This is a genomic window from Umezawaea tangerina, from assembly GCF_003002815.1.
GTDB classification, from domain to species: Bacteria; Actinomycetota; Actinomycetes; order Mycobacteriales; family Pseudonocardiaceae; genus Umezawaea; species Umezawaea tangerina.
Map to the genome: position 1 here is coordinate 965,539 of NZ_PVTF01000001.1, position 114,445 is coordinate 1,079,983.

At 71.6% G+C, this 114,445-nt stretch carries 105 protein-coding genes, 2 tRNA genes and 2 pseudogenes (2 of these 109 running past the window's edge); 53 read left to right on the forward strand and 56 right to left on the reverse strand.

Features of this window, described 5'->3' with window-relative positions; genetic code table 11:
• The 3 genes from CLV43_RS04595 to CLV43_RS04605 form a co-directional block, all read right to left on the reverse strand.
• On the reverse strand, nt 1-1,067 hold the 5' portion of the coding sequence (locus CLV43_RS04595; protein WP_245886118.1) for a GGDEF domain-containing protein. The gene continues 580 nt to the left of window position 1, outside the view; the window shows 1,067 of its 1,647 coding nt (coding positions 1-1,067); the start codon lies at nt 1,065-1,067; the stop codon falls past the left edge of the window.
• A gap of 150 nt (nt 1,068-1,217) precedes the next feature.
• Nucleotides 1,218-1,288: transfer RNA gene (locus CLV43_RS04600), tRNA-Gln, on the reverse strand.
• Between the two features lie 126 nt (nt 1,289-1,414).
• The gene (locus tag CLV43_RS04605) at nt 1,415-2,590 is read right to left on the reverse strand and encodes an alpha/beta hydrolase family protein (protein WP_106186022.1); all 1,176 of its coding nucleotides are present in this window, start codon (nt 2,588-2,590) and stop codon (nt 1,415-1,417) included.
• Between the two features lie 162 nt (nt 2,591-2,752).
• Between CLV43_RS04605 and CLV43_RS50420 the strand changes: the two are divergent.
• Nucleotides 2,753-2,842, forward strand: a pseudogene (locus CLV43_RS50420) (acyl-CoA desaturase); the annotation flags it as partial.
• Between the two features lie 106 nt (nt 2,843-2,948).
• Complete coding sequence (locus CLV43_RS04615; protein WP_106186023.1) at nt 2,949-3,542, forward strand: TetR/AcrR family transcriptional regulator; 594 nt, start codon at nt 2,949-2,951, stop codon at nt 3,540-3,542.
• Between the two features lie 12 nt (nt 3,543-3,554).
• Here CLV43_RS04615 and CLV43_RS04620 read toward each other — a convergent pair whose 3' ends face one another.
• Genes CLV43_RS04620 through CLV43_RS04630 form a run of 3 tightly spaced genes read right to left on the reverse strand, consistent with a single transcriptional unit; the run spans nt 3,555 to nt 6,155 of the window.
• The gene (locus CLV43_RS04620; RefSeq protein ID WP_106185636.1) at nt 3,555-4,694 is read right to left on the reverse strand and encodes a PQQ-dependent sugar dehydrogenase; all 1,140 of its coding nucleotides are present in this window, start codon (nt 4,692-4,694) and stop codon (nt 3,555-3,557) included.
• Complete coding sequence (locus CLV43_RS04625; RefSeq protein WP_106185637.1) at nt 4,691-5,560, reverse strand: hypothetical protein; 870 nt, start codon at nt 5,558-5,560, stop codon at nt 4,691-4,693. The genes CLV43_RS04620 and CLV43_RS04625 overlap by 4 nt, the downstream gene beginning before the upstream one ends.
• Before the next feature lie 37 nt (nt 5,561-5,597).
• Nucleotides 5,598-6,155, reverse strand: a complete 558-nt coding sequence (locus tag CLV43_RS04630) for a DUF4291 domain-containing protein (RefSeq protein ID WP_106186024.1) — start codon at nt 6,153-6,155, stop codon at nt 5,598-5,600.
• A 114-nt stretch (nt 6,156-6,269) separates the two neighbouring features.
• Between CLV43_RS04630 and mfd the strand changes: the two genes are divergently transcribed.
• The 5 genes from mfd (at nt 6,270) to CLV43_RS04655 (ending at nt 15,750) form a co-directional block, all read left to right on the forward strand.
• Nucleotides 6,270-9,857 (forward strand): transcription-repair coupling factor, encoded by a 3,588-nt coding sequence (gene mfd, locus CLV43_RS04635; RefSeq protein ID WP_170155681.1) that lies wholly within the window; start codon nt 6,270-6,272, stop codon nt 9,855-9,857.
• 12 nt (nt 9,858-9,869) lie between these two features.
• Entirely contained in the window at nt 9,870-10,832 is a 963-nt protein-coding gene (locus CLV43_RS04640) for a SurA N-terminal domain-containing protein (protein WP_245886119.1), read from the forward strand.
• Nucleotides 10,829-11,806, forward strand: a complete 978-nt coding sequence (locus tag CLV43_RS04645; protein WP_106185638.1) for a nucleoside triphosphate pyrophosphohydrolase — start codon at nt 10,829-10,831, stop codon at nt 11,804-11,806. Before CLV43_RS04640 ends, CLV43_RS04645 begins: the two co-directional genes overlap by 4 nt.
• Nucleotides 11,803-15,000: a S41 family peptidase gene (locus CLV43_RS04650; RefSeq protein WP_106185639.1), complete on the forward strand. Its 3,198-nt coding sequence runs from the start codon at nt 11,803-11,805 to the stop codon at nt 14,998-15,000. The genes CLV43_RS04645 and CLV43_RS04650 overlap by 4 nt, the downstream gene beginning before the upstream one ends.
• A 99-nt stretch (nt 15,001-15,099) precedes the next feature.
• Nucleotides 15,100-15,750 carry a hypothetical protein gene (locus tag CLV43_RS04655; protein ID WP_146174641.1) on the forward strand — a complete coding sequence of 217 codons (651 nt, stop codon included), beginning with the start codon at nt 15,100-15,102 and terminating at the stop codon, nt 15,748-15,750.
• 18 nt (nt 15,751-15,768) lie between these two features.
• Here CLV43_RS04655 and efeB read toward each other — a convergent pair whose 3' ends face one another.
• From efeB to efeU, 3 genes are read right to left on the reverse strand one after another with little or no spacing between them, the layout of a single operon-like run.
• The gene (efeB, locus tag CLV43_RS04660; protein ID WP_106185641.1) at nt 15,769-17,025 is read right to left on the reverse strand and encodes an iron uptake transporter deferrochelatase/peroxidase subunit; all 1,257 of its coding nucleotides are present in this window, start codon (nt 17,023-17,025) and stop codon (nt 15,769-15,771) included.
• Entirely contained in the window at nt 17,022-18,170 is a 1,149-nt protein-coding gene (gene efeO / locus CLV43_RS04665; RefSeq protein ID WP_425445721.1) for an iron uptake system protein EfeO, read from the reverse strand. Before efeO ends, efeB begins: the two co-directional genes overlap by 4 nt.
• 16 nt (nt 18,171-18,186) lie before the next feature.
• Nucleotides 18,187-19,011: an iron uptake transporter permease EfeU gene (gene efeU / locus CLV43_RS04670; protein ID WP_106185642.1), complete on the reverse strand. Its 825-nt coding sequence runs from the start codon at nt 19,009-19,011 to the stop codon at nt 18,187-18,189.
• Nucleotides 19,012-19,219: 208 nt separating this feature from the next.
• Between efeU and CLV43_RS04675 the strand changes: the two genes are divergently transcribed.
• Nucleotides 19,220-20,062, forward strand: a complete 843-nt coding sequence (locus CLV43_RS04675; protein WP_342749747.1) for a lytic murein transglycosylase — start codon at nt 19,220-19,222, stop codon at nt 20,060-20,062.
• Here CLV43_RS04675 and CLV43_RS04680 read toward each other — a convergent pair.
• The 4 genes from CLV43_RS04680 to CLV43_RS04695 form a co-directional block, all read right to left on the reverse strand.
• Entirely contained in the window at nt 20,059-20,286 is a 228-nt protein-coding gene (locus CLV43_RS04680; protein ID WP_106185644.1) for a DUF397 domain-containing protein, read from the reverse strand. The two genes, CLV43_RS04675 and CLV43_RS04680, sit on opposite strands and share 4 nt — an antisense overlap.
• Entirely contained in the window at nt 20,261-21,169 is a 909-nt protein-coding gene (locus CLV43_RS04685; RefSeq protein WP_106185645.1) for a helix-turn-helix domain-containing protein, read from the reverse strand. Before CLV43_RS04685 ends, CLV43_RS04680 begins: the two co-directional genes overlap by 26 nt.
• 103 nt (nt 21,170-21,272) lie before the next feature.
• Nucleotides 21,273-21,662 (reverse strand): tetratricopeptide repeat protein, encoded by a 390-nt coding sequence (locus tag CLV43_RS04690; RefSeq protein WP_106185646.1) that lies wholly within the window; start codon nt 21,660-21,662, stop codon nt 21,273-21,275.
• A 90-nt stretch (nt 21,663-21,752) separates the two neighbouring features.
• Nucleotides 21,753-22,502 carry an alpha/beta fold hydrolase gene (locus CLV43_RS04695; protein WP_106185647.1) on the reverse strand — a complete coding sequence of 250 codons (750 nt, stop codon included), beginning with the start codon at nt 22,500-22,502 and terminating at the stop codon, nt 21,753-21,755.
• Between the two features lie 149 nt (nt 22,503-22,651).
• Here CLV43_RS04695 and eno point away from each other — a divergent pair, with 149 nt between their 5' ends.
• The 10 genes from eno to CLV43_RS04750 all read left to right on the forward strand — a co-directional run bounded on the left by eno (nt 22,652) and on the right by CLV43_RS04750 (nt 33,417).
• Nucleotides 22,652-23,938: a phosphopyruvate hydratase gene (eno, locus tag CLV43_RS04700; protein WP_106185648.1), complete on the forward strand. Its 1,287-nt coding sequence runs from the start codon at nt 22,652-22,654 to the stop codon at nt 23,936-23,938.
• 5 nt (nt 23,939-23,943) lie between these two features.
• Nucleotides 23,944-24,447, forward strand: a complete 504-nt coding sequence (locus CLV43_RS04705) for an FtsB family cell division protein (RefSeq protein ID WP_245886120.1) — start codon at nt 23,944-23,946, stop codon at nt 24,445-24,447.
• Complete coding sequence (locus CLV43_RS04710; RefSeq protein WP_106185650.1) at nt 24,444-24,971, forward strand: DUF501 domain-containing protein; 528 nt, start codon at nt 24,444-24,446, stop codon at nt 24,969-24,971. Before CLV43_RS04705 ends, CLV43_RS04710 begins: the two co-directional genes overlap by 4 nt.
• A 284-nt stretch (nt 24,972-25,255) precedes the next feature.
• Nucleotides 25,256-26,584, forward strand: coding sequence for a lytic transglycosylase domain-containing protein (locus CLV43_RS46985; RefSeq protein ID WP_245886121.1), 1,329 nt, complete (start codon nt 25,256-25,258; stop codon nt 26,582-26,584).
• Between the two features lie 116 nt (nt 26,585-26,700).
• Complete coding sequence (locus CLV43_RS04725) at nt 26,701-27,654, forward strand: Ppx/GppA phosphatase family protein (RefSeq protein ID WP_106185652.1); 954 nt, start codon at nt 26,701-26,703, stop codon at nt 27,652-27,654.
• Nucleotides 27,655-27,865: 211 nt separating this feature from the next.
• On the forward strand, nt 27,866-29,434 hold the full coding sequence (locus tag CLV43_RS04730; RefSeq protein ID WP_245886122.1) for a peptide ABC transporter substrate-binding protein: 1,569 nt from the start codon (nt 27,866-27,868) through the stop codon (nt 29,432-29,434).
• Nucleotides 29,435-29,537: 103 nt separating this feature from the next.
• Complete coding sequence (locus CLV43_RS04735) at nt 29,538-30,470, forward strand: ABC transporter permease (protein WP_106185654.1); 933 nt, start codon at nt 29,538-29,540, stop codon at nt 30,468-30,470.
• Nucleotides 30,463-31,434 (forward strand): ABC transporter permease, encoded by a 972-nt coding sequence (locus CLV43_RS04740; protein WP_106185655.1) that lies wholly within the window; start codon nt 30,463-30,465, stop codon nt 31,432-31,434. Before CLV43_RS04735 ends, CLV43_RS04740 begins: the two co-directional genes overlap by 8 nt.
• 11 nt (nt 31,435-31,445) lie before the next feature.
• Nucleotides 31,446-32,429 carry an ABC transporter ATP-binding protein gene (locus CLV43_RS04745; RefSeq protein WP_106185656.1) on the forward strand — a complete coding sequence of 328 codons (984 nt, stop codon included), beginning with the start codon at nt 31,446-31,448 and terminating at the stop codon, nt 32,427-32,429.
• A complete protein-coding gene (locus tag CLV43_RS04750) occupies nt 32,422-33,417 on the forward strand; it encodes an ABC transporter ATP-binding protein (protein ID WP_106185657.1) in 996 nt (331 codons plus the stop codon). The genes CLV43_RS04745 and CLV43_RS04750 overlap by 8 nt, the downstream gene beginning before the upstream one ends.
• Before the next feature lie 200 nt (nt 33,418-33,617).
• Here CLV43_RS04750 and CLV43_RS47600 read toward each other — a convergent pair whose 3' ends face one another.
• Together CLV43_RS47600 and CLV43_RS04755 are read right to left on the reverse strand one after the other, a co-directional pair.
• On the reverse strand, nt 33,618-33,779 hold the full coding sequence (locus tag CLV43_RS47600; protein ID WP_170155682.1) for a hypothetical protein: 162 nt from the start codon (nt 33,777-33,779) through the stop codon (nt 33,618-33,620).
• A 57-nt stretch (nt 33,780-33,836) separates the two neighbouring features.
• Nucleotides 33,837-34,529, reverse strand: a complete 693-nt coding sequence (locus CLV43_RS04755) for a uracil-DNA glycosylase (protein ID WP_106186028.1) — start codon at nt 34,527-34,529, stop codon at nt 33,837-33,839.
• Between the two features lie 30 nt (nt 34,530-34,559).
• Here CLV43_RS04755 and CLV43_RS04760 point away from each other — a divergent pair, with 30 nt between their 5' ends.
• From CLV43_RS04760 to CLV43_RS04810, 12 genes are all read left to right on the forward strand, one after another.
• Nucleotides 34,560-36,038, forward strand: a complete 1,479-nt coding sequence (locus CLV43_RS04760) for a S10 family peptidase (RefSeq protein ID WP_106185658.1) — start codon at nt 34,560-34,562, stop codon at nt 36,036-36,038.
• 163 nt (nt 36,039-36,201) lie between these two features.
• Entirely contained in the window at nt 36,202-36,711 is a 510-nt protein-coding gene (locus CLV43_RS04765; protein ID WP_106185659.1) for a hypothetical protein, read from the forward strand.
• Nucleotides 36,712-36,773: 62 nt separating this feature from the next.
• Nucleotides 36,774-37,448, forward strand: coding sequence for a DUF4129 domain-containing protein (locus CLV43_RS49980; protein WP_106185660.1), 675 nt, complete (start codon nt 36,774-36,776; stop codon nt 37,446-37,448).
• Nucleotides 37,445-37,909: a hypothetical protein gene (locus CLV43_RS04775; RefSeq protein WP_106185661.1), complete on the forward strand. Its 465-nt coding sequence runs from the start codon at nt 37,445-37,447 to the stop codon at nt 37,907-37,909. The genes CLV43_RS49980 and CLV43_RS04775 overlap by 4 nt, the downstream gene beginning before the upstream one ends.
• A gap of 20 nt (nt 37,910-37,929) precedes the next feature.
• Complete coding sequence (locus CLV43_RS04780; protein ID WP_106185662.1) at nt 37,930-38,904, forward strand: AAA family ATPase; 975 nt, start codon at nt 37,930-37,932, stop codon at nt 38,902-38,904.
• Nucleotides 38,901-40,235 (forward strand): DUF58 domain-containing protein, encoded by a 1,335-nt coding sequence (locus tag CLV43_RS04785; protein WP_106185663.1) that lies wholly within the window; start codon nt 38,901-38,903, stop codon nt 40,233-40,235. Before CLV43_RS04780 ends, CLV43_RS04785 begins: the two co-directional genes overlap by 4 nt.
• Before the next feature lie 109 nt (nt 40,236-40,344).
• Nucleotides 40,345-40,857 carry a hypothetical protein gene (locus CLV43_RS04790; protein ID WP_106185664.1) on the forward strand — a complete coding sequence of 171 codons (513 nt, stop codon included), beginning with the start codon at nt 40,345-40,347 and terminating at the stop codon, nt 40,855-40,857.
• Nucleotides 40,858-41,038: 181 nt separating this feature from the next.
• Entirely contained in the window at nt 41,039-42,364 is a 1,326-nt protein-coding gene (locus tag CLV43_RS04795; protein WP_106185665.1) for an NAD(P)/FAD-dependent oxidoreductase, read from the forward strand.
• 167 nt (nt 42,365-42,531) lie between these two features.
• Complete coding sequence (locus CLV43_RS47605; protein WP_170155645.1) at nt 42,532-42,687, forward strand: hypothetical protein; 156 nt, start codon at nt 42,532-42,534, stop codon at nt 42,685-42,687.
• Between the two features lie 80 nt (nt 42,688-42,767).
• Nucleotides 42,768-43,829 carry an ATP-grasp domain-containing protein gene (locus CLV43_RS04800; RefSeq protein WP_245886123.1) on the forward strand — a complete coding sequence of 354 codons (1,062 nt, stop codon included), beginning with the start codon at nt 42,768-42,770 and terminating at the stop codon, nt 43,827-43,829.
• Complete coding sequence (locus CLV43_RS04805) at nt 43,810-44,880, forward strand: SagB family peptide dehydrogenase (protein WP_106185666.1); 1,071 nt, start codon at nt 43,810-43,812, stop codon at nt 44,878-44,880. Before CLV43_RS04800 ends, CLV43_RS04805 begins: the two co-directional genes overlap by 20 nt.
• Before the next feature lie 87 nt (nt 44,881-44,967).
• Nucleotides 44,968-45,042 (forward strand) — tRNA-Leu (locus CLV43_RS04810).
• Between the two features lie 699 nt (nt 45,043-45,741).
• Here CLV43_RS04810 and CLV43_RS04815 read toward each other — a convergent pair.
• The 4 genes from CLV43_RS04815 to CLV43_RS04830 all read right to left on the reverse strand — a co-directional run bounded on the left by CLV43_RS04815 (nt 45,742) and on the right by CLV43_RS04830 (nt 51,052).
• Entirely contained in the window at nt 45,742-47,394 is a 1,653-nt protein-coding gene (locus tag CLV43_RS04815; RefSeq protein ID WP_106185667.1) for a DUF885 domain-containing protein, read from the reverse strand.
• 30 nt (nt 47,395-47,424) lie between these two features.
• The gene (locus CLV43_RS04820; RefSeq protein ID WP_106185668.1) at nt 47,425-48,072 is read right to left on the reverse strand and encodes a LuxR C-terminal-related transcriptional regulator; all 648 of its coding nucleotides are present in this window, start codon (nt 48,070-48,072) and stop codon (nt 47,425-47,427) included.
• Nucleotides 48,024-49,301 carry a sensor histidine kinase gene (locus CLV43_RS04825; RefSeq protein WP_106185669.1) on the reverse strand — a complete coding sequence of 426 codons (1,278 nt, stop codon included), beginning with the start codon at nt 49,299-49,301 and terminating at the stop codon, nt 48,024-48,026. The genes CLV43_RS04820 and CLV43_RS04825 overlap by 49 nt, the downstream gene beginning before the upstream one ends.
• Before the next feature lie 611 nt (nt 49,302-49,912).
• Nucleotides 49,913-51,052 carry a polysaccharide deacetylase family protein gene (locus tag CLV43_RS04830; RefSeq protein WP_245886124.1) on the reverse strand — a complete coding sequence of 380 codons (1,140 nt, stop codon included), beginning with the start codon at nt 51,050-51,052 and terminating at the stop codon, nt 49,913-49,915.
• 239 nt (nt 51,053-51,291) lie between these two features.
• Between CLV43_RS04830 and CLV43_RS04835 the strand changes: the two genes are divergently transcribed.
• Nucleotides 51,292-52,083, forward strand: a complete 792-nt coding sequence (locus CLV43_RS04835; RefSeq protein WP_106186031.1) for a Bax inhibitor-1/YccA family protein — start codon at nt 51,292-51,294, stop codon at nt 52,081-52,083.
• Between the two features lie 76 nt (nt 52,084-52,159).
• Here the strand turns inward: CLV43_RS04835 and CLV43_RS04840 are convergent, their stop codons facing one another.
• From CLV43_RS04840 to CLV43_RS04850, 3 genes are all read right to left on the reverse strand, one after another.
• Nucleotides 52,160-52,381, reverse strand: coding sequence for a hypothetical protein (locus CLV43_RS04840; RefSeq protein ID WP_106185670.1), 222 nt, complete (start codon nt 52,379-52,381; stop codon nt 52,160-52,162).
• A 121-nt stretch (nt 52,382-52,502) separates the two neighbouring features.
• Complete coding sequence (locus CLV43_RS04845; protein WP_106185671.1) at nt 52,503-53,723, reverse strand: acetyl-CoA C-acetyltransferase; 1,221 nt, start codon at nt 53,721-53,723, stop codon at nt 52,503-52,505.
• Nucleotides 53,724-54,417: 694 nt separating this feature from the next.
• Nucleotides 54,418-55,314 carry an SGNH/GDSL hydrolase family protein gene (locus CLV43_RS04850; RefSeq protein WP_106185672.1) on the reverse strand — a complete coding sequence of 299 codons (897 nt, stop codon included), beginning with the start codon at nt 55,312-55,314 and terminating at the stop codon, nt 54,418-54,420.
• 117 nt (nt 55,315-55,431) lie between these two features.
• On the opposite strand from CLV43_RS04850, the gene CLV43_RS04855 reads away from it, so the two are divergent.
• From CLV43_RS04855 to CLV43_RS04865, 3 genes are all read left to right on the forward strand, one after another.
• Entirely contained in the window at nt 55,432-56,802 is a 1,371-nt protein-coding gene (locus CLV43_RS04855; protein ID WP_106185673.1) for a cystathionine beta-synthase, read from the forward strand.
• A 214-nt stretch (nt 56,803-57,016) separates the two neighbouring features.
• Nucleotides 57,017-58,063 carry an RDD family protein gene (locus CLV43_RS04860; RefSeq protein WP_211304216.1) on the forward strand — a complete coding sequence of 349 codons (1,047 nt, stop codon included), beginning with the start codon at nt 57,017-57,019 and terminating at the stop codon, nt 58,061-58,063.
• 97 nt (nt 58,064-58,160) lie between these two features.
• Nucleotides 58,161-59,315: a cystathionine gamma-synthase gene (locus CLV43_RS04865; RefSeq protein WP_106185675.1), complete on the forward strand. Its 1,155-nt coding sequence runs from the start codon at nt 58,161-58,163 to the stop codon at nt 59,313-59,315.
• A 64-nt stretch (nt 59,316-59,379) separates the two neighbouring features.
• Here CLV43_RS04865 and CLV43_RS04870 read toward each other — a convergent pair whose 3' ends face one another.
• The 3 genes from CLV43_RS04870 to hppD all read right to left on the reverse strand — a co-directional run bounded on the left by CLV43_RS04870 (nt 59,380) and on the right by hppD (nt 61,520).
• Nucleotides 59,380-59,628 carry a hypothetical protein gene (locus CLV43_RS04870; RefSeq protein ID WP_146174642.1) on the reverse strand — a complete coding sequence of 83 codons (249 nt, stop codon included), beginning with the start codon at nt 59,626-59,628 and terminating at the stop codon, nt 59,380-59,382.
• Between the two features lie 115 nt (nt 59,629-59,743).
• Complete coding sequence (locus CLV43_RS04875; protein ID WP_106185677.1) at nt 59,744-60,262, reverse strand: hypothetical protein; 519 nt, start codon at nt 60,260-60,262, stop codon at nt 59,744-59,746.
• Nucleotides 60,263-60,317: 55 nt separating this feature from the next.
• The gene (hppD, locus tag CLV43_RS04880) at nt 60,318-61,520 is read right to left on the reverse strand and encodes a 4-hydroxyphenylpyruvate dioxygenase (RefSeq protein WP_106185678.1); all 1,203 of its coding nucleotides are present in this window, start codon (nt 61,518-61,520) and stop codon (nt 60,318-60,320) included.
• 101 nt (nt 61,521-61,621) lie between these two features.
• On the opposite strand from hppD, the gene CLV43_RS04885 reads away from it, so the two are divergent.
• A complete protein-coding gene (locus CLV43_RS04885) occupies nt 61,622-62,116 on the forward strand; it encodes an Lrp/AsnC family transcriptional regulator (protein ID WP_106185679.1) in 495 nt (164 codons plus the stop codon).
• A gap of 405 nt (nt 62,117-62,521) precedes the next feature.
• Here CLV43_RS04885 and greA read toward each other — a convergent pair whose 3' ends face one another.
• Together greA and CLV43_RS04895 are read right to left on the reverse strand one after the other, a co-directional pair.
• The gene (gene greA, locus CLV43_RS04890; protein ID WP_106186032.1) at nt 62,522-63,016 is read right to left on the reverse strand and encodes a transcription elongation factor GreA; all 495 of its coding nucleotides are present in this window, start codon (nt 63,014-63,016) and stop codon (nt 62,522-62,524) included.
• Between the two features lie 188 nt (nt 63,017-63,204).
• Nucleotides 63,205-63,636, reverse strand: a complete 432-nt coding sequence (locus CLV43_RS04895) for a DUF4307 domain-containing protein (protein ID WP_245886125.1) — start codon at nt 63,634-63,636, stop codon at nt 63,205-63,207.
• A gap of 139 nt (nt 63,637-63,775) precedes the next feature.
• Between CLV43_RS04895 and mca the strand changes: the two genes are divergently transcribed.
• From mca to CLV43_RS04910, 3 genes are read left to right on the forward strand one after another with little or no spacing between them, the layout of a single operon-like run.
• Nucleotides 63,776-64,657, forward strand: a complete 882-nt coding sequence (gene mca / locus CLV43_RS04900) for a mycothiol conjugate amidase Mca (protein WP_106185681.1) — start codon at nt 63,776-63,778, stop codon at nt 64,655-64,657.
• Nucleotides 64,657-64,905: a hypothetical protein gene (locus CLV43_RS04905; RefSeq protein WP_106186033.1), complete on the forward strand. Its 249-nt coding sequence runs from the start codon at nt 64,657-64,659 to the stop codon at nt 64,903-64,905. The genes mca and CLV43_RS04905 overlap by 1 nt, the downstream gene beginning before the upstream one ends.
• 11 nt (nt 64,906-64,916) lie before the next feature.
• Nucleotides 64,917-65,489: a hypothetical protein gene (locus CLV43_RS04910; RefSeq protein ID WP_106185682.1), complete on the forward strand. Its 573-nt coding sequence runs from the start codon at nt 64,917-64,919 to the stop codon at nt 65,487-65,489.
• Nucleotides 65,490-65,530: 41 nt separating this feature from the next.
• On the opposite strand, the pseudogene CLV43_RS04915 reads toward CLV43_RS04910, so the two are convergent.
• The 6 genes and pseudogenes from CLV43_RS04915 to CLV43_RS48395 all read right to left on the reverse strand — a co-directional run.
• Nucleotides 65,531-66,538 (reverse strand): annotated as a pseudogene (locus tag CLV43_RS04915) (metallophosphoesterase); the annotation flags it as partial.
• A 47-nt stretch (nt 66,539-66,585) separates the two neighbouring features.
• On the reverse strand, nt 66,586-69,114 hold the full coding sequence (locus CLV43_RS04920; RefSeq protein ID WP_106185683.1) for a polynucleotide kinase-phosphatase: 2,529 nt from the start codon (nt 69,112-69,114) through the stop codon (nt 66,586-66,588).
• On the reverse strand, nt 69,114-70,499 hold the full coding sequence (locus CLV43_RS04925; protein ID WP_106185684.1) for a 3' terminal RNA ribose 2'-O-methyltransferase Hen1: 1,386 nt from the start codon (nt 70,497-70,499) through the stop codon (nt 69,114-69,116). The genes CLV43_RS04920 and CLV43_RS04925 overlap by 1 nt, the downstream gene beginning before the upstream one ends.
• Before the next feature lie 67 nt (nt 70,500-70,566).
• On the reverse strand, nt 70,567-70,785 hold the full coding sequence (locus CLV43_RS04930; protein WP_106185685.1) for a hypothetical protein: 219 nt from the start codon (nt 70,783-70,785) through the stop codon (nt 70,567-70,569).
• A gap of 229 nt (nt 70,786-71,014) precedes the next feature.
• Nucleotides 71,015-73,465, reverse strand: a complete 2,451-nt coding sequence (locus tag CLV43_RS48390) for a hypothetical protein (RefSeq protein WP_211304217.1) — start codon at nt 73,463-73,465, stop codon at nt 71,015-71,017.
• The gene (locus CLV43_RS48395) at nt 73,462-73,662 is read right to left on the reverse strand and encodes a hypothetical protein (protein ID WP_106185686.1); all 201 of its coding nucleotides are present in this window, start codon (nt 73,660-73,662) and stop codon (nt 73,462-73,464) included. The genes CLV43_RS48390 and CLV43_RS48395 overlap by 4 nt, the downstream gene beginning before the upstream one ends.
• On the opposite strand from CLV43_RS48395, the gene CLV43_RS04945 reads away from it, so the two are divergent.
• Nucleotides 73,661-75,661: a thioredoxin domain-containing protein gene (locus CLV43_RS04945; RefSeq protein ID WP_106186036.1), complete on the forward strand. Its 2,001-nt coding sequence runs from the start codon at nt 73,661-73,663 to the stop codon at nt 75,659-75,661. The genes CLV43_RS48395 and CLV43_RS04945 overlap by 2 nt on opposite strands.
• Nucleotides 75,662-75,727: 66 nt before the next feature.
• The gene (locus CLV43_RS04950; protein WP_106185687.1) at nt 75,728-76,294 is read left to right on the forward strand and encodes a hypothetical protein; all 567 of its coding nucleotides are present in this window, start codon (nt 75,728-75,730) and stop codon (nt 76,292-76,294) included.
• A 197-nt stretch (nt 76,295-76,491) separates the two neighbouring features.
• Here the strand turns inward: CLV43_RS04950 and trhA are convergent, their stop codons facing one another.
• Nucleotides 76,492-77,121 (reverse strand): PAQR family membrane homeostasis protein TrhA, encoded by a 630-nt coding sequence (gene trhA / locus CLV43_RS04955; protein ID WP_106185688.1) that lies wholly within the window; start codon nt 77,119-77,121, stop codon nt 76,492-76,494.
• A 164-nt stretch (nt 77,122-77,285) separates the two neighbouring features.
• On the opposite strand from trhA, the gene CLV43_RS04960 reads away from it, so the two are divergent.
• Nucleotides 77,286-78,065 carry an isoprenyl transferase gene (locus CLV43_RS04960; protein WP_106185689.1) on the forward strand — a complete coding sequence of 260 codons (780 nt, stop codon included), beginning with the start codon at nt 77,286-77,288 and terminating at the stop codon, nt 78,063-78,065.
• Nucleotides 78,066-78,144: 79 nt separating this feature from the next.
• On the opposite strand, the gene CLV43_RS04965 is transcribed toward CLV43_RS04960, so the two are convergent.
• Together CLV43_RS04965 and CLV43_RS04970 are read right to left on the reverse strand one after the other, a co-directional pair.
• Nucleotides 78,145-78,411 (reverse strand): hypothetical protein, encoded by a 267-nt coding sequence (locus CLV43_RS04965; RefSeq protein ID WP_106185690.1) that lies wholly within the window; start codon nt 78,409-78,411, stop codon nt 78,145-78,147.
• Nucleotides 78,412-78,609: 198 nt separating this feature from the next.
• Nucleotides 78,610-78,921, reverse strand: a complete 312-nt coding sequence (locus CLV43_RS04970; RefSeq protein ID WP_106185691.1) for a hypothetical protein — start codon at nt 78,919-78,921, stop codon at nt 78,610-78,612.
• 239 nt (nt 78,922-79,160) lie between these two features.
• On the opposite strand from CLV43_RS04970, the gene CLV43_RS04975 reads away from it, so the two are divergent.
• Both CLV43_RS04975 and phoH2 read left to right on the forward strand, forming a co-directional pair.
• Nucleotides 79,161-80,399 carry a DUF885 domain-containing protein gene (locus CLV43_RS04975; RefSeq protein ID WP_106185692.1) on the forward strand — a complete coding sequence of 413 codons (1,239 nt, stop codon included), beginning with the start codon at nt 79,161-79,163 and terminating at the stop codon, nt 80,397-80,399.
• Nucleotides 80,400-80,859: 460 nt separating this feature from the next.
• The gene (gene phoH2, locus CLV43_RS04980; protein WP_106185693.1) at nt 80,860-82,149 is read left to right on the forward strand and encodes an RNA 5'-3' helicase PhoH2; all 1,290 of its coding nucleotides are present in this window, start codon (nt 80,860-80,862) and stop codon (nt 82,147-82,149) included.
• A 436-nt stretch (nt 82,150-82,585) separates the two neighbouring features.
• On the opposite strand, the gene CLV43_RS04985 is transcribed toward phoH2, so the two are convergent.
• The 5 genes from CLV43_RS04985 to pdxR form a co-directional block, all read right to left on the reverse strand.
• Nucleotides 82,586-83,371, reverse strand: coding sequence for an ABC transporter permease (locus CLV43_RS04985; protein WP_106185694.1), 786 nt, complete (start codon nt 83,369-83,371; stop codon nt 82,586-82,588).
• On the reverse strand, nt 83,368-84,321 hold the full coding sequence (locus CLV43_RS04990; RefSeq protein ID WP_106186037.1) for an ABC transporter ATP-binding protein: 954 nt from the start codon (nt 84,319-84,321) through the stop codon (nt 83,368-83,370). The genes CLV43_RS04985 and CLV43_RS04990 overlap by 4 nt, the downstream gene beginning before the upstream one ends.
• Before the next feature lie 60 nt (nt 84,322-84,381).
• Nucleotides 84,382-85,821, reverse strand: a complete 1,440-nt coding sequence (locus tag CLV43_RS04995; RefSeq protein ID WP_106185695.1) for a GuaB1 family IMP dehydrogenase-related protein — start codon at nt 85,819-85,821, stop codon at nt 84,382-84,384.
• A 361-nt stretch (nt 85,822-86,182) separates the two neighbouring features.
• On the reverse strand, nt 86,183-87,745 hold the full coding sequence (locus tag CLV43_RS05000) for an ATP-dependent DNA ligase (protein WP_106186038.1): 1,563 nt from the start codon (nt 87,743-87,745) through the stop codon (nt 86,183-86,185).
• Nucleotides 87,746-87,782: 37 nt separating this feature from the next.
• Entirely contained in the window at nt 87,783-89,147 is a 1,365-nt protein-coding gene (gene pdxR, locus CLV43_RS05005; RefSeq protein WP_106185696.1) for a MocR-like pyridoxine biosynthesis transcription factor PdxR, read from the reverse strand.
• Between the two features lie 46 nt (nt 89,148-89,193).
• Between pdxR and CLV43_RS05010 the strand changes: the two genes are divergently transcribed.
• Nucleotides 89,194-90,135: a DMT family transporter gene (locus tag CLV43_RS05010; protein WP_106185697.1), complete on the forward strand. Its 942-nt coding sequence runs from the start codon at nt 89,194-89,196 to the stop codon at nt 90,133-90,135.
• Here the strand turns inward: CLV43_RS05010 and CLV43_RS05015 are convergent.
• Nucleotides 90,074-91,468, reverse strand: coding sequence for a class II fumarate hydratase (locus CLV43_RS05015; protein WP_106185698.1), 1,395 nt, complete (start codon nt 91,466-91,468; stop codon nt 90,074-90,076). The two genes, CLV43_RS05010 and CLV43_RS05015, sit on opposite strands and share 62 nt — an antisense overlap.
• Nucleotides 91,469-91,570: 102 nt before the next feature.
• On the opposite strand from CLV43_RS05015, the gene CLV43_RS05020 reads away from it, so the two are divergent.
• A complete protein-coding gene (locus CLV43_RS05020) occupies nt 91,571-92,536 on the forward strand; it encodes an NAD(P)/FAD-dependent oxidoreductase (RefSeq protein WP_106185699.1) in 966 nt (321 codons plus the stop codon).
• A 303-nt stretch (nt 92,537-92,839) separates the two neighbouring features.
• Here CLV43_RS05020 and CLV43_RS05030 read toward each other — a convergent pair whose 3' ends face one another.
• From CLV43_RS05030 to CLV43_RS05080, 10 genes are all read right to left on the reverse strand, one after another.
• The gene (locus CLV43_RS05030; protein ID WP_106185700.1) at nt 92,840-93,775 is read right to left on the reverse strand and encodes a phosphotransferase enzyme family protein; all 936 of its coding nucleotides are present in this window, start codon (nt 93,773-93,775) and stop codon (nt 92,840-92,842) included.
• 76 nt (nt 93,776-93,851) lie between these two features.
• Nucleotides 93,852-94,292, reverse strand: coding sequence for a L,D-transpeptidase (locus CLV43_RS05035; protein ID WP_106185701.1), 441 nt, complete (start codon nt 94,290-94,292; stop codon nt 93,852-93,854).
• Nucleotides 94,293-94,425: 133 nt separating this feature from the next.
• On the reverse strand, nt 94,426-95,055 hold the full coding sequence (locus tag CLV43_RS48400) for a L,D-transpeptidase (RefSeq protein WP_211304218.1): 630 nt from the start codon (nt 95,053-95,055) through the stop codon (nt 94,426-94,428).
• Nucleotides 95,056-95,143: 88 nt separating this feature from the next.
• Nucleotides 95,144-95,656, reverse strand: coding sequence for a L,D-transpeptidase (locus tag CLV43_RS05050; RefSeq protein ID WP_106185702.1), 513 nt, complete (start codon nt 95,654-95,656; stop codon nt 95,144-95,146).
• 119 nt (nt 95,657-95,775) lie between these two features.
• A complete protein-coding gene (locus tag CLV43_RS05055; RefSeq protein ID WP_106185703.1) occupies nt 95,776-96,543 on the reverse strand; it encodes a S1 family peptidase in 768 nt (255 codons plus the stop codon).
• A 401-nt stretch (nt 96,544-96,944) separates the two neighbouring features.
• Nucleotides 96,945-98,003, reverse strand: a complete 1,059-nt coding sequence (glpX, locus tag CLV43_RS05060) for a class II fructose-bisphosphatase (protein ID WP_106185704.1) — start codon at nt 98,001-98,003, stop codon at nt 96,945-96,947.
• Nucleotides 98,004-98,075: 72 nt separating this feature from the next.
• On the reverse strand, nt 98,076-98,294 hold the full coding sequence (locus CLV43_RS05065; protein ID WP_106185705.1) for an exodeoxyribonuclease VII small subunit: 219 nt from the start codon (nt 98,292-98,294) through the stop codon (nt 98,076-98,078).
• On the reverse strand, nt 98,291-98,722 hold the full coding sequence (locus tag CLV43_RS05070) for a sugar ABC transporter substrate-binding protein (protein WP_106186040.1): 432 nt from the start codon (nt 98,720-98,722) through the stop codon (nt 98,291-98,293). Before CLV43_RS05070 ends, CLV43_RS05065 begins: the two co-directional genes overlap by 4 nt.
• On the reverse strand, nt 98,703-99,962 hold the full coding sequence (gene xseA, locus CLV43_RS05075) for an exodeoxyribonuclease VII large subunit (protein ID WP_106185706.1): 1,260 nt from the start codon (nt 99,960-99,962) through the stop codon (nt 98,703-98,705). Before xseA ends, CLV43_RS05070 begins: the two co-directional genes overlap by 20 nt.
• Nucleotides 99,959-100,501 (reverse strand): lipid droplet-associated protein, encoded by a 543-nt coding sequence (locus CLV43_RS05080; protein WP_106185707.1) that lies wholly within the window; start codon nt 100,499-100,501, stop codon nt 99,959-99,961. The genes xseA and CLV43_RS05080 overlap by 4 nt, the downstream gene beginning before the upstream one ends.
• Before the next feature lie 98 nt (nt 100,502-100,599).
• On the opposite strand from CLV43_RS05080, the gene CLV43_RS05085 reads away from it, so the two are divergent.
• Entirely contained in the window at nt 100,600-101,568 is a 969-nt protein-coding gene (locus CLV43_RS05085) for a 4-hydroxy-3-methylbut-2-enyl diphosphate reductase (protein ID WP_106185708.1), read from the forward strand.
• 392 nt (nt 101,569-101,960) lie between these two features.
• Here CLV43_RS05085 and CLV43_RS05090 read toward each other — a convergent pair whose 3' ends face one another.
• Nucleotides 101,961-102,845 (reverse strand): alpha/beta fold hydrolase, encoded by an 885-nt coding sequence (locus CLV43_RS05090; RefSeq protein WP_170155683.1) that lies wholly within the window; start codon nt 102,843-102,845, stop codon nt 101,961-101,963.
• A gap of 55 nt (nt 102,846-102,900) precedes the next feature.
• On the opposite strand from CLV43_RS05090, the gene CLV43_RS05095 reads away from it, so the two are divergent.
• The gene (locus CLV43_RS05095) at nt 102,901-103,437 is read left to right on the forward strand and encodes a helix-turn-helix domain-containing protein (RefSeq protein WP_106185710.1); all 537 of its coding nucleotides are present in this window, start codon (nt 102,901-102,903) and stop codon (nt 103,435-103,437) included.
• Between the two features lie 42 nt (nt 103,438-103,479).
• Here the strand turns inward: CLV43_RS05095 and CLV43_RS05100 are convergent, their stop codons facing one another.
• Entirely contained in the window at nt 103,480-104,304 is an 825-nt protein-coding gene (locus CLV43_RS05100) for a DUF6542 domain-containing protein (RefSeq protein WP_245886127.1), read from the reverse strand.
• Nucleotides 104,305-104,551: 247 nt separating this feature from the next.
• On the opposite strand from CLV43_RS05100, the gene CLV43_RS05105 reads away from it, so the two are divergent.
• From CLV43_RS05105 to CLV43_RS05120, 4 genes are all read left to right on the forward strand, one after another.
• Complete coding sequence (locus CLV43_RS05105) at nt 104,552-105,688, forward strand: exonuclease SbcCD subunit D (protein ID WP_106185711.1); 1,137 nt, start codon at nt 104,552-104,554, stop codon at nt 105,686-105,688.
• Nucleotides 105,685-108,561: an AAA family ATPase gene (locus tag CLV43_RS05110; protein WP_106185712.1), complete on the forward strand. Its 2,877-nt coding sequence runs from the start codon at nt 105,685-105,687 to the stop codon at nt 108,559-108,561. The genes CLV43_RS05105 and CLV43_RS05110 overlap by 4 nt, the downstream gene beginning before the upstream one ends.
• Before the next feature lie 11 nt (nt 108,562-108,572).
• The gene (gene ychF, locus CLV43_RS05115) at nt 108,573-109,652 is read left to right on the forward strand and encodes a redox-regulated ATPase YchF (RefSeq protein ID WP_106185713.1); all 1,080 of its coding nucleotides are present in this window, start codon (nt 108,573-108,575) and stop codon (nt 109,650-109,652) included.
• 198 nt (nt 109,653-109,850) lie between these two features.
• A complete protein-coding gene (locus CLV43_RS05120) occupies nt 109,851-110,348 on the forward strand; it encodes a hypothetical protein (protein WP_146174643.1) in 498 nt (165 codons plus the stop codon).
• A 25-nt stretch (nt 110,349-110,373) separates the two neighbouring features.
• Here CLV43_RS05120 and CLV43_RS05125 read toward each other — a convergent pair whose 3' ends face one another.
• A complete protein-coding gene (locus CLV43_RS05125) occupies nt 110,374-111,243 on the reverse strand; it encodes an exonuclease domain-containing protein (RefSeq protein WP_146174644.1) in 870 nt (289 codons plus the stop codon).
• Nucleotides 111,244-111,358: 115 nt separating this feature from the next.
• Here CLV43_RS05125 and CLV43_RS05130 point away from each other — a divergent pair, with 115 nt between their 5' ends.
• Together CLV43_RS05130 and CLV43_RS05135 are read left to right on the forward strand one after the other, a co-directional pair.
• Complete coding sequence (locus CLV43_RS05130) at nt 111,359-112,000, forward strand: DUF6218 family protein (RefSeq protein ID WP_281262142.1); 642 nt, start codon at nt 111,359-111,361, stop codon at nt 111,998-112,000.
• A gap of 271 nt (nt 112,001-112,271) precedes the next feature.
• A complete protein-coding gene (locus CLV43_RS05135; protein WP_106185717.1) occupies nt 112,272-113,510 on the forward strand; it encodes a mannosyltransferase in 1,239 nt (412 codons plus the stop codon).
• Here the strand turns inward: CLV43_RS05135 and CLV43_RS05140 are convergent.
• A protein-coding gene (locus tag CLV43_RS05140) for a glycoside hydrolase family 88 protein (RefSeq protein ID WP_245886128.1) crosses the window boundary here: on the reverse strand, nt 113,467-114,445 show its 3' portion. The gene runs 59 nt beyond the window's last position; only the last 979 of its 1,038 coding nucleotides appear in the window; its start codon lies off the right edge, out of view — the gene reads right to left on this strand; its stop codon occupies nt 113,467-113,469. The genes CLV43_RS05135 and CLV43_RS05140 overlap by 44 nt on opposite strands.

Genomic DNA, 114,445 nt, shown 5'->3' on the forward strand with positions numbered 1-114,445 from the left:
CACAGCTCGACCTCCAGGGCGGTCGCGTAGCTCTGCAGGGCGGACACCGTCTCCTCACCCGCGGTGCCGGACAGCCGCGCGAACTCGCGGACCATGCACAGCATCAGCGTCGGCTCGGAGGTGTCGTGCTCCAGCCGCTTGCGGGCGTCGCCGAGGACCTGGAGGGCCTCCTCGGTGCGGCCCTCGGTCTCCAGGCAGCGGGCCAGCGCGATGGCCACGATGATCAGCTCGCGGGCGTACATCGACAGCTCGCGCAGCGTCCACAGGCCTTCGAGGTGCTCGCTGGAGGGGGTGGCCAGCGCGTGCGCGGCGCCGATCACCGGCACCTGCTCGGCGGCCGAGCGGTCGCGGCGGCCGGGGTGCAGGGACTCGCGGAAGGGGCCCTCGACGGCCTTGGCGATGGCCGAGGCCATGTCGAAGTGGGCCTTGGCCTCCTCGAAGTTGTCGACCCGCTCGATGCGCAGGCCCCAGCCGATCTTCAGCCGGGTGCGGTTGAGCAGGTGGACGTAGATCTGGTGCGGTCCGGCGCTCTCCCGGATGGCCTCGTTGGCGCGGGCCAGGACCTCGTCGGCCAGCGCGAACACGCCGAGCTGGGTGAGCACGAGGCCGGTGCTCTGCAACGCCGAGGCGAGCAGCCGGTTCCAGGTGCGCTTGTCCAGCACCGGGTCCGGGGTGAGGCCCTCCTCCAGCATGGCCAGGCCGCGGGCGACCTCGGTGAGGGCCTTGTCCTCCATGTTGCTGAGCAGGAAGCGGCGGCCGCGCAGCGCGTGCGCCTCGGCCTCCAGCACGACCAGGCCGTGCCGCTGGGTGTGGGCGAGCATCTCGTCGAGCACGGGGTCGGACAGGTCGACCAGGCCGGGGGTCACGAGCCGGACGACGGCGGCGGCGCGCAGCAGCTGCGCCACGATGCGGGGCTCGCCCCGGCCCTGGGCCTCGGCGAGGATCTCGTCGACCTCCCCGGCGGCGTCGAGCTGGTCGGCGAGGTGGCTGCTCTGGGCGATCGCCATGAGTTCTTGCGCGCGGCCGACCAGCCAGGCGTCGGACATCTCGTGCAGCCCTGGCGACACGTTGTCCTGCTCATCGACCGCTTCGTCGTGCAGCGACCCACACCCCCATGCAACCGCAGGGTGACCGCCGGTCGGGGCCGGCGATCAGGTGACCACCGGTCGGGCCGGTGGTCCGGCGGTCGCGCCGGAAGTCCCGGCGCCACCGATCCGCTCCGCCACCAGGATTCGAACCTGGACCATCTGAACCAAAATCAGAGGTGCTGCCTTTACACCATGGCGGATCGGACGGGGCAAGCCCCGCCCGCGCGAACACATGTTGTCATGCCGGCGGCCGGCTTGGTCGCACGACCACTCAACTGGCCGCTACCGTTGAGTGATTCGATCATGACGTACCGTGTTGTGCCAGGTCAAGAGGCGCCGATTACGGTGGTCAGGAAGTCCCCGAGAGTGCGCGCGTAGGCGTCCGGATCGACATTCCACTCCGCGGTGTGGTCGGCGCCGGGCACCTCGACGTACTGCAGCGGCCACTGCAGGCGCGCCGCGGCGGCGGCGAGGTCGCGCGAGGCCTGCACCGGGACGGTCCCGTCGGCGTTGCCGTGGAAGATCAACGTCCGGGGCTTGACCGGCGGCGGGTTGGCGACCAGGTCGAACCGGTCGAAGCCGATGTCGGCCCGCCAGTCCGACACCAGTTCGGCCACCGGCACGATCGCGGTGGGCACGCCCCGGTTGGCCGCCTGGAGCTGGAGGGTCTTGGTCCAGTTCGTCACGGGCGCGTCCAGCACGACCCCGACGACGGCGCCGGCGAGCGGCGACCGGGCGAGCACCTGCCCGACGATCGCGCCGCCCATCGACCAGCCGTAGAGCAGCACGCGGGTGGCGCCCCGGCCCTGCGCGTACCTGATCGCGGCCTCGACGTCGCGCCACTCGGTGCCGCCCAGGTGGTAGAGGCCGTCGGGGGAGGCGGGCGCGCCCTCGGCGCCGTCGTTGCGGTAGGTCACCGCGAGCACCGGCAGGCCGCGCTCGTGCAGCTGCGGCATGACCCGCAGCGCCTCGGTCCGGGCACCCGCGCGGCCGTGGACGGTGATGGCCCACGTGGTCGACGTGCCGGGCACGAACCACGCGGGGGCGTCGCCGAGCTCGGTGGGGATCTTCACGTCGGTGTAGTCCAGGCCGTGCGCGGCGCGCGGGTCGGTCGTCCACACCGACGCCTGCATGCGGACCTTCGTGCCCGCGGGCGGCGCGGAGCCCTCGACCAGCGGGCGCTGGACCTTGCCTCCGGGGCGGCCCTGGACCGGGCCGACGCGGGCCGTGCCGCCCTGCCAGACCAGGCCCCAGGTGCCGGGCAGCACGGTGTCCTCGGACTCCTCCAGCAGCACGGCGGGCTTGGCCTCGTCGCCCGCGGGCCCCGCGGACGTGTCGCCGTAGCCGGGTTGGGCGTTCGCCGGTTCCAGCAGCTGGCCGCTGTAGTACCAGCCGCCGCCCAGCACCCCGCCCGCGGCCAGCAGCAGGACCACCACGACGGCGAGGGTGGTCAGGAGGGCGATCCGGCGACGGCGGCGCGGGGAGGGCTGGCGTGGTTCCACCCGCACATGATGCAGGCCTTGATCGCCGTGTGCCGCCGGGAGATCGGGGATTTCCGAGCGGTCGTCGCGATTCGGGATGACCCCTGGCCGGGCAAGGGTGCCCAACTTGCGCTTGCGCAAGTTACGGCCGCGTGGGTTCGGTTCCTCCACGACCCGAGGTGTTCGGCCGACTTCTGGCCGCTCGCGGTCCTGTCCCTCGGCGAGTCCCGGCACAACCCGCACCACGACGGCCCGACGTGCGCGCGGCACGGCGAGGGGTGCGCGTTTCGGCAGGTAGAGCGGTGCGCCTAGGGTGATCGAGGTGACTGGGCGACGGCGCAAGGGCGACTCGGAGGCGGCCCCTGCCGCCAGGGTCCGCATGACCGGCAAGGAACGGCGCGAGCAGCTGCTCGACGTCGCCCGCGCCCTGTTCGCCGAGAAGGGCTACGAGGTCACCTCCGTCGAGGAGATCGCGCACCGCGCCGGGGTGAGCAAACCCGTGGTGTACGAGCACTTCGGCGGCAAGGAGGGCATCTACGCGGTCGTGGTGGACCGCGAGATGGAGGCCCTGATGGACCAGATCGTGGGCGCGCTGTCGGGCGGTCACCCCCGCGAGCTGCTGGAGCAGGCCGCCTGCGCGCTGCTGGACTACATCGAGGGGTCGTCGGACGGGTTCCGGATCCTGGTCCGGGACTCGCCGGTGGCCTCGTCGACGGGCACGTTCTCCTCGCTGCTCAACGACATCGCGTCGCAGGTGGAGAGCATCCTGGGGACGCACTTCTCGCGGCAGGGCTACGACCGCGAGCTCGCCGCGCTCTACAGCCAGGCGCTGGTGGGGATGGTCGCCCTCACCGGGCAGTGGTGGCTGGAGGTGCGCAAGCCGAAGAAGGACGAGGTGGCCGCGCACCTGGTCAACCTGGCCTGGAAGGGCCTGTCGCACATGGACCACAAGCCGAAGCTGCGGACCCGCTAGCGGGCTGCGCGGTCAGCCGCGGGTGATCTTCAGCAGCTTGTCGTCGGTGCCGTTGGACGAGGTCACGTAGAGCGCCCCGTCCGGACCCAGCCGCGCGGCCCGCAGCCTGCCGTACTTGCCGTCCAGCTCCGCGGGCACCGACACCGAGTGCACGCCGCCCTCGGGGGTGAGCGTGAACAGCATCAGCTTCGAGCCCTTGAGGGCGGCGACGGCGAGGGTGCCGTCGAGGTCGCCCCACTGCGCGCCCGCCAGGAAGGCGGCGCCGGAGATGGCCTCGGTCGGGTCGCCGGAGACCCAGACGGCCGGGACGGCGTCGGGGAAGCGCTGGAGGTCGGTCATCGGGACGCTCTCGTCGTAGCCGGGCTTGGTGCCGCCCTGGCCGGGGTCCCAGCCGTAGTTGGCGCCGGGCTTGAGCAGGTTCAGCTCGTCGTCGATGTCGGGGCCGTGCTCGGCGGTGAAGACCTGGCCGGTCTTCGGGTTCACCGCGACGCCCTGCACGTTGCGGTGGCCGTAGGTGTAGACCCGGCTGCCGGCGATGGGGTTGTCCGGCTGGGCGGCGCCGGTCTCCAGGCTGATCCGCAGCACCTTGCCGCCGAGGCTGTCCAGGTTCTGCGCGACGGTCCCGTTGGCCGTGTCGCCGGTGCCGACCAGCAGCGAGCCGTCCTGGGCGATGGTCGGGCGGCAGCCGGAGTGCCTGCCGCTCTGGTTGACCGGGAGACCGCCCAGCAGCGGGTTCCTGATCCGCTGCGCGCTGGTGCCGTCGTCGGAGAGCTGCCAGGTGACCAGGCGGACGTCGTCCTGGGAGGTCTGGCAGGTGGTGAACCGGTGGGAGGTGAGGAAGTCCGGGTGGACCACCAGCCCCATCAGCCCTCCCTCGCCGCGCGGTTTCACGTCGGCGAGGTCGGCCTTCACGTCGGTCGCCTTGCCGTCCTTGACGAGGGTCAGCTTGCCGCCGCGCTGGGTGACGAGCACCTGCCCGCCGGGCAGGAACCCGACGTCCCAGGCGTGGCTCAGGCCGCCGACGACCTCCTGCACCTTGAGGCCCGTCGGGGCTTGCGCCCGGGAGGGCTGGGGCGACGTGGCCGCGCCCGTCGTGGTGGTGGAACACCCGGCGACCAGGGCGACGGCCAGCACTCCGACGAGTCGGTTCATGCGTCCACAATGCCGGGCTCGAGGTGTGGTCGCTGTTCGCCGTCGGGGTCCGGCGCGGCCGCGAGCAGGCCGAACGGGTCGCTGACCGGGAACGGGTCGGGGCGCCGGTGGCGCAGGGCGGACAGGACCACCCGCGGCTGGACGACCACCGCGGCGTAGCCGACCAGGACGCCGACCACCGGCAGCCACCACGGGTCCAGCCGCGGGACGAGCGGGAGCACCAGCAGCAGGGCCACCGGGACCATGGCCACGCGCCCGACGTCGCGGAGCGCGCCGGAGCGCTCCTCGGCGTCGGGCCGGGACAGGCCGGTCCTGGCCTGGCGCAGCTCGCCGCACCACGCGTCCACCCAGCGGCGGCGGTGCACGGGCACCGGGGCCGGGCCCTGCTCGTGCACCCACGCCAGCGCGGTGGCCTCGGACCCGAGGTCGAGCTCGCGCAGCACGGCGACCAGCCGCCCCACACCCGTGCCGGACGTGCGCGCCACCGCGGCGCGCAGGCTCAGCGGGTCCCGGCCCAGCGCGTAGGCGATGTCGGTCTCGGCGCGCTCCGACAGGCCCGCGTCGGCGTCGGCGAAGCGCTTGGGCAGCGCCCGGTCCTCCGGTCCGAAGCGGACCCCGGTCACGCCGCGCTCGGTGCGGGCCACCAGCCACGCCGTGTCGCCGTCCCAGGCGAACCCGGTGGCGGGCTGGGCTCCCAGGGTGGCCACGCGCAGCCCGTCCAGCAGCACCTTGGCGTTCTCCGGCGAGGGCCCGAGCAGGAACGTGCCGTTCTCGGTCGGGACGAGCCTGCGGGGTCTGGCCGACCGACCGAAGAGCAGCTCCCTCAGTTCCCCCGGTGCCTCCGACACCCACACGGCGATCCGCACGCGTTCTCCCCCCAAGATCCGGATGCGGGGAATCTACTCAGGCCGAGGCACCCAGGTGGGTGATCAGGTCGACCGGCAGCGGGTACGGGCGCTCGACCGGCAGCCGCGCGGTGGCGGCGTCCAGCGAGCCCGCGCGGACCAGTGCGCGGACCTCGTGGGCCAACGGCGTCACGTCGGTCAGGCCGGTGACCCACTCCTCGACGTACCGGGCGCTGGTCGCCCCGGCGAGCCCGAGCTGGAGCGAGCGGTGCGGCAGCGGGTTGTGGTGCAGGTCGCGCTCCGGGTCCCACTGGACGCGGACCTCCGGCTTCACCGCGGTGGCGTCGTGGCTCAGGACGGCGGCGCGCAGCGCGGACTCGAACCCCGATCGGGTGATGCGCACGGCCAGCACCCGCTCCTGGCCCTCCTTCGTCCCCCAGCCGCAGCGGTACATCATCCACAGGAACGACGGTTTGACCCACGTCATCCGGCCAGGTCGGAACGGGGGCACGAACGTGCCCGCCGCCAGCGCGGGCCCGGCGATCGCGGGGGAGTAGGCCTGGTAGACGGTGATGTGCCGATCGTCGTAGTCGGCCCTGACCTCTTTGTCCTTCACCACACCAGCCTCCCGGTGCGCGCAACCGGGTTACGCTGGACACCGAGAACCCCTCCCTGGAGCGATCGGTCCCGGGCAGGGGTCTGTCCGCGTTTCACGCACAGGAGCTCCGAAATGCCCCAGCTCGGCCCGTTGTCCGGCCTGCTGACCACCGTCCTGTCCGACAAGGCGCTGCGCGCGCTGGTCGACGCCGCGGGCGACCCGTCGCTCGAGCTCGAAGGCCCGCCCGCCGCCAGGCCGCTGGTCACCGCGGCGCTCGCCTCCGACCAGGGCGCCGACCGCACGGTGCTGGTGGTGACCGCGACCGGGCGCGAGGCCGACGACCTGACGGCGGAGCTGCGCGACCTGATCGGGCCGGACGCGGTCGTGCACTTCCCGTCGTGGGAGACGCTGCCGCACGAACGGCTGTCGCCGCGCGCGGACACCGTGGGCGCGCGGTTGCAGATCCTGCGCAGGCTGGCGCACCCCGAGGAGCACCCGGCCGGGGCGCTGAAGGTCGTGGTGACGACCGTGCGGTCGCTGATCCAGCCGATGGCGCCGGGGCTGGGCGAGCTGAAGCCGGTGCACCTGGAGGTGGGCGTCGAGCTGGACTTCGCCGAGCTCGTCGGGCGGCTGGTGGACGTGGCCTACGCGCGGGTCGACATGGTCGAGAAGCGCGGCGAGTTCGCGGTGCGCGGTGGCATCCTCGACGTGTTCCCGCCGACCGCCGAGCACCCGCTGCGGGTGGAGTTCTGGGGCGACGAGGTCAGCGAGATCCGGCCGTTCTCGGTGGCCGACCAGCGGTCGCTGCCGACCGAGGTGCGGGAGTTCACCGCGCCGCCGTGCCGCGAGATGCTGCTGACCGACGGCGTGAAGGCCCGCGCGGCCGCGCTGGCGGAGGAGCACCAGGGCGACGCGCACCTGGTGGAGATGCTCGACAAGATCGTCGACGGCATCCCGTCGGAGGGCATGGAGGCGCTGATCCCGGCGCTGTGCGAGGGCGAGCTGCAGATGCTCACCGACATCGTCCCGGACGGCACCCAGGTGCTGCTGGCCGATCCGGAGAAGATCCGCGCCCGCGCCCAGGACCTGGTGCGCACCGGCCAGGAGTTCCTGGAGGCGTCCTGGATGGCCGCCGCGGGCGGCGGCAAGGCGCCGATCGACCTCGGGGCCTCGGCCTACCGGAGCCTGGCCGAGGCGGCCGACGCCGCGCGCGCCAAGGGACGCCCGTGGTGGACGCTGAGCCAGCTCACCACCGAGGGCGAGGACGTGCTGCGCCTGGACCTCAAGCACGTCGAGGCCTACCAGGGCGACGTCGAACGGGCCTTCGGCGACCTGCGCGCGCACGTCGCGACCGGCGGCACGGCGGTGCTCGTCGTGCCCGGCTCCGGCACCGCGCAGCGCGCCGCCGAGCAGCTCCGCGAGGCCGACGTGGCGTCCGCGCTGGCCGAGGACGGGCTCGTCGGCCCGCCGAAGGCCGGTGTCGTCACGGTCGTGCGCGGCACGCTCGAAAGCGGGTTCTCCCTCCCCGAGCTGGCGCTCGTGGTGCTCACCGAGACCGACCTCACCGGCGGCCGCGGCGGGACGTCCACGAAGGACATGCGCCGGATGCCGTCGAAGCGGCGCAACAGCGTCGACCCGCTGGCGCTGCGGGCGGGCGACTACGTCGTGCACGAGCAGCACGGCATCGGCAAGTACGTGGAGATGGTGCAGCGCACCGTGGCGGGCGCGACCCGCGAGTACCTGGTCCTGGAGTACGGCTCCAGCAAACGGGGCCAGCCGGGCGACCGGCTGTTCGTGCCCACCGACCAGCTCGACGACATCTCCCGCTACGTCGGCGGCGAGCTGCCGACGCTGAACAAGCTCGGCGGGTCGGACTGGAAGAACACGAAGACCAAGGCGCGCAAGGCGGTCAAGCAGATCGCGGCCGAGCTGGTGCAGCTCTACGCGGCCCGCCAGTCCGCGCCCGGCCACGCGTTCGCCCCGGACACCCCGTGGCAGCGCGAGCTGGAGGACGCGTTCCCGTTCACCGAGACCGTCGACCAGATGGCGGCGATCGACGAGGTCAAGGCCGACATGGAGCGCTCGGTCCCGATGGACCGGGTGATCTGCGGCGACGTCGGCTACGGCAAGACCGAGATCGCGGTGCGCGCGGCGTTCAAGGCGGTGCAGGACGGCAAGCAGGTCGTGGTGCTGGTGCCCACGACCCTGCTGGCCCAGCAGCACCTCAACACCTTCGCCGAGCGCATGCGCGCGTTCCCCGTGACGGTGAAGGGGCTCTCCCGGTTCACCGACGCCCTGGAGGCCGAGCAGACCGTCGCGGGCCTGGAGGACGGCTCGGTCGACGTCGTCATCGGCACGCACCGGCTGCTGCAGAAGGGCTTGCGGTACAAGGACCTCGGCCTGGTGATCGTGGACGAGGAGCAGCGCTTCGGCGTCGAGCACAAGGAGCACATCAAGGCGCTCCGCACGCACGTCGACGTGCTGACCATGTCCGCCACGCCCATCCCGCGCACGCTGGAGATGAGCCTCGCGGGCATCCGCGAGATGTCCACGATCCTGACCCCGCCCGAGGAGCGCCACCCGATCCTCACCTACGTCGGCGGCTACGACGACAAGCAGGTCGGCGCGGCGATCCGGCGCGAGCTGCTGCGCGACGGCCAGGTGTTCTACGTGCACAACCGGGTCTCCTCCATCGAACGGGCCGCGCGCAAGATCCGCGAGCTGGTGCCGGAGGCGCGGGTCGTGACGGCGCACGGCCAGATGAACGAGGACAAGCTCGAGAAGATCATCGAGGGCTTCTGGGAGAACGAGTACGACGTCCTGGTCTGCACGACGATCGTCGAGACCGGCCTGGACATCTCCAACGCCAACACGCTGATCGTCGAGCGCGGCGACATGCTCGGCCTCTCCCAGCTGCACCAGCTGCGCGGCCGCGTCGGCCGCGGGCGCGACCGCGGGTACGCCTACTTCCTGTACCCGCCGGAGTCGCCGCTCACCGAGACCGCGCACGACCGGCTCGCCACGATCGCGCAGAACACCGAGCTGGGCGCGGGCATGGCGGTCGCGATGAAGGACCTGGAGATCCGCGGCGCGGGCAACATCCTCGGCGCGGAGCAGTCCGGCCACATCGCCGGAGTCGGCTTCGACCTGTACATCCGGCTGGTCGGCGAGGCCGTGGAGGCGTTCCGCAAGCACGCGGGCGCAGAGTCCGAGCTGGACGAGGAGCTGGCCGACGTCCGGATCGACCTGCCGGTCGACGCGCACATCCCGCACGACTACGTGCCGGGGGAGCGGCTGCGCCTGGAGGCCTACCGCAAGATCGCCGCGGCGGGCGACGCCGACGCGCTCACCGCCGTGCTCGACGAGCTCAAGGACCGCTACGGCGCGCCGCCGCTGCCGGTCGAGCGGCTGCTCGCGGTGGCCGTGCTCCGGCAGCTGTGCCGGGAGCACGGCGTGACCGAGGTGTCCGCGCAGGGCAGCACGATCCGGTTCGCGCCGCTGGAGCTGATGGACTCCCAGCTCGTCCGGCTGCGCAGGCTGCACCCGAAGGCGGTCTACAAGGAGGTCGCGCGCACGGTGTCCGTGCCGCGGCCCACCGAAGGCGCCGCGGGCGGCCGGATGGGGGCCCCGCAGCTGCGCGACCAGGAGCTTCTCGACTGGTGCGGGCACTTCCTCCGGTCGTTGTCGGGTAGCGCTGTGAGGGCGGCCACTGGCGCGTGAGAAGGTAGCCTCGTGAGCACTGTGCTGAGGCCCCGGTACCGTCGATTCACCCTGCTCGGCGTTGCCGCCGCCCTGCTCCTCGCGGGCTGCGGTTCCGGCCCGTCGCAGGCGGGGGCGGCCGCGATCGTGGGCGACACCGTGATCCCGCTGAACCTCGTCCAGGACCGGCTCGCCGGCTACCTGGACCGCCAGCCCGAGGGCGGGCAGGTGCAGGGCGAGGGCGGTGCCGCGCCGCAGGCGAAGCTGGACAAGACCGCGCGCGACATCCTCACGTTCAAGATCCAGCACGAGCTGACCCTGCGCGCCGCCGAGCGCGAGGACGTCAGCGTCTCCGAGGACACGCTGAGCCAGCTCCTGGAGCAGGCGGGCGGCGCCCAGCAGCTCAGCGAGGGCACGTTCTTCGACGCGGACACCTTCCGCAACGAGCGCGCCCGCGACCAGCTCCTCCAGGTCGAGATCGGCCGCAAGTACGCGGACAAGCTGTCGGTGACGTTCGACTACTTCTACGCGAACAACACCCAGGACGCGATCGACAAGGCGAAGCAGATCGCCCGCGACCCGGCGAAGATGGAGCAGTTCGTCCGCGAGGCCAAGCAGAAGGACTCCCAGGCGGGCGAGACGAACGCCAAGGTGTCCTCCGCCGAGTCGCCGCAGCTGGCCACCACGCTGCTGTTCGGCGTGCCGGCGAACACGGTGATCGCGTTCCCGCCGTCGCCGGAGCAGGGCAACTGGATCGTCGCGCACATCAAGGAGCGCTCCACCACGGCGAAGCCGTCCGCCGACGGCGGCTCGCAGGAGCTGACCCCGGACGTGCTCGCGGGCATCGGCCTGCGGATGCTCCAGCCGCTGTCCGACGAGCTGAAGATCAAGGTCAACCCGCGCTACGGCGTGTGGGACACCTCCGCGATGGGCCTCGCGCCGAGCGAAGGCGAGAAGGCGGGCTTCCAGGTCGCCGTCCAGCAGCCCAAGCCGTGACCCTCGTCGACGGCTGCGCGGTCGTCCTGCGCGGGGCCGCCGACGTCCTGCCGGTCGCCGCGCTGCCGCACCTGCGCGGCGCGGCGCACGTGTTCGGCGTGGACGAGCAGGCCCCCGCGCCCGAGCTGCTGGTGAAGCTGGCCCGCTCCGAGTCCGTCGTGCTCGTCGCGGCGTCGGCGCACGACCCGGCGGCCGCGGCGCTGGTCGCCGAGGGCGCGCCCGTCGTCGGGCTGCCGGTGGGCGCCGGACTGCTGGACGCGGTCGCGGTGATGGACCGGCTGCGCTCGCCCGGCGGCTGCCCGTGGGACGCCGAGCAGGACCACGACACCCTGCGGCAGTACCTGGTCGAGGAGACCTTCGAGCTGCTGGAGGCCATCGAGGACGGCGACCGCGCGGCCATGCGCGAGGAGCTCGGCGACGTGCTCCTCCAGGTCCTGTTCCACGCCCGCGTGGCCGCCGAGCACGACTCGGACGCGTTCACCGTGGACGACGTGGCCGCCGAACTGGTGGCGAAGCTCGTCGGCAGGCACCCCCACGTGTTCGCGGGCGGCGACGCGAAGGTGAAGGACTCCTCGACGCAGCAGCTGCGGTGGGAGGAGCTGAAGCAGGCCGAGAAGCAGCGCGAGTCCAGTGTGGACGGTGTCGCGCTCGGCCAGCCCGCGGTGGCGCTCGCGGCGAAGCTGGTGCAGCGCACCAAGCGCGCGGGCCTCCCGGCGGACCTGCTCCCCGGCTGGGACGCCGCCTCCGGTGCGGGCACCGCGCAGGCGGGCGGCGGCGACTCGGGCACCGCGCTGTTCGCGGTGGCGGCCTCGGCGAAGCTCGCGGGCGAGGACCCGGAGACCGGGCTGCGGGCGGTGGCCCGCACGTTCGCGGCGCACGTCCGGGCGGCCGAGACGGCGGCACGTCTCGAAGGAATCACCACTCTGACGTCCGACGACTGGCGCCGGTTCTGGCCCGCTAACGTCGAGGTGTGATCGAACCCGCGTACCTCCGCTTCCCGCACCCGCACGGCGACCTCGTGACGTTCGTGGCCGAGGACGACGTGTGGCTGGCCCCGCTCGACGGCGGCCGCGCGTGGCGGGTGTCCGCCGACCAGGTCCCGGTCGGCGGACCGCGCTTCTCCCCGGACGGCACCACGCTGGCCTGGGCGAGCACCCGCGACGGGGCACCGGAGGTGCACGCCGCCCCGGTCGACGGCGGCCCGTCCGAACGGCTCACCTACTGGGGCCACGGCACGACCCGCGTCCGCGACTGGACGCCGGACGGGGACGTGGTGGCCGTGACGGCCGCCCGCGAGGCCACCTCGGACCGCACCTGGGCGCACGCCGTGCCGCTGGACGGCGGCCCGGCCCGGCGGCTGCCGTTCGGCTGGGTCGGCGACGTCGCGCACGGGCCCGACGGGGCCGTCGCGGTCACCAGCTCCTACGGCCGCGACCCGGCCTGGTGGAAGCGCTACCGCGGCGGGGCGGCGGCGAAGCTGTGGCTTGACCTGGACGGGGACGGCGAGTTCCACCGGATCCTGCCCGAGCTGACGTCCTCCCTGACGTCGCCGATGTGGGTCGGCGGCAGGCTCGCGTTCCTGTCCGACCACGACGGCGTCGGCAGCGTCTACTCCGCCCTCCCGGACGGCACGGACCTGCGCCGCCACACCGAGCAGGAGTTCTACGCGCGCGCCGCGAGCACCGACGGCACCCGCGTCGTCTACCAGCACGCGGGCGAGCTGTGGCTGCTCGACGGCCTGGAGGCCGAGCCGCGGCGGCTGGAGATCCGCCTCGGCGGGCCGCGCAACGCCCGCCGCCCCAAGCACGTGTCGGCCGCCCGCAACGTCGAGGACGTGTGCCCCGACCAGACGGGCCGCGCCAGCGTCGTCGAGGTCCGCGGCACCGTCCACTGGGTCACCCACAAGGACGGCCCCGTCCGCGCCCTGGCCGAGGAGCCCGGTGTGCGCGCCCGGCTGCCGCGGGTGGTCGGCGAGAGCGGCCAGGTCGTGTGGGTGACCGACGCCGAGGGCGAGGACTGCCTGGAGTTCGCGCCGGTCGGCGGCGTCGAACCGGGCAACGCGCCCCGCCGCGTCGCCCACGGCCTGCTCGGCCGCGTGCACGAGCTGCTGGTCTCGCCGGACGGCCGCCGCGTCGCGGTCGCCTCCCACGACGGCAGGCTGCTGCTGGTCGACGTCGAGTCCGGTGAGGTCCGCGAGGTCGTGAACGGGGCGAACCCGCTGGTCAGCGACCTGGCGTTCTCGCCGGACTCGAACTGGGTCGCGTGGGCGCACCCCGGCCCGCGGCCGTTGCAGAACATCAGGATGGCCAACACCACGGACCTGTCCACTGTGGACGTGACGCCGCTGCGGTTCACCGACTTCTCGCCCGCGTTCACCGAGGACGGCCGCTACCTGGCGTTCCTGTCGGTGCGCAGCTTCGACCCGGTGTACGACGCGCACGTGTTCGACATGTCGTTCCCGACCGGCTGCCGCCCGTACCTGCTGCCGCTGGCCGCGACCACGCCGTCGCCGTTCGACCCCTACCGGCTGGGCCGCCCGATCGGCGACGACGACGCGGCGGACAAGTCGAAGGACTCCGACGACGAGAACCCGATCACCGTCGTGGACCTGGAGGGCCTGGCGGACCGGGTCGTCACGATCCCGGTCGCCGCCGCCCGGTACGCGGGCCTCACCGCGGCCAAGGGGAACCTGCTGTGGCTGCGCAGCCCGCTCGTCGGCGTGCTCGGCGACAACCTGGCAGGCCCCGACGCCCGGCCGCCGCGCTCGGTGCTGGAGCGGTTCGACCTGACCAAGCTCAAGGCCGAGGTCCTCGCGGAGGGCGTGGACGCCTACGCGGTGACCGGCGACGGCCAGCGGATGGTGATCACCGACGGGCCGTCGCTGAGGCTCGTGCCGACCGACCGCAAGGTCGACCCCGACGACGACTCGACCGACTCCGTCGACATCGACCTGTCCCGCGTCCGGGTGGTCGTGGACCGCGCCGCCGAGTGGCGCCAGTCCTACGCCGAGGCCGGTCGGCTCATGCGCGACAACTTCTGGCGCACCGACATGGGCGGCGTCGACTGGCAGGGCGTGCTCGACCGCTACCGCCCGCTGGTCGACCGGCTGGGCAGCCACTCGGACCTGGTGGACCTGCTGTGGGAGGTCCAGGGCGAGATGGGCACCTCGCACGCCTACGTGTTCCCGTCCGGCGGGGGCGGCGGCGGCCGGTCGCAGGGCCTGCTCGGCGCCGACCTGGAACGCGACGACAGCGGCGCGTGGCGGGTCGTCCGGATCATTCCCGGCGAGACCTCCGACCCCGCCGCCCGCTCGCCGCTGGCCGCGCCCGGCGTCGCCATCCGGCCCGGTGACGCCCTGGTCGGCGTCGACGGCCGCCAGGTCGACCCGCTGCGCGGCCCCGCGCCGCTGCTGGTCGGCACGGCGGGCAAACCGGTCGAGCTGACCGTCCGCCCCGGTGGCGGCGGCGAGCCCCGCCGGGTCGTGGTCGTGCCGCTGGACGACGACTCCGCGCTGCGCTACCACGCCTGGGTCGCCGACCGCCGCGCCCACGTGCACGAGCTGTCCGGCGGCCGCGTCGGCTACCTGCACGTCCCCGACATGATGGGCGGCGGCTGGGCCCAGCTGCACCGCGACCTGCGGGTCGAGCTGCACCGCGAGGGCGTCGTGCTCGACGTCCGCGAGAACGGCGGCGGCCACACGTCCGAGCTGGTCGTGGAGAAGCTGGGCCGCAAGGTCATCGGCTGGTTCGTCGCCCGCGGCTACACCACCGCCGACAGCTACCCGTCCGAGGCGCCGCGCGGCCCGGTCGTCGCCGTCACCGACGAGTTCGCGGGCTCCGACGGCGACATCGTCAACGTCGCCATCAAGGAGCTCGGCATCGGCCCGGTCGTGGGCACCCGCACCTGGGGCGGCGTGATCGGCATCGACATGCAGTACTCCCTCATCGACGGCACCCTCGTCACCCAGCCCCGCTACGCGTCCTGGTTCGCCGGGCCGGGCTGGGGCGTGGAGAACCACGGCGTGGACCCGGACGTCGAGGTGGTCATGACCCCGCAGGACCGGGTGGCGGGCCGCGACCCGCAGCTGGACACGGCGGTGGGGCTGGCCCTTGAGGCGCTGGAGGCAGCTCCGGCGGCCACGCCGCCGGAGCTGCCGCCGCTCCCCTGATCGGGTACCACCCGACCGTGCGGGCGCGTCCCCGTGCGCTCGACCACCGGGAGGCGACCAATGGGCAGGGTCGTTTTCCGGTCGTGGTCAGGGGTAGCAGTGGGTCATCGGGAATTGCCGCGCAGCGGTCGAGGGTGCTTCGGTCTGGCGGTCGCGCTGCCGCTCGCGGCGGTCGGGTTGGCGGGGGTGCTGGCGCTGCTCGTCCTGCGCGGCGAGCAGCCCGGTGACCAGGCGGTCGGGCAGCCCCTCCAGGGCACCTCGCGGCCGACCCCGGTGAGCGCCCGCCACCCCGAGGTGGCGGTGACGCCGTCGTCGGTGCCGCCGGTCGCCGACGAGGACGTCGTGCGCCTCCCGGACGTCCCCGCCAACGTCCGCCGCGTGCCCGCCCAGGCCGTCCAGGCGCTGCCGGAGGCCCCGCCGTCGGTGCAGCCGTCCACGGTGGAACGGCGGGACCGCCGGGAGCCGCGGTCGCACCGGACGAAGCCGGGCTGGAGCGTGACGCTGCTGCCGAGCGCCACCCCGACCACGAAGCCCCAGGAGCCCACGGCGACCCCCACCCAGGAGCCGACCCAGGAGCCGACCCGCGAGCCGACGGGGCACCCGACAGGGCATCCGACGAAGCCGCCGACCGGGCAGCCGGGCACCGGCGACACCGTCCAGCCGGTGCCGGTCGACCCGACGACCATCGAGCCCGTGCCGACCGACGACCCGACGCCGCCGCCCGCGCCCGTCGAGCCCGCGGACGGCTGACCGGCGGGACAGGGCTGGTCAGCGGAACAGGGTGTCGCCCCAGAACCCGCCCTCGCGGACGCCCGGCGGGACGGCGAAGTGCCCGGACCCGGTGTGCTCGACGTACTCCATCATCTTGTCGTGCGTGGACAGCGCGGTCTGCATGGGCACGAACTGCTTGCGCGAGTCCCGGTTGAACCCGACGAAGAACAGCCCGGCGTCGAGGTGCCCGAGCCCGTCGGAGCCGTCGGTGAAGTTGTAGCCGCGGCGCAGGATCCTCGCCCCGGACAACGACTCGTGGGAGGCGAGCCGGATGTGCGCGTCCACGCCGATCACCGGTTGGCCGCCGGTGCCCTTGACGTGCAGGTCGGGCTCGTCGAACTCCTCGACCTGCCCCAACGGGGCACCGGTGCCCTTCTTGCGGCCGATGATCTCCTCCTGCTCGCGCAGGGAGGTCCGGTCCCAGATCTCGATGTGCATCCGGATCCGCCGCGCCACCAGGTAGGTGCCGCCGACCAGCCAGTCCGGGCCGTCCTCCCGCGACACCCAGACCTGGTCGCGCAGCGCGTCGGGCTCCTCGGCCTTGACGTTGCGGGTGCCGTCCTTGAAGCCGAACAGGTTGCGCGGCGTGGCCTGGGCCCGCGTGGTCGACGAGGTGCGCCCGAACCCTAGCTGCGACCAGCGCACGGACACCCGGCCGAAGCCGATGCGGGCGAGGTTGCGGATGGCGTGCACGGCGACCTGCGGGTCGTTCGCGCACGCCTGCACGCACAGGTCGCCGCCGCTGCGGGCGGGGTCGAGGTCGTCGGCGGGGAAGTGCGGCAGGTCGATCAGCGCCTCGGGCCGCCGGTCGGCCAGCCCGAACCGGCCGTCGAACAGCGACGGCCCGAACCCGATGGTGATCGTCAGCGCCGAGGCCGGGAGGTCCAGCGCCTCGCCGGTGTCCTTGGGCGGCGCCTCCGCCGAACCGCCGACCGCGCCGCCGTCGGCGGCCTCCTGGCCCGCGGTCATCCGGGCGGCGGCCTCGGTCCACTCCTTGAGCAGCGCCACCAGCTCGTCGCGCTTGGTGGTCTTCACGTCGAAGGCCACGAAGTGCATCCGGTCCTGCGCGGCGGTGGTGATCCCGGCCTGGTGCTCGCCGTGGAACGGCACGGCGGAGGCGAGCCCGGAGGTGTTCTCCACGGCCGGGCGGTCGTTGCCGCCCGCGACGACGCCCACGGCGGCGCCCGCCCCCGCCAGTGCCACACCGGCACCGGCGAGGCCGAGCAGCCTCCGCCGGGGAAGTCCCGCGCTCACTTGGCCACGGCCTCGGCGACCTTGCTGATCGGCTCGCCCAGCGCGTCGACCGCGGCGGCCAGGTCCTTGACCTCGGGCTCGGTCAGCTCGGTGTAGAGCTTGAAGCCGTCGCCCTTGCGCTGCTTCTCCAGCAGGTCGTCCAGCGCCTTGAACTTCTCGTCCAGCGTGCTCAGCAGCGCGGCGTCCTTCTCCTGGATCACCGGGCGCAGCGCGGCCACGGCGGCCTGCGAGCCGTCGACGTTGGCGCGGAAGTCCCACAGGTCGGTGTGCGAGTAGCGGTCCTCCTCGCCGGTGATCTTGCCGGTGGCGACCTCGTCGAGCAGCTCCTTGGCGCCGTTGGCCAGCTGGAGCGGGGTCAGCTCGACCGTCTTCGCCTTGTCGACGATCTCCTTCACGTTCGTCAGCAGACCGTCGGCGATGGCGGGCGAGTCGGCGACCAGGCCGGTCGTCCACAGGTCCTTCTCCAACCGGTGGAACCCGGTGAACTCGGTGCCCTCCTCGATGACCTCCTCGCGCCCGTCGATCTTCGGGTCGAGGTCGCCGAAGCTCTCCGCGACGGGCTCGATGCGCTCCCAGTACAGCCGGGCGACCGGGAACAGGGCCTTCGCGTCCTCGACCTTGTCCGCCTTGACCGCGTCGACGAACTCGGTCGTCTTCGCGAGCAGGCTGTCGGCCTGGGAGTTGACGTACCGCTGGTACTCCTTGGTCGCGTCGGCCAGCTTCTGGTCGGTGTCGACGGACTTGCGGCCCTCGCCGGTGACGGTGAAGTCGGCGCGGATGCCGTCGCCGACCATGCCTGGCTTGCACGCGGTCTGGAGCTTGCCCGCGTCGGTGACCTCCACGATCAGCCGCCGGGTCAGGCCGGGGCCGATGTTCTCCACCTCGCCCAGGATCCGGTCGCCCTCGGCGTAGAGGTAGAACTCGGTGACCTTGGTGCCCTTGTTGGTGACCTCGAACGTCACGTTGCCGGTGTTCGAGCTCGTGCGCGCCACCTTGCAGGCGGTGTCACCGGCCTCGACGGCGATCGGGCCGTCGGCACCGGTGGCGGGCGTGGACCCGCCACCGCAGGCCGCGAGCACCGACAGCGAGGCGGCGGCGACCAGGGCCGCGCGCAGCGGGGTGGCGCGCGAAGGGGTTGTGAGCACGGGTTTCTCCTGTACGTCAGCGTGCGGTGAGCGCGCGGTCGCGCGGGCGGACCAGGAACAGGGGCAGGACGACGGCGACGTAGGCGACCCAGGCGGTGGCCTGGAGCACGGTCGTCCGCTGGGAGTAGTTGAAGATCCCCTTGAGCAGTGCCCCGTACCAGGACGCCTCGGGAACGGTCTCGCTCAGGTCGAACGCCAGGGTGTCGAGGCCCGGCAGGATGGCGGCCTCCTGGAGGTCGTGCAGCCCGTAGGCCAGGACGCCCGCGGCGACGAACACCAGCAGGGCGCCGGTCCAGGTGAAGAACTTGCCGAGGTCGAACCGGATCGCGCCCGCGTAGAGCAGCCAGGCCAGCGCGATGGCGACCGCGATCCCGACCAGGAACCCGATCAGCGGCTCGGTGGTGCCGACCCCCGCGCTCTGCACGCTGGAGTAGAAGAACACGGCGGTCTCCAGGCCTTCGCGGCCGACCGAGATGAACGCGACCACGGCGACGGCCCACGGGCCGATCTCCAGCGCCTTGGCCATCTTCCCGCGCAGCTCCGCGGCGATCGTGCGGGCCGCCTTGCGCATCCAGAAGATCATCCCGGTCACGAACACCACGGCCAGGATCGACATCCCGCCGCCGAACGCCTCCTGCTGCTGGAAGCTCATCGTCGAGGTGGTGAACGTGATCAGCGCGCCGAACCCGACCGACAGCAGGACGGCCACGCCGACCCCGAGCCAGACGAACGGGAGGGAGGACCGCCGGTCCGTCCTCACCAGGAACGCGACCAGGATGCTGACGACCAGGGCGGCCTCCAGACCTTCGCGCAGTCCGATCAGGCCGTTGTTGACCAGCACGCATCCACCTCCCGACAGCGTTCAGAAGTAAACTTAGGCTGTCCGAATGTAGGTAAGGCTGGCCTCTACGTCTAGGTAGAAGCAGGCAAGGTTGCATCACAATCCGCGATGGCCAACCGGGCAAAACGGTCAGACGCGTCGAGGTTGCCCCGATTCGACACTTCTCACATCCGGGTTTCGGCCGCCGGGGACACGTAGCCTGGGTCGTGTGGTTGTGACTCCGCCGTCCAAGCCCGACACCCGGCCGCGCCCGCGCGGCCACGTGGGCAACCTCCTCGGACGGCTGGCGCTCGCCCTGCTCCTGATCGTTTTCGTCGCCGCGGGAGCCTGGGGCCTGGCCGCCCTCGACCGCAAACCCGTCGTCCAGCCCCGTGCCGAGTTCCCCGTCCCGTTCCAGTCGGTCCAACCGGGCAGCCAGGTCCCCGACGTCGCCGGACAGGTGCCCCAGGCCAGCCCTTCAGGCCAGGAGGCCTCCGGCCCCGACCCGATGGACGAGTGGACCCGCAAGGTCTCCGAGAAGACCGACATCCCCCGCCGCGCGTTGCGCGCCTACGCCCTCGCCGACCTGGTCATGCGCGCTCAGGCGCCGTCGTGCCGGATCTCCTGGGCGACCCTCGCGGGCGTCGGCCGCATCGAGTCCCACCACGGTTTCATCAACGGCGCCAAGCTCGGCGACGACGGCATGCCGTCGGTCCCCATCATCGGCATCCCCCTCGACGGCAGGCCCGGTGTCCGCGCCATCAACGACACCGACGGCGGCACCCTCGACGGCGACCCCACCTGGGACCGCGCCGTCGGCCCCATGCAGTTCATCCCCACCACGTGGGTCAAGTACGCCATGCGCGCCAACGGCGACGGCAGGCCGCCGGACCCCCAGAACATCGACGACGCCGCGCTCGCGACCGCCCGCTACCTGTGCTCGGGGTCGCGGGACATGGGCAGCAGCGAAGGGTGGTGGGCCGCGGTGTACGAGTACAACAACTCCGTCGAGTACGGGCAGAACGTGTTCAGCGGCGCCGACGCCTACGCGCGGGCGAGCGTGACGATCTAGAGCCGCGCCAGGAACGCCTGCCACTGGACCACCGGGAAAGCAAGCTCCGGTCCGGTGATGTTCTTGGAGTCCCGCACAGCCACACCCTGGGTGGGGAAGGCAACCTCGACGCAGTCACTCTCCCCTTCGCCGCTGTAGCTGCTCTTGCGCCAAGCGATCTCGACACAACTGGTCGCACCCTGGCCGCTGTAGGTGCTCTTACGCCAGGTCAGGGCCTCGGTCATCGCGGTCCTCTCGACGGTCGTAGACATCCGCCCAGCGAGCGAACATCAACCGCGATTGTTCCGCATTCAGCGCGAGGCTCGCGAGGGCCATCCGTTTGCGCTGGTACAGCTCGATCGACTTCTCCTCCTCGGTGAAGATGGTTGCGAAGTCCATGTCGCTGTGGGCGACCGGTCTGACCGGTTTCGCGAAGGTCATCAGGCAGAACCCGGTCGCCAGGTGCGCGCTACCCCGGCCCGACCGCGGAATCACCCTCGGGCTCAGCCTTGCCCACTCGCACATGAACGCCAGCCGCATCATCTGGTCGTGCATGACCTGGTTGCTGCCGATCTTGTTGCCCAAGGCCGCTTCGTGGATGTAGAAGACCGCCTCCGGTGAGCCAGGTGCGCCCAACACCTCTTGGCGCTGCATCCGCGCTGTCACCATGAGGTCGTGCTCATCGGCTGGATAGGTGCCGTCGGGGTTGATGACCGCCCTGGCGTAAGCCTCGGTCTGGAGCAGCCCGTGGATGAGGATCGGCTCGTAGGAGCACAGGGTCAGCGCCGACCGCTCGTGGATGCTCAGGCACAGCAGGCTGTCCGGAAGGCGTCCGTCGAAGGTCCGGATGAAGTGGCCGATGTCCGGCTCGGAAGCAATTCGGTGGATGCGGGCCCTGGTCTGCGGGTCGGCGCCGAGTTTGCCCAGCAGGGTTCCGTAGTCCCAGTCGCTGGTCTGGCGCCAGCCGCGTTCCAGCTTGCTGAGCTTGCCCGGCGACCACCCCAGCTCCTCGGCGACCGTCGTCGCCTTGAGGTTCGCGCGCTTGCGGGCCAGGTGCAGCTCGTGCCCCAGCTCCCTGGTCCGCGCGGTCGTGATCCGCGCCAGGTGGTCTTCGCCCAGGTCTTCCATGACGGTCGAAGCTAGCGGCCCTTGGAGGGGAAAACACTGGTCAGAGCGGTTTTCCACCCCAAGGGATCACCTCGGCCGAGCTTGTGGCCGACGGTCAAGAACGCTAGTTGTCGCGCTTGCGGTCCCGGTCCACGGCGATGCGGGCCGCGACCTCGCCCATGGCCTCCTGGTACTCCGGCGACGGGTTCATCGCGACGGCCATCCGGAGCTGGGCCAGCGCCTCGGGCATGCGGCTCTGGCGTTGCAGGGTCTTGCCCAGTGCGAAGCGGGCGTAGTGGTCGCTCGGGTCGATGTCCAGCACTTTCCGGAACGCCTCCTCGGCGCGCTGCAACTGCGCGGAGCCCAGGTAGGCGCGCCCGGCGAGCAGCTGCACGCTGGGTACGTCCGGCGCGGCGTCGAGCACCGTGCGCAGCTCCCGCAACGCCTCCAGCGGACGGCGTTCGGACAGCAGCGCCTCGGCTCGGCGGAACGCCTCGAAGGTGCTGTCGGTCATGGTTCGATCAACGCTACCCACCGATCGCTTCTTCCACGACTGCCGTCCGGATGACAGGACACCGTGTCTTGTGGACGTCCGGTGACCTGCTCAGCCGCCCAGGCAGGCGCGCAGCCGGGCCAGCAGCGGGGCGAGGGCGTCGGGTTTCTCGACGTGGGCGTTGTGGCCGAGTCCGGGCAGGACGACGGAGTCGACGGCCACGGCGAACAGGTGCTCCGGTGGGCACATGGGGTCGCGGGCACCGGCGGCGAGCACGACGCGGGCCTTGCTGGCGGTGATCAGCGCGGTCATGTCGGGGGCGCCGACGGCGTAGGCGCGCGGGTCCAGGGCGAGCCGCCAGCCGTCGGCGGACTCGACGAGGGCGTCGTCGACCAGCGGGGAGTCCGCGGCGACGAGCTGCCAGAGCCCGGCGACCTTGAGGGCGCGCTCGGCGGCCTCGTCGCGGGTGGCGAACACCTTGACCGGTCGGTCGGCCAGCTCGGCGGCCTTGGCGAGCTCCTGCCCGGTCCAGCGCACCTTCACGCCCAGCCCGCACACGGCCCCGGCGGAGGGCCCGTAGCTCCCGCTGCCCAGGGCCAGGGCCAGCACGCCGCCGAGCGAGTGGCCCAGGACGACGACCGGGCGGTCGGTCGGCACGACGGGCGCGAGCGCGGTGGCCAGCGAGTCGTAGGTGTACTCCGGCAGGGGAGCCGAGCGGCCGTGCCCCGGCAGGTCCGGCACCACCCACCGGCCGGGCCAGGCGTCGGCGACGGCGCGCCACACGTCACCGGTCGCGCCCAGGCCGTGCAGCAGCACCAGCGCGGGGCCGTCGGGCCCACCTCTCCGCACATGAACCGTCACCCCCTGATCCTGCCGTCCGGGCGGCACCGTGCCCAGGGGGCGGCCGCCGGGACGCCCGGCCGTGTCAACCCACGTGCCTCCGACAGGCCCCGGAACCGCACAAGTAGGCTCGGGCCCGAGACGACATGCAGCTGAACAGGGGAGCGCAAGTGGCGGTCATCGAGCAGGTCGGCGCACGGGAGATCCTCGACTCCCGCGGCAACCCCACCGTCGAGGTGGAGGTGGCCCTGGACGACGGGACGCTGGAGCGCGCCGCGGTCCCCTCCGGGGCGTCGACCGGTGAGCACGAGGCGGTCGAGCTGCGCGACGGCGACTCCAAGCGGTACAACGGCAAGGGTGTCCTGCGCGCGGTCACGGCGGTCCTGGACGAGATCGGCCCGGAGCTGGTCGGCATCGAGGCCGTCGAGCAGCGCGTGGTCGACCAGAAGCTCGTCGACCTGGACGGCACGCCGGACAAGTCCCGGCTCGGCGCGAACGCCATCCTCGGCGTCTCGCTCGCCGTGGCCAAGGCGGCGGCGACCTCCAGCGGCCTGGAGCTGTTCCGCTACATCGGCGGCCCGAACGCGCACGTGCTGCCGGTCCCGATGCTGAACATCCTCAACGGCGGCTCGCACGCCGACACGGACGTCGACATCCAGGAGTTCATGATCGCGCCGATCGGCGCGGAGTCGTTCCGCGAGGCCCTGCGCTGGGGCGTCGAGGTCTACCACTCGCTGAAGTCCGTGCTCAAGGGCAAGGGCCTGGCGACCGGTCTGGGCGACGAGGGCGGCTTCGCGCCGAACCTGTCCAGCAACCGCGACGCGCTCGACCTGATCCTGGTCGCGATCGAGAAGGCGGGCTTCGCGCCCGGCCGCGACATCGCGCTCGCGCTGGACGTGGCCGCGACGGAGTTCTACTCCGACGGCGCGTACAAGTTCGAGAAGTCCAAGCGCAGCGCGGAGCAGATGACCGGCTACTACACCGAGCTGGTCAACGCCTACCCGATGGTCTCCATCGAGGACCCGCTGTCGGAGGACGACTGGGACGGCTGGGTGCAGATGACCGCCGAGCTGGGCGAGCGCGTCCAGATCGTCGGTGACGACCTGTTCGTCACCAACCCGGAGCGCCTGGAGGAGGGCATCTCCCGCCGCGCGGCCAACGCGCTGCTGGTGAAGGTCAACCAGATCGGCACGCTGTCGGAGACGCTGGACGCGGTCGAGCTGGCCAAGTCCTACGGCTACAAGTCGATGATGAGCCACCGCTCCGGCGAGACCGAGGACACCACCATCGCCGACCTCGCGGTCGCGACCGGTGTCGGCCAGATCAAGACCGGCGCCCCCGCCCGCGGCGAGCGCACCGCGAAGTACAACCAGCTCCTGCGCATCGAGGAGACCCTGGGCGACGCCGCTCGCTACGCGGGCGACCTGGCCTTCCCGCGGTACACGCCGGAAGCCTGAGCCCGATGCCCGAAGCCGATCGGGACCGGCGCCGCAGGCGGACGGCGAGTCCGCCCGCGGCCCGGCCTGACCGCGCGCGCCGTCCCGCGTCGCCGAGCCGCGCCCGTACCCGTGCGGGTGCCGGCACCGGCGGCGCGTTCGGCATGTCCGGCACCCGCCGCGCCGCGCTGCTCGCGATGGTGCTGTGCGCCCTCGCGCTGAGCATCGCGGTGCCGCTGCGGACCTACCTCGCCCAGCGCGACGAGCTGCGCCAGGTCACCGCCCAGCAGGGCCAGCTCGCGATCGAGGTCGCGAAGCTGGAGCAGCGGCAGGCCGAGCTCAACGACCCGGCGCAGGTCGAGGCCGAGGCCCGCAAGCGGCTGCACTACGTGCGGCCCGGCGAGACGCCCTACATCGTCCAGCTCCCCGGCGACGCGGAGCGCACACCCGAAGAGGAGAGGCCGGCCAAGGCGCCGGCCGAGGACACGTCTTGGTACGAGCAGCTGTGGCAGTCGGTGGCGAAGAAATGACGATCACCCAGGAGGACCGCGACTTCGTCGCCTCCCAGCTCGGCCGGGCGCCGCGCGGGATGCGCCGGATCGCGGCCCGCTGCCCCAGCGGGCACGCCTCCGTCGTGCAGACGAACCCGCGGCTGGAGGACGGCACGCCGTTCCCCACGCTGTACTACCTGACGTGCTCGCGGCTGAACTCGTCGGTCAGCACGCTGGAGGGCTCCGGCCTGATGCGCGAGATGACCGAGCGGCTGGCCGAGGAGCCCGAGCTGGCGGCGGCCTACCTGCGGGCGCACGAGGCGTACCTGGCCGAGCGGGACGCGATCGAGTCGCTGGGGACGAAGGTCACCGCGGGCGGGATGCCGGACCGGGTCAAGTGCCTGCACGTCCACGTCGCCCACTCGCTGGCCGTCGGCCGCGGCGTGAACCCGTTCGGCGACGAGGCGCTGGACCGGTTGGCGGAGCTGTGGCCCAGCGGCGACTGCGCTGCGGCGGGAACCGGCGCCGGGGCACCGGACGCGGGGGACCCCGCCTCCGCGTAGTCCGCGGCCGCGAGGGCTGGTCCCGCCGGATGACCTGGGGTGCAAGGGGTTGCGCCGAACGGGTGCCCGCCGGACAACCCATGCCCTTGCTCGCCGTCAACCGTGAAAAACCGGCCGCGCACCCTCTTCACCGCCGGTTCGTTGGACAAAGTTGTGCGACTTGGGTAACTGCTTCTCGTGACACCGCGATGTCAATGAGGCAGGGTGGACGTCGGGGCAGAGCGTGATGTGCCTCACCGGGCCGGTTCCGGTGGGGTGCGATGAGGCTCAGGGAGTGAGTGTTCGTGGCAGTGCCGAAAAAACGGGGCCGCAAGCGCAAGGCGAGAAGGGTCGTCGCCGGTTCGGGGACGCTGACCCCGCGCCAGTGGGGGATCGCCGCCACGGTGACCTGCGCGATGCTGACCCCGGCGCTGCTGACCGGGACGGGCGGCTTCGACTGGGTCGACGTCGCCGGTCGTTCGGACATCTCCGCGCAGGCCCCCGGCCCCGGTGACGTGCTGAGCGCGATGCGCACGCGCGGCGGCTCCGACGACGAGCTCGGCGCGGGCGGCAGGCTCCCCGAGGCCGACGAGCTGAACGCGCTGTTCCTGGCCGACCCGGACGACCTCGGGTCGCTCACCGGCGGCCTGAACCCGTTCGACGACCTGCCCGAGGGGCAGCTCGGCATCCCCGGCGTGATGCTGGACGCGTACATGAAGGCCGAGGACCGGCTGGCCGAGACCAAGCCCGGCTGCCACATGGAGTGGTCGCTGCTGGCGAGCATCGGCCGCATCGAGTCCAACCACGCCCGCGGCGGCAAGGTCGACGCGAAGGGCAACGCCAGCCCGTCCATCCTCGGCCCGGTGCTCAACGGCCAGGGCTTCGCCGCCATCCACGACACCGACGGCGGCAAGTACGACGGCGACACGACGTGGGACCGCGCGGTCGGCCCGATGCAGTTCATCCCCGGCACGTGGGCGGGGTACGCGGCCGACGGCAACGGCGACGGCGAGAGCAACCCGAACAACATCTACGACGCCACGATCGGCGCGGGCAACTACCTGTGCGCCGCGGGCGGCGACATGAGCAACTCGGCCCAGCGGGCCCAGGCGATCTTCCGCTACAACCAGTCGAACGAGTACGTCGCGACGGTGATGGCGTGGGCGATCCAGTACGCCCAGGGCGTGGACGCGCTGCCGGACATCACCGGCTCGGACTCCGACTACACCTCGCCGGTGTACGAGGACACCCCGACGGGCGGTGACCCGACGAACCCCGGCAGCTCCAGCTCCAACCCGCCGGTCCCGACGTCGAGCAGCACCACCACGACGACCACGTCGAAGACCACGACGACGACCTCCACGACCAGCACCACCCGCACCACGGTGACGTTGCCGAACTGCCCGACGCCGACGACGACCACCACGACGACCACGACCAGCGGCACGACGACGACCACGTCGACCACGACGACGACGCCGGCCACCACGACCACGGTGCCGCCCGGCTGCCCGACGCCGACGACGACCACGACCACCACGACGACGACCACGACCCCGCCGGTGGGGGCCAACGGCTCGTCGTCGGCGGCCGCGAGCAGCGTCGCCGCCTCGTCGTCGATGAAGCCGTCCTAGGCCCGAGCTCCGCACGACTGAGGGGAACCCGGCCTGCCGGGTTCCCCTCAGTCGTGTCCGGCCCAGTGCGGTCGCTACCGTCCTCACGAGGGGATTCGCGACGAGGAGGACTGACGATGGCACGGGTGGCCGCGATCGACTGCGGGACGAACTCGATCCGCCTGCTGGTGGCCGACGTGACCAACGGCGACGACGGGAGCCGGTGGCTGCGCGACGTCCACCGGGAGATGCGCGTCGTCCGGCTCGGCCAGGGCGTGGACGCCACCGGTGTGCTGGCCCCGGAGGCCATCGCCCGCACGCGCGCGGCGCTGCTCGACTACAGCGCGGTGCTGCGGCGCAAGGGGACCGAGCGGGTGCGGATGGTCGCGACGTCGGCGACCCGCGACGCGGCCAACCGCGACGAGTTCTTCGCGATGACCCGCGAGGTGCTGGGCGTCGAGGCCGAGGTGATCACCGGTGACGAGGAGGCGCGCCTGTCGTTCACCGGCGCCGTGGCCGACCTCGACCCCGACGACGGGCCGTTCCTGGTCTCCGACGTCGGCGGCGGGTCGACCGAGCTGGTGCTGGGCGGGTGGGACGGCGTGCGCGGCACCGTCGAGGCGGCGCGGTCGGTCGACGTCGGCTGCGTGCGGCTGACCGAGCGCTGCCTGCGGTCCGACCCGCCGACCGCCGCGGAGGCCGAGGAGGCGGTCCGGGTCGCGGGCGAGGCGCTGGGGCACGCGTTCGACGCCGTGCCGGTCGCCAAGGCCCGCACGTGGATCGGCGTCGCGGGCACCGTGACGACCCTGGTGGCCATCGCGAAGGACCACCAGGAGTACGACCCGGACGAGATCCACCTGGCCAGGCTGTCGCTCGACCGGGTCAGGGAGATCACCGGCAGGCTGCTCACCACGACCCACGACGAGCGCGCGGCGATCGGCGCGATGCACCCAGGCCGGGTCGACGTGATCATCGGCGGGGCGCTGGTCGTGCGCACGATCGCCGACCACCTCGCCGCGCACACCGGCATCACCGAGCTGGTCGCGAGCGAGCACGACATCCTGGACGGCATCGCGTTCGCGCTGTCGTGAACTCTGGTAACTGGTATTAGTCGTGACGTGTTCGTGACTGTCCTATTCGGTGCCCCGCAACACGGTCCGGTTACCGTGCCCCTCACGTTCTGGGACCCACCCTTCGGGGGGTGCGGCGCTTCCGCCTACCTCGGGAGCGCCGATGAAGGCGGGAGGATCGATGTCAGGATCACGCTCGGTTTCATGGCTTGCGCTGCCGGTGGCGCTCGTCATGACCCTCACGGCCTGCGGTGGCGGCGGCGCCAAGGACAGCGCGGCCGGGGAGAACCCGGACGGCACGGTGTCCATCTACGGCACCGAGCCGAAGAGCGCGCTGCTGCCCGGTGACACGACGGAGGCGGGTGGTTCCAAGGCCGTCGACGGCCTGTACTCGCGGCTGGTCGCGTTCAAGCCCGAGGACGGCAGCACGTCGAACCTGATGGCGGAGTCGATCACGTCGAGCGACGCCAAGGTGTACGACATCAAGATCAAGAGCGGTTGGAAGTTCCACGACGGCACCGAGGTGAAGGCGAAGAACTTCGTCGACGCCTGGAACTACGCGGCCTACTCCCCGAACGCCCAGCAGGCGGGCAGCTTCTTCGCCCAGATCCAGGGCTACGACGACGTGCACCCGGCCGACGAGGCCGCGAAGCCCGCCACGGACAAGATGTCCGGCCTGGAGGTGGTCGGCGACTACGAGTTCAAGGTGACGCTGAAGGGCGCGTTCTCGGTCTTCACCAGCCAGCTCGGCTACCACCCGTTCTCCCCGCTGCCCGACGTGTTCTTCACCGACCCCAAGGCGTTCGAGGCGAAGCCGATCGGCAACGGCCCGCTGAAGTTCGTGTCCCGCACGCCCAACGCGTCGATCAAGCTGGAGCGCTTCGACGACTACAAGGGCGAGGACAAGGTCCACTTCAAGACCCTGGACATCAAGATCTACTCCAGCCAGGAGACCGCTTACCAGGACCTGGTCGCGGGCAAGCTGGACTTCATGGAGGCGCTGCCGCCGTCGGCCAAGATCGGTGGCAAGCACAAGGCCGACCTCGGTGACCGGGTGCTCAACGCGAACCTGCTCGGCATCAGCACCATCGGCGTCCCCTCCTACGTGGCGGGGTACAACAACCTCGACCTGCGCAAGGCGATCTCGCTGGCGATCAACCGCGAGCAGATCACCAAGACCGTGCTGGCCGACTCCTACACGCCGGTCGACGGCTGGGTGCCGCCGGGCATCGAGGGCTACGAGCCCGGCGTCTGCGGCGAGTTCTGCAAGTACGACGCGGCCAAGGCCAAGGAGTACTTCACGAAGTCCGGCTTCACCGGCAAGCTCACCATCCAGTCCAACGCGGACGGTGGCCGCAAGGAGCCGCTGGAGGCGGCCTGCAACAGCATCAAGCAGGCGCTGGGCGTGGAGTGCGAGTTCGTGGGGGCGACCAACTTCGGCGCGTTCCGCCAGATCGTGGACGGCCACCAGCTCACCGGTCTGAGCCGGTCCGACTGGAGCGCCGACTACCCGTCGATCGAGAACTTCCTGAACCCGTTGTACCGGACCGGCGGCTCGTCCAACGACACCGTCTACTCCAACCCGGCCGTCGACGCGCTGCTGGCCAAGGCGGACTCCACCGCGGACAAGGGCGCGGCGATCAAGGAGTACCAGGAAGCCCACAAGCTGCTGGCGAAGGACCTCCCGTCCATCCCGGTGTGGGCGGAGAAGGGCATCGGCGGGTTCTCGAAGAACCTGACCGCCGCCAAGCTGACGTTCTCCCGCGACGCCGACCTGGCGTCGTTCCGCGTCAAGGGCTGACCCCGCACCGCGACACCGGACGGCTCCGCGCGGCCCCTACCGGCCGCGCGGAGCCGCGCCGGTTCGCCATTCCCTTCCCACCACCGCAAAGGGAGCTCCACGCATGGGTCGCTACGTGCTGCGACGCCTCCTGCAGCTGATACCGGTGTTCCTCGGCACCACGTTCATCATCTACGCGCTCGTCTGGGCCATCCCGCAGGACCCGTTCGCGGGCAAGTGCGGACAGCGACCCTGCCCGGACTCCTACATCTCGGCGATGAGCGACAAGTTCAACTTCGACGACCCGCTGGTGCTGCAGTACCTGAAGTACATGGGGAACCTGCTCACCGGTGACTTCGGCGACACGTTCTCCGGCATCTCGGTCGGCGAGCAGATCTCGACCGCGTACCCGACGACGGTGAAGCTCGCGGTCATCGCCCTGCTGATCGAGGGGATCATCGGCGTCACCGCCGGTGTGCTGACCGGACTGCGCAAGCAGGGCTTCCTGGACAACCTCGTGCTGGTGTCGACGCTGTTCCTGATCTCGCTCCCGGTGTTCGTCACCGGTTTCGTGCTGCGCCTCTACCTCGGCCCGCAGGGGCTGGACCTGATGGACACCGGCGTGGACACCGCCGACCCGTCGATCGGCCAGCTGATCCTGCCCGGCTTCGTCCTGGGCAGCCTGTCGATGGCCTACGTGGCCCGGCTGACCAGGGGCGGCATCGCCGAGAACCGCCGCGCCGACTACGTCCGCACGGCCATCGCCAAGGGGCAGCCGAACAGCCGCGTCGTCGGCGTGCACCTGCTGCGCAACTCGCTGATCCCGGTGATCACGTTCCTGGGCACCGACCTCGGCAGCCTGATGGGCGGCGCGATCGTGACCGAGGGCGTGTTCAACATCAACGGCATCGGCGGTCTGATCTTCCGCGGCATCCAGGAGAAGGAGGGCGTGATGGTCACCGGCATCGTCACGCTCCTGGTGCTGGTGTACCTGCTGATGAGCCTCATCGTCGACCTCCTCTACGCCGTACTCGACCCGAGGATCCGCTATGAGTGACCCAGGTGCCGCGTCGAGCGGCTCGGGACTGGAACAGGCCGCGGCGGCGGGCGTCGGCGACCTCAGCCACGTCGACTCCGGGCAGGGGCAGAACAAGCCCCGCAGCCTGTGGAGCGACGCGTGGCGCGAGCTGCGCCGCAAGCCCACGTTCGTCATCTCGCTGGTGATCATCTTCATCGTGGTGCTGATGGCCGCGTTCCCCACGCTGTTCACCTCGGTCGACCCGCGCTACGGCAACCTGGACAACTACCTGAAGACGCCGTCCGCCGACGCGTGGTTCGGCTACGACGTGCAGGGCTACGACGTGTACGCGCGGGCAATCCACGGTGCCAGGGGATCGCTGCTCGTCGGGCTGTTCTCGACGATCCTGACCGTGCTGATCGGCTCGGTGGTCGGGATCTTCGCCGGGTACGCCAAGAGCTGGGTCGACAGCGTGCTCTCCCGGTTCGGCGACATCTTCGCGGGCGTCCCGTTCGTGCTGGGCGCGATCGTCATCCTGACCACGTTCAACACCCCCACCGAGAACCCCAGCGCGGTGCGGATCATCACCCAGGTCGTGTTCTCCATCGCCGTGCTGTCCTGGCCGGTCGCGATGCGGATCATGCGGTCCGCGACGCTCGTGGCCAAGCAGCAGGACTACGTGAAGGCCGCCCGCGGCCTGGGCGCGAGCCCGTTGCGGATCGTCTTCCGCCACCTGCTGCCGAACACGGTCGCGCCGGTCATGGTCTACGCGACGATCGCGCTCGGCGCGTTCATCGGCGCGGAGGCCACGCTCGCGTTCCTCGGCATCGGCCTGCGCCCGCCGGTGGTGTCCTGGGGCGTGATGATCAGCGAGTCCCGCGACTACTTCCAGGCGGCGCCGCACATGCTGCTGTTCCCCGCCGGGTTCGTGACGATCACCGTGCTGGCCTTCGTCATGCTGGGCGACGCCGTGCGCGACGCCCTCGACCCCAAGTCGCGATAGGAGTTCCGACCGTGACCGCACTGCTGGAGGTCGAGGACCTCCACGTGGAGTTCCGCACCCGCGACGGCGTCGCGAAGGTGCTCAACGGGGTCGGCTACCACGTCGACGCGGGCGAGACCGTCGCCGTGCTCGGGGAGTCGGGGTCGGGCAAGAGCGTGACCGCCCAGACGATCATGGGCATCCTGGACACGCCGCCCGCGGTGGTGACCAGGGGCGCGATCCGCTTCCACGGCGAGGACCTGCTGGCCGCGAGCGAGGAACGCCGCCGCGAGGTGCGCGGCGACGGCATCGCGATGATCTTCCAGGACGCGCTGTCCGCGCTGAACCCCGTGTTCACCGTGGGGTTCCAGATCGAGGAGCAGCTGCGGGTGCGGCGCGGCATGAGCCGCAAGGACGCCCGCGCCCGCGCCGTCGAGCTGCTGGACCTGGTGAAGATCCCCAACGCCGCCAACCGGGTGCGCGAGTACCCGCACCAGTTCTCCGGCGGCATGCGGCAGCGCGCGATGATCGCGATGTCGCTGGCGCTCGACCCGGAGATGCTGATCGCCGACGAGCCCACCACCGCGCTGGACGTCACCGTGCAGGCCCAGATCATGGACCTGCTGCGGGAGATCCAGCAGGAGCGGGACATGGGGCTCATCCTGATCACCCACGACCTCGGTGTCGTCGCGGACGTGGCCGACCGCATCGCCGTGATGTACGCCGGTCGCATCGTCGAGCACGCCGACGTGTTCCAGCTCTTCCGCGCACCCGGCCACCCCTACACCGAGTCGCTGCTGGAGTCGTTGCCGCGCCTCGACCTCAAGGGCCAGGAGCTCAAGACGATCAAGGGCCTCCCGCCGAGCCTCACCCACATCCCGTCGGGCTGCCCCTTCCACCCCCGGTGCCCGCGCGCGGTCGACCGCTGCGCCACCGAGGTCCCCGCGGACCACCGCCTCGGGCTGGACCGCACCAGCGCGTGCCACTTCGCCGAGGAGGTCGTCAGCCGTGGCTGAGCCGATCCTCGAGGTCGTCGACCTCGTCAAGCACTTCCCGGTCCGCGTCGGCGTGCTGTTCAAGCGCACCATCGGCCAGGTCAAGGCCGTCGACGGCGTCTCCTTCTCGTTGGCCAAGGGCGAGACCCTCGGCGTGGTGGGGGAGTCCGGCTGCGGGAAGTCCACTTTGGCCCAGGTGCTCATGCGCCTCGAACCGCCCACCTCCGGGACCGCCAGGTTCGAGGGCCGCGACATCTTCGCCATGCGGGGCGCCGAGCTGCGGCGGCTGCGGCGCGACATCCAGATCGTGCTCCAGGACCCGTACACCTCGCTCAACCCGCGGATGACCGTCGGCGACATCGTCGGCGAACCGTTCGAGATCCACACCGACGTGGCGCCCAAGGGCTCGCGGCGCAAGAAGGTCCAGGAGCTCCTGGACACCGTCGGCCTGAACCCCGAGCACATCAACCGCTACCCGCACCAGTTCTCCGGTGGGCAGCGCCAGCGCATCGGCATCGCCCGCGCACTCGCCCTGCGCCCCAAGGTGATCGTCTGCGACGAACCGGTGTCCGCTTTGGACGTCTCCATCCAGGCCCAGGTCATGAACCTCCTCGGCGAGCTCCAGTCCGACCTCGGCCTGTCCTACGTCTTCATCGCCCACGACCTGTCCGTGGTCCGCCACCTGTCCGACCGCGTCGCCGTCATGTACCTGGGCAAGGTCGTCGAGATCGGCACCGAGGACCAGATCTACGAACGCCCCACCCACCCCTACACCCAGGCCCTCCTCTCCGCCGTCCCCGTCCCCGACCCCACCCAACGCGGCCGCCGCGACGTCATCCGCCTCACCGGCGACGTCCCCTCCCCCATCAACCCCCCTTCCGGCTGCCACTTCCGCACCCGCTGCTGGAAGGCCCAGGACATCTGCGCCACCGACGAACCAGCCCTCACCACCCGCGTGGGCGACCACCCCAGCGCTTGTCACTTCGCGGAGGAGCGGACGGTGGTGTGACCCGCGGGGGCTGCTCGGGTTTTCTTGTCACGGGCCGCCTCCAGCGCTCGCGGGTGAGCCTCCGTCACCGGTGGCCCACCCGCGCACACGGCGATCTCGACCCGCGGCAGCCGCTTTGGACAACCACCGCGCGGGGCGTCGACACGGCCGCGGGCAGGCGGGTACCGCGTTTCCACGCGGTACCCGCCTGCATACGTGGCCTAGCTACCTCCCGCGAGGAAGTACACGACGACCAGCACGGCCACCGTCAACGCCGTACCGCTCAACGCTGTCGCCCCCTGATGCCCGGCCTTGCGCCCCGACACCACCCCGGCCAGCCCGAACAACGCGCCGACACCCAGGACGGTGACGTTGAACGTCACCGGCGCGGGTGTCGCGTTACGGCCCGGACGTCCGGTTCGACCGGACGCGTGAACGGCTCATCCCACCTCCGCCGCCCGCTTCAGCACCTCCCGCACCATCTCCTGCGTCAACCTCCCCGTGAACGTGTTCTGCTGGCTCACGTGGAAGCACCCGAACACGTGCAACGGCACCCCGCCGTCGCGCGCGGCCAGCACCACCTCCACCCCGTGGCCGAACTTCGGGCGTGGGGTGGGGAGTTCCCAGTGGGCGGCGAGGACGGGGAGGAGGGCCTGCCAGCCGAAGCCGCCGAGGACGACGATCGAGCGCAGCGTCGGGCGGAGGAGGGCGAGTTCGCGGACCAGCCAGGGGCGGCAGGTGTCGCGTTCCTGCGGGGTGGGCTTGTTCTCGGGTGGGGCGCACTTGACCGGGGCGGTGATGCGGGTGCCGTACAGCTCGAGGCCGTCGCCGAGGTGGTCGGCGGTGGGCTGGGAGGCTAGGCCGACGGCGTGCAGGGCGGCGTAGAGGAAGTCGCCGGAGCGGTCGCCGGTGAACATGCGGCCGGTCCGGTTGGCGCCGTGGGCGGCCGGTGCGAGGCCGACGATGGCGAGGTGGGCGTCGGCGGGGCCGAAGCCGGGGACGGGGCGGCCCCAGTAGTCCTGGTCGCGGAAGGAGGCGCGTTTCACCCGCGCGACCTCCTCACGCCACTCCACCAGCCGTGGACACGCCCGGCAGGACGTGACCTCCGCGTCGAGTTCGGCGAGTCCGAGCACCGCACTCCTCCCCGAAAGTAGGGTTCGACCATGACCGACAAGGACACCGGCGAGAACTCCGACGAGTCGAAGGACGAGAAGGACATCCCTTCCGACGACCTCGTCAGCGCCCAGCACAGCATCACCGTCAAGCGCCGCAAGCTGAACTACACCACCACGACCGGCCGCGTCGTGCTGCGGCAGGAGGTGACCACCGACGGCAAGTTCGACGGCCACCAGCCGAAGGCCGAGGTGTTCGTCACCGCCTACACGCTCGACGGGGCCGACCCGAAGACGCGGCCGGTGACGTTCGCGTTCAACGGCGGGCCCGGCTCGTCCAGCGTGTGGCTGCACCTCGGCCTGCTCGGGCCGCGGCGCGTCGTCAGCGGCGACGTCGGCGAGATGGCGCCCCCGCCGTACGAGCTGGTCGACAACGCCGAGACCCTGCTGGCCCACAGCGACCTGGTGTTCATCGACCCCGTGTCGACCGGCTACTCCCGCGCCGTCAAGGGCGAGAACCCGAGCCAGCACCACGGTTTCCAGGGCGACATCGACTCCGTCGGAGAAGTGATCCGGCTGTGGACGTCGCGCAACGGCCGGTGGATGTCGCCGAAGTTCCTCGCGGGCGAGTCGTACGGCACGCTGCGCGCGGCGGGCCTGGCCGAGCACCTGCAGTCCCGGTACGGCATGTACCTCAACGGCCTGATGCTGATCTCGTCGGTGCTCGACTTCACCACGCTCGACTTCAACGACAACAACGACGTGGCCTACGCGCTGTTCCTGCCGACCTACGCCGCGATCGCCCACTACCACGGCCTGCACGGCGACCGCCCGCTCGACGAGGTCCTCGCCGAGGCCGAGGAGTTCGCCTCCCGCGACTACCCGTGGGCCCTCGCCCGCGGCCACCGGCTGACCGCCGACGAACGCGCGTCCACCGTCACCAGGCTGGCCGCGCTGACCGGGCTGTCGGAGGACTTCGTGGACCGGGTCGACCTGCGCGTCGAGCACATCCGGTTCTTCACCGAGCTGCTGCGCTCCGAGCGCAAGGTCGTCGGCAGGCTCGACGGCCGCTTCTCCGGCTGGGACACCGACTACGGCCTCGAGAACATGTCCGAGGACGCCTCCTACTCCGCCATCCTCGGCCCGTACACGGCCGCGCTCAACCACTACGTGCGCGCCGAGCTGGAGTACTCCAACGACCTCCCGTACGAGATCATCTCCCGCTCCGTGCACCCGTGGTCGTACAAGGAGTTCGAGGGCAAGCACGTCACCGTCACCCGCAAGCTGGCCGCCGCCATGCGCGCCAACCCCCACCTCAAGGTGCACGTCGCCTTCGGCTACCACGACGGCGCGACCGCCTACTACGCCGCCGAACACGTGCTCGCCCACCTGGCCATCCCGGAGGAGTTGCGCGCCAACATCGAGTCGGCGTACTACCCGGCGGGGCACATGATGTACGTCCACGAGCCTTCGCGGGTGCAGCAGTCGAAGGACCTGGCCGACTTCGTGAAGTCCGCCTCGAACCGCTGACCACCAGCCTCTGACCGCACCAGGATCACGAGCGGCCCCGGCGTTCCAGCGAACGCCGGGGCCGTTCACGCGTCCGGTCGAACCGGACGTCCGGGCCGTAACGTGTGCCAAGGACGCCACCGGCACCGCGGCGCCCGGTCCGACACCGAGCGGTGGGACCGCCGTGAGCACCCCGCAGACCACCTCGGCGGCCGTGACCACGCAGAAGGCGGGGCTGACGCCGCAGGGGTTCCTGCCGAAGGCGATCGGACAGCAGGCGGGGTGGGACTGTTCCGGTTCGGTGATCGACTCGTGCGGTGTCAGGTTCCAGGTGACGGCGGTGGAGACGAGCCCGCAGTGCCACCAGTACGGGCGGGCGCCCGCGGCGGGGCGGAAGATTTTGCTGCTGCGCGTCTCGATGACCACCGGCACGTTGAGCCGGGACGGGGCGGCGGTGGCGCCGGAGCTCTTCGCCCCGTTCTCGCTGAAGGGGATCAGTGCGGACGGGTTCGTGCACGACGCCGAGCCGGGGAGCTGCGCGGACCTGGACGGCAGGCTGTCCGGCACGATCCTGCCGAACGCGAAGTACGAGGGCGCGGTGGAGATCGAGGTGCCCGAGTCGGTGACGTCGGTCGCCTCCGCCCACCAGCCCGCGCAGGACGGCAACCGCGGTTGGGTGTGGCCGGTCGGCTGACCACCGGGCACGAGTCCTCTTAAACCGTGGTCCCCGGACCCCGAGGCAGGCATGCTGCTGGCATGAGGTCGCGGTGGGTGGGGGCGGTGCTGGTGGGGGCGGCGTTGGTGCTTGTCGCGCTCGAGGCCCGTGGCAGCTCGCCGGTGGTGTATGGGGCGCGGTTGGTGCCGCCCGCGGTGGCCGCGCGGAGTGCTTCGCCGCCGACGGACGACCTGTTGGCGTCGGACGGGGTGGCGGGGGTGGTGGGGGGATCGGTCGTGGTGGTGCTGGTGGTGCTCTTCGTGCTGCTGTCGGTCGCGTCGTTGGGGATCGTGCTGTTCATGGTCGGGCCGCGTCGTCGTCGGGTTCGGCGCGGGTACGACGCGGTGGGGGAGACGGCGCAGGAGGCGGCGGACGGCGGGGGAGGGGCGGTCGTGCTGCTGTCGGGGGCGCGGAAGGCGTTGGGGCAGTTGCGGGAGCGGGTGGGTGGGCCCGCGTCGGACGCGGTGGTGGCGGCGTGGCTGGACCTGGAGGACGCTGCGGAGCGCTGCGGTGCGCCGAGGAGGCGGCACGAGACGTCGACGGAGTTCACGGGGGCGCTGCTGGTGCGCTACGAGGTGGACGCGGAGGCGGCGGCGACGTTGCGGGGGCTCTACCAGCGGGCGCGGTTCGGAGGGGCCGGTGGGGTGTCCGCGCAGGACGCCGAGCGGGCCGTGGACGCGCTGGAACGGGTCGTGGTCTCGTTGGACCGCGGATGACGCCGCTGCTGGGGCTGGTGCGGGCGGGGCTGCTGGCGCTCGCGGTGGGGGCGGTGGCCGGGTTCGTGCTGCACCGGCTGGGCGCGCCGGTGGGGTGGGCGGCGGTGGTGGCGGTGCCGATCGCGGGGCTCGTGCTGCTGGTCGCGCGGCTGCCGCGCGGGGCGGACATCGCGTGGTCGCCGTTGCCCGCGCACGCGTCCGGCGCCACGTCCGTGCAGGCCTCCACGCTGGTGAGCAGGCTCGACGAGGCCTCGCGGGACCGGGACCGGTTCGCCACCCGGATCCGGCCGCGGCTGCGCGCGCTGGCCGACGCCCGGCTGCGCCAACGGGGTGTGACGACCCTGGCCGAGGGCCGTGCCCTGCTGGGTGAGGACGCCTACCGGCTGCTGACCGACCCGGCCGCGGCGATGCCGACCCCCAAGGCCCTGTCCGACCTGCTGGACCGGCTGGAAGCCCTGTGACGGAAGAACTTGGAGACCACGTGACGTCGAGCAGGACCACGGGGGTCGCGGACATCGCGACCGAGTGCACGGCCGTGCTGGACGCGGTCGGCACGGTGCTCGTCGGCAGGCAGCGGTCGTTGCGGCTGGCGCTCGCCGCGGTGCTCGCGGGCGGCCACGTGCTGCTGGAGGACGTCCCCGGCCTGGGCAAGACGCTGCTGGCCCGCAGCCTGGCGCAGGCCCTGCACCTGGACTTCCGCCGCCTGCAGTGCACGCCCGACCTGCTGCCCGCGGACGTCACCGGCTCGTTCCTCTACGACCCGACCGAGCGCGAGTTCAGCTTCCGGTCGGGGCCGATCTTCACCGGCCTGCTGCTCGCCGACGAGATCAACCGCACCCCGCCGAAGACCCAGTCGGCGCTGCTGGAGGCGATGCAGGAGCGGCAGGTCACCGTCGAGGGGCGGACGTTCCCGCTGCCCAGGCCGTTCCACGTGCTGGCGACCGCGAACCCGGTCGAGTACGAGGGCACCTACCCGCTGCCGGAGGCGCAGCTCGACCGGTTCCTGGTGCGGCTGGACATCGGCTACCCGCCCGTGGACGAGGAGGTCGAGGTGCTGCGCCGCAGGCTCGTCCGGCAGCGCGAGGAGACCGAGGTGCCGCCGGTGTTCGAGCCGACCAGGCTGGCCGAGCTCCAGGCCGGGGTCGAACGGGTGGCGGTCGACGAGGACGTGCTGCGCTACTGCGTCGACCTGGCCTCGTCCACGAGGGCGCACCCGGCCGTGGAGGTGGGCGCGTCCCCGCGCGGCGCGCTGGCGCTGGTGCTGGTGGCCAGGGCGCTGGCGGTGCTGGACGGGCGGGAGTTCGTGCTGCCCGAGGACGTGAAGGAGTGCGCGGTCGCGGCCCTGGCGCACCGGCTGACCCTGCGGCCCGAGACGTGGACGTCCGGCACGACCGGCGTGGAGGTCGTCACCGAGCTGCTCGGCAAGGTCCCCGGCCCGGCGAGCACCCGCTCGTGAGCAGGGCGGACCGGATCCGCGAGGCGTTCACCGGCGGGCGCGGCCCCGGCTGGCGCGCCACCGACGCCTACGCCCGCGCGGTCCTGCTCGGCGTCGGGCTGGTCGTGCTCGGCGCGCTGCTGCACAAGGTGGAGCTGGTCCTGTTCGGCGCCCCGTTCCTGGTGTCGGCGCTGTTCGCGCTGGGCACGGAGGTTGCCGGCGAGCCCTCGGTGTCGGTCCGCCCGCTGCCGCGCACGGCCGAGCCGGGCGAGGCGACCACGGGCGTCGAGGTGGACCCGGCCGTCGGCACCGAGCTGCTGGCCGTGCGGCTGCCCGTGCCGGGCACGCCGGGGGAGCTGGGGCCGATCCACCTGCTGCCCGCCACCAGCGCGCCGATCGTGGTGAAGCTGCGCCGCGAGGCCTGGGGCGACGGCGTCGACCTGCGGGCCGACCACCTGTTCGCGGGCCCGGACGCGCTGCTCGTGCACGGCCCCGTCGTCGGCGTCGAACGCGGCCGCGTCGTCCTGCCGCCCGTGGACGCGCTGCCCGCCGGGCTGCTGCCCGCGCGCGCCGCCGGGCTGGTCGGCGTGCACCGCACCCGCCGCCCCGGCGACTCCACGGAGCTGCGCGACATCCGCGCGTTCCAGCCCGGCGACCGGCTGCGCCGCATCGACTGGCGGGTGTCGCTGCGCAGCCCGACCCTGCACGTGCGCGAGCACCACGCCGAGGCCGACGCCGACGTCGTGCTGGCCCTGGACACCCGCCTCGACCTCGGCCGCGCGGTCGCCGACTGGTCCACCGGCCACCCCGGCGGCACGTCCCGGCCCGGCGGCAGCCTCGACACCGCCGTCCGCGCCGCCGCGTCGCTGGCCGCCGGCTACCTGCACCAGGGCGACCGGGTGGCGCTGGCCGACCTCGGCCGCCCGCAGCTGGGCGTGCGGCCCGGCGTCGGGCGGCGGCAGCTGCTCCGGCTGCGCAACCAGCTCGTCGTGTGCGCCCGGTCGGCGGGCTGGTCGCCGCGTCCGGTGCTCAACGCCCACCAGGTTCCCCACGGCGCCCTCGTGGTCGTGCTGTCCCCGTTCCTGGACGACCACGTCGTGCAGGTCACCGTCCAGGCGGCCCGCCGCGGCAGCCTCGTGCTGGCCGTGGACGTGCTGCCCGCCGACCTCCGCCCCGACCCCGAGTCGCCGTGGGGCGGGGGAGCGCTGCGGATCATCCGGCTCGAACAGCGCACCCGGCTCGCGGCGATGAAGCAGCACGGCATCGCCGTCGTCCCCTGGGACGGCCACGGGGCAGGCGTGGCCGCCGCCCTGCGCCGGGCGAACCGCCCCGGACGGCCGGTGGTCCGGTGAACGCCCCTGACAGCTCGTGGACAGCTTTCCCGCCCGCGCCCGCCCCGTCCGCCCGGACGGCTCCGCCCGGCCCGCACCGCCGCCGTGAGGCACCGGGAAGGGCGCTCCGGTGAGCGCCCCCGTGCACCTCCCCGCGGGCCTCCCGGCCTGGCTCCTGCGCGCCACGGCCGCGCTGGCGTGCGCCGCGACGGCGCTCGTGCTGGCGGCGAACGGCGTCCAGGGCGTCGCGCTGGGCCTGTTCGCCCTGGTCGCGCTGGCCGCGGTCGCCGTCCCGGCCTCGGCGGCCCCGGCGCTGGTGATCGGGACCGCCGCGGTCACCCTCGCCTTCACCGGCGGCGACCCGCTGCGGCCGGGCGTCCTGCTGGTGGTCGTGCTGCTGCACCTCGTGCACCTCACGTGCGCCCTGGCCGCCGTGACCCCGGCGCGCGCCCGGCTGCACCCGCGGGCCCTCAAGGCCCCCGCCCGCCGGTTCGCCGCGACCCAGCTGGTCGTGTTCGCGCTCGCCGGCGCGGTCGCCGTCCTGCCCGCGGGCGGGACCGAGCCGGTGGTCGAGGTCGCGGGTCTCGCGAGCGCCGTCGGACTGGTCGTCGGAGCCGTCCTCCTGATGCGCCCGAGAAGCTGAGGAACGGGGCCGGAAGACTCAGTTCCAGCTGAGCTACTGGATCGATCCTCTCAGGCGTTATGCCCATCCGAGACGCTTCCCGCAGGTCAGCGCGCGGAGTGTCCGCGATCACCCGGCGACCGTGGTCACAACGGGCCCTCGGAACGCGCGATCACAGGGGTTCCGGTGCGACCATGTGCGTATGGCTGCTGTGAAGTCGCAACCCACGAGGATCGTCATCGTCGGCGGTGGGTACGTCGGTATGTACACCGCGCTGGGGTTGCAGAAGAAACTGCGTTCCGGTGAGGCGTCGGTGACCGTTGTCGACCCGCAGCCTCACATGACCTACCAGCCCTTCCTCCCCGAGGCGGCGGCCGGCTCCATCGAGCCGCGCCACGTCGTGGTGCCGCTGCGCAAGGTCCTCAACCGCTGCCACGTCGTGACCGGCCGCGTGACGAAGATCGAGCACGCGGACAAGTCCGTCACGCTGGAGACCGCCGACGGCCACGTCGAGACGATCGAGTACGACGTGCTGGTCAACGCGCTCGGCTCGATCGCCCGCACGCTGCCCATCCCCGGCCTGGCCGAGCAGGGCATCGGCGTGAAGACCATCGGCGAGGCCATCTACATCCGCAACCACGTGCTGTCGCGCCTCGACCAGGCCGCGAGCACCCGCGACCCGGAGCTGCGGCGCAGGCTGCTCAGCTTCGTCGTCATCGGCGGCGGGTTCGCCGGCATCGAGACGCTGGCCGAGCTGGAGGACATGGCCCGGTACGCGCTGCGCTACTACACGCAGCTCAAGCCCGAGGACATGAACTGGGTGCTCGTCGAGGCCACCAAGCGGGTCATGCCCGAGGTGAGCGAGAAGATGGGCGTCTACACCGTCCAGCAGCTCGAGAAGCGCGGCATGAAGGTCTTCCTCGACACGAGGGTCAAGACCATGGAGAACGGCCACGTCGTCCTGGACGACGGCACCGAGTTCGACAGCGACACGATCATCTGGACCGCGGGCGTCAAGGCCAACCCCGTGCTGCGCAACACCGACCTGCCGCTCGACGAGCGCGGTCGCGTCCGCTGCACGGCCAAGCTCCAGGTCGAGGGCCTCGCGGGCGTCTGGTCGGCCGGTGACTGCTCGGCCGTGCCGGACCTGTCGCGCACCGAGGAGGACCCGACGGCGACGTGCAGCCCCTCGGCCCAGCACGCCGTGCGGCAGAGCAAGGTGCTCGTCGGCAACATCGTGGCCAGCCTGCGCGGCAAGGACCAGAAGGACTACTTCCACAAGTACATCGGCTCGGTCGCGGGTCTGGGCCTGTACAAGGGTGTCGCGGACGTCTACGGCATCAAGATGAAGGGCCTGCTGGCCTGGTTGGCCCACCGCGGCTACCACGTCGCCAAAATGCCCACCTTCAACCGCAAGTTCCGTGTTCTCATGGACTGGCTGCTCGCGTTCGTCAACGGACGCGAGGTCGTCGCCCTCGGTCAGATCAACGACCCGAAGGCGGAGTTCGACCGCGCTTCGAAGAGCTGAGCCCACCCGACGGGTGTTGCCGGCACTGCGCCGTTCGGTTGCAGCCCGGTGACACCCGTCTGGCTTAGTGCCGTAACTTAAGCCCCCAAATAGAGCAACATCGGGGCCCTCATCTTGACATTGCGTTACGTGAACCCGAGACTACTGCTTGTGCATCACCTGAAAGCGTGATGCGCGCGTTGGGGAAAGAGGTGACCGCGATGTCCCTTGAGGAGCTGGCCGCACAGCTTCGCCGCGGTGAGATCGAGGACCGCGCTTTGGCCGAGTACGCCGCTGAGTACGTCACGGCCGGGAAGTGTTTCCGAAGCAAGAAAGACGACTGAGCGTGACCGCTTCCGAGCGGGGGGTCGAGAGACCCCCGCTCGAAGCCGTAAGAGTACTGGCCGAACCGAGTCGCACTCCGGTGAAGCCCACTCCGCTCCTCCTCCAAGGCCAGAACTACCTCTTCCGCTCGCCACCGAAGACCCTGGACTTCCAGGAGCAGGTGCACCGGATGGGCATGGTCGACGAAGGCGACGGCAGCCCGGTGCCCTGCGTGCTGGTGCTCGCGCGCAGCGCCGACATGGAGATGAACGAGCTCTCCATCGCCCTGGCCGAACGCGGCATCCGGATGGCCCGCATCGACGCCGACCGCTGCGTCGACCTGCCGCTGACCGTCTACACCGACGCGCCCCTGGTCGAGCTCGACCGGTGGCTGCTGCGTCCGCTGCTGGTGTGGCGCAGGCACTTCGAGCTCTCCGCCCTCCCCGTCGAGCCCGGCACGCTGGCGGGCGCCTACGCCGTCGACCAGTGGGGCGCGGTGTCGAACTGGCTGGCCACCCGCGGTGACTGGGCGCACGTCAACCCCACCCGTTCCACGGCCCACCTCGACCGGCTCACCCAGCTGTCCGACGCGGCCTCGTTCGGCCTGACCATCCCGCGCACGGCGGTGACCACGCGCCCCGGCCGCACCCGGCCCGGCGGCGGGCACTGCATCGTGAAGACCACCGGGCGGCACCTGCTCGAACCGCGCCCCGGCGTGCAGCACGGCCTGTTCCCGCGCCCGCTGGAGACCAGCAGGTCCAGCGACGCGCCCGAGTCCGCCCCGGTGATCGTGCAGCAGTACCTGCCGTCGGAGACCGAGCTGCGGGTGTTCGTCGTGGGCGAGCGGTGCGTCGCCTACCAGGTCGACAAGCTCGACCCCGCCCAGCTGTGGGTCGACCCGGACGCCGTCCGGGTGACACCCACGACCGTGCCCGCGGCGGTGACGGACAAGCTGCTGGCGTTAGCCCGTTACTGGAAGGTGCAGGTCGCGGCGTTCGACCTCCTGGTGACGGGCAAGGACCACGTCTTCCTGGAAGTGAACGTCAACTGCGACTGGCGATGGTTCGAACACCGCGCTGAGGACACCCTGGTGTCGGACGCGGTGCACGACTGGGTGGCGTCGCGCTTCAAGGAGCTGATAGGTGCGGGCAAAGGTCGCTGAACACTCGACGCTGTTCTACGAGAACGGCGCCGTGGTCTGGGACGACTACCTGCACCACCGGCAGTTCGCCATCAGCGAGACCGCCGAGCTGCTCTGCCGCAAGTTCACCACCTTCACCGAGGTCGACGACCTCCTCGCCCCGCTGGGCGAGGAGGACCGCGCCGTGCTGCGCCGGGTGCTCGACGAGCTCGTGGCCGCGGGCGTGCTCATCGTGGAGGGCTCGCCCGAGCACGAGGCCGAGCTGGCGATGCTCGACGGGTGGTCCAGCTGGGGCGCTTCCGCCCGGCACTTCCACTTCGCCAGCCGCACGCTGGCGGGCGCCGAGTACCTGGCCGCCGACGAGCACGACGCGGTGCTGGAGGCCAAGCTCGACGAGGAGCCGCCGCCCGCCCCGTTCCGCACCCTCGGCGGCGACGCGGTCGCCTTGCCGGTGCTGCCTGCCCGGCCGAGCTGGGGCGAGACCGGTGTCCTCGACGTCCTGCTGGCCCGCCGCACCACCCGCGAGTTCGGCACCGACGGCCTCGCGCTGGAGCAGGTCGGCGAGCTGCTGGCCGTGCTCGCCGGGCCGTCGCCGATGAGGTCGCGCATCGGCCGTTCCGGGACCGTGTTCAAGACCAGCCCGTCCGGCGGCGGCCGCCACCCGGTGGAGCTGTACGCCCACGTCCGCGACGTCGAGGGCCTGCCCGCGGGCTGGTACCACTACGACGGTCTCCGGCACGCGCTGGAGCCCCTCGGACCGGAGTGGCCCGCCGAGCGGATCGCCGAGGCGGCCGGCGACCAGGAGTGGGTCGGAGAGGCCCCACTGGTCCTGGCCTACACTGCCGTGCTCGAACGCACCCGCTGGCGCTACGACACCTCTCGCGCCTACCGGGTCGTGCAGATGGATGTCGGCCACCTGTCGCAGACCGCGTACCTGGTGGCCACGGCGATGGGATTGGGAGTCGGCTACACGGCGGCTCTCCGGGACGAACTGGTGGAACGGGCAATCGGCTGTGACGCCTATCACGAAGTGGTATTGGGGATGACGGTCGTCGGTCCATTACGCAAATGACCGGAATAGCGGAACGCGTTGAGCCGTGCGGGTGTCTTGAGTCGATTCCGATACGAGAACCCGCGCACTCCCCTTAAGCTGCCCGCTGCCCCCGTAGCCCAACCGGCAGAGGCAGGCCCCTTAAAAGGGTCACAGGTACGGGTTCGACTCCCGTCGGGGGCACTACTGCTGTTAAGCATAGACAACGTTCTGGCCTGTGCAAACCTGACTTGGAATCATCCTACGACTCCGGGTCGGTCACGGATCCGGTCGTCGGCGCGCGTTCTCACTCCCACTTAGCGATTACTCCTTTGGAGTGAATTCCAGGTGACTGGGCGTAGTGGTGAAAACGAAGTGGGACAGGTGCGCCCAGCGGGGGTGACACCTGCTGTGCGGCCGGGTGACCAGGGTCGACGGGCGGCCCCGCGAGGTTGCGGAAAACGAGTGGTCCGCGACGTGCGGAACTCTTATGGGCCGGGGTGCCGCGGTTTCGTAACAACGATTCGAGGAAATGACCGCTGGTAGCGGCCGCGGCGTGGAACCGAACTGGTCGCACGTCGGCGGAGTGCCGTGCGCGACCCGGACGACAAGGTTGTGGCACAACTTCTCCGCACCGCGTCCGGCATCGCATTCCGCACCCGGTCATCGGTGTCGACCGGACGCGCTTCCCGCTTGTCGTGCCGATCCCCGCAGGTCTTTCCGGTAATCGCCCGCGAGTCGCGGAACACATGCCGGGAGTGGGGTGCGGGCACTACTCGCGCCACCTGCCGGAACGTGTTCGATCCCGGTGATCGGCACGACTCGGGGGACCCGCCGAACGGGTGAATGTGGACGATCGCGAAGTGACCATCCGCATTCACCGGGCGAAGTCGCGCGGTCCGGTCAGACGACGACGGCGGACGCGCTCCACGCGGTGACGACCTCGTCCAGCACGGCCAGCGGCAGCGGCCCGCCCGCGAGCACCAGGTCGTGGAAGGCGCGGATGTCGAAGTCGTCGCCCAGCGCCCGCTCGGCCTCGGCGCGGATCCGCTGGATCTCCAGCCGACCGACCATGTAGGCCAGCGCCTGTCCGGGCGCGGCGATGTAGCGGTCCACCTCCGACTCGATCTCCACGAGCGGCAGCGGCGTGTTCCCGCGCAGGTAGTCGACGGCCTGGGCGCGGCTCCAGCCGAGCGCGTGCAGGCCGGTGTCCACGACGAGCCTGCCCGCGCGCATCGAGTCCAGCGACAGCATCCCCAGCCGCGAGGTGTCGTCGGAGTACAGGCCCATCTCGTCGGCCAGCCGCTCGCAGTACAGGCCCCAGCCCTCCAGGTAGGCGGTCACCGCGGCCAGCCTGCGCAGCATCGGCAGCCCGGTCAGGCCCTGGGCCAGGGTGATCTGGAAGTGGTGGCCGGGAACGGCCTCGTGGAACGCGATGGCCTCGGACTGGTAGCGGTGCCGCTCCCGGGCCCGCGAGGTGTTCGCGTAGTACGTGCCGGGACGCGAGCCGTCCATCGCGCCCGGCGAGTAGTAGGCGGTCGGGGCGCCGGGCGCCTCCGTCTCCGGCACGGCCGCGACCACGCACGCCGAGTCGGGCAGGGTGCCGAACCACTCCGGCGCGGCGGCCTCGGCCCGCGTCACGGTGTCGCGCGCGGCGCCGAGCATCTCCTCGGCGTCCCGCCAGCGCAGCTCCGGGTCGGTGCGCATCCGGTCGAAGATCTCGGCCTGGTCGGACGTGCCGAACACCCGCTGCCCGAGCACGGCGTACTCCTCGGCGAGCTCGGCCATCAGCGCCAGCCCGGTCTCGTGCAGCTCGTCGGGCGTGCGGGAGGTCGTGGTGTGCACCCGAGCCAGCGCGCTGTAGATCGCGGCGCCGTCGGGCAGCCAGCACAGCCCAGGACGGCCCTCGGGGCGGCCCGCGGGCAGGACCTCCTCCTCCAACACGTCCCGGTAGCGCCGGTAGGCGGGCCGCACGGCCTCGGCGAGCAGCCGGTCGCGCTCGGCGGTGAAGCCGGGCTCGGCGTGCTCCTGGCGGGCCAGCGGGTCCTCGTCGGCGGAGGTGGCCAGGTAGCGGTCGACGAACGCGATGGCGTCGCGGACCAGGTGCGCCACCGGCAGGCGGCCCGCCAGCAGGCCTGCCCGGTGCCGTTCGGCCAGCACGTCGAGGACACCGGGCACGGCGGCGAGCCGGAGCAGGTAGTCGCGGCCCTGCTCGGGGGTGGTCACGGCGACCATCGGCAGGATCGTCAGCAGCGCGCCCGCGGGGGCGAAGAACGACGCGGTGATCGTGTACTCGGCGGAGCGCGCGTCCAGCCGGTCGACGATCGCCTCCGCCTGCTGCGCGACGACCGCGCGGGTGACCGGGTCGCCGGTCGCGAGGGCCCGCGCGCGGGCCGCGACGTCCGCGGCGGCGGCGCGCAGGGCCACCTCGCCCTCCTCGCTGAGGTCGGGCAGCCGGTCGTCGTACCCGCTGATGCCGTAGAGGCTCGCGTCCAGTGGGTCGGCCGCCATCATCAGCGCGAACAGCTCGTCCGCCAGCTCCGTCGTCTCCGTCATGGCGACGATGCTACTGACCGGTCACGACGGTCAGCCGCTGTTCAGGTAGGCGAGCACGGCCAGCACGCGGCGGTTGTCGTCGTCGCACTGCGGCAGCCCGAGCTTGGCGAAGATGTTCGCGGTGTGCTTGCCGACGGCCTTCTCCCCGACGAACAACCGGGTCGCGATGGCCACGTTCGACCGGCCCTCGGCCATCAGCGCGAGCACCTCCCGCTCGCGCGGCGTCAACGACCCCAGCGGCTCGTCGCGCACGTGGCTGTCGAGCAGCTGCGTGATCACCTCGGGGTCCATCGCGGTGCCGCCCGCGGCGACCCGGCGGATCGCCTCGACGAACTGGGTCACGTCCGACACCCGGTCCTTGAGCAGGTACCCGACCCCGCCCGCCCGGTCGGACAGCAGCTCACGCGCGTAGAGCTGCTCCACGTACTGGGAGAGCACCAGAACCGGCAGCCCCGGCACCCGCTTGCGGGCCGCGATGGCGGCGCGCAGGCCCTCGTCGGTGAACGTCGGCGGCAGCCGGACGTCCACCACCGCGACGTCCGGCCGGTGCCGCACCATGGCGGCCAGCAGCGACGGCCCGTTGTCCACGGCCTCCACCACCTCGAAGCCGTACGCCCCCAGCAGTCGGATCAGGCCGTCCCGGAGGAGGACGAGGTCTTCACCGAGGACAACACGCACGGCAGCTCCAAGGTCACGATGGTCGGTCCGCCGACCGGACTGGCCAGGCCGAGCGCGCCGTCGAACGCGGCGAGCCTGCGCTCGGTCCCGCGCAATCCTCCACCCGGCACGACCTCCGCCCCGCCGCGGCCGTCGTCGCCGACCATCACCGACAGCCGGTCGTCGGCGTGCCGGATCCGCACCCACGCCGACGTCGCGCCGCTGTGCTTGGCCACGTTCGCCAGCGTCTCGGCCACGGCGAAGTACACGGCGGACTCGACCGGCGCCTGCGGCCTGCCCGCCAGCTCGACGTCCACCTCCACCGGCAGCGGCAGCGCCAGCCCCAGCGCGCGCACCGCGCCGTCGAGCCCGCGGTCGGCCAGCACCGGCGGGTGGATGCCGCGCACCAGGTCCCGCAGCTCCGACAGGGCCAGCGTGGACGACTCGCGGGCCTCGGTCAGCAGCGCCCGCGCGGCCTCCGGGTCGCGCGACAGCAGGTCCTCCGCCATCCCCAGGCTCATTCCCAGCGCCACCAGCCTGGCCTGCGCGCCGTCGTGCAGGTCCCGCTCGATGCGGCGCAGCTCGGCGGCCTGCGCGTCCACCGTGTCCGCCCGCGACTCGGCCAGCTCCTGCACCCGCGACGACAGCGTGGACCGCGCGGACGGCGCGAGCGCCCACCGGGTCGCCCTCGCGTGCACCCTGGTGGCCCACGGCGTGAGCCGCCACGCCACCACGAGGTACAGGCCACCGAGGATCGGCGCCAGCGCGTAGCCGAACGGCGTGTCCGGCCCGATACCGGAGAAGTCGAGGTCCTCCGCGCCGAACACCCACAGGGCGGGTGCGGCGAAACCGAGGAGACCGCCGGACCAGAACATCAGCGGCAGCGCGCCCAGGACGACGCTCAACACCGCGTTGACGGGGAGCCAGGCGAGTTCTCGCCAGGTCGCGGGATCGGTGGCGATCGCACGGACCTTGGCGATGGGGCCGCCGGTGGGGACGCGGTAGGGGCGGGGGATGGCCTCGCCGAGGGCGCGGCCCGCCCAGGTGCGGTGGACGTCCATGTACCTGCGGGTGAGGGCGTTGGTGCCGATGAGCAGGGGGACGCCGATGGTGACGAGGACGAGGGGGTAGGGGACGAGCTGGAGGGGGATGAGGGGGAGGCCGACCAAGGCCAGGGGAACCCGTGCGAAAGCCCAGAACTGGAGGCGGAGCCGGTCGCGGAAACCGCGCAGCAGGTCCATGTCCGTCATGGTGTCGAGTGTGGGGGGTGGTGGGGGGTGGGCGCGGTGGGTTTAACCCCCCTGTTTGGTGGTGGGGGTGCTGGGCGGAGTCTGGGCCTGCCCTCTCAGCGCGTGAAGCCTGGGCCTGCCCTCTCACCTGTGGGAAGCCTGGGCCTGCCCTCTCACCTGTGGGAAGCCTGGCCCTGCCCTCTCACCTGTGGGAAGCCCGGCCCTGCCCTCTCACCTGTGGGAAGCCCGGCCCTGCCCTCCCACCTGTGGGAAGCCCGGCCCTGCCCTCCCACCTGTGGGAAGCCCGGCCCTGCCCTCCCCACCGTGCGAAGCCCGGCCCCCGGCGCGCGATTGTCTCAATGCCCGATCTTGCTTGTCAAGACGATAAAGCCATCTTGACAAGCAAGATCGGGCAGGAGGGCGCTGTGGATCGGGGGCAGAGGGGAAGTCTGGCTTCGCCAGCATCAGGCTCCGCCTGACTCAAGCATCGGACTCCGTCCGACACTGCATCCTCGCTGCGCGTCGGACAAGGCCCCAGGCGCTTCGCGCCGGATGCGCGCTGGCGGGCTGCGCCCGACGGGGGTGGGGTCGGTTGGTTGGTTGGTTGGTGTCGCCTCTTCCTCTTCGCCTGTCTAGTTGCGGGCGGCGGGGAAGCTGCGCAGTTGGGCGAGGATGGAGGGGTCTTGTAGTTGCATCCACTGGATGACTTCGGTGTAGGTGGCGCAGACCGTGTCCTTCAGGACGCAGACCTCGCCCATGAACTTCTCGACGGCGTCGGCGAAGGCGCCGCCCGCCCATTCGTTGAAGTGGTTGCCGATGGTGAGCGGGGCGCGGTTGCCGTTGAAGACGGTGCGGTAGACGTCGCGGTAGGTGTCGACGACGACGGAGCTGAACTCGGCGGCGCGTTCTGGTTGTTCTTTGGCGCCGTTGAGGACCGACCAGAGGTTGAAGTCCATCATGACGGCCTGCTTGTTGAGGGCGGGGACCTTGACCTCGGGCAGGGGGAACTCGTAGACGCCGTCGATGACGGTGGGCCAGGTGACGCCGAGGCTGACGTGGCTGGTGTCGTAGACGAGGCCGTGGGACTTCATGGCGGGGAAGGCGGCTTTCCAGTCGGCTTCCAGGCAAGGGGTGCGGCCGCCGCGGATGTTGGCCGGGTCGAGTGCGAAGCCGCGGGCGCGGGACTTGTCGATGATGGCGAAGAACTGGTCGAGCTCGTTGTTCCACTGGTCGGTGTTCCAGGTGCCGACGCTGGGTTCGGTGCCCTTGCAGAAGTGGCCGTTGTAGTGGGTGCCGATCTCGTGGCCGGCCGCGATGGCGTCGTTGAGGTAGCCGATGCGCAGGTCGACGTCCTGCCTGCTGCCGCCGAAGTCGATGGCGGACTCGCCGCGGTCGTGGCCGGGACCGGTGTAGCCGGTGGCGCCCTCGCTCTCGGTGAGCATGTAGACGCCGGACAGCAGGCCGGTCACGTGGGCCTTGGCGTCGCGGGCGATGGGCAGGACGCGGTCCCAGTGCTCCTTGGAGGCGGCGCCGTCGAAGGAGAACATCACGAACTGCGGGGGCTTCTCGTTCGGGCCGAGCTTGTGCATCCACTCGGCGCGCGGCTCGGCGGGCGGGGGCACGACGGGCACGTCGCTGGTGTCGACGGGGGTGCGGGGTGGGGCCGGGAGGCCTGCGGCGACGTTCTCCGGTGCGGTCGCGCCCTGCTCGGGAGTGCGCCCGATGGTGATCAACACGGCCATCGTGACCCCGAGGGCCACTCCGGTCGTCACCCAGCGCAACCGCTTCTCATTCCTTGCCACGAAAGGTAATGACGGCCGGTACGGGCCGGAGGTTGCGTGGAGATCACGATCAGGTTCACCCGGTTGTGTCGATCGTTACGTACCGCGACCGGTGTTGCCGAGGTCCGGGTTGGACGCTCCAGGTAAAGTCACTTTTACCCGACGGGAACCGATCGACTCGTGTGGTCGTTGAACCCCGTGACGGCGTCAGCACGCCACAGGAGGACGAGGTGCGCACCACCAGCAACCCCGCTTTCCGCAACCTGCCGACCGGCGGTTACGGGAACAACTACGCAGGCTTCGGTCAGCCGCCGCAGCAAGCGGGCACCGGCTACGACCCTGCGCCCCCATCGGCGGCCAACCGCCCGATGACCATCGACGACGTGGTGACCAAGACCGGCGTCACGCTGGCCGTTCTCCTCGTCGCGGGCACCATCACGTTCGCGATGGAGCTCTACGCGCTGGCACTGCCGGCGATGATCATCGGTTTCGTGTTGGCCCTGGTCAACATCTTCAAGAAGAAGCCGAGCCCGGCGCTCGTGCTCGCCTACGCCGTCGCCGAGGGCGTCTTCCTCGGCGCGGTCAGCGGTGTCATCGGCCGCATGTTCGACAACGGCAACGCCATCGTCGTGCAGGCGATCATCGGCACCATCGGCGTGTTCATCGGCATGCTGGTCGTCTACAAGACCGGCGCCGTGAAGGTCACGCCCAAGCTGACCAAGTGGATCACCGGCGCCGTCATCGGCGTCGCGGTGCTCATGCTGGCCAACCTGGTCGCGAGCTTCATCACGCCCGGCGGTCTCGGCCTGCGCGACGGCGGCACCATCGCCATCATCTTCAGCCTGGTCTGCATCGGCATCGCCGCGTTCAGCTTCCTGCTGGACTTCGACGCCGCCGACGAGGCCATCCGGGCCGGTGTGCCCGCGGTGTTCGCGTGGCGGATCGCGTTCGGCCTGACCGTGACGCTGGTCTGGCTGTACCTGGAGATCCTGCGACTGCTGTCCTACTTCAACTCGGACTGATCGCGGGAACACCCCTCGAACGACACCGAAGGCGTCCGGCCACCAGGTCGGGCGCCTTCGGCGCGTCCGGGGTCCGTCAGCCCCGCCAGCCGCCCGGCCCGTCGTCGGGCAGCGCCGCGCCCACCTTGACCAGGCAGGGCACGCACAGGTGGCCGTGCTGCTCGCGCTCCAGCCGCTCCACCGGGACGCTGTGCTCGCACACCGCCTCGTAGAAGACGCGGTCCGCCACGGCGGTCTGCGCGGACTCGAACGCGTGGCACCTCCGGTCGTAACCGCTGTGCCACCAGGTGTACGTCATGCGGGGCCTCCCTGCTCCGAGGTGGAGACGAGTTCGCGGGGCCCGGATGACGCGCGACGAGGACGACCACCGGGATGGCCCAGTGATCGTCCTCGTCGGGGTGGTTCGTTACGCGCGGCGACTAGCTCAGGCGCTCCAGCACCATCGCCATGCCCTGGCCGCCGCCGACGCACATGGTCTCCAGACCGAACTGCTTGTCGTGGAACTGCAGCGAGTTGATCAGGGTCGTGGTGATCCGCGCGCCGGTCATGCCGAACGGGTGGCCGACGGCGATCGCGCCGCCGTTGACGTTCAGCCGGTCGATGTCGATGCCGAGGTCCTGGTAGGAGGGGATCACCTGGGCGGCGAACGCCTCGTTGATCTCCACCAGGTCGATGTCGCCGATGCTCATCCCGGCCAGCGCCAGCGCGCGCCGCGACGCCTCCACGGGGCCGAGCCCCATGATCTCCGGCGACAGGCCGGACACGCCGGTCGACACGATCCGCGCCAGCGGCGTGATGCTCAGCTCGCGGGCCTTCACGTCACTCATGACCACCAGCGCCGCGGCGCCGTCGTTGAGCGGGCAGCAGTTGCCCGCGGTGACCTTGCCGTTCGGCCGGAACACCGGCTTCAGGCCGGACACGCCCTCCAGCGTCACCCCCGGCCGCGGGCCGTCGTCGGCCGACACGACGGTGCCGTCCGGCAGCGTCACCGGCGTGATCTCGCGCGCCCAGAACCCGTTCGCGATGGCCTTCTCGGCCAGGTTCTGCGAGCGCACGCCGAACTGGTCCATCTCCTCGCGCGAGATGCCCTTGGCCCACGCCAGGTTCTCGGCGGTCTGGCCCATCGCGATGTAGACGTCCGGCACCTGCCCGGCCTCGCGCGGGTCCGTCCACGACTCGGCACCCGCCTCCGCCGTCGACGCGGTCCGCGCCTCGGCGTCGGCGAACAGCGGGTTGTGCGTGTCCGGCCAGCCGTCGGAGTTGCCGCGCGCGAAGCTCGACACCGTCTCGACGCCCGCGCTGATGAACACGTCGCCCTCGCCCGCCTTGATGGCGTGCAGCGCCATCCGGGTCGTCTGCACGCTCGACGCGCAGTACCGCGTCACCGTCGTGCCGGGGATCCGGTCGTAGCCCGCCAGCACGGACACCACCCGCCCCATGTTGAAGCCCTGCTCACCACCGGGCAGCCCGCAGCCCAGCATCAGGTCGTCGATGGTGTTCGGGTCCAGCTCCGGCACCTTCGCGAGCGCGGCCTTGACCATCTGCACGGTCAGGTCGTCGCCGCGGATGTCCTTCAGGGAGCCCTTGCCCGCGCGGCCGATGGGGGACCGGGCGGCGGAAACGATGACGGCCTCAGGCATTACGGAACTCCTTTGTTCACCGCAGCGTGTCGACCTACCCTAGTTAACGCCTGTTCAGCCAGGCCACCACTCGTGACGCACGCCGCCTGCTTTCACGATGCCGAAAGGTCGTCGGGTGGGCCATCCGTGTGATCGCCTGTTGGGGGTGGGGTGGTGTCGAGGCGTGGTGAGTGCTGTTTGTGGGGCGGCTCGGTGGGGGTTGCGTGGTTCCGATGCGCAGCGAGTCCCGTGTGTGGGTGGCTTGGTGGTCTGGGGCTGCCAGGTGGTTCCGAGGCGTAGCGAGTCCCGAGGGTGGATGGCTCGTTGGGGTTGTGCGTGGTTGTCGAGGCGTAGCGAGTCCCGTACCTGGGTGGCTCGGTGGGTTGTGTGTGGTTGTCGAGGCGTAGCGAGTTCGCCGGGGTGCGTGGCTGGGTGGGGGTTACGACCCGCGGTGGTGTGGTCGATTTGACTTGGGGCCCCTCTTTTTGGGCCTCGTCGGGCGAAAAAGGGCAGGTGGTAGAGCCTGCCCGCCGACTAATTGTAGGCCCAAAAACCCCAAGTAAAATCGACCACGGTTGCGTGCTTTCGTTGCGTACCAGCGGCTTGCGCGGGTCGGCCTTGGCGTGTTGGTTCCAGCGGCTTGGGCTTGGGGCTTGGGCGTGTTGGGTTCAGGGCTTGGTGGCTTCGGGCTTGGGTTGCTGGTGCTTGGGTGCTGTCACTTCTGTTGGCGGTGTTTGCGGTTGAGCCAGGCGACGATCCTTGTCGTGGGTCTTCTGGCTTCTGCGAGTGCTGAGCGCTGTGGCCATTCCGGTAGTGGGCCGCCGTGCCACACGCCGGCCACGCTGCACAGCGGGGCGAGCAGGATGGCGGCTGCGGCGTCGTAGCCGGCGGCGTTGGGGTGGAAGCGGTCGGCGCTGAAGAGGTCGCCCGGTCGGGCGAGGAACTCGGGGGAGAGGAGGTCGGCGAGGGGGACGGCTACGCCGCCTGCCTGTTCCACGGCGGTCTTCTGCTCCTTGGCCAGGCGGAGGCTCCAGGACCGGGCCACGGAGCGCAGGGGTTGGGCGATGGGGCGGATCGCGCCGAGGTCGGGGCAGGTGCCGACGACGACGCCGATGCCGGCGAGGCGAAGCCTGCGGACTTCGGTGGCGAGGACCGTGACGGCTGTGCCGATGGAGACGCGTGTGGTGACGTCGTTGGCGCCGATGATCACCAGGGCGACGTCCGGCGGGTCTTGCAGGACCCGGTCTACCTGGGCGGGGAGGTCGTTGGTGGTGGAGCCGCTGATGGCGTAGGTGGTGAGTCGCACGGGGCGGTCGGCCTCCTCGGCGAGGCCCCTGGCCATGAGCACGCCGGGCAGCTCGTCCTCGCGGTCGACGCCCAGGCCCGCGGCCATGGAGTCGCCGACCACGGCGAACCGCAGTGACGGTCGGATGCCGTGCAGGTGGGCGGGGGTGTAGACGCCGTCGGCCCGCGGCGGGGGCGCCTCGGGCACGCCGATCGCCAGCCTCGCCCGCCTGCCCTGCTCGCTGAGCAGCGCGTACAGGGCGCTGAACCCGCCGCCGACCGCCCCCAGCGCGACCGCGGCCACCCGTAATCGTCGTGCACCCACCACGTGACCACCCCTTTCGCCCCGGTGAATCGTCCACCAACAGCCGGACCGGGTGGGGGCACCCCGCCGTCGGAGTTACGCTGCCCGCGTCATCTCGCAAAGTGGGAAGGGACTCTCCCGGTGGAGTACGTCGAGCACGTCGTCGACCTGGTTGGCAACACGCCGCTGGTGAAGCTGAACTCGGTGACCGAGGGCGCGGCGCCGCTGGTGCTCGCCAAGGTCGAGTACCTGAACCCCGGCGGGAGCGTGAAGGACCGCATCGCGCTGCGCATGGTGGAGGCGGCCGAGGCCTCCGGTGAGCTGAAGCCGGGCGGGACGATCGTGGAGCCGACGTCGGGCAACACCGGGGTGGGGCTGGCGCTGGTCGCGCAGCGGCGGGGCTACAAGTGCGTGTTCGTCTGCCCGGACAAGGTCAGCGAGGACAAGCGCAACGTGCTGAAGGCGTACGGCGCCGAGGTCGTGGTGTGCCCGACGGCGGTCGCCCCGGAGCACCCGGACTCCTACTACAACGTGTCGGACCGGCTGGTGCGCGAGATCCCGGACGCGTGGAAGCCGGACCAGTACTCGAACCCGCAGAACCCGCTGAGCCACTACCACTCGACCGGCCCGGAGATCTGGCGGCAGACGGAGGGGCGGATCACGCACTTCGTCGCGGGCGTCGGCACCGGCGGCACGATCTCGGGCACCGGGCGCTACCTCAAGGAGGTGTCCGGCGGCAAGGTGAAGATCATCGGCGCGGACCCCGAGGGCTCCGTGTACTCCGGTGGCACCGGACGTCCGTACCTCGTCGAGGGCGTCGGCGAGGACTTCTGGCCGGACGCCTACGACCGCGACATCTGCGACGAGATCGTCGCGGTGTCGGACGCTGACTCCTTCGCCGTCACCCGCCGCCTCGCCCGCGAGGAGGGCCTGCTCGTCGGCGGCTCGTGCGGCATGGCCGCCGCGGCCGCGATGAAGATCGCCAAGAGCTGCGGCCCGGACGACGTCGTGGTCGTGCTGCTGCCCGACGGCGGCCGCGGCTACCTGTCGAAGGTCTTCAACGACCAGTGGATGTCCTCCTACGGCTTCCTGCCGCCCGACTCCTCCGGCGCCACCGTCGGCGACGTGCTGCGGCGCAAGGACGGCCACATCCCGGACCTGGTGCACGGCCACCCCAAGGAGACCGTGGCCGAGGCCGTGGCGATCCTGCGCGAGTTCGGCGTGTCCCAGATGCCCGTCGTGAACGCCGAGCCGCCGATCATGGCGGCGGAGGTCGCGGGCGCGGTCAACGAGCGCGACCTGCTGGAGGCGCTGTTCACCGGCAAGGCGCAGCTCGCCGACACGCTGGAGAAGCACATGTCGGCCCCGCTGCCGACGATCGGCGCGGGCGAGTCGGTCGGCGTCGCGATGAAGGCGCTGTCGCACGCCGACGGCGCCCTGGTGCTCGACGACGGCAAGCCGGCGGGCGTCGTTACCCGCCAGGACATCCTGGGTTTCCTCGCGGGCAGGTGAGCGGGGCGATCGACGACACGTTCAGCGGTTGCCGGTGGCGCGACCCGCGCCATCCGCTAGCGTGGCCAGCACTTACCGGCAATCGCGACCCACGCCAAGGGGATGGGAAACTCCGATGAACGCTCCGCAGCCGCCAGGAAACCAATACGGCGGCCAACCACAGGAGGGACAGGGCAACGAGCCCCCGTCCCCCAGCGCCGAAGCGACGCAGGTGGTGCCGAGCGGCGGACAGCCCCCGGCGTTCCCGCCCGCCGAAGCCACCCAGGTCGTCCCGTCCGGCCAGGCCCAGCAGCAGCCGAGCTCGGAGGCGACCCAGGTCGTCTCCGGCCAGCAGCACCAGCAGCAGCCCTTCGGCCAGCAGCCCGGCGCCCCCTCCGGCGGGTTCCCGGCGCAGCCGCCCTCGGGCGGGTTCCCGTCCCAGCAGCCGCCCGCGCCGCAGCAGCCCTACGGCCAGCAGCCCCAGCAGGGCTACGGCCAGCCGCAACAGCCGTACGGCCAGCCCCAGCAGCCCTACGGCCAGCCCCCGCAGCAGCCCTACGGCCAGCAGCCGTACGGCCAGCCGCAGCAGCCCCAGCAGCCGTGGGGCGCGCAGGCACCGGCCTACGGCCAGCCGCAGCAGCAGGCGTGGGGCGGGGCGCAGCCCGGTTACCCGGCGCAGGCGGGCTACGGCGCGGCCCCCGCGGGCAACTACGCCGAGTGGGGCCAGCGGCTCATCGGCGGTCTGATCGACTTCGCGGCCCCCGCCGTGGTGTTCTACGTGCTGGTGTTCGCCATCGGCGGCACGTCGCGCAACCTCTCGGCCTCGCTGGCCATCAGCGGCATCGGCTACATCGCGCTGCTGGGCTACATGGGCTACAACTCCTGGTACCTGCAGGGCACCACCGGCCAGTCCTTCGGCAAGAAGGTCGCCAAGATCAGGCTGATCAAGGAGGAGACCGGGCAGCCGGTCGGCTTCGCGAACGCCTTCGTCCGGCACCTGTGCCACGTCGTGGACGCGCTGCCCTGCTACGTCGGGTTCTTCGCCCCGCTGTGGGAGGTCAAGAAGCAGACCTGGGCCGACAAGATCATGGGCACCGTCGTGGTCAACGAGAGCGGCGGCCCCGGCGCCATCGGCGGCGGGAACTTCCCCGGCACCGGCGCCCAGGCGGCCCAGCCCTACGGCCAGCAGCCGCAGCCGGGCCAGTACGGCCAGCCGCAGCAGCCCTACGGCCAGCAGCCCCAGCAGGGCTACGGCCAGCAGCAGCCGCCCGCGCAGTGGTGACCCGCTGACCCAGAGGTCGCACACCGGCCCCCGACCACCCGGTCGGGGGCCGGTCCGGCATCCGGGACGGTCCCATTCCACGCCGTAGGCTCTAGTCATGACCGACAGCTCCGCTCACCACGGCTTCGCGACCAGGGCGATCCACGCGGGCCAGGACCCCGACCCGACCACCGGCTCGGTGATCCCACCCATCCACGCGACCTCCACCTACGCCCAGGACGGCGTGGGCGGGCTCCGCGACGGCTACGAGTACTCCCGCACCGGCAACCCGACGAGGACCGCGTTGCAGGAGTGCCTGGCCTCGCTGGAGGGCGGCAGGCACGCCCGCGCGTTCGCCTCCGGCATGGGCGCGACGGACGCGGCGCTGCGGTCGATGCTGCGCCCCGGCGACCACATCCTCATCCCGAACGACGCCTACGGCGGCACGTTCCGGCTCATCGACAAGGTGCTGGGCCACTGGGGCATCGAGCACAGCCCCGTCGACCTGTCGGACGTGGACGCGGTCCGCACGGCGATGCGCCCCAACACCAAGGTCGTCTGGATCGAGACGCCCACCAACCCGCTGCTCAACATCGCGGACATCGCGGGCCTGTCCCAGATCGCGCACTCCGGCGGCGCGCTGCTCGTGGTGGACAACACGTTCGCCTCGCCGTACCTGCAGAGCCCGCTCGGCCTCGGCGCCGACGTGGTGATGCACTCCACGACCAAGTACATCGGCGGCCACTCCGACGTTGTCGGCGGCGCGCTCGTCACCTCCGACGACGAGCTGGACGCCCAGTTCGGCTTCCTGCAGAACGGCGCGGGCGCGGTCGCCAGCCCGTTCGACTCGTGGCTCACGCTGCGCGGCATCAAGACCCTTGAGCTGCGCATGGAGAAGCACTCCGACAACGCCGAGCTGGTCGTGCAGGCGCTGCTCAACCACCCCAAGGTCAAGACCGTGCTCTACCCCGGGCTGCCCGACCACCCCGGTCACGAGCTGGCGGCCAAGCAGATGCGCCGCTTCGGCGGGATGATCTCGTTCACCGTCCACGGCGGCGAGCAGGCCGCGCTGGAGGTGTGCGCGCGCACCAGGCTGTTCACGCTGGCAGAGTCGCTGGGCGGCGTGGAGTCGCTGATCGAGCACCCCGGCAAGATGACGCACGCCAGCACCGAGGGCTCGCTGCTGGAGGTGCCGTCGGACCTCATCCGCCTCTCGGTCGGCATCGAGTCCGGTGACGACCTGGTCGCCGACCTGCTCGCGGCGCTGGGCTGAGCCTCCCCGACCACGACGAAGGGGCCCGCCCGAGGTTCGGCGGGGCCCCTTCGACGTCGTGGCCCTAGGGCTTGAGCAGGTTGTCGCCCTGCTGCGGGTACTGGGTGTTCTCGACCTTGGGCACCGCGGGCAGCTCCTGCCCGCTGACGCACCCGCCGACGAACTGGAGCACACCGCCGTGCTGCTCGAAGTGCCCAGCCTCGTGACAGCCCGTCTGGGCGACGGTGAAGAAGGCCGCGCCGGTCAGGGCCACGGCCGTGGCCACCGCTCCGACGAGCGGAATCACGGCGGCTGCGCGTCCCACGTGTGCCATGCCGCCTCCCTGGTGTGAATGCCCTGTGAGGTCCCCCACGACAGAGCGTACCCGTCTCCGGGCAGTGCCCTCCAAGCTCGTCGCCCGGAGTTGGCTGCTATCCGCCGTCGGTTCATCACGGATGGTAGTGGTTCGCCATCTTCGTGATCTCACCCGCCGCGTTGAACGAGATCGCGGGCGCGTACTCGGTCCACGTGGGGGTCAGGGCGGCGTACTCGGCGACCGAGCACAGCACCGTGCCGAGACCGTTGTCGTCCAGCACCAGCTCCGCGGAGCCCTTGCCGGGCGTGCAGCCCTCGGGCGACAGCAGCACCGCGTCGGGTGCGAGCCGCGAGATGTGCTCGACCTGGTCGACGGCCTCGACCGTGCGGTTGTTCGTCCTGGCCGTCACGAACCGGGCGGTCAGCCACCTGACCTCGCCGTCGGCGGTCATGGCGGTCACGATCGACACCGGCACGTCCGCCAGCGGCTTCGGCTGGTTCGACGGCACCGCGGTCCCGGTGGGCGCGTCCAGCACGCCCCGCGCGCTCGGCTCGACCGACGGCGCGCTGTGCTTCCCGATGCCCGCGCACGCGCTGAGCAGCAGGAGCGCCGCGCCGACGCCCACCAGCCCCGTCCCCCTGGCGATCCCCACGACGTGCCCCCTGGTTGCGGTGTCGTTGTCCCGCAACCAGGACGCCCGCCGGAGGTCAGAGGTTGCCCCGGCGCTCCTGCTCGCGCTCGATGGCCTCGAACAGCGCCTTGAAGTTGCCCTTGCCGAAGCCGAGCGAGCCGTGCCGCTCGATCAGCTCGTAGAACACCGTGGGCCGGTCGCCGATGGGGGCGGTGAAGATCTGCAGCAGGTAGCCGTCCTCGTCGCGGTCGACCAGGATGCGGTGCTCCTTGAGCACCTCGATCGGCACCCGCACCTCGCCGATGCGGGCCCGCAGCTCCGGGTCGTCGTAGTAGGAGTCCGGGGTCTCCAGGAACTCCACGCCCGCCGCGCGCATCGCGGTCACGGTGCCGATGATGTCGTTGGTCGCCAGCGCGATGTGCTGCACGCCCGCGCCCTCGTAGAACTCCAGGTACTCGTCGATCTGCGACTTGCGCTGCGCGATCGCGGGCTCGTTGAGCGGGAACTTGACCCGGTGGTTGCCGTTGGAGACGACCTTGCTCATCAGGGCCGAGTAGTCCGTGGCGATGTCGTCGCCGATGAACTCCGCCATGTTCACGAAGCCCATGACGCGGTTGTACCACTCGACCCAGTAGTCCATCTTGCCGAGCTCGACGTTGCCGACGCAGTGGTCGATCGCCTGGAACAGCCGCTTCGGCGCGCCCGCGGGGCGGACGACGGTGCTCTCCTTGACGACGTAGCCGGGCAGGTAGGGGCCGGTGTAGCGGGACCGGTCGACCAGCGTGTGGCGGGTCTCGCCGTAGGTCGCGATGGCCGCGGTGCGCACGGTGCCGTTGTCGTCGCTCACGTCGTGCGGCTCGACCAGCACGGTCGCGCCCTGGGACCGGGCGTGCTCGACGCAGCGGTCGACGTCGTCGACCTCCAGCGCCAGGTCGACCACGCCGTCGCCGTGCCTGCGGTGGTGCTCCAGCAGGTCGCTGCCCGGCAGCACCCCGCCCTTGATCACGAACCGGGCCGAGCCGGACTTCAGCACGAACGCCTTGTGGTCGCGCTGGCCCGTCTCCGGACCGGCGTACGCGACGAGCTGCATGCCGAAGGCGACCTGGTAGAACCACGCGGTCTGGGTGGCGTTGCCCGCGACGAACACCACGGCGTCCATCGCCCGCACCGGGAACGGGTCCTTGGTGGCGTCGTAGTCCACCAGGCCGACGAGCTGCCTGAGCTGGTCGTAGCTCACGTCGTCGAGCTGCTGGTCGGTGCGACCCAGAGTCCCGGTCATGGCGTTCCCTCCGTTGTCCAGTTCGGTACCCAGAGGATGTGCCGCACCAGGCATCCTGAGCAACACTCAGTGAAATTCCTGGTCATTTTGTACAGTGCACCATGACTTCGGGCGAGCAACTAGAACACTCTGACCAGACACTGGACGTACTCGACGCACGACTCCTCCTGCTCCTCACCGACGAACCCCGCCTCGGGGTGCTGGAGTGCTCACGGCGGTTGGGAGTCGCGCGGGGCACCGTGCAGGCACGGCTGGACCGGCTGGTGGGCAAGGGCGTGCTCACCGGGTTCCCGCCCGCGCTGGACCTCGCGGCGATGGGGTACGGGCTCACGGCGTTCGCGGTGCTGGAGATCGCGCAGGGGCGCAGGCAGGAGGTGTCCGACGGGCTGGCGGCGATCAACGAGGTGTGCGAGGTGCACGCGACGACGGGGCAGGGGGACCTGTTCGTGAGGATGGTGGCCCGGTCGAACGCGGACCTGCAGAGGGTGATCGACGAGATGGTGGACGTGCCGGGGGTGGAGAGGCTGTCGACGTCGATCGCTTTGTCCACGCCGGTGCCGCCGAGGGTGCGGCCGTTGTTGGAGCGGATCGGGTGATTGTTGGGTGGTCGGGTGGGGTCGGTCGGGGGTGGCTGGGTGGTCGTGCGTGGTTGTCGAGGCGTAGCGAGTTCGTCGGGTGCGTGGCTGGGTGGGGGTTACGACCCGCGGTGGTGTGGTCGATTTGACTTGGGGCCCCTTTTTTGGGCTTTGTCGGCGTAAAAGGGCAGGTGGTAGAGCGTGCCCGCCGACTGATTGTAAGCCCAAAAACCCCAAGTCAAATCGACCACGGTTGCGTGCTTTCGTCGCGTACCAGCGGCTTTCTCGGGTCGGACTTTTTGTTTTTTGGGCTTCTGGTGGGGTTCGTTGCTTTGTTCTTGTTGTTGGGGGTTTTGTTGGGCTTCTGGACACGCAGAAGAGGCGATCACCGGGTGGTGATCGCCTCTGTGCGTGGTGCTGTGCTGGTCAGGCGGAGTAGGGGACTGCCTTGATCAGGGTGACCTTCTGGCTCTTGCCGTTGGGCAGTTCGTACTCGACGGTCTCGCCGTCCTTGGCGCCGAGCAGGGCCTTGCCGAGCGGGGAGGCGGGGGAGTAGACCTCCATCGCGCCGTGGGCGCCCTCCTCGCGGGTGGCGAGCAGGAACTCCTCGGTCTCGTCGTCGCCGTCGTAGCGGATGGTCAGCACGGTGCCGGGGGCGGCGACGCCCTTCGTGGTCGGGGCCTCGCCGACCTTGGCCGCCTGGAGGAGCTCCTGCAGCTGCCGGATCCGGGCTTCCTGCTTGCCCTGCTCCTCGCGGGCCGCGTGGTAACCGCCGTTCTCACGGAGGTCGCCCTCCTCGCGGCGCGCGTTGATCTCAGTGGCAATGACCGGGCGATTCTGGATCAGCTCGTCCAGCTCAGCCTTGAGCCGGTCGTAGGCCTCCTGGGTAAGCCAGGTCACCTGGGTGTCGCTCACGGTCACCAACTCCTCGTCTTGCTCCAGGCCCACCTTGTGGACTGGCAGTTTCCGGGCAGCACCGCGCCCGGAACGGAAAAACACGGCCCACACCGGGGCCGTGCTGAGCTGCAAGAGTAACACGTTTACAACGTTCGACTACGGTGTTTTGTTCCCGACACCGCCGCTAAACCCGCAGATCACCCGCTTGGCCGCTAGTTCGTGGACAGGTAGGCGGGTACCTGGTAGGAGCAGCCGAACACCTCGCCGGTGACCGGTGGTTTCGACGTGCGCAAGGTGGTCTTCTCGATCACCGTCGTCCTACCTGGTGGGACGAGCACCTCGCGGCGCCCGGCCTCGTCGCCGTCGTCGGAACGGGCCCGGATGATGCACACGGCGGCGCGGGCCGGATCGTCCCTGACCACCTCGAACGTGACCTCGACGGTGCTGTCGCCGAGCACCTCGAAGCCGCTCTGCTTGGCCTCGATGGGCTGGTTGCCGAGGTTCCGGTAGGCGACGAGGGCGATCACGACGCCCACGAGCACGCCCACCACGGGCAGTGACCAGCGGAGCCACCTCGGCAGCGGGCCCTTCGCCCGCTTGCCGTAACGGCCCTCGGGCAGCGTGCGCTGCACCACCGCGGTCACCACCTCCCGACCCCGCCCGTTCGCCTGCTGCGGACCAGCGGGAACAATGGGCGTCGACGTCCGCGTTGAGTGTCGCAGGGTCCTGTGGGGCCCTGCCCGGTGGGGCTGGACGGAAACTACGAGGAGGACCGGGTCGGTCATGGTCGAGAAGCTGCGCCTGATGGCGGTCCACGCGCACCCCGACGACGAGTCGAGCAAGGGCGCGGCCACGATGGCCCGCTACGTCTCGGAGGGTCACGAGGTGATGGTCGTGACCTGCACCGGGGGTGAGGCGGGCAGCATCCTGAACCCGGCGATGGACCGGCCCGAGGTGCTGGAGAACATGGCGGAGATCCGTCGTGACGAGATGGCGAAGGCGGCCGAGATCCTCGGCATCCAGCACCGCTGGCTGGGGTTCGTCGACTCCGGGCTGCCCGAGGGCGACCCGCTGCCCCCGCTCCCGGAGGGCTGCTTCGCGCTGGTCCCGCTGGAGGAGTCGGCGGAGAAGCTGGTCGAGGTCATCCGCGAGTTCCGCCCGCACGTCGTCGTCACCTACGACGAGAACGGCGGCTACCCGCACCCGGACCACATCCGCACGCACGAGGTGTCCGTCGCCGCGTTCGACGCGGCGGGTGACCCGGAGCGGTTCCCCGAGGCGGGCGAGCCGTGGCAGCCGTTGAAGCTGTACTACTCGCACGGCTTCTCCCGCGCGAAGATGACGGCCTTCCACAACGCGATCATCGAGTCCGGCCAGGAGTCGCCGTACACCGAGTGGATCGCGAAGTGGGACCTCAACACCCCCGACGTGCTGGAGCGGGTGACGACCAGGGTCGAGTGCGCCGAGTTCTTCCCGCAGCGCGACGCCGCGCTGAAGGCGCACGCCACCCAGATCGACCCGGAGAGCCGCTGGTTCTTCATGCCGCTGGAGATGCAGCAGAAGCTCTGGTCGACCGAGGAGTACGAGCTCGCGCGCTCGCTGGTCGACAGCACCGTCCCCGAGGACGACCTGTTCGCCGGTCTGCGCGAGCGGGTGTCCGCGTGATGCTCGCCCGCGTCCCGCTGCAGGACACCGTCGCGCTCGTCGTGGCCCAACCGCCCACGTCGAACGACCCCGGCGGTCAGCGGGAGGACTTCGGCAAGTCCTCCCCGCTGGGCCTGCTGCTGCTGGTGCTGTTCTTCATCGCGGTCTTCTTCCTCGTCCGCTCGATGAACAAGCACCTGCGCAACCTGCCCGCGAGCTTCGACGAACCGCCACCTTCCGACAAGAAGGACGACCCCTCGCAGGGTTGACCTGCCCTGCCGTGGACATGATCGACTGGGACGTGCTCGACCCCCGCGCGGGCGCCCTGGCCCTGGACGGCCTCGGCGCCCCGTGGTGGGTCTGCGGCGGCTGGGCGCTGGAGCGGTACACGGCCGTCCGCGGCGCCCACGACCGCCTGGTCGTCGGCCTGTTCCACGACGACCTGCCCGCGCTGCGCGCCCACTTCGCGGGGGCGGACGTGCGGGCGGTCGTCGACGGCTTCGCGGTCCCGCTGCCCGCCGAGGTCCCCGCGACCGCCACCCGCCTGTGGGTCCGCGCGGGCCCGGACAGCCCGTGGCAGCTCGACGTCCGCCCGACGAGGCGGTGGCGGGGTCGGTGGGTGTTCGCCCGCGACCCCTCGGTCACCTACCCGCTGGACGAGGCGACCTGGGTCGAGGACGGCCTGCGCTACCTCAACCCGGAGCTGGTGCTGCTCTTCCGCTCGGCCCGCACCCGCACCACCGCGGACCTGGACCGCACCCTCCCGTGGCTGCGCGCCGAAGCCCGCGAGCGGCTGTTCACCGAGCTCCGCAGGCTCGACCCCGACCACCCCTGGCTGGCACTGGCCGACTAGCGCCGTCCGGGTGGAGCGCCCTAGACCAGCTTCCCCGCCCGCTCGAACCAGCGCCTCCGCGCGGGCACCCACACGACCTCGCGCTCCGGGTACCTCAGCGCCGACAGCCGTCCGCCGAACACGCACCCCGTGTCCAGGCACATGGTCCCGTTCACCCAGCGCGCCTCCGCCACCGGCGTGTGTCCGTAGAGGACGGTCGCCGCCCCGGAGTACTCCTCGGCCCACGGGTACCGCACCGGGTTCCCGGCCTCGTCGACCTCGCCCGTGTTCTCGCCCCAGATGGCCAGGCTGCGCGTCCGCGAGGACTCCCGGCCGTGGTACTTCTCCGGCAGCCCGGCGTGCGCGACCACCAGCGCGCCGCCGTCGAGCACGTAGTGCGGCACCAGCCCGGAGCAGAACTCCAGCACCCGCCCGCGGAACCCCGCCGACTCCCGCCCCAGCTGCGCCATCGACTCGGCCAGCCCGTGGGTCATCCGCACGTCGTTGCCCCGCAACGCCTTCACCAGCTTGTCCTCGTGGTTCCCCCGCACCACGAGCGCCCGCCCGGCCGCCACCATCCCCATGGCGAGCCGCAGCACGCCGGGCGTGTCCGGACCGCGGTCCACCAGGTCGCCCACGAACAGCACCGTGCGCCCGTCCGGGTGCACCGCGTCCACCGCGCGCAACCGGTCGTCGTGCACGATCCCGTACCCCAGGTCCCGCAGCAGCTCCTCCAGCTCCACCCGGCACCCGTGCACGTCCCCGATCGCGTCGAACGGCCCGGTCAGCTCCCGCAGGTCGTTCGGCAGCCGCTCGACCTCGAACCGCACGGCGTCCACCGCGGCCTGGTCGGCCAGCACGTGCACGCGCCGGAAACCCTGTTCGCGCAACGACCACTCGGTCGCGCCGACGGCGACGGCCACCGGGGTGGCGCTGCGCCGCTTGGCCAGCACGACCAGCTCCGCCCGCGCCTGGCGGGTCGCCCCGGTGGCGTCGACGACGGTGATCCCGCCCGCGCGCAACCGGCGGTCGATCTCGTCGTGCCGGTCCGCGGGCAGCGCGCCCGCCATCCGCGCACCGAGCAGCACGACGAGGGACAGGTCGGGGATCGACAGGTTCACAGGCGCGGGTCCACCGGTTCCGATTCGAGGGCCAGGACGGCGAAGACGCACTCGTGCACGCGCCACAGCGGTTCGCCCGCCGCGACGCGCCGCAGCCCTTCCAGGCCGAGCGCGTACTCGCGGAGCGCCAGCGAACGCTTCCCGCCCAGCGAGCGCTCGCGCAGCCGGTCGAGGTTCGCGGTCTCCGTGTAGTCCGGACCGTAGATGATCCGCAGGTATTCCCGGCCGCGGACCTTCACACCGGGCTGCACGAGCCCGCGCCGCCCGCGCACGAGGTTCGCCAGCGGCTTGACCACCATGCCTTCGCCACCGGCCGCGGTCAGCTCCTCCCACCAGGCCGCACCCGCCGCGAGGGACCGCTCGTCGGTGGTGTCGACGACCAGGTTCCTGGTCGCGGTGAACAGGTCCGGGTCGGCCGCGCGCAGCCGTCCGGCCACCGCCAGGTGCCATGGGTGCGGCTTGCCCTCGTAGGTGCGGCCCTGGCTCGCGAGCACCTGGAACGGCGCCAGCCGGACGCCGTCCAGCCCGTCGGTGTCCCACACGTACCGGCGGTAGGCCGCGCGGTAGGCGGAGGCGTTCGCGGCCCGCGACGCGGTGCGCGCCAGCAGGTCCCCGACGTCGACCCCGCGCTCCCGCGCCGCCGTCAGCGCGTCGACGGCCCTCGGCAGCGCGGCGCACGCCGCCGCGCCGACGGACGCGTACTGCTCGCGGACCAGCCCATCCGCCTTGGCGCTCCACGGCAGCAGCTCGGCGTCCAGCAGCAGCCAGTCCGTCGCCAGCTCCTCCCACAGCCCGGCCGACGCCACCGCCGCGCGCACCCGGTCCAGCAGCGCCTCGTTGAGGTCGGTGGGGAAGAACGCCCGCCCGGTGCGGGTGTGCACGGCACCGGTGCCCTCGACGTCGAACCGCCGCGGCGCGGTCGCGGCGTCGCGGCAGACCAGCACGACGGCCCGCGAGCCCATGTGCTTCTCCTCGCACAGCACGTGCGCCACCCCGGCGCCGCGGAACCCGGCGAACGCCTCGGCGGGGTGCTCCAGCACGTCCTGCCGCGCGGAGGTCGCGGTCGGCGCCATCGTCGGCGGCAGGTAGGCCAGCCAACGGGGGTCGACGGCGAACCGGCTCATCACCTCCAGCGCCGCCGCGGAGTGCTCCGCGCTGATGGCGACCCGGCCGTGGTGCGCGGTCCCGACCGCGCGGTTCCCGGTGACGTCGCCCAGCTTCAGCGGCCGCGGCCCGCGGTCGGGCGCGGTGCCGAGCGGGCGCACCGGCTCGTACCAGACCCGGTGGGCCGCGACCGAGACGACCTCCTTCTCGGGGTAGCGCAACGCGGTCAGCCTGCCGCCGAACACCACACCGGTGTCCAGGCACAGGGTCCGGTTGACCCACTCGACGTCGGGCACCGGCGTGTGCCCGTAGAGGACCACCGCCTCGCCGCGGTAGTCGTCGGCCCACGGGTAGCGCACCGGCAGCCCGAACTCGTCGGTCTCGCCGGTGGTGTCGCCGTAGAGCGCGAAGCTCCGCACCCGACTGGAGGCGCGGCCGTGGAAGCGCTCCGGCAGACCGGCGTGCGCCAGCACCAGCGCACCGCCGTCGAGCACGTGGTGCGACACCAGGCCGTGGCAGAACGCCTCGACCTCCTCGCGGAACCCCGCGGGCTCCTCGGCCAGCTGCGCCAGCGACTCGCCCAGCCCGTGCGCGACCTTCACGTCGCGGCCGCGCAGCGCCCGGACCAGCTTGTGCTCGTGGTTGCCGCTCACCGCGAACGCGTGCCCCGACCGCACCATGCCCATCACCAGCCGCAGCACGCCCGGCGTGTCCGGACCGCGGTCCACGAGGTCTCCGACGAACGCCGCCCGCCTGCCCTCCGGATGCGCGGCGTCGACCGCGCGCCCGGCGTCGTCGCGGCTCAGCACGTACCCCAGCGCGCCGAGCAGCTCCTCCAGCTCGGCGCGGCAGCCGTGCACGTCGCCGACCACGTCGAAGGGCCCGGTCTCGTGCCGCAGGTCGTTCAGCATCCGCTCGTAGGCGAAGGACGCGCTGTCCACTTCGGACTGACCGTGCAGCACGTGCACCTTGCGGAAGCCCTCCTTCCCCAGGTGCCGCAACGACTTCCGCAGGTCGGCCACGTGCCTGCGCACGACCCGCGCGCCGAAGTCCCGGTCCGGCCGCGCCGCGTTGCGCGCGACGCAGACGTCCTCCGGCAGGTCGAGCACGACCGCGACCGGCAGCACGTCGTGCTCGCGCGCCAACGCGACCAGCGCGGCACGGGCGCGCCGCTGCACGTTGGTCGCGTCGACCACGGTGACCCGGCCCGCGGCGAGCCTCTTGCCCGCCACGTGGTGCAGCACGTCGAACGCGTCGGCGGTCGCGGACTGGTCGTTCTCGTCGTCGGAGACCAGGCCGCGGAAGTAGTCGCTGGACAGCACCTGCGTGGGCGCGAAGTGCCGGGCGGCGAACGTGGACTTGCCGGACCCGGACGCGCCGATCAGCACGACCAGCGACAGGTCGGGGATGGTCAGCTCCATCAGGACTCCTGCCTCCTCGTGAACACGGCGAGCTGGGTGGGGGAGCCGAGCGCGGGGTCCTCGGGCCCGACGGGCAGGTGCGCGGCGGTGTAGCCGTACCGCCGCCCGACGGCGTCGGCCCAGGCCCGGAACCGCGCCCTCGTCCACTCGAAACGGTGGTCGGCGTGCCGGAAGGCGTTGGGGCGCAACGACTCGAACAGCGCGTTGTACTCGACGTTCGGCGTCGTCACGACCACCGTGCCGGGGCGCGCGACACCGAAGACGTTGTGCTCCACCACGGGCAGCCGGTCCTCCTCGACGTGCTCGACGACCTCCATCAGCACCGCCGCGTCGTACCCCGCCAGGCCCTCGTCGGCGTAGGTGAGCGAGGACTGCCGCACCGAGATCCGCCCGCGCGCCCGGTCCGACAGCCGGTCCAGGTGCAGCCGCCGCTCGGCCGTGCGCAGCGCCTTCGACGACACGTCCACGCCCAGGACCTCGGTGAACAGCGGGTCCTCCACCAGCGCGCGCAACAACGCGCCCTCACCGCAGCCCAGGTCGACGACCCGTCGCGCCCCGGCCGACCGCAGGACGGCCAGCACCGCCTCCCGGCGCTGCACGGCCGGCGGCAGCGGCACGTCGACGGGCTCGTCGAGCGCGTTGTCCAGCGCCTCCTCCGGCACGTCGTCGGCCTCGGCCAGCCGTTCCAGCGCCGACGGCACGAACCCGCCACCGCGCCCCAGGTACCGGCGGGTCACCAGCTCCCGCTCCGGGTGCCCGGCCAGCCAGCCCGCACCCGCCCGCAGCAGCTTGTCCACCTCCTGCCGGTCGACCCAGTAGTGCTTCGAGCCGTCCAGCACCGGCAGCAGCACGTAGAGCTGCCGCAACGCGTCGGCCAGCCGCAGCTCGGCGGTGAGCACCAGGTCCACGTACCGCGAGTCGCCCCACGCGGGCACCTCCGGGTCCAGCGGCACCGGCGTCGCCTCGACCGCCCACCCCAGCGGCCCGAACAGCGCGGCGGGCAGCCCCGCGTCGGGCGTCCCGACCGCGGGCACCTCGACCCGCAGCGGGATCACCTGCCCGACCAGCTCGGGCCGCGCGTCGCACCGCCCGTTCAACGCCGTCCGGAACACCGCCCCCATCGCCACCGCCACCAACGACCCCGCCGCGTACGGCCGGTCGTTCACGTACTGCGCCAGGCCTCCCGCCCGCCCGCGCCGCACCAGCGCGACCGGATCGACCTCCAGCAGCAGCGCCACCGTGCACACGTCCTCGTCCGCGCGCGGGTAGAACACGTGCGCCACCCCGCCCGCCACCGCGAACACCTGCGCCCGCCCCGGATGCTTGTGCAGCAGGAAGCCGAGGTCGGACGCGGGCCGGTGGGTGGTCGTGATCGTCAACAGCACCAACCGAGTCTGACCGACCACCCCCGCCCGACGCGCCCGAATTACCGGCGGCGCGGCATCCGTGACGTCAAGGAGAACGCAGGGCTGAGCGTGCGGTGCCGCGAGTGGGGTGATCGCCCACTTCCGCGACCGCTCGGGCGAAAGCGCGGAAGGTCAGAACCCGCTCGCGCGCGCTCAGGCCGCGCAGCGCCGACAAGAAGCCGACCAGGAGGGCCAACGGGCGGATGGCCCGCTGAAGGGCGAGTGCGCCGGCGCCGATCAAGGTGGACAGCAATGCCGCGGTCACGATGGGAGTCCTTTCGGAGTGACTGCGCACCACTCGGTGCGCTGACGCTGATCCAAGCCGCGCGGTAACCGGACTCCGAGGCGCCTTGTGCGCTGTGGCCCTCGAAGTGCCTGGTCGGAGGTGGTACGTCCGGACTTCCGGTCCGGATTTCCGCTCCGCCGGCATGGCGCAAGACCGCGATCCCACCGCTCAGGACGAGAGCGCGGCGAAGTGGTCGGGCGGGGTCGCGTCAATGCACGAACCCACGGGTGGGATCGCGAGGCGGTGCTTTCCCGAACTCCTTGAACCACCCTTCCGGGCGCAGGTCTCCGATGTCCATGCTCTGGTTGAGCGGGTCGTCGGGGTGCTCCACGCCTTGCATCACCGGGGAGTAGAGGAAAAGCACGTCGTGGTCCTGGAAGAGCAGGGTCGAGCAGGTGCGCCAGTCGAAGTCGTCCGGTAGTCCGGGGAGTCCCCCGGTGAACTCGGCCACCAGATCCGGTTGATCACATGTCATCGCGGAAGCGCTCTGCAGGGCGAAGTGGAGCGCCAGCTCCTCCGCCGCGCAGCGAGGTTCAGGGGAATGACCGAGGGTGATGTCCTCGTTGAGGTCGTCCAGTGCCCGCAGCATCCTGCGCCGCCACGACCTAGGTTGGCCCCAGGTGGCCGCGGGCAGGCGTGTGAAGAAGATCCCGAAGTGGTCCGGGGAGATCGGCTGGTCACCCAGCTCCTCCAACTCGTCGTGAGCCATGTCGGCGAGGATCTCCAGGTTGCAGCCGAGGACGCGCGCGGTGCGGGGTGTCATCCGCCACGGCTCTTCTTCTTCCTCATCCCGGTCGACATCCGAGTCGCGGGTTGTCGAACCTGGTTCGCGACCACTTCTCGGCAGGTGTATTCCCGGTTCGTCGAAGGAGGTGATCGCCACGGCATCTCCGCCTTTTGCCGCGCGGACGTACCACTCATGGGATTCGTCGTCCCGTCCGTTCCGCTGAGCGATCACACCCCGGAGTCGCATGGCGAGTGCGTCCCCCTGCGCTGCGGCCCTTTCATAGCAGGCCGCCGCCTCCTCCCGTCGTCCTTCGACCTCGTGCAGGACACCAAGGGTGCGGGCCTGCAGTGGAGTCCCCGCTTCGGCGACCGTCCGGTACCACGAGGGCCAGGTGTGTTCCGGGCGTCGCTCGCGCTGCACGAATCCCAGGTGGTGCATGGCGGCACGGTCACCTCGGGACGCCAACGGGGAGAAGCAGCGCTCGGCGAGCGCCAAGCGACCGCAGCGGGAAGCGGACCGCCCGACGGGCAGCAGTTCGCTGCCGCCGTTCGCGTGCGCGACCGCGGCCTCCCACGTCTTGTCGGGGATGTCCGCCGATCCGACGGTGTCCACGAGGTAGTCGAACGGTCGCCAGGCTGCCGCGGTATCCGTGGCGACCAACATCCCCGCCACCCCGAACTGGGTCTCCGTCGCCCACACCAGTGCCTGCTCGGGGCTCTCCGCTCGGAGGCGGTGGGCATCCTCGACGGTGAGGTAGCACGGAGTCAACGCCAGCAGGGTCTTGGCGGGCAGAGGGGTGGAGATGCCCGCCCGTGCGAGGTCGATGGCCGCTTGGACCAATGCCGCGCCGCGGGGATGACCGCCGGGCCTGCGTCTGGTGGTCAGGAACTCCGCGAGCAGCTTCGGGCCGGCGGCGAGGTGTTCCGCGACGCCGTGAACGCCGTGGTGGCGTGCCGCGTCCTCCAGGCGCACGTCGCCGTTCGGGCCCGCGAGGTGCGCGCCGAGCCTGCTCATCTCCGCCTCGGACCACTGTCGGTCCAGGACAAGCGGTTCGACGAGGTTCAGGATTCGGGACCCGAGGCGGTGCGCGGACCTCGCACCGGCGTCCACGCCTCTGAGTGCGCGCTCGCTGTAGTTCCCGTAGACCTCGGAACGCATGGTGGCGACGACCACGACGTGTTGTTCCAGGAGCGCGGACAGCATGCCCTGGTCGAGACCGCCGGGCAGGAGGAAGCGGTCGAGGTCGTCCAGCCACAGCACCCACTTCCGGGGGTCGGGTTCCGGTAGCGATACCCGCGACAGCACAGGACTCAGATCGCCGGCCGCGGGTGGTGCGATGATCCAGTGGTCCGGGAGCTCACGTCGCACGGCCTCGAACGCGCACCGTGACTTCCCGGCCGTGGACTCGCCGACCAGCAGGACGAAGCCGCCGTTATCCCTGGCGTCCGCCAGTCGGGCTGAGATCGTGCTGTCCGCGTCCCTCGGCACGTAGGTCGGCAGAGGTGGAGCACCTTCGACGCGGCTCGTGCGGTGCACGCCCAGTTCCAAGGGGTCGGCGTCGGCCACTGCGCGGATCGGGATCCGGACTTCGCCGGCCGTGGGGTTCGACCTGTCCCGCGCTGGAGTCAGAGCCTTGGTGCGCGCCGCCCGCAGTAGGCGATCCCACCTCGCCGGGTCGGCGAGTTCGGGAGGGAGGACCTTTTTCCGCTGCTGGGCGCAGATGGTGACCGCGCGGAGGAAGTGGAGGAAGAGCTTGAGGGTCGGTACGTGCTTTCCGCTCCGCCAGTCGCTGATGCGCTGCACTGACAGGGAGGTTCGTCCGAGGGAGTTCTTGCTCGCGGAGCAGATGGAAGCCGGTTTGGGAGAGCCGGACGCGACGAGCAGGGCGTCCAGGCGTTCCCGGAAGACCCGCTTCCCCTTGTGCTCGGTCACAAGGCGTCCCCGGCAGGCATGATGTACCGCTTGTCCGTGCCCACGACGACCATTCCGTCCGCGATCCCGATACCGGTGCACTGCTCCTCGGACCGAGGAGCGTACTGCTCGACGCTGGTTCGAGCGGGCAACTGCGCGGCCACGGCGGCGCCGCCGTCGGGCGCGACACGGCCGTCGAGAATTACTGTGGACGCCATGACGAACCGGCTCGCGTCCTCGACCAGCCCGTACCTCCTCCAGCACGCGGACAACCCGGTGCACTGGTGGCCGTGGTCGGAGGAGGCGTTCGAGGAGGCGCGGCGGCGGGACGTGCCGGTGTTGTTGTCGATCGGGTACGCGGCGTGCCACTGGTGCCACGTGATGGCGCACGAGTCGTTCGAGGACGAGGCGACGGCGGCGTACCTGAACGAGCACTTCGTGAACGTCAAGGTGGACCGCGAGGAGCGCCCGGACGTGGACGCGGTCTACATGGAGGTCACGCAGGCCTTGACGGGGCACGGCGGGTGGCCGATGACGTGCTTCCTGACGCCCGCGGCGGAGCCGTTCTACGCGGGCACGTACTACCCGCCGCAGCCGCGGCCCGGCATGCCGTCGTTCGGGCAGGTGCTGGAGTCGATCGCGGCGGCGTGGGCGGACCAGCGCGACGAGCTGCTGGAGTCCGCGGCGGCGGTGGTCGCCGAGCTGTCCCAGCGCGGCGCGCCGCTGCAACCGTCCACAGTGGACGAGGAGGCGCTGTCGGGTGCGGTGGTGTCGCTGCTCGGCGAGTACGACCGCAAGCGCGGCGGGTTCGGCAACGCGCCGAAGTTCCCGCCCGCCATGGTGGTCGAGTTCCTGGTGCGGCACGGCGAGCGCACGGGGTCGGTGCAGGCGCTGTCGATGGCCCGCGCGACCTGCGACGCGATGGCGGCCGGCGGCATCTACGACCAGCTGGCGGGCGGGTTCGCGCGGTACTCGGTCGACGCGTCCTGGGTGGTGCCGCACTTCGAGAAGATGCTGTACGACAACGGTCTGCTGCTCCGCGCGTACACCCACCTGAGCCGCCGCGACGACAACCCGCGCTACCGCGAGGTCGTCCGCGACACCGCCGAGTTCCTGCTGCGCGACCTCGGCACGCCGCAGGGCGCGTTCGCCTCCTCGCTGGACGCCGACACCGACGGCGAGGAGGGGCTGACCTACGTGTGGACGCCCGCCCAGCTGGTCGAGGTGCTCGGCCGGGAGGACGGCGAGTGGGCCGCCGAGCTGTTCGCCGTGACCGCCGAGGGCACCTTCGAGCACGGCACCTCCACGCTGCGCCTGCCCGCGCCGGCGACCGACCGCGACCGCTGGGACCGCGTCCGCGAGGCCCTGCTCAAGGCCCGCGACCTGCGTCCGCGGCCGGGCCGGGACGACAAGGTCGTCACCGCCTGGAACGGGCTCGCCATCTCGGCGCTGGCCGAGGCGGGCGCCCTGTTCTCCGAACAGCGCTGGGTCGACGCGGCCGTCCGCGCGGCCACCCTGCTGCTCGACGTGCACCTGTCCGACGGCCGACTGCTCCGCACCTCCCGCGACGGCGTCGCGGGCACCGCCGCGGGCGTGCTGGAGGACTACGGCTGCCTCGCCGACGGCCTGCTGGTCCTGCACCAGGTCACCGGTGCCACCCGCTGGCTCGACGCGGCCTGCGGCCTGCTGGACACCGCGCTGGCCCGCTTCCCCGTCCTCGGCGCCGAGGGCGCGTTCTTCGACACCGCCGACGACGCCGAGACCCTGGTCCGCCGCCCCTCGGACCCGACCGACAACGCCAGTCCGTCCGGTGCGTCCTCGCTCGCGTCCGCCCTCCTCACGGCCTCGGCGCTCGGCCCGGACCGCGCCGCCCTGTACCGGACCGCCGCCGAGCACGCCGTCGCCCGCACCGGCCTGCTGGCCGCCCGCGCGCCCCGGTTCGCGGGCCACTGGCTCTCCGTCGCGGAGGCCCTGCACGCGGGCCCCGTGCAGGTCGCCCTGGTCGGCGACGCGCCCGAGCTGGTCGCCGCCGCCCGAGCTGGTGTCCACGGCGGTGGCGTCGTGGTCGCGGGCGCTCCCGACTCGGCCCCGCTGCTGGCCGAACGCCCCCTCGTCGACGGCGCCCCGGCGGCTTACGTCTGCCGCGGCTACGTCTGCGACCGCCCGGTCACCTCGCCCGAGGAGCTGGCCGCCGCCCTCCGCCCACAGCGAACGTAAGCTTGTCAGCCGCGTTGCAAGCGTAGCGTCGTAATCAAGTAATCAACGCTACGGGTTGGAGCTGACATGGGACGCGGATGGGGCCCCGGACGGGGCAAGGGCGGCTGGCAGCAGGCGGACCTGCCGTCGGCGGACGACGCGGCCGCGTGGTTCAGCGGCCGCCTGCCGGACGGCTGGTTCACCGGCGCGCCGGAGGTCGTGGTCGACCGCGAGGAGATCCTCGTCGTCGGCACGCTGCCGGACCTGGAGGGCGAGTTCGCCGACGAGGCCGCGAAGTCGGCCGCCGAGTCGGGCCGGATCAGCCGGTACCGCGAGCAGACCAGGGACGAGCGCATCGAGATCGCCAGGCAGGCCGAGCACCGCTACGGCCGCAAGGTCGCCTGGGGTGCCCGCCTCGGCGGGACGGAGGAGCTGTTCACCACGCTGTCGGTGCCGGTCATGACCAGGCTCAGGCAGCCGGAGCGCAAGGTCCTCGACACGCTCGTGGCCGCGGGCGTGGCCCGGTCCCGCTCCGAGGCGCTGGCCTGGGCGGTCCGGCTCGTCGGCGAGCACGCCGACACGTGGCTGGGCGAGCTGCGCGAGGCCATGTCCAAGGTGGACGACCTCCGGGCGCAGGGCCCGGACCTGGGATGACACGTCCACCGGGCAGTCGTCCACCAGGGTGAACCCGGCTCCTGGGACCTCAAGGCCTTCTTAAGCGCCGGTCCGGATCGCAGTGGTGTGGGCCACACTCGATCCGTGGCCAGGGGGTGCCAGGGGAAGCCGCTGATCGGTCTGGGGGCCGGTCAGCGGCAAACCCCGGAACGGCGGGTCGGGCGGTGCACAGGGCCTCAGCCCGAGTACACGGCCAGGAAGATCGCGATGTAGTGGCAGATCGCCGCCACCACGGTCGTCGCGTGGAACACCTCGTGGAACCCGAAGACACCGGGCCACGGGTTGGGCCACCGCACCGCGTAGAACACGGCCCCCACCGTGTACAGCAGACCGCCGGCGATCACGAGCACCAGCGCGGCCACCCCGGCCTGGTGCAGGATGTCCGGCAGCACGAACACCGCCACCCACCCCAGCGCGATGTACATCGGGACGCCGATCCACTTGGGCGCGTGCGGCCAGGCCAGCTTCAGCACCACACCGCTGACGGCACCGATCCACACCACCGCCAGCACGACGTTCCCGGTGCTCGCGGGCATGGCGAGCAACGCGAACGGCGTGTACGTCCCCGCGATGAACACGAAGATCATCGAGTGGTCGAGCCGCTTCATCCACGTCCGCGCGCTGACGCTCACCCAGTTCACCCGGTGGTAGAGCGCGCTGATCCCGAACAGCCCGAGCACGGTCGCCCCGTACACCGACGTCGCCAGCGCGGCCTTCCCCGACACGGTCGCGGCCGCCAACGAGATCAGCACCGCCCCGGTGGCCAACGAGGTGAAGAACGACCACACGTGCAGCCACCCGCGCATCCGGGGCCGCAGTGCGGGCTCGGGTTTCCGCGGGTGCGTCGCTGAGGTCGTCACCCGTCCGAGGTTACGGCACCGTAGGTTCCGGCGCAGTGGTCGTGCGGTGAACTTCACGCGCTCGCGGCAGCCGCCCGTGACGCCGCTCACCCGGCGTAGGCTCTTCGGTCGTGGGGCTTCGCAAGCGCGTCAGGGACGTCTTTTTCCGGGTCTACGAGTACCGGTTGAACCGGTGGCTCGACGGCAAGCAGCGGCCGCGCCACGTCGGGGTCGTGTTGGACGGCAACCGCAGATGGGCCAAGGAAGCCGGGTTCACCGACGTCGCGCACGGGCACCGCGAGGGGGCCCGCAAGATCCTCGACCTGCTGCGGTGGTGCCGGGACGCCGACGTCGAGGTGGTGACCCTCTGGCTGTTGTCGACGGACAACCTGGACCGTCCCGCCGAGGAACTGGGTCCGCTGCTGGACATCATCGCGGACATCGTGGACGAACTGGCCGGTCCGGAGAACCCCTGGCGCGTCAGGCACGTGGGCGCGCTGGACATGCTGCCCACGGAGACCGCGGCGAGGTTGTCCGCCGCCGCGCTGCGCACGACCGGCCGAACCGGACTCGAGGTCAACGTCGCGGTCGGCTACGGCGGCAGGCAGGAGATCGCGGACGCGGTCCGCAAGCTGCTCCAGCAGCACGCGGAGAGCGGCGGCACGATCGAGGAGCTGGCGGAGGTCCTCGACGTGGACCACATCGCCGAGCACCTCTACACCTCCGGCCAGCCCGACCCCGACCTGCTGATCAGGACGTCGGGGGAGCAGCGGCTGTCCGGGTTCATGCTGTGGCAGTCGGCGCACTCGGAGTTCTGGTTCTGCGAGGCGTACTGGCCCGCGTTCCGCCGCACGGACTTCCTGCGCGCCCTGCGCGACTACGCGATCCGGCACCGCCGCTTCGGCTCCTGAGGGCCCCGCACGACAGGCCTTGAACGCGGGGAAGGGGTGCCGCGCTGAGCGCGGCACCCCTTCCCCGTCAGAGCTGGACTCAGCCCTCGAAGTTCACGTCGTCGCCGTCGACGATGGCGCCGGCGGCGCAGTTGCCCGTGATGGACGGGGAGTTGATCGGCACCGCGGCACCGAGCACGCCGACGTTGTTGCCGCACACGCCGGCCGTCACGTTGGCGTTGTTGCCGTTGAGCGCGGAGAGCAGGCCGCCGTTGTTCCAGGTGGCGTGGCCCTCGGCGAACGCGGGGGAACCGATCATCATGAGGCCTGCCGCAACGGCCGCGACAACGCCTGCCTTCTTCAGCACTGTGAATCTCCTTCAGATCAGGTAGGGATTTCCCTGGTGGAAAAAGTACCGGTTCCGATCCGGGAATGCGCGCTGGCTAATCATATTGTGTGAATATGGCCCGTCGCGATGTCGGACGGTGTCCGGACATGCGTCAGGAGCGTCACCGGAATGGGATCCGGTGACGCTCCTGAGCTCACTCGACCAGCGAGGGGAAAATCAGCCCTCGAAGTTCACGTCGTCACCGTCGACGATGCCGCCCGCGGCGCAGTTGTCCGTGATGGACGGGGAGTTGATCGGCACAGCCGCGCCGAGCACGCCCACGTTGTTCCCGCAGGCACCGATGGTGCCGTTCACGTTGTTGCCGTTCAGCACGGACAGCAGCGGGCCGTTGTTCCAGTGGTAGCCGTGGCTGTGGCCGTGGCCGTGGCCCTCGTCGTCGTGGCCCACACCGGTGGTGGCGAACGCCGGGGCGCCGATCATCATGAGGCCGGCCGCAATGGCGGCGACAGCGCCTGCCTTCTTCAGCACGTTAAGTCTCCTTCTAATTCGGGATTTCCCCGTGTTTTCCGGAGTCTTCGGGGATCTCCGGATGGTGGGGCCCTCGACTGTGGAAGTTACCGAACGACAACGGGGGTCCGCTCACCGCTGACACCATTGTGTGACGCCGGGTGCACGTTCTGTCGCCTGTTCCGGTGCACTTTCTTTTCCGATTCGTTGCCGCGTCGTGCGCTGTGGTAGCCGCATTCGCCTCGTATGCTGCCGTGCTCATGGACGTCAACCAGCTGGTGCGCGAGTACCAGGTGCTCGGGCTCAGGCTCGGCCGCCTCGTGCCGGGTCTCGTGGACTCGTTCACCGGCGACCACGGCGTCCGCCGCCAGGTGGACAACGAGCCGGTGCCGCACCCCACGGCGCTGGCCGCGCTGGCCGGGCTGCTGCGCCGCGAGCTGGTCGGGTGCGAGCTGTCCGAGCAGCGCCGCCGCTTCCTCGACGCGCACCTGGTCGCGCTGGAGTGCACCGCCCGCAAGCTCGCGGGCGTGCGCGTCGGCTACGTCGACGAGGTGCGCGCGTACTTCCAGGTGACGATCCGGCCGGGCAACGTCGAAGGCTACCGGCACGCGCACGCCCGGCTGGACGACCTGCTGCCGGGGCCGGGGTCGCTGGCCTACCGGCTGGGCGAGTTCCGCGCCCTGGACGAGATCCCGGCCAAGCGCCTGGAGCGCTGCGTGCACGCGCTGTCGAGCGCCCTGCGCGACCTGGCGCGCGAGCGGTTCGGGCTGCCCGAGAGCGAGACCGTCGAGTACCGGATAGTGCGGGACAAGCCGTGGAGCGGCTTCAACTACTACCTGGGCGGCTTCCGCTCGCTGGTGGCGGTCAACGCCGACCTCGGGCACCGGATGTCGAACCTCCCGCACCTGGTCGCGCACGAGTCCTACCCCGGCCACCACACCGAGCACTGCCGCAAGGACGCCGGGCTGGTCGCGGGCCGCGGCTTCGCCGAGCAGTCCCTCTTCCTGATCAACACCCCGCAGTGCCTGATGGCCGAGGGCCTGGCCGACCTGGGCCTGCACGCGCTCGTCGGCCGCGGCTGGGGCAGGTGGACCGAGGACATCCTGCGCGACCTGGGCCTGCGGATGGAGGGCGACCTGGCCGAACGCGTCGAGCTGGCCACCTCCGGCCTCGCGGCCGTGCGCCAGGACGCCGCGCTGATGCTGCACGACCGCGGCGCCGACGAGGCCGACGTCGTCGCCTACCTGTGCCGCTGGCTGCTCGTCCCGGAGCGCCGGGCGCGGCAGATGGTCCGGTTCCTGGCCGACCCGCTGTGGCGCGCCTACACGACGACCTACGTCGAAGGGGTGCGCCTGGTGCGTGCCTGGCTGGACTCGAGACCACCGGGGGTGTCCCTTGCGGACAGATACCTGACCGTCCTCGATGAACCTCTCGTTCCGGCCACGTTGCGGGAAGAAGTCGAGTCCGGGGTGTCCTGGCTCCCCCGCGACTCTGCGTGATCATCGGCATTCGGGTGACACAACGTGCGGTGAGCTGCGCGAACGCCACTTCCACTGGGCCGGTTGGAGTCCGGTTCGGGCCTCCGATCACCCAGCGCGGCGGACTCGGGCCGTTCGGGGGCGGCAAGAGGAATTTGCGAATCACCTGTGTGGCTCCCTGCACACGGGGCACTTTCGCAGGTAACTTTCGAACTGGCGGGACGCGACCACTGCGGACCGCGCAGGGAGGCCCTGATCGTGGTGGTTGACGCGAGGGGGCCGGCACCCGGCCTCCGTGGTCGGTTCGCCTGAACGTAGGCGCTCCGACCGATCGGGGTTGGTGCCTGGCCCAGCGAGGAACGGACGCGGGTGCCGCGTTCGTGAGGGAGTTGCCGTGAACGCACGACGACCCGCGAGCCGTTCCTCAGGCTCATCGCGCAGTACTTCCCAGGACGGCGACGGTCCGGCCATCCACACCTACGTGGTGGACACGTCCGTTCTCCTCTCCGACCCGATGGCGACCACGAGGTTCGCGGAGCACGAGGTCGTGCTGCCGCTCGTGGTGATCAGCGAGCTGGAGGGCAAGCGGAACCACCCCGAGCTGGGCTGGTTCGCCAGGGAGGCGCTGCGACTGCTCGACGACCTGCGTCTGCGGCATGGTCGGCTGGACTCCCCGGTGCCGATCGGCGATGTCGGTGGAACCCTGCACGTCGAGCTCAACCACACCGATCCGGAGGTGTTGCCCGCCGGTTTCCGCACCGACTCGAACGACGCGCGCATCCTCGCCTGCGCACTGAACCTGGCCGCCGAGGGCCGCTCCGTCACCCTCGTCACCAAGGACATGCCGCTGCGCGTGAAAGCGGGTGCCTGCGGCCTCGCCGCGGACGAGTACCGAGCCCACGACGTCACCCTGTCCGGCTACAACGGCATGTCGGACGTGGACGTCGACCAGGACGTGGTGGACGCGCTCTTCCGGGACAGCACCATCGACCCGGCGCTGCACGACCTCGCCGACCTGGCCGAACTGCCCTGCCACAGCGGGCTGCGCCTGCTCGCGGGGTCGTCGAGCGCGCTCGCGCGGGTCACACCGGACAAGCAGATCAGGCTGGTCAGGGGCGACCGCGAGGCCTTCGGCGTGCACGGCCGGTCCGCCGAGCAGCGCATCGCGCTCGACCTGCTGCTCGACCCCGACGTCGGCATCGTCTCGCTGGGCGGACGAGCCGGGACGGGGAAGTCGGCGCTCGCGCTGTGCGCGGGCCTCGAAGCCGTCATGGAACGCCAGCACCACCGCAAGGTCGTCGTCTTCCGCCCGCTGTACGCGGTCGGCGGCCAGGAGCTGGGCTACCTGCCGGGCTCCGAGAGCGAGAAGATGCAGCCCTGGGCGCAGGCGGTGTTCGACACCCTCGGCGCACTGGTCAGCCAGGACGTGGTCGAGGAGGTCATGGACCGCGGCATGCTCGAAGTCCTGCCCCTCACCCACATCCGCGGCCGGTCGCTGCACGACTCGTTCGTGATCGTCGACGAGGCGCAGTCGCTGGAGCGCAACGTGCTGCTGACGGTGCTGTCCAGGCTGGGCACGAACTCGCGGGTGGTCCTCACCCACGACGTGGCGCAGCGGGACAACCTGCGGGTCGGACGGCACGACGGGGTGGCGGCGGTGATCGAGAAGCTGAAGGGGCATCCGCTGTTCGCGCACGTGACGCTGACGCGGTCTGAGCGGTCGCCGATCGCGGCGCTGGTGACGGAGATGCTGGAGGACTATTCGAGTTAGGGGTGGTTGTGGGGAGGGGCGCTCACCGGGAGGTGGGCGCCTTTTTCTCGTTTGTGGGGGTTGTGTGTGGCGGCGTTGGGGAGGGGTTCGCGGCGTCGGGAAATGTCGTACCCCGGTCGTAGTGTGTGCGTCGGGGGGTTCTCGCTGCGGGGGGACCTCTGTTTGGGGTGGGTGTTGCGCGGTATGGGAGCCGTGGTGTGTGTCGCCCGGTGTCGCTACCACGGACTCCGGGTGCGGTCGGCTTGACTTGGGGCCCCTTTTTTGGGCTTCGTCGGGCGAAAAAGGGCAGGTGGTAGAGCCTGCCCGCCGCCGCAAGTTTAAGCCCAAAAACCCCAAGTCAAGCCGACCGCACTAGCGGACGAGCACTGCTCGCTTCCAGCTTCGTTGGGCCGCTTGTGTTGCTGTTTCAGCGTTGTTGGGCCGTTGGTTTTTGTGCTCAGTCCAGTGCGCGCCGCATGAAGCCCTTCATGCCCAGGGTGCCGAAGGCGGTGATGGAGATGGTGAGTACCAGCAGGCAGGTGCCGAGGGGGATGTGGGGGACGGTTGGGGCGAGGACGGCGCGCATGCCTTCGCTGACGTAGGTGAGGGGGTTGAGGGCGCAGAGGAGTTGGAACCAGCGGGTGTGGTCTAGGGCGGACCAGGGGAATTGGGCGGAGCCGGTGAAGAGGAGGGGGGTGAGGATGACGGCGAACATGATGTTGATGCGGCGGGGTGGGACCGAGGTGCCGATGACCATGCCGACGGAGGCGCCGGCGAGGGAGCCGAGGCAGACGACCAGGAGGGCGGCGGGGAGGCCGGAGGTGGGCCAGGTGACGTCGAGCAGGAGGAAGCCGATGGGGACCATCAGCACGGCGGCGAGGAGGCCGCGGAGGGCGCCGAAGACCATTTTCTCGACGGCGACCAGGGGGATGGGGATGGGGGCGAGCAGGCGGTCCTCGATCTCGCGGGTCCAGGAGAAGTCGAGGACGAGGGGCAGCGTGGTGTTCTGCAGGGCGCCGAGGAAGCCGTTCATCGCGACGATGCCGGGCAGCAGCACGGCGGCGAAGTCGCCCTGCACGAAGCCGATGTCGCCGAGCACCTTGCCGAAGATGAACAGGGTGAAGAACGGCTGGATGAGCACCTGGGCGAGGAAGCTGGGCAGTTCGCTGCCGGTGACGAACACGTCGCGCCACAGGATCGCGCGGAACGTGCGCACGGAGACCGACGTCGGTGTCGCGCTCATCGGAGCTCCCTGCCGGTCATCTGGATGAACACGTCCTCGAGGCTCGGTTTGCCGATCGCCAGGTCGCTGACCTGCACGTCGAGGGCCTCAAGGGTGCGCAGCACGGCGGGCAGCGCGATGGCGGCGGTGGCGTCGGTGTAGACGCGGAACACGCTGCCGCCGGACACCTCCTCGACCCGCACGACCCCGTCGAGGTCGGTCAGGGCCGCGTTGACCGGCCTGTCGCCGTCGGGGGAGACGGTGACGCTGATGGTGGTGCTGCCGGGCAGGGAGGAGGTGAGCTTGTCCGGGCTGTCCAGGGCGAGCAGCTTGCCGTGGTCGACGATGCCGACCCGGTCGCACAGCTTCGCGGCCTCGTCCATGTCGTGCGTGGTCAGCACGATCGTCACGCCCTCCGCCCGCAACGCGGCCACGCGGTCGTGGACGAACAGCCGCGCCTGCGGGTCGAGGCCGGTGGACGGCTCGTCGAGGAACAGCACCTTCGGGCGGTGCATCAGCGCCCGCGCGATCATCAGGCGCTGCGCCTGACCGCCGGACAGCGTGTCGACCAGCGCCTTCGCGTGGTCCTCCAAGCCCATCTTGGCCAGGATCCCGTCGGCGAGCGCGGTCCGCTCAGCCCGGCCGATGCCGTGGTAGGCGGCGTGGAACAGCAGGTTCTGCCGGGCGTTCAACGTCCGGTCGAGGTTGTTGCGCTGCGGCACGACGGCCAGCAGCTGCCGGGCCCGCTGCGAGTCGGCGACGACGTCCACCCCGCACACCAGGGCACGGCCCGACGTGGGCCGCACCCTGGTCGTGAGCACGCCGACCGTGGTCGTCTTGCCGGCACCGTTGGGGCCGAGCAGGCCGAACACCTCACCGGGCGGCACGGTGAAGCCCAACCCGTCGACGGCCGGTTTCCCGCCCGCCTTGTAGACCTTCACGAGGTCCACGACCTCCACGGCATCGTCCACGCGCACAGCCTAAAACATGGGGGCAGCCCACATTTCAGGATCTGAGGAATGTCCGTTTCGCTACCAGCCGCCCGGCAGCGGCCGCCCCTCGGCGAAGCCCGCCGCGGACTGGACGCCCAGCACCGCGCGCTCGTGGAACGCCTCCAGGTTCTCCGCGCCCGCGTACGTGCAGGACGACCGGACACCGGCCGTGATGGCGTCCAGCAGGTCCTCGACGCTGGGGCGGACGGGGTCCAGCCACATCCGCGAGGTCGAGATGCCCTCCTCGAACAGCCCCTTGCGGGCCCGGTCGAACGCGCTGTCGGTCCGCGTCCGCGCACTCACCGCGCGCTTGGACGCCATCCCGAACGACTCCTTGTACAGCCGCCCGGACTCGTCGCTGCGCAGGTCGCCGGGCGACTCGTAGGTGCCCGCGAACCACGACCCGACCATCACGCTCGACGCGCCCGCCGCCAGCGCCAGCGCCACGTCGCGCGGGTGCCGCACCCCGCCGTCGGCCCACACGTGCTTACCGAGCCGCCGCGCCTCCGCCGCGCACTCGGCGACGGCCGAGAACTGCGGCCGCCCGACCCCGGTCATCATCCGCGTCGTGCACATCGCACCGGGCCCGACACCGACCTTGACGATGTCCGCACCGGCCTCGACCAGGTCGCGCACGCCCTCGGCGGTCACGACGTTGCCCGCCACCACCGGCACGGTCGGCCCGACCCGCCGGATCGCCCGCAGCGCCGTCAGCATCTTCTCCTGGTGCCCGTGCGCGGTGTCTACCACCAGCGTGTCCACCCCGGCCTTGAGCAGCTCGGCGGCCTTGTCGGCCACGTCCCCGTTCACACCGACCGCCGCGGCCACCCGCAACCGCCCGTCACCGTCCACCGCGGGCACGTACACCTCGGCCCGCAGCGCCCCCAGCGCCGTCAGCACACCGGCCAGCCGCCCGTCGCCGTCGACACCCAGCGCCACCTTCTGCGTCCGCCCCTGGAGCTGGTCGAACACCTCGCGCGGGGCCGTGTCCAGCGGCAGCGTCAACACGTTCGGGTCGGCGACGTCGGACAGCCTCGTGAACCGGTCGACACCTGAACACGCGGCCTCGTCGACCACGCCGACCGGACGGCGGTCGCCGTCGACGACCACGACAGCACCGTGCGCGCGCTTGGGCAGCAGGTTCACGGCATCGGCGACGGAGTCACCGGGACCCAGCACCAGCGGCGTGTCCCACACCGCGTGCCGCGCCTTCACCCAGGACACGATCTCGGCGACCACGTCCGGCGCCACGTCCTGCGGCAACACCACCAAGCCACCGCGGCGGGCCATGGTCTCGGCCATCCGCCTGCCCGCCACAGCGGTCATGTTGGCGACCACGACGGGGATGGTCGCCCCGGTGCCGTCGGAGGTGGAGAGGTCGACGCCGAACCTGGACTCCACGGCTGAACGGCCGGGGACCAGGAAGACGTCGTCGTAGGTCAGGTCGTAACTGGGGCGATGCCCTTCGATGAACCGCACGAGACTCGAAAGTACGCGTTGTGGGGGGTTGGTGCTGGGGGTTTGGTCGGGGGGTGGTGCTGGGGTGGTCGTGGGGGTCGGTTGCCGGGTGTTGCTGGGGTTTGTTGCGGTGGTTGCTGGGGGGGGCGTTGCTGGGTGTGGAGCGGGGTATCGCTGCAGAGGTCTTCGGGTGCGGCCGACTTGACTTGGGGCCCCTTTTTTGGGCTTCGTCGGGCGAAAAAGGGCAGGTGGTGGAGCCTGCCCGCCGCCGCAAGTTTAAGCCCAAAAACCCCAAGTCAAGTCGGCCGCACGGCGGACGGGCGTGCTCGGTTTCGTTGTGGTGGGGGTGCTTGCTCGGTGGGGTGTTTGGTTGGCGGGGTGCTCAATCGGTGGGTTGGTTTGGGTTTTGGCTTGGGTTTTGGTTTTGGCTCTGTGGTGGGGGTGTGGGTGTGGGTAGTAGGGCGCGGACGGCGTCGATGGTGTCGGCGTCGGTTGGGTCTTTGTCCGGGCGGTAGCGGAGGACGCGGGCGAAGCGCAGGGCGACGCCGCCCGCGTAGCGGGGGCTCACCTGGGCGCCGTCCAGTTCGATCTCGATCACCATGGTCGGGCGCACCAGGATTCCCCAGCGGTGTTCCTCGACGGCGATGGTGGCGAGTTCGCGGGTTTGCCAGTCGAGGAGTTCGTCGGTCATGCCCTTGAAGGTCTTGCCCACCATGATGGGCGGGCCGCCGTCGGGGTCGCGGGCGCCCAGGTGGAGGTTGGAGAGCTTGCCGGAGCGGCGGCCGCTGCCCCATTCGACGCCGAGCACGACGAGGTCGAGGGTGTGGACCGGTTTGACCTTCTGCCAGGCGCGGCCGCGGCGGCCGGCGGCGTAGGGGGAGTCGAGGGCCTTCACCATCACGCCCTCGTGTCCGGCGGCGAGGGCCTGGTCGACGACCGAGGCCGCCTGTTCCTCTGTGGCCTCGACGACGCCGGGGATGACGTGGACGCCCGCGACGGTGCGCAGGGCGGTCAGGCGGTCCCGCAGCGGGGTGTCCAGGAGGTCGTGGCCGTCGAGGTGGAGGCAGTCGAAGAAGAACGGGGACAGCAGCAGCTCGCGGACGTCCTGGGCGCCGAAGCGGCTCATGGTCTCCTGGAACGGGCGGGGTTTGCCGTCGTCGGTGAGGGCGAGGGTCTCGCCGTCGAGGACGACGCTGGTGCAGGGCATGGCGCGGACGAGGTCGACGAGCTCGGGGACGGTGGCGGTGATCTCGCGCAGGGTGCGGGTGAAGACGTGCACGTCCGAGCCCTGGCGGTGCACCTGGATGCGGGCGCCGTCGAGCTTGTGCTCGACGACGACGCTGCCCAGCTCCGCCAACGCCTCCGGCAGCGACTCGGCGGGGGAGGCGAGCATCGGGCGGACGGGGCGGCCGACCACGAGGCGGAAGGCGGACAGCTCCTCCTCGCCGCCGTGCAGGGCGGCGACCGCGGTGTCGGTGAGGCTGCCGGAGAGCATGAAGGCGCGGCGGACGGAGGGGGCGGGGACGTCGGCGGCGGAGGCGATGGCGTCGAGCATCACGCCCTCCAGCGCGCCTTGGCGCAGTTCGCCGGTGAGCAGGCGCCGCAGGAACCCCTGTTCCGCCGCGGTGGCCCGGCCGAACAGGGCGGCGAGCAGGTCGGACCGGCGCTGCGCCGAGCCCTTGCCGCTGAACTCGCCGTACGCCCCCAGGGCCTCGTCGACCTCGACGACGGTCAGCGACTCGCCGCCCGCGGGCGGGACGTCGAGGTCCTGCACGGTGCGCCAGCCCGCGCCGATGCGCCCCTGGCTGGGCACGCCGACGAGGAACGACACGACCGCGGGCGTGTCCAGCCGCTTCAGCAGCGCCGCCAGCGCGGCGACCTTGGCCAGCCGCGACCGGGTTCCGGCCACGGTCTCGGACGTCTCGACCACCTCGGTGAACAGCACGTCGTCCATGGTGCACCCGAGCACCGACAAGGGCAGATCAGCGGAGCTCCCGGACGGCTTCCCGCAACCGGTCGGGTGACAGCGACGCGTAGCCGAGCACGAGCCCCGGCCACAGCGGGGTGCGCACGTAGTGCGCCAGGGCCACCGCGTTGACACCGCGGGCGGCGTACTTGCGCTGCAACGCGAGGTCGTCCGTGCCCGGCGGCAAGCGGACCACGACGTGCAAGCCGGCCGCGACCCCGATCGGCTCCCAGGACGGCTGCTCGCGGGCCAGCGCGTCGATGAGCGCGTCGCGGCGCTTGCGGTACAGGGCCCTGGTCCGCCGCAGGTGCCGGTCGTAGCCGCCGCCGCGCAGCAGCTGCGCGAAAGCGGCCTGCCGCAACGTCTCCGTGCCGAGGTCGTCGTGCCGCTTGCGCTCGACCACCGGTTCCCGCAACGACTCCGGCAGCACGAGCCAACCCAGCCGCAGCGCGGGGGCGAGCACCTTGCTCGTGCTGCCCTGGTGGACCACGCGGCTCGGGTCGAGGGCCTGCACGGCGCCGACGGCGGGCCGGTCGTAGCGGTGCTCGGCGTCGTAGTCGTCCTCGATGACGATCCCGTCGCACGCCCGCGCCCACGCGATCAGCGCGTGCCGCCGTTCCGGGTGCAGCACGACGCCGAGCGGGAACTGGTGCGCCGCCGTGACGAGCACGACCCGGCAGTCCGTTGTGGACAGCGCGTCGACCCGGATGCCGTGGTCGTCCACCGGCACGCCGACGACGCGCAGCCCGTGCGAGGCCAGCATCTCCGCGGCGCCGAAGTGGCTGGGCTCCTCGACGGCGATGCTGCGGTGGCCCTGGGCGCGCAGCACCCGGCACAGCAGCGACAGGCCCTCGGCCGAGCCGTTGGTGACCACGACGGCCTCGGGTTCGGTGACCGCGGCGCGCACCCGGCCGAGGTAGTCGGCCAGCTCCGCGCGCAGCGGCGGGAACCCGGCGGCGTGCGGGTAGCCGAGCTCCTCGTCGGAGAGCCCCGCGAGCCCGGCGCGGTAGGCGGCGACCCACTCGGCGCGCGGGAACGCGTTCAGCGCGGGCAGTCCCGGTCGCAGGTCGTAGCGCCAGTGCGGCGTCGGGTCGGGCTCGGGGCGGCTGTCCGACGGCCACGTGCCCGCCGCCGTCACGGTGGTGCCCGACCCGCGCTTGGCCGTCAGGTAGCCCTCGCCCACGAGCTGCGCGTACGCGGCCGTCACGGTGCCCCTGGCGACGCCGAGCTGCTCGGCCAGGTCGCGGCTGGACGGCAGCCGGGTGCCGGTGGTGAGCCTGCCGTCGCGCACGGCCCGGCGCAGCTCGGTCTCCACGGCGCGACGGCGCCCGCTCACCGCCGGGAGCAGCAGCTCCCGATAAGTGGACCAGTCGGCGGTCATGGAATTGGAGCTTAATCATGAGCCACTCGGCGGGCACGCTGTCCGCATGACCAGCAGAACCGCCGTCGCCGCGGGGGCGACCGCCGCCGTGATCGTCGGAGCGTCCGTGCCGGTCACCGGCATGCTCCAGGACTACCCGCTGCTCACCGGCCAGGCCCTGCGGTACGGGCTCAGCGCCGTCGTGCTGCTCGGGTGGACGTTCGCCCGCGGCCGGCGCCTGCCGCTGCCGAGGCCGGCGGACGTGCCGTCGTTGCTGGCGCTCGTCGGGCTCGGGATGCTCGGGTTCACCGGCGCCCTCCTGTACGCCCAGCGCTACGCCGAGCCCGGTTTCGTCGCGGCGATGCTCGGCGGGACACCGGTCGTGCTGGCGCTGGCGAGCAGGCGGCGGTCGGCGGTGACGGTGGTGGGCGCGGGGATCGTGGCGCTCGGCGTGGTCGTGCTGTCCGGCGGTGGCGCGTGGCACGGGCCGGGACTGCTGCTCGCCGCGTTGGCGCTGGTGGGGGAGGCGTCGTTCACGCTGTTCGCGGTGGGGGTGGTGCGGCGGCTGGGCGGGGTGGCCGTGGCGACGTGGTGCTGCCTGCTCGCGGCGGTGTCCGGGGCGGTGCTGGGCACGGTCTTTGGCGGCTGGCGGGTGCCGGACGCCAGGCAGGGCCTCGCCCTGGTCGCGCTGGCGGTCGTGGTCACCGCGTTGGCGTTCGGGCTCTGGTACTTCGCCGTCGGACGGCTGGGCGCGGACCGGGCGGGAGTCCTCATCGGACTGATGCCGATCTCCGGGCTGCTGGTGTCGGTGCTGCTGGGCGTGCAGGAGTCCAGCGCGCTCGACCTGGTCGGCGCGGCCGTGGTCGCGGTCGGCTGCGTGGTCGGGCTGTCGACCGCCCGCGCCCGACCCCGCGCGGGCACGGTGGAGACCGTGCCCGCGCCGTGGGTCAGCGGCCGCCGCGGGCCATGTGCAGCACGTCCAGCGCCGCGTCGAGCTGCTCCTCGGTGAGCTTGCCGGGCACGTGGCCGCGCTCCAGCACGACCTCGCGGATCGTCTTGCGCTCCTTGAGGGACTGCTTCGCGATCGCCGCCGCCTCCTCGTAGCCGAGGTAGCGGTTGAGCGGCGTCACGATCGACGGCGACGACTCGGCCAGCTCGCGCAGCCGGTCCACCTGCGGCTCGGTGCCCACGAGCACCTTGTCCGCCAGCAGCCGGGCCACCGCGGCGATCAGCCGGGCGGACTCCAGCACGTTGCGCGCGATCACCGGCAGCATGACGTTGAGCTGGAAGTTGCCCTGGCTGCCCGCGAACGCGACGGCGGCGTCGTTCCCGATCACCTGCGCGACGACCATCATGGTCGCCTCGGAGATCACCGGGTTGACCTTGCCGGGCATGATGGACGAGCCGGGTTGCAGGTCGGGAAGGGCCAGCTCGCCGAGCCCGGTGCGCGGGCCGGACCCGAGCCAGCGCAGGTCGTTCGCGATCTTGTAGAGCCCCACGGCGGTCGCCCTGAGCTGGCCGGAGATCTCGACCACGCCGTCCTGGGTCGCCTGCGCCTCGAAGTGGTCGCGCGCCTCGGTCAACGGCAGCCCGGTCACCCGCGCGAGCTCCGCGGACACCGCCGCGCCGAAGCCCTCCGGCGCGTTCAGCCCGCTGCCCACGGCCGTGCCGCCGATCGGCAGCTCGGCCAGCCGCGGGACCGACGACGTGAGCCGCTCGACACCGTAGCGGACCTGCGCGGCCCACGCGCCGACCTCCTGGCCGAGCGTGATCGGCACGGCGTCCATCAGGTGCGTGCGCCCGGACTTGACCAGGTCGGCCCACTCGGCCGCGCGGCCCTCCAGGGTCGTGGCCAGGTGCTCCAGCGCCGGGACGACGTCGGTGACCACGGCCTCGGTCGCCGCGACCCGCAGCGTGGTCGGGAACGTGTCGTTCGACGACTGCGACGCGTTGACGTGGTCGTTCGGGTGCACGTCCCGGCCGAGGCTCCTGGTCGCGAGGGTCGCGATCACCTCGTTCGCGTTCATGTTCGACGACGTGCCCGACCCGGTCTGGAACACGTCCACCGGGAAGTGCTCGTCGTGCGCGCCCCCGGCGACCTCGTCGGCCGCGTCCGCGATGGCCTTCGCGACGTCGGACGGCAGCACGCCGAGCCGTTCGTTCACCCGCGCCGCGGCCCCCTTGAGCAGGCCGAGAGCCCGGATCTGCGACCGTTCCAGCCCGCGCCCCGAGATCGGGAAGTTCTCGACCGCCCGCTGGGTCTGCGCCCGCCACAACGCGTCGACCGGCACCCGGACCTCGCCCATGGTGTCGTGCTCGACGCGGTACCCCTGTTCGCCCATAGTCCCCAGTTTGTCCCCGTAGGGGGATCTGGGCACGGTGGCGTTGAGCACCTAAGGTCGGTCTCCTGCACTGCCACCCACCACTGGCAGAGGGGTTCATCGATGGATGTCGACCTGTTGATCGTGGGAGCAGGACCCACGGGGCTGTTCGCGGCCTACTACGCGGGGTTCCGCGACCTGTCCGTCGCCCTGGTCGACGCGCTGCCCGAGGCGGGCGGCCAGATCACGGCGATGTACCCGGAAAAGATGATCTTCGACGTCGCGGGCTTCCCGGCCGTCCGGGGCCGCGACCTCGTCAACGCGCTGGTCGAGCAGGCCGCGCAGTGGAAGCCGCAGTACCTGCTGGGCCACCAGGCCCGCACGCTGTCCACAGTGGACTCCCGGTTGCACGTCGGCCTCGCCGACGGCACGGTCGTGAACGCGGGCGCGGTGCTGATCACCGCGGGCATGGGCGAGTTCAGGCCCCGGCCGCTGCCCGCGGGCGACGGCTGGCTGGACCGCGGGATGGTGCACTTCGTGCCGTCGTTGGCCGTGCACACCGCCCAGCACGTCGTGATCGTCGGCGGCGGCGACTCGGCGTTCGACTGGGCGCTGGCCCTGCACCCGATCGCCGCGAGCGTCACCCTCGTGCACCGCCGCGCGAACTTCCGCGCCCACCCGCCCACCGTCCGCGCCGTCCGCGAGCTGGGCGTGGAGATCATCACCGACGCCGAGGTCACCGCGCTGCGCGGCGAACCGGAACTGGCCGAGGTGGAGGTCAGGCTGAAGTCCGGCGACGTGAAGACCCTGCCCGCGCACTCGGTCGTCGCCGCGCTCGGGTTCACCGCCGACCTGGGCCCCATCGAGTCCTGGGGGCTGGAGCTGGACCACCGGGCGGTGATGGTGGACACGACCATGCGGACGCAACGGGAGATGATCTACGCGGCTGGGGACGTGGCGGCGTACCAGGGGAAGGTGAAGCTGATCGCCACGGGGTTCGGGGAGGCGGCCACGGCGGTGAACAACATCGCGGTCGCGCTGAACCCGGCGGCGCACCTGTTCCCAGGGCATTCGAGCAACGAGGGGTAGGCGGGCGGGAATGGCGTAGCACCGCGGGACACGCGGTGCTGCGTCCTAGTGGTGAAGGCGATCTCCCAGCGCGAGTCCCGCGACAACTCCGCGGCGGTGATGGACGCCGTGGAGACCGGCGAGACCTTCCACATCACCCGCAACGGCACCGAGGTCGCCGGGCTGCGCCCGCTGAACCAGCGGCGCCGCCTCACCGCGGACGAGCCGGTGGCCCGGCACCGCAGGCTGCCCGTGGCCGCCGTTGCACACGCGCGACTCCGCGGACTTCAAGGGCCTCGACGGGCTGGTCGAGGTCGTCGGGGTCTAGCCCTTCGGCCGTTGGACCTCGGCCAGGTGCCTGAGGGTGGCGTCGAGTTGGGTGCGCCAGGTGGTGCGGAACATCGGGTCGTGGCGCTGGGTGACGGCCCACATGGTGAGCTGCAGGCGGCGCAGGAGGAGCAGGTCGGGGAGGGCGTCCTCGTCGTCGAGCGGGCTGGTGGTGCGGTAGCCGGTGAGCAGGGCCCGGTGCAGGGCTGGGCGGTCGGGGCCCAGTTCGCTGATGGTGGTGGCGAGGTCGTAGAGGTGGGGGCCGTAGCCGCAGTCGTCGAAGTCGATCGCGCGGACCCGCCCCTGGTGGAACAGGAAGTTGTCCTGGTGCAGGTCTGCGTGGATGAGGCCGGTCGCGGGGAGGCCCGCCAGGGTGGTGTCGACGCGGGCGAGGGTCCTGGCGACGAGGGCACCGGCCGCGGGGGAGTGCAGGTCGGTGACGAGCTTCGCGGTGTCGGCGGGGACGGCGTCGACGCGGTTGCGGGCGAGCGCGGGCATGGTGGTGCCGTGCTGTTGCAGCAACGCGGTGAAGACGCCGACCTCGTGCAGGTGAGCGGGGGTCAGGGACCTGTCGCGGAACCTGCCGTCGACCCAGCGGTAGAGGACGCAGGTGCGCGGGCCGGGGACGGTCGGCGTGGTGGCGGTGACGACGGTGGCGCCGGACCGGGTGGGGACCGGTTCGGGGACGGCCAGGTCGGTGTCGCGCGCGAGTGCGGTGAGCCAGGTGGTCTCGGCCTCGGCGAAAGCGGCGTCGGTGCTGCGGATCCGCAGCATGTACCGGTCGTCGACGCGCACGTTCGTGTTCCAGCCCTTGGCCAGCGGCACCAAGGACCTCGCCGGCACGTCGTACTCGGCCAGGGCGGTGCGGGCCAGGGTGAGGAGGCGACGGGTCTGGCCCGCGCCGGTCAGCTGGGTGAAGTCGGGCGGTGGCACCGGATCACTGTGCCCGAGCGCGCCGCGGCCGACAACGGACCGCCCGTCCCGGCGGTCCGCTGGTCGGGTCGTTCGGTTACGGGACCACCTGGACTTCTTCGCCGATGAGCAGGTTGTCGAAGAACGTGACCGCGGCCTCGTGCGACAGGTGCACGCAGCCGTGCGAGGGCACGTCCAGGCTGCCCTCGTGGAACGCGATGCCGGTCGACGTGAAGTACGTCGAGTACGGCATCGGGCCGTTGTAGGGCACGCTCCACTCGTTCTGCACCTTGCGCAGCACGGAGAACGTGCCTACCGGTGTCTCGTAGCCCGGCCTGCCCGTGGTGACCGGGACGGGGCCGTAGCTGTTGGATCCGTTGTGGACGAGCCAGGCCTCGTTGGTGGACAGCCGCAGGCACGCGCCTTCGGTGATGGAGCAGGGCGTGTCCGTGGCCGCCGACGCGGGTAGCGCGAAGCCGAGAGCCAAGGCCGTTGCTGCGAACACTGTTCCGAGTGTCCTAGTGCCGAGAGTCGTCATCTCGAATCACCCCTCATCCCGTCGGGTACCCAGGATTCGGATCATCCAACCACCCGGACCCGACCGCCCGGTGAAAGTGCTTCGCGGTCGGGAGTCCGGGTGACTGTCCCAAGAGGACCGGCCGGTGGGACGCCTACGGCGTGACCTGGACCTGCTGGCCGGACTGGAGGAAGTCGAAGTAGGTCGCGGCCGCTTCCTGGGACAGGTGGACGCAGCCGTGCGAGGGCACTTCCAGGCTGCCCTCGTGGAACGCGATGCCGTAGTTGGTGAAGTAGACCGAGTACGGCATCGGCGCGTTGTTGTACGGGCGGCTGATCTCGTGCAACACCTTGTGCAGCACCGGGAAGTAGCCCGTCGGCGTCTCGTAGCCGGGCCTGCCGGAGGTGATCGGCACCGGGCCGTAGGTCACCGCGCCGTTGCTGATGAGCCACGTCTGCTGACTCGACAGCTCCACGCACGCGCCGTTGGTGATGTCGCACGGCGTGCCCGCGACGGTGACCGGCGGAGGCGGTGGCGCGGGCTGCGGGGGCGGCGGGGCCTCCGACGACGTGGACGGGGCCGGCGCCGGTTCCGGGGCGGGCGCGGGCGCCTCGGAGGACGAGGACGCCGACGAGCTCGCCGGCGCGGCCGAGGACGAGGGCTGGGCGGAGGACGACGGGCCTGCCGATGTGGACAGCGCGGGCGGTGCCGCCGCTTCCGTGGTCCCGCCCTGCGCGCACGCCGTTGCGAGCAGTGCCGTTGCCACCAAGACGAGTACGCGCATCTCCCGACCCCCTGATCGTCGTGTCTGGGAGGAGAGACGTGAGGGGCGCCACCCCGGTTGCCCCGCCCGCGTAACGAATGGGGGACGGCTACGCCAGGACCTGCACCTCGGCGCCGGGCTGGAGGGTGTCGAAGAACCGCGCCGCGGCGTCCGGGGCCAGGTGCACGCAGCCGTGCGACGAGCCGGGCGCGAGGTCGCCTTGGTGGAAGGCGATGCCGTAGTCGGTGAAGTAGACGGCGTAGGGCATCGGGGTGTTGTCGAAGTCGAAGCTGATCTCGTCGCGGACCTTGCGCAGCACCTGGAACCTGCCGGTCGGCGTCTCGTAGCCCGCCATGCCGAACGCCGAGGGCACCGGCCCGTAGCTCACCGCGCCGTCGGTGATCAGCCAGCTCTCCGACGTGGACATCCGCACGCACGCGCCGTTGGTGATCCCGCACGGGTTGACCGGTGCGCGGGGCGGCGCGGGCTGGGGCAGGGGTACCTCGGCCGAGGGCGCCACCGACGGCGTCCCGGTCACCCCGACCGCTGGTGGTGTCGCCGCACGGGTCTGGCCGCACGCCGAGGCGAGCAGCACCGTGGCCAGCACCAGCAGAACGCGCATCCTCTACTCCTCCGTCGTCCGTCGCAGATCAAGACGAGTGACCCTCGCAAAAGGTTGACCGCCCTCCCAGGTACCCGGAGGGCGGTCAGCCATGCGTGCGGAGGAGGAGCTGTGTCCGACTAGACAGTGCCCGCGTTCGCGCTGATCCACGAGCGCAGCGACGGCACGTCGACGTAGATCGAGGGCGCCGTCGCGCAGGTCGAGCCGCCACCGCTGCGGCTGGTGGCCCCGATCAGCTGCCAGGTCCCGCCCACCGACTTGATCTGCGGCCCGCCCGAGTCGCCGTAGCAGGCGCCCTTGTTGCCGTCCGTGTTGTTCGTGCAGATCTCCGTGGACCCCCGGATGCCCGAGCACCGGCTGTCCGCCACGATCGACGTGTCGAGCTGCTGCAACGTCACCGGCGCCGCCCCGCACCCGCTGGAGGACGGGCAGGTCTGCCCCCACCCGATGATCCGGGTGGCCGTGCCGGTCGCGCCCGACGACGAGGAGATCGCCACCGGCGCCTGGGTCACCGAGGTCGACAGCTGGACCAGCGCCAGGTCCTCGCTCGGGTTCAGGACGATCCGGCTCGCCGTCGCCAGCGTGCCGCCACTGGTCCGGTTGGTCGTCCCGATCCGCGCCCGCGTCGAAGCAGGCGTGCGGCCCTGGACGCAGTGCTTCGCGGTCACGACCCAGTTGGCCTTGATCAGCGAACCACCGCAGAAGTGCCCGCCCGACGTGCTCTGCAGGGACACCATGAACGAGTAGACCTGGGTGGCGTTGCCACCGCCGACGATCATCGGCGTGACACCGTCGGGCGTCATCGGCTGCGCCGAAGCGGCACCCGTCGACGCGAAAGCCATGCCGAGCGCCACGGCCACCGCCGTGAACAGGGAACGTGCCCTCATCGTTTCCGTTCCTTCCCGTCCCCGGCGCAGGGTTGCCGGGGACGAAACGGAAACTAAGGACATGTCCGGCAGTCCCACCACGTCCATCCGACCGGTACCGGTTCATTGACCGTTGACGCAGCCGAGACCCACCGACGCGAAGCGAGGGAAGGCCTACCCGGGTCGCTGGAAGGCGACGGGCCGAACGCCCGACCAAGACAACCCGCTGGTACGCAAGGGAAGCACGCAAGCGTGGTCGATTTTACTTGGGGTTTTTGGGCCTACAATGAGTCGGCGGGCAGGCTCTACCACCTGCCCTTTTTCGCCCGACGAGGCCCAAAAAGAGGGGCCCCAAGTCAAATCGACCACACCCCCACGGCACTCGACCCCGTCAGACCGCTGGAAAGCCCCGTAAAACGGCCCTACGGCAGCGGCGGGATCAGTTGGGAGGCCTCGGACTCGGCCAGTCGGTCGAAGTCGACCGAGGAGTACTCGCGCAGCTTCGTCAGCCGGTGGAAGCCGTCGATCATGCGCACGGTCCCCGACTTGGACCGCATCACGATGGACTGCGTGGTGCACCCGCCGGTCCGGTAGTGCACTCCGCGCAGCAGGTCGCCGTCCGTCACGCCGGTGGCGCAGAAGAACACGTTGTCGCCGCGGACGAGCTCCCGCGTCGTCAGCACGCGGTCGAGGTCGTGGCCCGCGTCGATCGCCTTCTGCCGCTCCTCGTCGTCCTTCGGCCACAGCTTCGCCTGGATCTCGCCGCCGATGCACTTCAGCGCGGCTGCGGCGATGATGCCCTCGGGGGTGCCGCCGATGCCGACCAGCAGGTCCACGCCGGTGTCCGGGCGGGCGGCGGAGATGGCGCCCGCGACGTCGCCGTCGGAGATGAAGTGGATGCGGGCACCGGCCTGGCGGACCTCGTGCACCAGGTGCTCGTGGCGGGGGCGGTCCAGGATGCAGACGGTGACGTCGGAGACCTCGATGTGCTTGGCCTTCGCGACCCGGCGGATGTTCTCCGCGATGGGGGCGGTGATGTCGATGACGTCCGCGGCCTCCGGTCCGACCGCGAGCTTCTCCATGTAGAACACGGCCGACGGGTCGAACATGGCGCCGCGTTCGGCGACGGCGAGCACGGCGAGGGCGTTGGGCATGCCCTTGGCCATCAGGGTGGTGCCGTCGATCGGGTCCACGGCGACGTCGCAGTCGGGGCCGTTGCCGTCGCCGACCTCCTCGCCGTTGTAGAGCATGGGCGCCTCGTCCTTCTCGCCCTCGCCGATCACGACGACACCGCGCATGGACACGGTGTGGATGAGCTTGCGCATGGCGTCCACGGCCGCGCCGTCGCCGCCGTTCTTGTCACCCCGGCCGACCCATCTGCCGGCGGCCATGGCGGCGGCCTCGGTGACCCGGACCAATTCCAGCGCCAGGTTGCGGTCAGGTGCCTCTTGGCGGCGTTCGGAAGGGGTCGAGCTCACCATTGTGCGCCTCCTGGGATGATCGGCCGGTAGACCAATCCTCGCACGCGGGACCCCGTGACCAGGGTCCCAATGTCAGCCCTCGACGTCCTCCTCGACCACGGCGAGCGCCGCGTCGATGCGTTCCTTGGCGCCGTCGAGGTGCCGTTCGCACGTCTTCGCGAGGGCCTCCCCGCGTTCCCACAGGGCGATCGAGTCCTCCAGGGACAGTCCGCCCGCCTCCAGCTTGCGGACCACCTCCACCAGCTCGTCGCGCGCCGCCTCGTACCCGAGCTCGGTCTCGGTAGGACTCACTGGGTCAAGCTCCCCATTCTGCTCTGGACGTGCACCACGACCGTGGCGACGGCCTGGTCGTACCCGACGAACGCCTCCGCGAACTCGGCGCCGTCACCATCCCGCACGGCCTCGTCGATGCGGCCCTCGGCCTCCACGACGCGCCTGCGGTGCACCGAGCCGTGGCTGAGCCACCAGCGGGTGCCCGCGTACTGCGAGGTCGCCATCGACAGGTGGTGCAGCTCGTCGACCAGGGTCTGGCGGCCGGACGTGCAGCCCGCGACCAGCGCGGTCCAGCAGTCCGCGGCCGCGGAGTTGGCTGTCTCCGCCCGGTGCCGGACGGCCTGCGCGCTGTCGCGGGCGAGCGGATCGGCCGAGCCGTCCGCCGCCGACCCCGCGGCGGCCATCGTCAACGGGAGGAACGTCGGTTCACGCGCCGGCTTGGGCACCACTGCCTCCGTCCTCGGTCACGACCGCGTGCACGGCCCCGTCGGCCACGCGCACGCGCAACCGCGTCCCGGCCGGGGCCTGTGTGGTCGACCTCAGCACGCCGTCGACACCCTCGGGTGTGACGCGTTGCACTACCGCGTATCCGCGGGCAAGCGTGGCCGCCGGTCCGAGGGTCGTCAAGCGCGCTTTCGTCGAGGCCAGGCCGCTCTGCTCGGCGGAGAGCCGGGCGAGCACCGCGCGGCGGGCGCGTTCCCGGAGCCGGTCGACCTCCTCGGCGCGCCGGTCCAGCGGGCCGTACGGGTCGGAAAGCGCAGGTCGGGTGCGCACCGAGTGCAGCAGCTTGCGCTCGCGGTCGACCCAGCCGTGCAGCGCCCGGCGGGCCCGGTCGCGCATTTGGAGTACCCGCTGTGCTTCTTCCGCCACATCCGGAACCACCCGTTTGCCCGCGTCGGTCGGCGTGGAGCAGCGGACGTCGGCGACGTAGTCGACCAGCGGGCTGTCCGGTTCGTGTCCGATCGCGGACATGACGGGCGTCCGGCACGACGCCACCGCGCGGCACAGCGCCTCGTCGGAGAACGGCAGCAGGTCCTCGACGCTGCCGCCGCCGCGGGCCAGCACGATGACGTCCACCTCGACGTCGCGCTCCAAAGTGGACAGTGCGGTGAGGATCTGCGGCACCGCCGTCGGCCCCTGCACGGCGACGTTCACGACCCGGAAGCGGGCGCCCGGCCACCGGTTGCGCGCGTTCGTCAGCACGTCCCGCTCGGCCGCCGACGCCCGACCGGTGATCAGGCCGATCTTGTTGGGCAGGAACGGCGGCCTGCGCTTGCGGCGGGGGTCGAACAGGCCTTCCGCGCCGAGCAGCTTGCGCAGCCGCTCGATCCTGGCCAGCAGCTCGCCGATGCCGACCGCGCGGATCTCGTCCACCCGCAGGCTCAGCGTGCCGCGGCCGGCGAAGAACGTCGGCTTCCCGTGCACGACCACGCGGCTGCCGTCGGTCAGCGGCGGCTCCATGTTCCGGACCAGCGCGATCGGGCTGGTCAGCGACATCGACATGTCCACCGACGGGTCGCGCAGCGTCAGGAACGCCGTCGACGTCCCCGGTCGCGCGGAGACCTGGGTGACCTGGCCCTCGACCCACACGGCGCCGAGCCGGTTGATCCACTCGGTGAGCTTGCGCGCCACCGTGCGGACCGGCCACGGCTGCTCGGCGGTCGACGGCGCGTCCGACGCGGTCACGTCTGCGCGCGAACGGTGGCGATGCGCCGGTTCAGCATCCCGGTGAACTGCGGCCGGTCGTCGTGGGCGCGCTCGTAGGCGAGCAGCTCCTCGAGGTCCTCGGCCGACAGCACGCGCAGCCGGGCGCGCAGCTGGGGCAGCGACAGCTCGTCGTAGGCGGGCAGCGCGGCCGGGGGCTCGGCGAGTATCGCCCGCTCCTCCTCGGTCCACGGGTCGTCGTCATCGTCGTCGGAGTCGGCGTCCGTCGGCGTTTCGTCCGGCGTTTCGCGCACCACGACGGGCGCCGCGGGGGCGCTGTCGTCCTCGTCGAAGGTCGCCCATTCGGGTTCTTCTTGCGGCGGTCGCATCCCGGCCAGGACGTCGTCGCCCTTGATGGCGAGCTCGGTCACCTGTTGCTGGAGGCGCATGGACAGCTGCAGGGCCTCGCTGACCACCGTCACGGGCAGGCCCGCGAGCTGCTGCGGGAGAAGGCGGGCCCGCTCCACGGCGGTGACCGCGAGGCCTGCCGCGATGCGGACCGGCAGCGGCAGTTGCTTCATGGGTCCAGCCTGCCGCAAACCATCCCCCCGTGCCTACCTCCGCGACCGTGACGCTGCGCATTTCGGCCTCTCAGCGGTACCCCCGTACCCTGGGAGGCATGACCGCACAGACTGAGACCGCCGCCCCCAAGCGCGTGCTGCTGGCCAAGCCGCGCGGCTACTGCGCGGGTGTCGACCGTGCGGTCGTCGCGGTGGAGAAGGCGCTCGAGAAGTACGGCGCCCCCGTGTACGTGCGCAAGGAGATCGTGCACAACAAGCACGTCGTCGAGACCCTGAGCGACCGCGGCGCGATCTTCGTCGACCAGACCGAGCAGGTCCCCGAGGGCGCGCTCGTCGTGTTCTCGGCCCACGGCGTCTCGCCCGCCGTGCACGAGGAGGCCGCCGCGCGGTCGCTGCGCACCATCGACGCCACGTGCCCGCTGGTCACGAAGGTGCACATGGAGGCGAAGCGCTTCGCCCGCGACGACTACGACATCCTCCTGATCGGCCACGAGGGCCACGAGGAGGTGGAGGGCACCGCGGGCGAGGCACCCGAGCACATCCAGCTCGTGGACACCGCCGAGGACGTCGACAAGGTCGTCGTCCGCGACCCCTCCAAGGTCATCTGGCTGTCCCAGACCACCCTGTCCGTGGACGAGACGATGGTCCGGGTCAACCAGCTCAAGGAGAAGTACCCCGACCTCCAGGACCCGCCCAGCGACGACATCTGCTACGCCACGTCCAACCGGCAGACCGCCGTGAAGACCATGGCCCCGTCCTGCGACCTCGTGCTGGTCGTCGGGTCGAAGAACTCCTCCAACTCGGTGCGGCTGGTGGAGGTGGCGCTGCAGGCCGGTGCCCGCGCCTCCTACCTGGTGGACTACGCCAAGGAGGTGGACGAGGCCTGGCTTGAGGGGGTTACGACCGTCGGCGTGACCAGTGGGGCCTCGGTGCCGGACATCCTGGTGATGGAACTGCTGAAGTGGTTGGGGGAGCGGGGGTACGGGGACGTGGAGGAGATCACCACGGCGAACGAGACCATCGCTTTCGCGCTGCCGAAGGAAGTTCGGCAGAGCCGGGTGCGTTGAGGGTCCCTGGGGCCGGGTTTGGTGCGTAGCGGGTTCGCTGTGTGATCGGTTTGGTGGCCTGGGGCTGCCAGGTGGTTCCGAGGCGTAGCGAGTGCGTTTGGTGTGTGGCTCGGTGGGGTTGTGCGTGGTTGTCGAGGCGTAGCGAGTTCGCTGGGGTGCGTGGCTGGGTGGGGGTTACGACCCGCGGTGGTGTGGTCGATTTGACTTGGGGCCCCTCTTTTTGGGCCTCGTCGGGCGAAAAAGGGCAGGTGGTAGAGCCTGCCCGCCGACTCATTGTAGGCCCAAAAACCCCAAGTAAAATCGACCACGGTTGCGTGCTTCCCTTGCGTACCAGCGGGTTTCGTTAGTCGTACGCTTGTGTGTTTCTTTTGCGTCTTTTCTTCGTCTTCCTGTCAGCAGTTCTTGAGCAGGTCGGCTAGTGCTGTGATGACGGCGTCTGGTTGTTCGATGGTCAGGTACTGGTGTGAGGCGTTGTCGACGGTTCGGTGTTGGCCTCTTGGTACTGAGCTCGCGATGGCCGCGTGCATGGCGTGGAGGCCGGTTTGGGCGGCTTGCACGAGGTGTTCGTCGGCGAACTGGGACCAGTAGGCGTTGCGGCCCGTGGCGGTGAGGACGGTCAGGGGGACGTCCGGGAGCGGGGTGCCGTGGCGGAGTTCGTCGTAGACGGTGGTGTCCATGTTGGCGGCTTCCGCCAGGCCGGTTCGCCAGGCCGTGAGGTGGTGTTCGACCAGGGGCGGTAGGACCTCCGCGGGCCAGGTCGCGTAGAGGGTCGTGAGGGCGGTGCGGGAGGCGGTCAGCTGGTCGTCGGTCAGGTCCGGCATGTCCTGTGCGGCCTGTTTCATGCGGTTGTTCAGCTCGGCGGCCTGCGGGGGCAGGTAGGTGAGCATGTCCTCGTGGCCGGGGTCCAGCAGGAGGAGACCCGCTACCTCGGTGGGGAACAGCTGGGCGTAGCGGCGGGCGTAGAAGGCGCCCAGGGAGTGGCCCACCAGGACGAACGGGCCGGGGAGTGACGCGGTGTGCAGCAGCGCCCGGAGCTCGGTGGCGACCTCGGTGGCGGTGCGGGGCAGGTCGGCGGGGGTGCTCCAGCCGGTGCCCGCGCGGTCGTAGACGGCGCTGGTGGCGAGGTCGGCGGCCAGCTGCTGGACGTTGAGGAAGTCGAGGCCGACCAGGCCGGCGCCGGGCAGGAACACGACCGTGGGGCCGCCGGTGCCGGAGGTGTGCAGGAACAGGTGGTGGTCGGCGACGGGGACGAGGCGGCCGAGAGGGGGTTTGTGCATTGGCACTCTCCATTCTTGAGTTTGAGAACGGTATCAAACGTGAGATCGTGCTGTCGTGGAAACCGTCGAACTGCTCCTGCACCCGGTGCGGCTGCGCATCGTGCACGCGATGGCCGGTGACCGGAGGCTGACGACGTCGCAGCTGTGCGCGCGGATGCCCGACGTGTCGAAGGCGACCGTGTACCGGCACGTGGGGCTGCTCACCGACGGCGGCGTGCTGGAGGTGGAGGGCGAGCAGCGGGTGCACGGGGCCGTGGAGCGGACCTACCGGCTGCGGCGGGAGCGGGCGGTGGTCGACGCGGAGACGGCGGCGTCGGCGACGGTGGAGGACCACCGGCGGGTGTTCGCGGTGGCGATGGCGACGCTGATCGCCGAGTTCAACGGCTACCTGGACCTGGACGGCGCCGACCCGGCGGCCGACGCGGTGGGGTACCGGCAGCACTCGGTGTGGCTGAGCCCGGAGGAGGTCGCCGAGCTGATCGCGGAGCTGCGGGCGGTGATCGTGCCGAGGATGCGCCACGAGCCCGCGCCGGGACGCAGGCGGCACCTGCTCAGCCCGATCCTGTTCCCCGTGGAGGAATCCCAGGCCTGAACGGACGAAGGGCCCCCGGTCGGGGGCCCTTCGTGGTGGGGCCTAGTCGTCGTCGCGCGGGCGGGGCCTGCGCGGGGGGACGGGGCGGTCGCGGGGCTCCGGGCGCTGCCGGGGACCCGAGCCGCGGTCGGTGGGCGGGGTGGACCTGCGGCGTTCGCCCTGCTGGGCGGCCGGGCGGGGGCGGGAGCGGCGGTCGTCGTCGGTCGCGGGGGCCGGGCGCTTGCCCTCGGCGGGCGCGGGCCTGCGGCGGGGGCCGGAGTCGGCGTCGCGTTCGCGCGGCCGTTCGGCGCGGGCCTTCTCGACCGGCGGCTTGGGCTTGGCGACCGGCCTGGACGGGTGGTCGGCCCGGTCGGCCTTGCGGTCGGCCTTGGCCTCGCGCGCCTCTTCTCGGGTCACTCGGTTCGGGTCGCGCTGCCTGGTCACCCGCAGGATGCCGACGACCACGGTGAAGATCGTGGTGATCGCCATCGTCGGGAACCCGTTGATCAGCGGCTTGCCCAGGGACAGGGCCGCGCCGCTGAGACCACCGCTCGGCATCCCGTCGGACACCACGACCACCAGCGGCACCACGATCGCGAGGATCAGCGGTGGCTGGACGATCGGCCCGAACATCGACCGCCGCTCCACGAACACGATCGCGCCGCCGCACCCCAGGAAGAACAGGATGGCGAACACCGTGCCGACCGTCTTCGACGAGCTGACGTCGATGAACGTGCCGACGATCGCCAGCACGAACGCGATCAGCACCGCCGCCCACCAGGGCAGACCCTTGAAGCTGCCGAACAGGGCGCGGTCGTTCCAGGCGACTTCGTCCGAGTAGTCCTCGTCCTCGTCCTGCTCGTCAAGCCGCTCGCGCGTCACCGTCACGCACACTCCTTGCTCGGCATCGTCACGGAAGGGGCACACGGTAGTCGGTGCGGTGTCAGCGCACGCTACGGCCGTGAAACGTCCCCAGCTTCCTCCACGCTCCGCGGGCCTCCAAGGATGCACCCGGACCGGTCCGATCTCCAGCCGGGTCGACGACCGGCGCGACCCGGCGGTGCAGCACCCGGTCGGGCGACACGCCGACCCGGTGGTGTTCGGGACTGTCGGTGCTTGGTCATAGCGTTGCCCCATGCGTCTGCTGCACACCTCGGACTGGCACGTGGGCCGCACGTTCCACGGCCGGGACCTGCTGGCCGAGCAGGAGGCGGTGCTCGGGGGCCTGGCCGACCTGGTCACGACCGAGCGGGTGGACGTGGTGGTCGTCTCGGGCGACCTGTACGACCGGGCGGTGCCGAGCCCGGAGGCCGTGCACACCTGCGCGCGGGTGCTGACCAGGATCGGCGCGGCGGGCGCGAGGATCGTGATCACGCCGGGCAACCACGACTCGGCGGCGCGGATCGGCGTGTTCGGCGCGTTCGCCGCCGCGGGCGGGCTGCACCTGCGCACCCGGATCGGCGAGCTGGACGAGCCGGTGCTGCTGCCGGACGCGCACGGGCCGGTGGCGCTCTACGGCATCCCGTTCCTGGAGCCCGAACCCGCGCGGCAGGCGCTGGAGGTGCCGGACGCCCGCGGGCACGCCGGTGTGCTGACCGAGGCGATGCGCCGGGTCCGCGCGGACCTCGACGGGCGCGCGGGCACCCGGTCGGTGGTGCTGGCGCACGCGTTCGTGTCCGGCGGGGCGAGCAGCGACTCGGAGCGGACCATCGCCGTCGGCGGCGTGCAGGACGTGCCCGCGGACGTGTTCGACGGTGTGGACTACGTGGCCCTCGGCCACCTGCACGGGCCGCAGGTGCTCTCCGAGCGGCTGCGGTACTCGGGCAGCCCGATGGCGTACTCGTTCTCCGAGGCGGGCCAGGAGAAGTCCGTCTGGCTGGTGGAGCTGGACGCCGGCGGGCTGGTCGGCGTGGAGAGGCGCGAGCTGCCGGTGCCGCGCCCGCTGGCGACGTTGACGGGGGAGCTGGACGACCTGCTGGTCGACCCGGAGCACGACGAGGTGCTCGACAGCTTCCTGTCGGTGGCCCTCACCGACCGGGTGCGGCCGCTGGACGCGTTGCGGCGCCTGCAGAAGCGCTACCCGCACGCGGTGCACGTCGAGTGGCAGCCCGCGGGCGGTCGGGACGCGGCGGTGCGGTTCGCGGTGCGCGGCAAGGACGACGACGAGATCGCCTGCTGCTTCGTCGACGACTGCCGCGGCAAGCGGCCGAACCGGCGGGAGCTGGCGCTGCTGCGCGAGGCGTTCGCCGCCGCGGCGAGGGAGGCCCTGTGAGGCTGCACGGCCTCGAGCTGGTCGCGTTCGGCCCGTACCCGAAGCGCGAGTCGGTCGACTTCGACCTGCTCGGCGCGGACGGGCTGTTCCTGCTGCACGGCGACACCGGCGCGGGCAAGACGACGCTCCTCGACGCGGTGGCGTTCGCGCTGTTCGGCAAGGTCCCCGGCGCGCGCGGCGACGTGAAGCGGCTGCGCTGCGACTACGCGGACCCGGACGTGCGGACCGTGGTGACGCTGGAGCTGACCGTGCAGGGCAGGAGGTTCCGGATCGAGCGCAGCCCGGAGTACCTGCGGCCGAAGAAGCGCGGCGACGGATTCACCAAGGAGCAGGCCAAGGCGTCGCTGACCTGGGTCAGCGGGTGGCACGGCGACGGGCACACCCGCATCGAGGAAGTGGCGCAGGAGGTCGAGAACCTGCTGGGGATGACCGCCGAGCAGTTCTTCCAGGTCGTGCTGCTGCCGCAGGGCGAGTTCGCGAAGTTCCTGCGGGCGGACACCGGCGAGCGCGAGAAGCTGCTGGAGAAGCTGTTCGGCACCCAGCGGTTCCTGGACGTGGAGAACTGGTTCCGCGAACGCCGGACCGCGGCGGGCCGGGAGCTGGAGGCGCACCGGCAGGCCACCAAGGGGCTGGTCGAGCGGATCTCCGAGGCCGCCGCCGAGGACGTGCCGGAGGACGGCGACGACGAGTGGCTCAGCTCCGTGCTGAAGCTGCTCGGCGAGTCGGCCGACGAGGCGGAGACCGTGGGGCGGCGGGCCGCGGCGGCCCGTGACGCGGCCGACGCGGCGTTGGCGGCGGCGCGCGAGGAGGTCGAGCGGGTCCGGCGGGTGCGCGAGGCGTGGCGGACGAGGGCGTCGTGCGACGAGGCCGAGCCGCGGCGGCTGGCGTGGGTGGCGGAGCGGGACGCGGCGCGGCGGGCCGCGGTGGTCGTGCCCGCGCACGAGACGTCGGCACGGCTGGAGCGGTCGCTGGCCGCGGCGAAGTCCGCCGAGGCGGCGGCGTTCACGGCGCTCGGCGGCTACCGGGGCACCGACCTGCGCGGCGACTCCGAGCGGCTGCGGGAGGAGGCGGGCGGGCTGACCCGCCTCGCCGAGGAGGCCGAGCGGCAGAAGCAGGACGTGGCGCAGGTCGCCGCGCTGGTCGAGCGGCAGGCGCGGCTGGAACGGCAGGTGGCGGAGGTCGACCCGACCCTGCCCGCGCGGGTCGCGGACGCGCGGGCCGAACTGGAGCGGGCCACGGTCGCGTCGGCCAGGCTCGCCGAGGTCGAGGCGGCGGCGGACGCGGCCCGGCGGCTGCCCGCCGCCCTGGCCGCGCTGACCGGGGCGTCGGACGGGCTGCGCGCGGCGATCGACGCGCACCAGAAGGCCCAGGGGACGCTGCTCGACGTGCGCAGGCAGCGGCTGGACGGGATGGCCGTCGAACTGGCCGGAGCCCTGACACCGGGGCGGCCGTGCCTGGTGTGCGGGTCCGAGGCGCACCCGGCCCCCGCGCAGCCGATGCTCGACGCGGTCGGCGCGGCGGACGAGGACGCGGCGGCGGCCCGCGAGCAGGCCGCGGCCAAGGACCGCGCGGCCGCCGAGCAGACCAGGTCCGCGGCCGAGCACCGGCTGGAGTCGCTGACCAAGGTCGTCGACGGGCGGGACCCGGCCGAGCTGCTGCGCGAACACGAGGAGACGGCCCGGTTGGCCCGCTCGCGGTCCCAGCGGGCGTCCGCGCTCGGCGCGCTCGAACGGCGGCTGGAGGAGACCACGGCGGCCCACGCGGCCGCGAAGGAGGAGCTGGTCGGCGCGGCCACCCGGCGCGCGGCGCTGGAGGAGACCGTGCGCGAACGCGCCCGGCGGCTCGACGACGCCCGCGGCGACTTCCCGGACGTGCGGGCCCGCCGGGCGCACCTGCTCGACCTGGCCGACGCCCTGGTGCAGGCGGCCGACCGGCGCGCCGCCGTCGCCGACCGCACCGCGCGGCTGGAGGAGCAGCGGGTCGAGACGTCCGAGCTGGCCGCGAAAGCCGGGTTCGCCGACGTCGGGGAAGCCCTGTCGGCGGCGCGGACGGACGCGGCGCTCGCGTTGCTGGAGCAGCGGATCTCGTCGCTGGCCGACCGGCGGGCCGCGGCGGCGGCCGTGCTGGAGGAGCTGGCCGACGTGGACCCGGCGACGGAGGTCGACGTGCCCGGCGCGGCGGCGGAGTCGCAGGCCCGGCGCGAGGAGGCGCAGCGGACCGCGTCGGCGTTCACGACCGCGCGCACGCGGGTGCGGCGGGTCGCCGAGCTGGCCGGGGTGCTGCGCGCCAAGTGGGTCGAGTTCGAGCCGGTCGAGATGGCGTTCGCCGAGCTGGACGCGTTGACGGACGTGATCAACGGGCGCGGGCAGAACCACCGGCGGATGACGCTGCGCACCTACGTGCTGGCGTCGCGGCTGGAGGAGGTCGCGCTGGCCGCGAGCATGCGGCTGGAGCGGATGAGCCAGGGCCGGTACCGGTTCGTGCACTCGCTGGAGGCCGGGTCCCACGGGAAGGCCGGTGGGCTCGGGCTGGACGTGCTGGACGACTACTCCGGGCAGCAGCGGCCCGCGAAGACCCTGTCCGGCGGCGAGTCGTTCCTGGCGTCGCTGTCGCTCGCGCTGGGGCTCGCGGACGTCGTGGCCGCCGAGACCGGCGGGGCGCTGCTGGACACGCTGTTCGTCGACGAGGGCTTCGGCACGCTCGACGCCGACACCCTCGACCTCGTCATGAACACCCTCGACGAGCTGCGCGCGGGCGGGCGCGTGGTCGGGCTGGTGTCGCACGTCGAGGAGCTGCGCCAGCGCATCCCCACCAGGCTCCGGGTGCGCAAGGCCCGCACCGGCTCGACGTTGCAGCTGTTCGCGGGCGCGTAGACTCACCGCTCGTGAGTTTGACCCTCGGCATCGTCGGCCTGCCCAACGTCGGCAAGTCCACCCTTTTCAACGCGCTGACCCGCAACGACGTGCTCGCCGCGAACTACCCGTTCGCGACCATCGAGCCCAACGTCGGCGTGGTTCCGCTCCCGGACGCGAGGCTGGCGAAGCTCGCCGAGATCTTCGGCTCCGAGAAGCAGGTGCCCGCTGTAGTGTCGTTCGTCGACATCGCGGGCATCGTGAAGGGCGCGTCCGAGGGTGAGGGTCTGGGGAACAAGTTCCTGGCCAACATCCGCGAGGCCAACGCGATCTGCCAGGTCGTCCGCGTCTTCGACGACCCCGACGTCGTGCACGTCGACGGCCGCATCGACGCGGGCAGCGACATGGAGACGATCAACACCGAGCTGATCCTCGCCGACCTCCAGACGTTGGAGAAGGCCATCCCCAGGCTCGAGAAGGAGGCGCGCACCCAGAAGGACCGCCGCCCCGCCCTCGAAGCCGCCCAGCAGGCCAAGGCCATCCTCGACAGCGGCCGCACCATGTTCAGCGCGCAGTCCGAAGTGGACAACGACCTGCTGCGCGAGCTCAGCCTGCTCACCACCAAGCCGTTCCTGTACGTCTTCAACGCCGACGAGGGCATCCTCACCGACGAGGCGAAGATGAAGGAGCTGCGCGAGCTCGTCGCCCCCGCCGACGCCGTCTTCCTGGACGCCAAGGTCGAGTCGGAGCTCCTGGAGCTCGACGAGGAGTCCGCCCGCGAGCTCCTCGAATCCATCGGCCAACACGAACCCGGCCTCTACGCCCTCGCCCGCGCCGGCTTCCACACCCTCGGCCTCCAGACCTACCTCACCGCCGGCCCCAAGGAGTCCAGGGCCTGGACCATCCCGCAGGGCGCGACCGCCCCGCAGGCCGCCGGCGTGATCCACACCGACTTCGAACGCGGCTTCATCAAAGCCGAAGTCGTCTCCTTCGACGACCTCGTGGAGTCGGGCTCGAAGGCGGCCGCGAAGGCGGCGGGCAAGGTGCGCATGGAGGGCAAGGACTACGTCATGGTCGACGGCGACGTGGTGGAGTTCCGCTTCAACGTCTGAGGTTTCCGGTTTTCCTTTCGGTTTTCCGCGGTTCACTCGATCGAGCAGGTCGCGGTGGCTAACGATCGGTCGGTCAGTAGCGAAATCGTCTACTGATCGGAGGTCTGCCGAACAATGGAAAACCGTTTCGTTCCAGTCTGTTTGCTCGCACTGGTGCTCACCGGGTGCTCGCAGTCGTCCCAGGGTGGCGAGCACCCGGTGACGTCCACGTCCGCGACCACCACGGCGACGACCAGGACGACAACCGCGCCCACGACGACGACCCGACCCCAGCCGATCGCGTTCCGGCAGGGTGAGACGGCCACCGCGGGGTGTGCGGGGACCAAGTGCGACCTGTCGTTCACCCTGACCAAGATCACCGACTGCACCGGTGAGTACGCGGGGAGTCCACCTCCGGAGGGCTCTGTCCGCAAGCTCCTGTGGGTCGAGGTGGAAACCGGGAGCCGGTTCAGCACCACCGACCTGCCGTCCGGTGCGTTCACGCAGTTCACGGCGATCAACGCGCGCGGGTTCACCAGCGGTCGGATAAACCCCTCCAGCTATTGGACGTGCGCTCCGGAGGGCAGTCGCATGGGTGCCGGTGACGAGAACTGGTTGCCGGGCAAGAAGTACGGCGGTGCGATCGAGGTCTACCTCCCCCTCGACGCGGTCAAGGTCGTCAACGCCCAGGGGTTCTGGGAGTGGCAGGTCGACTGACCGTCCGCCGTGCAGGCCCCGAGCCTCAGCCGCACAGCCTGCGGAGGAAGTCCACCTCGTCGATGACCTCGATCCGGTGCCCCCGGTCGAGCAGTTCCCGCGCCTCGCGCTGTTCCCCGCTCTCCACCCTCCCCGGCACGAACAGGTCGGGTTCGGGTGTGCCGACGACGAGCACGTCGGTTCTGGGGGTGACGGCGGGGACGGGTTGGGCGCCTGCTTCGGCGAGGCGGTAGTGGGCCTCGATGCGGGGCATCGTGGTGAGCGTGCCGGTGAGGCAGACGTTGAGCCCGTAGAAGAGGCCGCGGCGGGTCGGGCGGGTGCCGGTCCAGGTGGTGGCGGTCTGGTGGCCGGTGCGCAGGCGCAGGGTGTCGTGGAGGTCGTCGACGGTGTCGACGCCGTGCAGGCGCATGGCGGCCAGCAGGATCCCGGCGGCGGTGTCGGCGTGGGCCTGGGTGTCGCCTGCGCCCATGTCCACGCCCGCGGCCTCGGCGACGTGCGGGAGGCGGTAGGCGAGCAGTTCCCAGGTGCGGCGGGCGATCATGAGGGTGCAGGCCCAGCGGAGCTCGGGCCACGGGACGCGGGTGGCGGTGCAGGCGTGGCGGATGACGCTCATGTCGAACCCGGCGTTGTGGGCGACCAGCGGCCTGCCGCCCGCGAACTCGAGCATCAGCGCGAGGGCCTCGGGCCACTCGGGGGCGTCGGCGACCACGTCCTCGGTGATCCCGTGGATGGACGTGTTGAACGGGTGGAACCCGCCGACGCCGGGCGGTTTGACGAAGGTGCTGAACCTGTCGACGACCCGGCCGTCCCGCACCAGCGCCATGGCCGCTGAGCAGGCGCTCTCCCGCGACCAGTTGGCGTTCTCGAAGTCGATCGCCACCCATTCAGCGCTCACTGTTCCCCCATCCAGGGTGCGTGGTTATCCGCCCCATCGGTCACGGGTACCACTCGCGTTACACCGGGTGGAGCCGCGCGGTGAAACGAAACGATCACCAGGACGATGGACAGGCATGGTCATCGATAGTTCGCCTGCCCCGTTGTCCGACCGAGCCGCCGACGAGCGGTCGGCGAGTGGGCACGTGGTGGTGTGCCGTTGTGGTGACGTGGTGGCGGTGCGGGTGGTCGACGTGCTGGGGGAGCGGACCGCGGCGTGGGACGCGGTGCTGAGCGGGGAGACGGCGCGCAGGGCGTTGGCGGAGTGCGCGGGGCGGGCGTTGTTGGCGTGGGAGTCGGACCGGGTGCTGGACGTGGTGCGGCAGCTGGAAGAAGTGGCGGGCGTCACGTCCGCGGAGCGGGTCGTGGTGGAGATCCCCGAGGTGCTGGCCGAGATCGCGGAGGCGCGGGCGGCGTACGCGGAGGTGGTGGCGGAGCACCAGGCGGGGCACCGGGAGTCGCGGGACCTGCGGTGGCTGGTGGCGTTGCCGGAGCCGTTGCCGACCACGGCCGAGCAGCTGCGGCGGCGGGCGCGGATCGTGGTGGCCGGTGGGCCGGAGACGGCCGAGGCCGAGCTGATCGCCTCGCTGGGCACGTGGGTGGTGCGGCGGTGGCAGGAGAACGTCGACGTGCTGGAGCGCCGGGAGTACCTCCGCGAGCGCTTCGGGCCCGCGACGGTCCTCCCCGCGCGTTGGGGCAAACTCGTGGCGGACGCCTGAAAAAGGGAAGAAGGGCCGCCCCGGTCCGGGACGACCCTTCGTACGTGCCGCCGGTCAGTGGAGCTGGCGGCGGCCTCGGGCGGCGAGCGCCAGCACGCCTCCGGCGGTGAAGAGCATTCCTACTGCGGCGACGACTGCCACCACGATGTCCGCGGTCATGGTTCTCCTCGTGGTTGATGACTCCCACTAGTAGTGACGTTCGGGTACCCCGTTTTCACTCCTCCAGTCACCTACTTCACACTGGAACTACCGTCGACGGAGGAGGCCTCGCGTGAACCCGCGTGCCGTGGAAGCCCGCGTGCTCGCAATCGCGCCGTGGCTGCTGGCGCTGTCCCTGGTGGGGCAGTTGACGATGGTGGCGTTCCAGACGCAGATGACCATGATCGACCTGATGGTCTACCGGAACGGCTCACCCGAGTTGTTCACGGGGTTCCTGTACGACTGGCGGCTCAGCGAGTTCTCGGACAAGTTCGCGCTGCCGTTCACCTACCCGCCGTTCTCGGCGCTGGTGTTCGTGCCGCTGTCGTGGATCCCGTGGGGCGTCGCGCGCTGGTTCTGGCAGATCCTCTGCCTTGCCTGCCTGTACTGGTTGATCCGCACCGCGTTGAGGATGATCGACGCCGAGCACCTGTCCCGGCGCGCGATGCTGTGGACGGCGCTGGCGATCTGGGTCGAGCCGGTGCGCACGACGTTGAACTACGGCCAGATCAACCTGCTGCTGGCCGCCGTGCTGCTCGCCACGATGGCGAGCACCCGCCCGTGGGTCGCCGGGTTCGGCGTCGGCGTGACCGCGGGGATCAAGCTGACGCCCGCGGTGTCCGGCGTGTACTTCCTGGGCACCAAGCGGTTCGCGGCGGCGGTCTGGTCGGTGGTGGCGTTCGGGCTCACGGTCGGGCTCGGGTTCCTGGTCGCGCCGCAGCTGTCGGGCGAGTACTGGTTCCACCTGCTCGGCGACGCGAGCCGCATCGGTCCGGTGGGCTCGTCGATCAACCAGTCGCTGCGCGGGGCGCTGTCCCGGACGGTCGGCTACGACGTGCAGAGCGGGCCGATCTACCTGGCGGGCTGCGCCGTCGCGGTGGTGCTGATGGTGTGGGCGCTGCGCGAGGCGTTGCGGGCCAAGCAGACCCTGGCCGCGATCGTCGTGGTGCAGGTGTTCGGGCTGCTGGTGTCGCCGATCTCCTGGAGCCACCACTGGGTGTGGGCGATGCCCGCCCTGATGTGGCTGCTCTACGGCCCGGCGAACCGGCACCGGCTGGTCAACACCACCGCGGTCGTCTGGGTGCTGTCGATCGGCAGCTTCCTGATCTCGTTCCTGCTGATCTGGCAGGACTCCATCTGGACCATCCCGCGCCCCTGGTGGGAGTCGCTGCTCGGCTGGGTCTACCCGGCCGCGGGCCTGCTCACGCTGGTTGCGGTCGCCGTCGGCCTGCGGGCCCTCGAACCGGGCCCGCGGACCGAGGCGGAGATCAGCAGCCCGGTGTCAGAGCCGCAACCTGCTGACCGGCGCTGAGGAACGCCCCGACGGCGAACGCCGCGCTGTCGTCCGCACCCGCCGGTCGGTGCGACCCGCGGGCCTGCACGTAGCCGAACCTCCCGCTGTCCCGCAACGCCGAGGTGGTCAACGCGGTCCAGCCGCGCCGCACGACGGGCAGGTAGGTGTCCTCGTCGAGCACACCGGCGTTGATCCCGGCGGCGAGGGCATGGGTGACCAGCGCGGTCGAGCTGGACTCCTTGCCGCCGAACAGCAGTTCGGCGTCGAAGAACCCGTCCGGCCGCTGGAGCCACCGCATCGTCTCGGCCGACCGCCGCAGCGTCCGCGCGTACTCGGCGCGGTCCGGGCTGTCGGCGGGCAGCGCGAGCACGGCCTTGGCCAGCCCGGACATCGCGAAGCCGTTCGCCTGCGCGTTGCCGCGCCAGAGTCCGGTGACGTCGTCGAACAGCCGCCGCCTGGCATCGCGGAACAGCGTCCGCGCCGCGTCCAGCAGGGCCGGGTCCGCGTCCATCACGCCGAGGCGGGTGAACGACGGCAGCGACATGTCCAGCGCGTCCGGCGTCGTCCAGTACCGGGTGTCGCCCCGCGCGACGCTCGCGGCCTCGGCGGCCAGGTTCGCGCGCAGCGGGTCGAGCACGCGGTCCTCCTGGTGGAAGAACCACACGTCCAGGTAGGCCTCGCCGGAGGCCTGCGGGTCGGCGGCGAACGGGTGCGCCGGGTCGAGCGGCAGCAGCCACCCGTTGGCCTCGGTCCACGGCCACGTCTTGTGGTTGCTGACCCCGGTCGTGCGGACCTGGGCGAGGTTGCCGACGTGGAACAGCGCGTTGGACCAGGTGTTCGCGGCCTGGTCGGTGTCGTGGTCGACCCAGTACGCGGACGAGCGGACCATCAGGTCGGTGACCCCGCAGTCCGCGGCGGGTGCGGGGTCGGCGACCGACGGAGGGGCGACGGCC

Excerpts from the sequence above, each read along its gene's own strand:
- CLV43_RS04615 (WP_106186023.1), top strand. The coding sequence starts at position 2,949 with ATGACCGGCAAGGAACGGCGCGAGCAGCTGCTCGACGTCGCCCGCGCC.
- CLV43_RS04620 (WP_106185636.1), bottom strand. The coding sequence starts at position 4,694 with ATGAACCGACTCGTCGGAGTGCTGGCCGTCGCCCTGGTCGCCGGGTGT.
- mfd (WP_170155681.1), top strand. The coding sequence starts at position 6,270 with ATGCCCCAGCTCGGCCCGTTGTCCGGCCTGCTGACCACCGTCCTGTCC.
- CLV43_RS04680 (WP_106185644.1), bottom strand. The coding sequence starts at position 20,286 with ATGACCGAGGCCCTGACCTGGCGTAAGAGCACCTACAGCGGCCAGGGT.
- CLV43_RS04685 (WP_106185645.1), bottom strand. The coding sequence starts at position 21,169 with ATGGAAGACCTGGGCGAAGACCACCTGGCGCGGATCACGACCGCGCGG.
- CLV43_RS04690 (WP_106185646.1), bottom strand. The coding sequence starts at position 21,662 with ATGACCGACAGCACCTTCGAGGCGTTCCGCCGAGCCGAGGCGCTGCTG.
- CLV43_RS04705 (WP_245886120.1), top strand. The coding sequence starts at position 23,944 with ATGCCCGAAGCCGATCGGGACCGGCGCCGCAGGCGGACGGCGAGTCCG.
- CLV43_RS04710 (WP_106185650.1), top strand. The coding sequence starts at position 24,444 with ATGACGATCACCCAGGAGGACCGCGACTTCGTCGCCTCCCAGCTCGGC.
- CLV43_RS04725 (WP_106185652.1), top strand. The coding sequence starts at position 26,701 with ATGGCACGGGTGGCCGCGATCGACTGCGGGACGAACTCGATCCGCCTG.
- CLV43_RS04730 (WP_245886122.1), top strand. The coding sequence starts at position 27,866 with ATGACCCTCACGGCCTGCGGTGGCGGCGGCGCCAAGGACAGCGCGGCC.
- CLV43_RS04735 (WP_106185654.1), top strand. The coding sequence starts at position 29,538 with ATGGGTCGCTACGTGCTGCGACGCCTCCTGCAGCTGATACCGGTGTTC.
- CLV43_RS04740 (WP_106185655.1), top strand. The coding sequence starts at position 30,463 with ATGAGTGACCCAGGTGCCGCGTCGAGCGGCTCGGGACTGGAACAGGCC.
- CLV43_RS04760 (WP_106185658.1), top strand. The coding sequence starts at position 34,560 with ATGACCGACAAGGACACCGGCGAGAACTCCGACGAGTCGAAGGACGAG.
- CLV43_RS49980 (WP_106185660.1), top strand. The coding sequence starts at position 36,774 with ATGAGGTCGCGGTGGGTGGGGGCGGTGCTGGTGGGGGCGGCGTTGGTG.
- CLV43_RS04775 (WP_106185661.1), top strand. The coding sequence starts at position 37,445 with ATGACGCCGCTGCTGGGGCTGGTGCGGGCGGGGCTGCTGGCGCTCGCG.
- CLV43_RS04795 (WP_106185665.1), top strand. The coding sequence starts at position 41,039 with ATGGCTGCTGTGAAGTCGCAACCCACGAGGATCGTCATCGTCGGCGGT.
- CLV43_RS04815 (WP_106185667.1), bottom strand. The coding sequence starts at position 47,394 with ATGACGGAGACGACGGAGCTGGCGGACGAGCTGTTCGCGCTGATGATG.
- CLV43_RS04825 (WP_106185669.1), bottom strand. The coding sequence starts at position 49,301 with ATGACGGACATGGACCTGCTGCGCGGTTTCCGCGACCGGCTCCGCCTC.
- CLV43_RS04840 (WP_106185670.1), bottom strand. The coding sequence starts at position 52,381 with ATGACGTACACCTGGTGGCACAGCGGTTACGACCGGAGGTGCCACGCG.
- CLV43_RS04845 (WP_106185671.1), bottom strand. The coding sequence starts at position 53,723 with ATGCCTGAGGCCGTCATCGTTTCCGCCGCCCGGTCCCCCATCGGCCGC.
- CLV43_RS04865 (WP_106185675.1), top strand. The coding sequence starts at position 58,161 with ATGACCGACAGCTCCGCTCACCACGGCTTCGCGACCAGGGCGATCCAC.
- CLV43_RS04870 (WP_146174642.1), bottom strand. The coding sequence starts at position 59,628 with ATGGCACACGTGGGACGCGCAGCCGCCGTGATTCCGCTCGTCGGAGCG.
- hppD (WP_106185678.1), bottom strand. The coding sequence starts at position 61,520 with ATGACCGGGACTCTGGGTCGCACCGACCAGCAGCTCGACGACGTGAGC.
- CLV43_RS04885 (WP_106185679.1), top strand. The coding sequence starts at position 61,622 with ATGACTTCGGGCGAGCAACTAGAACACTCTGACCAGACACTGGACGTA.
- mca (WP_106185681.1), top strand. The coding sequence starts at position 63,776 with ATGGTCGAGAAGCTGCGCCTGATGGCGGTCCACGCGCACCCCGACGAC.
- CLV43_RS04905 (WP_106186033.1), top strand. The coding sequence starts at position 64,657 with ATGCTCGCCCGCGTCCCGCTGCAGGACACCGTCGCGCTCGTCGTGGCC.
- CLV43_RS04920 (WP_106185683.1), bottom strand. The coding sequence starts at position 69,114 with ATGGAGCTGACCATCCCCGACCTGTCGCTGGTCGTGCTGATCGGCGCG.
- CLV43_RS04945 (WP_106186036.1), top strand. The coding sequence starts at position 73,661 with ATGACGAACCGGCTCGCGTCCTCGACCAGCCCGTACCTCCTCCAGCAC.
- CLV43_RS48395 (WP_106185686.1), bottom strand. The coding sequence starts at position 73,662 with ATGGCGTCCACAGTAATTCTCGACGGCCGTGTCGCGCCCGACGGCGGC.
- CLV43_RS04950 (WP_106185687.1), top strand. The coding sequence starts at position 75,728 with ATGGGACGCGGATGGGGCCCCGGACGGGGCAAGGGCGGCTGGCAGCAG.
- trhA (WP_106185688.1), bottom strand. The coding sequence starts at position 77,121 with ATGCGCGGGTGGCTGCACGTGTGGTCGTTCTTCACCTCGTTGGCCACC.
- CLV43_RS04975 (WP_106185692.1), top strand. The coding sequence starts at position 79,161 with ATGGACGTCAACCAGCTGGTGCGCGAGTACCAGGTGCTCGGGCTCAGG.
- CLV43_RS04985 (WP_106185694.1), bottom strand. The coding sequence starts at position 83,371 with ATGAGCGCGACACCGACGTCGGTCTCCGTGCGCACGTTCCGCGCGATC.
- pdxR (WP_106185696.1), bottom strand. The coding sequence starts at position 89,147 with ATGACCGCCGACTGGTCCACTTATCGGGAGCTGCTGCTCCCGGCGGTG.
- CLV43_RS05010 (WP_106185697.1), top strand. The coding sequence starts at position 89,194 with ATGACCAGCAGAACCGCCGTCGCCGCGGGGGCGACCGCCGCCGTGATC.
- CLV43_RS05015 (WP_106185698.1), bottom strand. The coding sequence starts at position 91,468 with ATGGGCGAACAGGGGTACCGCGTCGAGCACGACACCATGGGCGAGGTC.
- CLV43_RS05020 (WP_106185699.1), top strand. The coding sequence starts at position 91,571 with ATGGATGTCGACCTGTTGATCGTGGGAGCAGGACCCACGGGGCTGTTC.
- CLV43_RS05035 (WP_106185701.1), bottom strand. The coding sequence starts at position 94,292 with ATGACGACTCTCGGCACTAGGACACTCGGAACAGTGTTCGCAGCAACG.
- CLV43_RS48400 (WP_211304218.1), bottom strand. The coding sequence starts at position 95,055 with ATGCGCGTACTCGTCTTGGTGGCAACGGCACTGCTCGCAACGGCGTGC.
- CLV43_RS05050 (WP_106185702.1), bottom strand. The coding sequence starts at position 95,656 with ATGCGCGTTCTGCTGGTGCTGGCCACGGTGCTGCTCGCCTCGGCGTGC.
- CLV43_RS05055 (WP_106185703.1), bottom strand. The coding sequence starts at position 96,543 with ATGAGGGCACGTTCCCTGTTCACGGCGGTGGCCGTGGCGCTCGGCATG.
- glpX (WP_106185704.1), bottom strand. The coding sequence starts at position 98,003 with ATGGTGAGCTCGACCCCTTCCGAACGCCGCCAAGAGGCACCTGACCGC.
- CLV43_RS05080 (WP_106185707.1), bottom strand. The coding sequence starts at position 100,501 with ATGAAGCAACTGCCGCTGCCGGTCCGCATCGCGGCAGGCCTCGCGGTC.
- CLV43_RS05085 (WP_106185708.1), top strand. The coding sequence starts at position 100,600 with ATGACCGCACAGACTGAGACCGCCGCCCCCAAGCGCGTGCTGCTGGCC.
- CLV43_RS05090 (WP_170155683.1), bottom strand. The coding sequence starts at position 102,845 with ATGCACAAACCCCCTCTCGGCCGCCTCGTCCCCGTCGCCGACCACCAC.
- CLV43_RS05105 (WP_106185711.1), top strand. The coding sequence starts at position 104,552 with ATGCGTCTGCTGCACACCTCGGACTGGCACGTGGGCCGCACGTTCCAC.
- CLV43_RS05130 (WP_281262142.1), top strand. The coding sequence starts at position 111,359 with ATGGTCATCGATAGTTCGCCTGCCCCGTTGTCCGACCGAGCCGCCGAC.